Below are 93,457 nucleotides of genomic sequence, written 5' to 3'. Positions count from 1 at the left end.
GTATTTCATTAGCTTTACTTATGAATTACCAGGGGTGAGCGTAGAAGACAGGTGAGCGAGCGCATAATTTCAGACCTCATATTACCCCAGCGACGACTTTTGCAAGAGGTCTATTATAGATAGGTGGCTCCATCTCAAATCAGGGCAATGGGACTGTTGGGACATTTGTCTAGGAGATACTCGAGAAAAGCAATCATGCCCTCAGAATTGCCTGCCTCAGCTGCTTGAATCAGTTACAAGGATATTGCACGCGAGAGTAAGCACCGCTATATAAAGCGACTCCTATAGCAGTCGTATTTGAGTTGTGATGATGCTAACGGTTCAGATCGCCGACTTCTTAGCGGGGATCTCGCCTTCAGGAACAATTTAGGATTGCCATAACAGATAATTTATTAAATAAATATTAATTGTGAAAATCGTTACTCTAGACGCATTTTCGCCCTAGCCTCTCTTAAAAACGGAACCTGAAATCTGGCCGTCTCTACCAAAAATGTAGGTTAACGAGATTCAGATTTTCTTTATAAATGTCCTCTCACCCATCAATAACCGTTTGTTTGGGAAGGGAAGGATTTTATCCAGTGCCTATAATGCTTGACAGCAGATTGTTTTGGGCAATGTTGCAATTGCTTAATCTATGGATAGTTGACGCTCGTATTTATGTTAAGCAGCTTCATAACTTTTTATGATGAAATGCAATGTTTTAAGTGGATATCGTACAAGTTATAGCTCATTGTAAAAATCAGATCGCATACTTTATAAAGACAGAGAAATTTTGCTTTTGAAATGGTTCCTCAAAGGAAATACTTTATGCAACCCTTAAATTCACCAGTTTCAGCCTGTCGCTATTGTCAATTTTATAATCCGATGGGACGACGTGGCGGCTGTTGTCAAACTCTTGGCGTAACCGTTCAAAGTGGATGGCAAGGTTGTCAACTGGGAATTCCTCGGTTTAAAATTCCCTACGAATGTTCCCAAGAAGATTCGCAGAAACGAGTTGAAGCAATTGTAATTTAAAATACAACAGAAAAGAGGAATCTGAAACAGTCTGAAAGTTAGAAAGCCAATTTTTTTTATTTCTCCTTTAATAGCATGCTTCTGTTTGACGGGTTGCCGGAAACTGAAAAAGCAATTTTCTCAATAAGAATCTATGCATTGCAACCCGTCTATAATGGCAAGCCCATGAAAGGAGTTCTTCAATCGTTTAGTTTTTCCCTTTTAAATAGTGCGATCGCTGATTAACCCGTTAATACGGGTTTTTTTGGGTATTATTCCGTACATCGGATAAATGAGCGATCGCTTTCCGATACAAGTCCAAAACCCGCCTTGCCTCTTTGTCTGAAAATCGTTACACTTTCCCCTCTGCCAAGTTTTGTAATTCCTGCTGTAGAAAATTTCCCCATTCCGCTGCAAGGGGAATTTCAGTAAAGGGGATTTTCACTGAAGCGGCTGGTGCAAAGACAAATTCCAGCGAAGCGACACGACCTTTACTGGGCAGTGCTTCTAAATCAACGGGCTTGTCATCTACTAGCAGCCGAATCGCTTTAACATCCTTTAAGGAAAACGTTTGCACCTCCACTGGACCTTTGCGCGTCGGTTTTCCCCAGGTTAAAGTGCTGTCATTTTGAGCCAACACTGCATAGATATCGTACTTAGATCGCTCAAACTGCTGTGCCCAGACGCGATAAGCTTCAACTTTTTGATACTCATTCCAGCCTTGCCAAGCCAGCCAGATAAACGCTGCCAGTAGGGGCAGCCACAACAGACCTCTTTCCATTGTCGGATTTTCGCTCTTTAACTATTCTGATATCTTGCAGCCTAACAGACGATTGCATCTATCCTTGGTTAGCTCCCCTTCGGCTATCTGCTAAGTATAAATACTGGATCTAGATTTGCCTAAAACCGTCGAAAGGTTTCTCCAGAAGCTTCCCGATGAGAATAAATTGCCCAAAGGCTTGAATAAGGCTTTACCAATACTTACCAATACCAACAAAGTCCGCCCAGCTCTTTGAGAGGCGCTTCGCGCTTCGGAAACTCAATTTAGCCTGCCTCGCTGGCTTTGTTTCGATAAAAGCTCTCACAACTTCCGCCCCTTTGTCCTGAACGAGGCATTACGCATAAGTCCCAGCTTGTTGTCTTCCTGATGCTTCTCCCGTACAGATGCGCCTTGGGTTCTCAGTTTGAGGGTGAAGTATTCGTGCCTTGTACAAGTCCCTTCAACCCAAATCTTTCTGCGCCAATGCTTTACCCATACATGATTTCAACAGAGGCGGGTAATACATCGTTCAGCTGAAGAGGGGTAAAAGGGTTGGTGTAGCCGAAACTACCAGTATCGTTAGGTATTTTGGCGCTCATTACGCTGCACCCAGTTTCTAGCTGCGATCGAGATCACAAAGCTGGAAACAGCCAGTCACATTTGGTGAGCCAATCCCATCACTCAAACTTGGGGATTTCAAGCAAATATTTGCAGCAATAATGTCACATTTCACTATAGGTTTTTATCACTAGAGAATCTTAATAAAACCTTCATAATTAAAAACATCGAATTCAACAAACTAAGATGCAATCTCACATCTATCTACCTCAAGTCATTATCGAACAAGTGATTTTTCAAATATTTACTATTAGTCGAATTTTTCGTATGGCTCAACCAAAGTTGATGTTAACGTTATCCTCTAAATATTTAATTAATATAAGATTTTAATTGAAAATTATTTGATGTTATTCACTTTACAGCACTGAATAATAGATCTGATTAAAAAAATAATTTTATCATAATTATTTCAAAACGACAAAAATTTTATGAGTCATCTACTACTAAAAGCTACAGGAATATTCATCTTTATATTTGGGTTACAACTGCTCAATATTCAATTGAACTTTAGCATCAGAACTCCCGATAATACTACACAAAATCAAACCTACGAACCCCCAAATCTAGGATTCTCGGACGATAATAGTCAAGGCGCAGGAACCCGCTAACGACAAGAGAATGCCTCCCTCACCTCAAACTGAGTATTAAATAGACGCTCATCGGCTGAAAACCCACAAGTCCTTCAGTAAGATTAAAAATAGGGTTCTTTCGCTTCAAGAGAACTTTTGCCACAAGCAGCCTGATTCGTATCGCTTATTACTGCAAACGAGCGGTATTACTCCAACAAACAAAAATTAATAACTAAAAACTAAATACACCACGGGGCAGATGCATGAGTTATCGTGGGGAGAAACTGGCGCTCACAAGACGGGTGAATATGAGAAAGCTTTTGATAGCGTGCTTGTTTTTATTGGGGGTAGGTTTTGCCCTGTTTAACTTCAAAGGACTGGCAGCACAAGGTGAGTTTGACTCGATTGTGCTAGATTTCCGCGAAGACGTACCAGCAGAAGTGGTGCAAGAACAGGTGCGATCGCTTGGCGCTCAGTATAACAGCGAATTTTCCGAGTCAGATCAGTTGTATATCATTAAAGGCGATCGCAACCTGCTGAAAACTCTAAAAAAATCGCCTTTAGCCAAAAAAACCGAATATATTGAACCGAATTATGTCTACAAAGCTCTGGAAGTCCCCAACGACCCAGAGTACAGCAAACAGTGGAACCTACGGAGTATCAACGTAGAATCTGCTTGGGACGAAACCAAAGGCGCAGGGATGACAGTTGCCGTCATTGACACCGGCATCAGTCGCGTTCCTGACCTGAAAGATACCAAGTTTGTCCAAGGCTACGACTTTGTTAACAACCGAGACCAAGCAGACGACGACAACGGGCACGGCACCCACGTTGGCGGTACTGTTGCCCAAGCCACCAATAATGGCTATGGCGTCGCGGGTATTGCTTACGAAGCCAGCCTTATGCCTTTGAAAGTGTTGAGTGCAGAAGGCGGCGGCACCGTTGCCGATATTGCTGAAGCCATCAAATTTGCTGCCGATAACGGTGCTGATGTCATTAACATGAGCTTGGGCGGTGGTGGCGAAAGTCAGGTAATGCAAGAAGCGATTGATTATGCCTACAACAAAGGCGTCGTCATCGTAGCCGCAGCAGGAAACTCTAATGAGAATTCTGCCTCCTACCCAGCTCGATATCCCCACGTTATCGGTGTTTCAGCAATTGATTCTGCCGGTGAAAAAGCCTTTTACTCCAGCTATGGTGCTGGTGTGGATATCTCAGCCCCTGGTGGTGCAATCACCGAAGAAAATCCATCGGGTGGGATTCTGCAAGAGACCATTAGTTATGACGAAAACGGGAAGCTCATCCCCACTTTTGCTGCCTTCCAAGGCACCAGTATGGCGTCTCCCCACGTTGCCGGTGTCGCCGCTTTAGTGAAAGCCTCTGGCGTAACCGAACCGGAGGAAGTATTGGGTGTCCTCAAAAAGTCGGCACGGGTAATTTCAGATGACGCTCTCAACTACTTTGGGGCTGGTCATCTCGATGCTTCTGCGGCTGTAAAACTGGCGGTACGCGGGCAAATTACCTTCCGCGACTTCTTCCGCTGGTTGCGCGATAATGGCTATCTCAATCCTCGCTTCTGGATTGATGGCGGTGCGGTGGCACTGTTACCTAAGATTGCGATGGTATTAGGTTCTTATGTCCTTGCCTGGTTCTTGCGGAATTATTTCCCCTTTGGCTGGAGTTGGTCGCTAACCAGCGGTTTAGTTGCCGGGAGTTCTGGATTATTCTTCCTGCGCGGCTTCTATATTTTCGATCTTCCTCAGTGGCCTTTCCGGATGATGGGCAGTTCGATTCCCGAACTGGGCAATACGATTCTAGGCAGTGGTTTATTGAATCCCATCTTCGCCAGCGTGTTGATTCCTTTTGCATTAATCGCCTTGCTACTGGGACACCGCAGTTGGAAGTGGTTTGCGATCGGCTCGACCTTGGGCGTGGCATCCTGTTTATTAGTGAGTGCCGTAGCAGATCCGGCGATGTTGTGGTTAGGTCATGGCGCGATCGCTAGGCTATTCCTAATTACTAATGCCCTCCTGTGTATCGGACTCGCCTATTTATCCAGCAAAGGAGAAGGGCAAACAGCATGAGCATCAGCGTAGAAGGCACTATCGAACGCAAGGGGCTTGGTCCAGGCACCTGGGCGCTAGTCACACAAGAGGGTGAAACCTACGAACTCCACAAAGCTCCAGAAGATTTACGCAAATCGGGACTCAAAGTGAAAGTCAAAGGTGAGGTGCGAAAGGACGTGATGACCTTCGCGATGATTGGCCCAGTTCTAGAAGTTAAATCTTTTGAGGAAGTCAGTTCGGATTAGCCATGAGCGATTAGCGGTTAGTCATTCGTTAACAGCGAATGAGCGATCGCTAATCTGCCTTCTGCTTCTCGTTATTTCTAGCACAGTGGCTCTCCCATCGCGGGGTTGAGGGATGGAAATGCCAAGCAACTTGTGTCAGTTCCCCCCTAACCCGCCTTTGAAGCCGGGAGAAATCCAGAAAGTCTTACACCGCCTAACGAACCGAAAAAAAAATCCCCGGCTCAAACCGGTGAGCCAGGGGATGTCAATCAGGGTGCATCTACCAATCTACTCTTCTAAAGGATTCCTCAACTATCCGGATTAAGTTGGGGTAAATTTAACGATTAAATTAGAATAAATAGAAATTTTCTCTCCCTTTCCCGGAATCCATCAACGGCATCAGCGTTCAAGAAAACGAAACTGCCCTTTATGGAAACTTTAAGTAACTTGAATCTATCTAGGAAGAAAGGGAAACAGTTCCTCCTCCAGGTAAGAAAAGCAGCTAGAAGGTTCTAACTGAAGCAGGAGTGCATAGTAGCAGTGGCTCAGGAATTTCATATCTCTGTAAATCCCTTAGGGGAAAGTAAATATTGGGTGCGGACAGAATGGGTTGCCGCACCGGGTGCCGTCCCATTTGCCGAAGAGCAGGTAACGTGGCAAGTGGAGGATTGGTTAGCTCAGGCGAGGCACCTGATGAATGACCCTTTGCTGATGGCTTTGTCTCCTAGCGATATTTCTCGATCGGGTTCCCCGAACCGAGAAGCCACCCAATCTTCCCTTAACTTGGTGGCGCTGGGGCAGCAGATGTACGATGCTTTGTTCCAAGGAACGCTGCGAGATAGTTGGATGATCGCTCAAGCGATCGCTCAAGATCGGCAAGAAGTATTGCGGCTGCGCTTGGGATTAAAAGATAGTCGCTTACTGAGCTTACCTTGGGAAGTATTGCACGATGGCGATCGCCCGTTGGCAACTGGAACCGATGTTGCCTTCTCCCGCTACCAGATGAGTACAAGGTTGAGAAGTCCCACCGTTTCGTTAGGTTCTGGGTCTAATCAACCGGCGGTGCGAATCTTGATGGCGATCGCTGCCCCCAACGACCAGGAAAGTTTGGCGCTCAAACAAGAAGTCAGCCACCTGCAAGCAGAACTGAGTCACCGTTCCCGGAATGGCTTACCCGAAATTCAACTCACTGTTCTGGAGCAACCCGGTACGGAGCAGCTGACGCACGAGCTGGAACAAGGTCAATATCAAGTTTTCCACTACGCAGGTCATAGCGACCAAGGAGCCTACGGCGGCAATCTCTACCTCGTAAGCCGCCAAACCGGGCTGACGGAGATGTTAAGTGGAGATGACTTAGCGGGGTTGCTCGTCAATAACGGCATCCAGCTCGCAGTGTTTAACTCCTGTCGGGGCGCTCATACCGCCGCTTCAGCTCCCAGCGACGGTGCCGCAGAGGGAAATTTGGCAGAAGCGCTGGTCAAACGCGGCATCAAGAGCGTGCTGGCGATGGCAGAACGCATTCCGGATCAAGTCGCTTTGACCTTGGCACGGCGGTTTTACGGCAATCTGAATCAAGGTTATCCGATTGACCTCAGCCTGAGCCGAGCGCGGCAAAGTTTAATTTCTACTTACGGTTCTCGCCAGCTTTACTGGGCTTTACCGATCCTCTATCTTCACCCGGAATTTGACGGTTACTTGACACCAGGTCATCATGCCATCAATGCCAAAGCAGAGCGACTTCAGTTGCCTGACGCTTCTGGGGCAGACATTGCTTGGGGAGGAATGCTTAATCCTCTCTCTAGGGAGGAAGAAGCGGTATTCACGGCACCGCCGACTGGATCTCGATCCGGTTTCTTAACCACCGACGAGGCTTTAGACTCCTTAGAGGATGACTTCTACGGGGATGACGATCCCGACTGGACCGATCCGGTTGATGATTTGGAGTATGACGATATTGGCTACGAAGACGACTCGGCTTTGGTTGCGGATCTGTTTCGCCAGCTAAAGCCTGAAGTAGCAGCAGAGACACAGAGGGAAACAGAGGTAGACCAGACAAGGGACAGACATGTAGAAAGAGAAAATCAGACAACGATCGCCGCTCACCCGCTCAGCGAGTCGAAAACACCCCCCCAACCTGTCGCCGCAGCGATCGCTGCTGAGTCAGCACCGAAAAACGCGGGTTCGGGAGAATCGCTACTGGGATATGCCGCCGGGAACCCCCGGCTGCGATTTTGGCAGCATGGTGAAGGGAAGAAGGGACAGCGACGAGCCAAGCGTGCCCCACTGATTTTGCTGGCGTTAGGCTCGACGATGGCGATCGCGCTTTTGGGTTTCTGGTTGTTGCAACGTCGTCCGCAACCTTCAGACTTGTTGTTCTCTCAGGAGAATACCTCAACCTCACTTCCGGCGCTCCCTAGCCCCAATCTCAAAAATGTCAATCTCCAGAAAGCCAATACCCCGACTGTCACGGCGATCGCCATTGAACAATTCAGTCAAAATAACTTATCCGCCGCCGGGGTGGCTGTAGAAGAATTGCTGAACCGAGGAGCGTTACAGCAAGCCCAAGGGGCGCTTGACAACGTTAACAAACAGAAAATCGATGACCCAGCCATCAGCTTCCTGAGAGGGCGTCTGGCGTGGCAGTCTGTTCAAACTGGCAGCAAGGATTACAGTTTGGATGATGCCCGTCGATTTTGGGAGCAAGCGGTCAAAAAGCAACCCAAATCTGCTAAATACCTGAATGCCCTAGGGTTTGCCTACTACTTAGAAGGGAATCTCGATCGTGCTAACCAAATTTGGTTTGATGCTTTTTACTTGATAGAAGAAAAGCAAGCGACTGTTGCCGGATCGGTTGCCCAACAAGAAGCTTTGACTACTTATGCAGGATTAGCAATTGGGCTGACAAAATTAGCTGCATCTCAACCTGCTGATAAGCAAGCAAAACTTTTGGATGAAGCCCGGAAGCTCCGACAAAAGGCGATCTCAGAAGACCCGGTTAACTTCCAACCGGAGGCCCTAAGTAAAAACTGGCTCTGGACAGAAAAAGCAATTAAAGATTGGCGATCGCTACTTTCGACAAGTCAAAAGTAATTCCCGAAAAAACATCTACTTGCACGTTGAATTTTAGTAATTAGTAAAAAAATTTGAGTTTTGAATTAAGAATTTTTTTCTAACTCAAAACTCAAAAGTTTTATAGTAATTACTTTTTGAGCAACGCAGAGAGAGACTGTCGCTTTCGCAGATCCATGATTTCTGCCAGACTATCCTCGCCCCAATCCAGAGGATGATTTTCTTCTGGAGGCACCACCGTTACCTCAGTCATCCCATAATTTGTCATCATTAGGGGCACTTCTTGAGGTTTAGAGAAGCCTTCTGCCGGTTGTGGCGGCATGGGACGACGCTTTTGCTTTTGAGTCGGGCGGCGTTGTTTTTTGCGGACGCTTGCAGTCGGCTTTGACCGTTTGAGAGATTTACGCTGCGGTGAACGACTCAGGTTTAGCGCTATCAAAAGCGTTCCAGTGACAAAGCCCAAGGCGATCGCACCATACAACCACCGTGGCACTTCCTGTTGCTTTGGAGCTTCCGGAACTTCCGGAACCGCTGTAAAACCTGGCAACGGGGTTCCCGATGGCTGACTGGTTGTGAAGCTTGGCAGTAGTGATGCCTCTGGTTCTGGAACCGTCGTTCCGGCAGGCATCGGTTCAACAGATTTAGATTCCTCCTGCTCGATGGGGCCTGTACTAAATAGACCTAGCGCTGCTACTGCTGCGATGGTAATCATGGACGCCCACAAACCGCCCCAAAAGGCGAGTGGGTACTTCTGAACCATCTGGTACAGGAAAACAAGGCTAAAGCGCTGTATAGGAGGCTTATCGGGCTGATTGAGCATTGAACGCCCTCAACTAGCACGGCTGATTGATATTGGGTAATTTATATCAAAGTTTTATCAAATTTTGAAAAACTCGGTATAACTCACTAGAGGCAGATTTTAGCAAAAATTGCCTGCGATCTTCCAAAAAAGAAAATATAGTAACCCGGACAAAGAGATGATTGTGGCAGCCAAGAACCAGAGATTTTGGAGATTTCAGAGTTCTCAAAGCAGAGAATTACTTATCCCCAATCCCCAAATACAAATTTTGGTAACAATGGGATTAAGCAGACATCCAACCGCAGGTACTGATTCAAGACAAGACACCTGCCTATGATAAATGAATGCGATAGACTAGCTACTCGACAGGGCACAGGGAGGATAGATAAAAAAATGGGCGAGCAGTTTACGCCTGCAATTGAAGAAGAGCCATCAGAAGAAGAAATTGTGGCACAAAGTTCATCGAATCGCCGTGGCACCTCCGGTGCCCTTGCCCGGAGAAATGCAGGACGGGAAAAACATGATATGGCTTTAACTCGGCTAAGCCGTGAAAGCTTGCCCCAATCCTGGTCAATAGAAAACAGTGAGAACCTGTATCGGATTGAAGGTTGGGGTCAACCGTACTTTTCGATTAATGCAGCCGGTCACGTTACAGTTTCTCCCAAGGGAGAGCGCGGTGGGTCTTTAGATTTATTTGAACTGGTCAACGCCCTGAAGCAGCGCAATCTGGGGCTACCACTGCTGATTCGCTTTTCAGATATTTTAGAAGACCGGATTGAGCGATTAAATGCTTGTTTTGCGAAAGCGATCGCGCGTTACAACTATTCCGGTACTTACAAAGGTGTCTTTCCGGTCAAGTGCAACCAGCAGCGACACTTGGTTGAGGATTTGGTGCGGTTTGGTAAACCCCATCAGTTTGGCTTGGAAGCTGGCTCGAAGCCAGAGATGATGATTGCTTTGGCAATGTTGGATACGCCTGGGGCATTACTCATCTGCAATGGCTATAAAGACCGAGAATACATCGAAACGGCGATGTTAGCGTCTCGACTGGGGCAAACGCCGCTGATCGTTTTAGAGCAGGTTGAAGAAGTACAGCTGTGTATTGAAGCCAGCCGTCAGTTGGGCATTAAGCCAATTTTGGGCATCCGGGCAAAGCTGAGTACCCAAGGCGTGGGACGCTGGGGAGGATCTACGGGCGATCGCGCTAAATTTGGTTTGACCATTCCCGAAATCATTCACGCGGTCAACGAATTACGAGACGCTGACTTGCTGGATTCGCTGCAATTGTTGCACTTCCACATTGGCTCTCAGATTTCTGCGATCAACGTCATCAAAGATGCCATCCAAGAAGCTAGCCGGATTTACGTCGAGTTAGCCAAGCTGGGGGCTGACATGAAATATCTCGATGTCGGCGGCGGTTTGGGCGTGGATTACGACGGCTCTCAAACCAATTTCTACGCTTCCAAAAATTACAATATGCAGAACTATGCCAACGATATCGTGGCAGAGTTGAAAGAAGCTTGTGCCGAACACCAGTTACCCGTTCCCACGCTGATTAGCGAGAGTGGGAGAGCGATCGCTTCCCATCAGTCGGTGCTGATTTTTGATGTTCTCGGCACCAGCGATGTCCCATCCGGGGCACCCGAACCCCCAAAAGAGGGTGAATCTCCGATTATTAATTACCTCTGGGAAACCTACCAATCTATAAACGAAGAGAATTTCCAAGAGCTATACCACGACGCCGCTCAATTCAAAGAAGAAGCCATCAGCCGATTTAATTTGGGGATTTTGCGCCTCACCGAACGAGCCAGAGCCGAGCGTCTTTACTGGGCTTGTTGTGAAAAAATTCTAGCGATTACCAGGAAGCAGGAATACGTTCCCGACGAATTGGAAGACCTAGAAAAAATTATGGCTTCCATCTACTATATCAACCTGTCTGTCTTCCAATCAGCGCCGGATTGTTGGGCAATTGACCAGCTGTTTCCCATCATGCCGATTCATCGGCTGGATGAGGAACCAACACGGCGGGGAATTTTGGCAGACCTCACCTGCGACAGCGATGGCAAAATCGATCGGTTTATCGACCTCAGAGATGTCAAGTCGGTTTTAGAACTGCATACGCTGAAGCCTGACGAACCCTACTACCTGGGGATGTTCTTGAATGGAGCTTACCAGGAAATTATGGGCAATCTGCACAACTTGTTTGGCGATACCAACACGATTCACATTCATTTGACGCCCAAGGCTTACAGGATTGAACATGTCGTCAAAGGTGACACCATGAAGGAAGTCTTGGGTTACGTACAGTACGATTCTGAGGATCTGATTGAGCAGATTCGTCGGCTATGCGAACAAGCGCTTATGGATAAGCGCATTACCATTCAGGAATCCCAGCGATTGCTGCAAAACTACGAGCAGAGTCTCAGTCGGTACACTTATCTGTCGTCCTGATGAGTAATGAGAAATGGGTAGAGAATCCACTTGTGACCCACTACCCATTTCCCAATGATCGCTGACCGATGATTTAAATCGCTTCCATCCCCAGCAGATCGGCGATCGCTTGCCGTTCTGCTGGCGGATTAGAGGGCAGAACTTGACGAGCATCGTTAATCAGCCAATCGAGGGCTGCTGCTTGGACATCAATCGTGGCACCTGTCTTATCCACGCAGTAACGTCCGAACACCAGCTTATCGACTAAGCGCACTCCTGGGCCTAGGCGGGAGTATTCAAAAATCACGCTATTTTCCACCTTGGCACCGCTGCACACCCAGCAATTGGGTCCGATGTAGGTGGGACCGACAATCTTGGCTCCATCTTCAATGCGTGTCATGGCACCAATGTAGACTGGGCCTGTGATGTCAACCTTGTCCCAGTTCACCGCTACATTTAATCCGGTATAAATACCGGGAGCCACTTTCTGTCCGGGAATTGCCACATTTTTGACTTCTCCCAGTAACACGCTGCGAATTGCCTGCCAGTAGTCTGGCACTTTGCCAATATCCACCCACTGGAAGTCCATCGGGATTCCGTAGAAAGGCGCACCCATTTCTACCAGTTTGGGGAATAACTGACCCCCGATATCGTACTCCTCGCCAGAAGGGATGTAATTTAAGATTTCTGGCTCGAAAATATAAATCCCGGTATTGATATTGGTACTGAGCGCTTCCTCCACTGATGGTTTTTCTTGGAAGGCTTTAATTCGTCCCTCTTCATCGGTGACGACGACTCCATAACTGGAAACCTCATTCTGTGGCACTGATTTCATCACAATCGTCGCGATCGAGCCTTTTTCTTTGTGCCACTTCACCGCTGCGGTCAGATCCAAATCGATCAACGCATCTCCGCACAGCACCACAAAGGTGTCATCAAAAAACGGAGAAAAATCTTGGATGCGACGCATCCCGCCAGCAGAACCGACCGCTTCGCCGATCAAGTCGCCATTTTCTTCAATCCGTCCTTCAAAGGAATAGCCAATTTGCACCCCAAAACGCTGACCATCCCGGAAATAGCTTTCAATTTCGTTAGCCAGGTGGCTGACATTGACCATGATCTGGTCAAACCCATGCTGCCTGAGTAGTTCCACCAAGAACTCCATCACTGGTTTTTGCAGAATGGGAATTAAAGGTTTGGGAATGGTGTAGGTAATCGGACGAACGCGGGTACCTTTACCAGCCGCCAGAATCATGGCTTTCATGAATATTTTTTCCTCAACCTAGGCCACTTTGTTTTCGTGCAATTTAGCTGTATCCCATCCCTTCACTGGAGGCAAGGGATGGCTGGTCAAATATTTTAGTCGATTGACCTTGTCGATATTCTAGATGTTTCTCACCCTAGCGTTTAATCAACATACCGGCAGGAACTGAATGCGCCCCTGTTACAGTACAGAATCATCGCTACAGCGTTCGGATTTTTAGGTCTTGGTAGAACTCCTCTTGGGCTAACTCTACCTTAGACTGAGCAGACAGGAGTAACAGCGCCCAAAAAACTCCCACTCGGTCATTGTGTTTCGGCGCAGTCTCCACCTCTTCAGGCAATTGATGCGCGTTTAACGGTGCTGACCGTTGTTTTACCCCTGCCCATAACTCTAACAGCTGGTCTAATTCCAGCCAATCCTGACCGGGGGACATTTGGGGCCAATGACTGCTCAAAAACCGATCTAGGTGAGCTGCGGTTTCGGTCAGATTTTCTTGGTGAGCGAGGGCAGCGATCGCGCGGGCGGTTTGGGAACGAGACTGGGAACGGTAACTTGGGTCTTTAATCGCGTTTGGGCCAGCAGGTTTTTCTTCCAGTACCGTGGCTATTTGCTGTAGCTGTTCGATTAATTCGTGTAGGGTTACGCGACGAGTTTGGGGAGGCATTGCTGTCCCTCGGCGTCGCAAATGGCGCTCCAACCGCGTTGGCAATTGTCTGGGATCGGCGGCGGTGTCGTCCAGCTCGTCCTCAGTGGGTTCGAGATTGTCTGGGAGCGATTGCGAAAACAGGGTATCCGCCTTGAGCAATACCAGCATGGACGCATACAGAAACGCCTGCCCGGATTGGGACAGCTCTACTTCAAATGTGCCAGAGAGCTTCTCCCCAGCTTTCTCCAATTCCAATAAACATCGATCGATCGCCTCAATCACTTGGACATCCCAAGGGTCGATTTCTCCCCGCTGAGCCAAATCGATTAAAAGGGCGATCGCTTCCTGGGCTGGGCCAATGGTCATCGGCATAAACTCAAGCTCAAATGAAGCTAAATTGATTAGGCAAGGGATTCCTGTTCTTTTGCTGCCGCGAGACTTGCTAGCTTCCCTCCAACTACCTCTGTGTTTTCAGTCTGGAGGGTCGCGTTTAAGGGCAGACTTTGTCTCTCTTCAATTTCTGCCTTGTAGTGTTCAATATTTTCCTCTAATTCTTGGATGCGCTCGTCTTTGGCACGCATCTGACGCAATTGTTTTCCAGATTCTAGACTTCGCACCAACCGCGCCCAGATACTAAAAATCCACGCTAAGACAGCTCCAAGACCCATCGCCAGAATCAGTTCAATACACAAGGGCGCTTGCACTTCGACACCTTGAACAATTTGAATGGCGGCAGGTTCGGTATTTTCTAAGCTGAATAAAACTAGCGCTAGTAACACCGCGAAGATCAGCAAAAAATTAATCTGTCGCATCAATGAACTCCTAAACAATGCAGATCCCTTGCCAATTTTACAAGGAAGAACGAGATGAATTCCCTATTTAAGGATGAGAAGGATTTGAGTCTCACCTATCCTACTCTACGTCTACGCCAAGTGCATACACTCGCCAGTTTTGAGAAAATCTTGAACCCAAAAGGGGTACCTGTTAATGTTGTCTGAGTGCAAGAGCGATCGCGCTTATTTCGTATGACAAGTAGAAGCCGATTTCTCCTCATCGAACAACAATAAAAGTTTTGGAATGGCACACACCAACCAATATTGGGGATCGTGCAGAATCTTTTTTGAGTTGCCAAGCGCATCTTTGCTTGGTTTGTAGTGCTGATAGCTTTTAGGGCGGTATTTATTCTGATAATCCTTCAGATGTCATTAGGGTTTCGGGAAACCGTCTCTGTCGTCACAACTGAAGGCTGACGCAAAAGGCGGAGGGTATCGATAGTGTCCTTAATCGTACCCGCGAGGGGCACGGACACGAGAACTCCCAACAGTCCCGCTATCTGACCTCCGATCAATAAAGCGATAAAGATCCAGATTGGATTAAGTCCGGTGAAATCGCCCATTAACTTAGGAGCAAGGACGTTATCTTTGATCTGCTGCATGAAAATCGATGCGATCGCGACCCAAACGGCTAACCAAAAATCTTGCAGCATCACCAAAAGCGTCACCATCCCAATCCCCAAGGTGGCACCGATAAAGGGAATGAGTTCGGCAACCCCAATTAACAAACCAAACAAGAGCGCAAACGGCAGGTTCAGAGTCAAAAAGATTGGCGTTAGCGTTGCCATCATAAACAGTCCTAGGAGGACTTGCGTAATGAAAAAATTCTGAAAGTTTAGCCGCAGGGATTCGCTCAACGGCAGACCGATCTGAGACGGAAGGAGATTAAACAAACCCTTCCACAAGCGATCACCATACAGCAACATATAAAACGCCAGCACCACCACGAACACGACATCAATTAATCCGGTCAACGTCCCTAGCGCCACTCCAAACGCCTGACTTGCTAGAGCCTGCGCTTGACTTTCGATCCGGTAGCTGATGCGAAGGCCAAACGCTTTAAGATCCAAAGGCAAACGACGAGTTTTTGTCCAGGCATCCAACTGATCTAAATTTTGATTGCTTGCCTCTAACCAATCTGGGATGTTTTTTAACAGTTGAGTCGTTTGATCTACCAATATCGGCACCAGAGTCACGCCCAACACGACAAGCACCGCTAAAGTCACTACCAAAACGATAATCACCGCCTGTGTCCGACTGAAGCGAACCCGCTCTAACATCCGTACCGGGTAATTCAGTAAAAAAGCCAGGATTGCCGCAATGGTAAGGATAGTAATGAGATGTTCAAAATAGCGAAATATCTGGGACAAGACCCAGATATTGAGAGCCACAATCGGGCCGGTCAAACCGAGAATCAGCAGGCGTTGAAGATTTGCTGAACGGCGCATTGCACTCACAACCTGTAGCAGTGGCTCCCTAGGTACTCGTAGAACGACTGGCTAGACTTTACACTCTAACCCATAGCCAGTCTAAAGTCTAAAGTCTATGAATATAGCCGCAAGCGATAAATTTTTTTGTAGGATGTATGAAAACTGGGGTCAAGCAAGACTTTAAAATACTTAAATTAGGGATTGAAAAAATATAAAGATGGATACAAGCGTAGCCGATCTGCGTAAAAATTACACCCGATTTGGACTGAGCAAAGCGGATAGCGACCCCAATCCCTTTCAACAATTTAAAACTTGGTTTGACCAAGCACGGGCAGCGGAACTTCTCGAACCCAATGCCATGACTGTTGCGACCGTTGGGGCTGATGGCAAGCCTAGCGCCAGAATGGTGTTGCTCAAGGACTTCGACGAACAAGGCTTTGTGTTCTACACGAACTACGAGAGTCAAAAATCACAACAACTTCTCGTCAATCCGTGGGCGTCCTTAGTCTTCTGGTGGGCGGAACTGGAACGCCAAGTGCGGATTGAGGGGCAAGTGGAGAAGGTTTCAGATGCTGAATCAGAAGCTTATTTTCACAGCCGTCCGCTCTTAAGCCAATTGGGGGCTTGGGCTTCGCGGCAAAGCCAAGTCATTGAAAACCGCGAGATCCTTGAGCAACGCTTGCAGGAACTCAAAGAGCAATATGAAAATCGGGAAATTCCTCGACCGCCCCATTGGGGAGGCTTTCGAGTCATTCCTACAACAATTGAGTTTTGGCAGGGGCGTCCGAGTCGCCTGCACGATCGCTTGCACTATCGACGAGGTGACGATGGCAACTGGGTAATTGAGCGATTATCACCTTAAGAAAGAATACTTTCAGAAAGCCCATAAAAACAGGCAAACCCTATCTTTATAAGCAATGCTTATAAGCAATACGTGGGGTTGATTTTTGTGTATTTCTCCTTTCTTCCGAAGCTGACCGAGTTGGTAAATGGCTGTCGTGTCTATTCCTCTTGGATGAAGCCTTTACTCAAAATTCTATCTAGAGCTGTAGGGAATTATTCTTAACTTGCCTCATGATTGGGTGGAAACAAAAACACTAACTTGTGCTGTTGTCGGTCAGCGGTAAATACTCAATTTCTAAACTTGTTGTTGGAAATTTATTGAAGAAAAAAGTGTTTTTGGAACAGTGCAAGTTTTCCTCATGAGTGCGTCATAACAAGACATCCTGTAACGGAGGGAGAACAGGAAATTGATGAATACAATAGCCCCACAGCGTCAAAGATTTTTACGCCCAATGGCGCTGCTGCTTTCAGCGTTGCTAATGGTTCCGTTTTTAAATGCTTGCGGTGAGTCGCAGACTAACACTCCACCGCCACCTGTTGACGATACGCGGGGTGGAACAGTGACAAATCCTCCCCCCACCAACCAACCCCAAGCCAAGAAAGGATTATCAACGGGTCAGAAAGTGGCAATCACTTTGGCGGGAGCGGCGGCACTTTACTATCTTTACAACAAGAATAAGAACAAGCAACAGCAGGGGGCGCAGGGGAAATACTACCTTTCTAAGAACGGTCGCGTTTACTACCGGGATGCCCAGAATCGCCCTCACTGGGTAACGCCGCCACCGGGAGGAATTCAAGTTTCGGAGGAAGAAGCGCGACAGTACCGTGAATTCCAGGGCTATAACAACAGACCCACAGGGCGCGACCTGACGGGACTGGCTGAAGCTGATGCCCCGGTTCCGGTTCCAGCACAGTAAGCGCTGCTATGTCTGGGTTGCAGATATGCGATCGCCCGACCAGCCATAAAAACGCCAAGATCCACAACGGCAATGAGGAATCAATCTGTACCCTCTACATAGCCGTTTCACATAGCAATTGAAAAAGGAGACAAATCATGGTAGACGGGTTTATCAGAAAGATGCAGGATGCCTTGCTTGGTAACGACCAAGACGCGACCAACTACGACGATCGGGAAGTCCGCCCCGCGAGTGAAGACCCCTTTGGCGATCCAGGAAATTATGGGCAGTATGGCGATGTCCGCCCCGCGAGTGAAGATCCCTTTGGCGATCCTGGCTACCAAGGGCAGTTTGGTGATGTCCGTCCCGCTAGCGAAGATCCCTACGGCGATCCAGGAAATTATGGGCAGTTTGGCGATGTTCGTCCCGCCAGCGAAGATCCCTACGGCGATCCGGCAGACTACCAAGGGCAGTTCGGACAAGGGCAGTTTGGAGATGTCCGTCCTGCAAGCGAAGATCCCTACGGCGATCCAGCAGATTACCAAGGGCAGTTCGGAGATGTTCGTCCCGCAAGCGAAGATCCTTACGGCGATCCGGCAGACCAGGAAAGTAGCGGCTGGTAAGCTAAAGCTGTTAGCAACTAGAAGTTGCACACAATCGTAAAAAAGCAAGTAAAAAGGCAGTAACGGAATTCGTTACTGCCTTTTCACTAAATGTAGGGAGTTGAAAAAAACAGACCTTACCGTGTTTAGATCAAGGGAGAATTGTCATAATTGGCTAATAGATCGGCGGGGTGATCGTAGATAGCGATCGCACCCTTGAGTTGATTATCGTCAAAGCCACCAGAACGCACCGCAATTACACCCACACCAGCTTTATTTGCAGATTCAATATCGTAGGGAGTATCGGCAATCATCACTACTTGATTGGGTTCCATTTGCATCTTCTTCAATGCTGCTTCCACGATGTCTGGTGCTGGTTTAGAGGCATCGGCATCGCTAGAAGTTGTCGCTTCATCCAGTAGATCGTCAACTTGTGCGGCTTTCAGCAACGGGGAGAGTTCTTGACTTGATGCAGAGGTAGCGATAATCAGCTTTAATCCAGCCTCCTGCATTTTCAAGATCAGGTCTCTTGCGCCGTCTGTAGGAGACAGTGTTGGTGCAAAGCGGTTGACCATTAGTTCTCGACGCTTCTGAGAAACGGCTTTCCCATCTCCGTCTTCGTCATTTAATTCTGGCACCATTGCTGGGATGACGTGATCGCCACCCATTCCAATCAGCGGTCGAACTTTCTCGAAGGGTACGTCATAACCATACGTTGCAAATCCCTCAACCCAAGCTTGAGCATGGGCATCATTGCTCAGAACCAGCGTACCATCGATATCTAAAATTACGCCTTGCACTGTCATGGTTGTATTACCTTTGGATTTTGGTTGTATTTGTCCCCCTTTTTAAAGCGGGATTTTCTCTGCTTTGATTCTCGTTTCGCTCCTTTCAGCCCCTGAATCGGGACGAAGAAAAAACGCGATCGCTAATTTGAGGCTACCGCTGGCAGCACTTCCGGGTCATCATCCAACGAGAGGAGGAATTGAATGATATCGGTCTGATCTTGGGAAGTGAAACCTGCCTCGGTGTCTACCCAATAAGCGTGTCCGCTGCCGTCTACATTCGACTGTTGTAAGTCAGAATTTGCCCGGTTAACGGCTACCGTTGTTTCACGCAGGTTGCGATCCAGCAGCACTCGCAAACTTGCGCTGGGATCGGGCTGGATATTGTTAAGCAACGTACCTGCCATGCCTAGTTGATTGGGATCGGCGACTTTAAAGCCGTCTTTATCTCGCTTCAGTGCTTCGGAACTAGCTGCCACACCGCCATCATGGAGATAAGGTGCGGTTACGGCAAGTCCAATTAAGCTAGGTACCTTGTAACCACCGGCTGGGTTGCTGATGGCAAAGGCTAATTCTAGCGATCGCTGTGGCGTGATATCGGTCGGTACTGATAGCACCGGCGGATCGGGCGGCAAGGGGACTGGGACGTTACTAGGATAAGTTTGGGGTTCTATCAAGATGCGGGCAAAGGGTGCTTGTGCCGGACCCCGTGAGGGCTGAGTTCCAATCTCATTTGCTGCAATTACTTCATGGTTGGTGAAGTAGCGTCCGCTATGACACTCAACGCAACCAGCTTTTGAGAAGATGGCTGCACCCCGCTTCAGGGTGTCTGTACTAGCAGTTTGAACGGGTGGCGGTGCCAAGCTATTCTGAAATGCTGATATTCCGTTAAGTTGTTCGCCGACTGGGAATCCCGGCGAGTTTGCCATCAACCCATCCAAAATAAAAGGCGAACCTTTCGGGTATCCAGGCATCTTAATTACCTGGTTCATTCCCGGTTCCCCTGGTGTGGGATCGATTTTTTCAAAGAATTCTGATGGTTTTGCACCTTCTGGCAACCGGAAAGCTTGATTGGCTGAATTTTGAAAAAGAATTCCCAAATAGGTCTCTTTGTCAATATTTAGTAACGCTTGGCTGGAATCAGCCCCGGTTGTCGCGTCGGAATTGGTGCCGTGAACGTTGCTGTTGAGGGTAGTCAGTCCGTGAAACCAGCCAATGGCAGCGTTTCCACTCCAGCCGTAGGGCCAAGCTTTGTGGGTATAGGAGGAAGGATTCTGGGAGGGATTGTTGACCATGTTGCCGGTAGAATCAAAGTTCCCTGGAGGCCAACTGAGCAAATCGGCATCGACGGCATCTTCTACGGCTTGAACATCTGGGAGACGGGCGATTTCCCCATCAGCGTTGATGTAAGTGCGATCGCCTAAGGGAAGTTTAGTGGGATTCACACCCGTCTGGCGAAACATGGCGGCGGAGTTCGTAGCCATTGCCAAGACTAAGCCGGGATCGACATCGTTGTTCGGCGCACCTTCGATAACGCGCCCACTTCTGCTATCGATTGCTGCATGACACAAGGCGCAGGTGATGCCGACTCGAACCTTACCCTTCTCAATGCTGGTACGCATTCCCAAGGGCAGAATTGAACCAGCAGGCACGTCCATTCCGGTGTTCAGCAAGGTTCCGGCGGTAAAAGTTCTCCTGCCGATGGTGACATCTTTATCGATGGGAATCTGGAGGTTGGTGGTATGTTTTCCTCCCAGTCGCGCGATCGCTTTCGTCATCGTTACCAGGTTGATTGGCCCATTCAGCGCCCCGACAACATCGGTCTGAAATACCTGATCTTTAAAAGTTTCTGAGTAAAAAGCTTTGCGTCCCAGGTTAACTAAGTCCTCAGTAACCGCAACTGCCCCATTCTCCAGTGAAAGTTGCTTGCGCCCTTCCTCCGTTTGCAGCAAACTTTGGGCTTCGTCTTTGGCGATCGCATATCCCAACACATCATAGGAACCGATCTCCTGCGGTGCAAGCTTCGTGAGGGGTGTCAAGGTGTTGTAGCGGCTAGGTGTTGCGGGAATCGCTAGCTCAATTTGAAAAGCCAAAAAGCTGATGACAACAACCACTAAAGCTAGCAGGAAAAATGGGCGCGGTACCTTCGGCAACACCTTCATCGAACGCACGATGCCTCGCAAAGCTATCAATTACCTCCGCTACTTTAAAGCGACAAACGCTGTCTCTCGTCTGTCTGGAGGCTGAACCGCCTGAGTGTATATTTTTACACTCAAAAAAGCGGAGGTTTCTTAGCAAAATTAGCACAATCGCGATCGCGTGTTGTTGATACAGTACATTCCCAGGATGATTTTGTCAGCAGTGGAAAGCTCCGCATTCCAGCAGATCGGGGGCTTTCCACGCTTGTTGTCATCACAAGTTTTGACAGCACAGGAGGTTCACAAAAAGACCTGATTTCTAGAATGGTACTGCTTTAATAATCTACGATTCAGATGAATTTCTGAAAGGTTTAAACAACCCCATCATCACCACTTTATCGGCTTATTCGATAGCTAAAACTGTAGCCCTAGCATTGCTTCTGTCATCAGGTAGATACACTTTTTCAAGCGAATTGCCTAGATTGAGCAGTGATAGGGCAATAGGAGAAGTAGCGTGACTCAAGATAAAGCTGGATTGGGAGAACAAACGCTTAACAAGCTAGCAGAAATGGCGCTGGCAAGCCAACTGGGAATAGTAGAAGAATTAAAAGTTCAGATCAAGACGGATCTAAGCAAACTTGCCCGTGGTGAAGTTGATTTTATCGCTATTAATATCAATGGTCTAGTTATACAAAATTTTTTGCCCTCGGAAGAATTACAAATAGAAATTAATCGGATTAGTGTCAAACCTCGTCTTGCCCTAATCGGCAAAATCAAATTAACCAAGCCTTCTGAAGGAACACTTCGCGTTGTTATCAGTGAAGAGAATCTTACCCATGCTTTCAAATCCGAATTTTTCCAGGAACATTTGCACCAGAATCAAATTTTTATTGAGAATAAAAACCTAGCGATCCATATCCAAAAAGTAAACTTTTCTCTACTATCAGACGGCAATATAGCTTTGAAGTCCGAGCTAATTCTGGATAAAACTGGACAAGTTCAGCAACTTTCCTTCACAGCCACACCTCTTATTGGAGCTGAGGGGCAAGAAATTGTCCTCCAAGATGTGAATTATTTAGAGGGGAAGGAACTCCCACCACAACTAACAGATGTTTTGGTCGCACAAGTAAGCGAAGTTTTAAGCCTGCGTGACTTTGACAAAAAAGGGATGTCACGGCAATTTCAGCAGATTGATGTAGTGGCAGGTAAGTTAACTTTGCAAGCCGCCATTCATATTGAGCAGATTCCTTCCTCTTAAGCCGACATTACACAAGTTTGAGTAAATTTTTGTTTACAAATAATTTTGGTGTTTAAAGTTACAATTTAACTTAACAGGACTACCATTCTTTAGCTAGAAGTAGAAGTGAATTAGTAGCAGGTACTTTAGTTCCTAACAGGCTAACAACGGATTATTTCTCTGAATTTTTTAATACCCGAAACCAATAGGTCTATTTTATCCGGTTCTGCGCTCCTGTTATTGATTTTGGTTTAGAAGCTCCCAGTCTTATGATTTTAATCTCCTAAGTAGCATCATCAGTTAACCGACTGGTTGCTCTTGAGGCTTACTTATGTTGATTACTTTTTGTATTTTTCCCTGACTGGATAACGCTGACCTAAAACCAAAACCCTCAGTAGAGATATCAGGAACTTGTCTTTGCTTACAAGGCTTAAAAGAAGTGCGTTCATACCGTGGGTTTCCTAAAAAGAAGCAGGATTGCTTGCTAATAAGTAAGATTACCTCCGCTTTATGAGGATAGGGTCTGAGCCTTAGGCGTGGCGTGCTTGCAGGAGCTTTAAATAGACCGCTTCATTGTTAAAACTCTATCTAAGCCGACCCATGACTCACTTTGGTGTAATTTGCCCGCCTTTTTCAGGTCATTTGAACCCCTTGGCAGCGTTGGGACGAGAATTGCAACAACGCGGTCATCGCGTCACTTTCCTGCAAATACCGGATCTAGAGGCATCTGTACGCTCAGAAGGGCTAAACTTTTATCCGATTGGGCAGGGGATTTATCGACCCGGATTTCTTGCGGAGTCCTTCGCGCAACTCGCTCAATTGAGCCGTCTAGAGTCACTCCGTTATTCAGTCACCTTGTGCCAACAGGTGAGTGAAATGTTCTGCCAAGATGCCCCCGATGCCATTCAAGCGGCGGGGATTGAAGCACTGCTGGTGGATCAGCTTGAACCAGCGGGTGAAGTTGTAGCTGAATCCCTCAATATCCCTTTTATTACTGTGTGCTGCGCCCAAGCTATCCGCCGACAGGCAGATGTTCCCCCCTTTTTTATGGGCTGGAGCTACCAGAATACCTGGTGGGCGCGTCTTCGCAATCTAGCTGCTTATTACCTATTAGATCGCAATAGCAAGCCGATTCAGAAAGCTCTAAATGAGTATCGCGCAGCGTGGAAGTTGCCCCTGAAACAAGGCTTCAGTCTCTCCTGTTCTCGACTTGCCCACATCAGTCAACAGCCTGCTGCTTTTGATTTTCCCTGCGCCAACCTGCCAGAAAACTTCTATTACACTGGGCCATTCCGTAATGCGTCACCGCGAACAATTCCCTTTCCCTATGAACGGTTGACCGGACAGCCCCTAATTTACGCTTCGCTGGGGACTGTGCAGAGTACCAAACAGGAAATTTTCTCCTGCATTGCAGAAGCTTGCGTTGGACTGGATGTTCAACTGGTTCTCTCTTATGGAGGTGGGATGAATGTAGAAGCGGTTGAAAGGATGCCCGGTTCGCCGCTGGTTGTAGAGTATGCCCCTCAGATGGAATTGATTTCTAAAACAAGGTTAACCATCACGCACGGGGGACTGAACACAGTACTCGATTCGCTCAGCCACGGGGTTCCTCTGGTTGCCATCCCCATCACCTATGAACAGCCAGGAACTGGAGCGCGAATCCAATGGACAGGTACGGGTGAGGTGGTTCCTTCAGACGGTCTGAGCATTTCTAAGTTGCGAGGCGCGATTCAACGAGTGCTTACGGAGGATTCTTACTCAAACAATGCATTTCGGCTCCAACAGGCTATCCGTCAATCAGGCGGCGTGAAGCGAGCTGCTGATGTTGTTGAGCAGGCTGTCGGGTTCAAGCATCCAGTGCCGCAATTAACGTCCAGTGTATCTAGGAGCGTTGCGTGAACTCTATCAAGTGAATTGTCCGCCGCGACTCTGCTTCGGTGATGGTTGGCTAATCCTCTAATGAAAAAACAGGATAGAACGCTGGCGTTCTATCCTGTTAGCAAAATAAAACTCTATACATCAACTGAAGTGATGATGAGAGTTTTTTGAGGTGATTTTATTTAGGTCGTAACTTCGGCAGCTTTTGCTGCCACGTCGAAAACGATGTTGTAGCTTTCGGTTGAACCCAAGCGTTGGAGGACTCGCTGATGGGCTTCTGCGTCACAGCGGCGGCGAAAACGAGCAACAACCGAGGATTGCAACTTGGGTACGCGACGCATTAGGCACCAAGGGTGAAGCTGGTTAAAGTAGGTCATAAAATTTTCCCGATGATACCTAGGGTTTTTTGATGAATGTGCTTTGAAGGATGGCGATAAGGGTGTGGCGATCGCTATCGTTCTTTTGCGAGTGCAGTCCCCATCTATTGATAGGGTTGCGCTAAAATGCCAGCTAGTATTGGTGTTTTATCTGTAACCCAGACAGTCCAGATGGGCTGTTTATGGAGGAAAGCAGATGTGATCGCTGCGTTGGTTCAGTGCTGCTTTGATAGCAGCAATTCCCGGCGCTACCCGCAGTGCTTCTGTCGCTTTGGATTTGTTCATAGATATTTGATTGGGTAGATGGGTACAGGCGTGCGAACCTTATCGTTCGCACAAACAGCACTCATCCAGCTTAATTTCCGGCAGCTATGAGCAGGAAATACTACTTTGTTGGGGGATTACTGGAAGGTTAAAAATTTAACCCTCTTTATAGATTGTAACATAAAATGATTCAAGTTACTAACTTGAAACGAATAGTCGCAAAGTAGGGCATGATAGCTTAGTTTTAGGCAGTAAAGGCGATTACTAGCGGTTTTACCTGTAATAAGGAAGAGAGAGTCGTTGAGACGAAGGTTTACGGATGAAGGGCTGCGGCAGATGGGCAACTTCTTACGAGCCTGTCGGGAAGCGAAAGGCTTGAGTGTCCACAAGTTGAGCGAACAGACGAAGGAGTATGAGGCTCGCTTCTATGAAGGGTTGGGAGAGCCATTGCCTAAAGTTCTTGGGGTGAGCATTGCAGCCATTTCAAGAATTGAGAATGGAAACTTAAATAAACCAGCACCTGATATTTTGTGGATACTCTTAGATGTTCTCAAACCCGAACACCCGACTGAGAATCGTATTCTGACGCTGGAAGATTTGCTGCTGATTGGTACGGAAGCTTGGAACCCAAACATCGGAGACTGAACGTGTCAGTTACTTCTTCGCTCTGGGCTAGTTTTAATCAGAAAGCGAAAGTTGACAAAAGTTTGGGCGATTTGCCTAACTTGTTGATAAGGTAGCGATCTCACTCAGAAGAAAATTAGGCGATCGCCTTTTAGTGGTGAAGGGGAGAATGCGATCGCACTTTGTTAGTATCGTAGACATCTTGGCAACAATTAATTAGAGCAAAAGGTAAGCTTGAGGAAGAGGCGATAAAAAACTGCTTAGGTAACTTGGTTAAGCCAGTAAATTATGATGTTTTAGCTTAGTAAAAAATGTTAAATCTTTAACTAAAAATTGCCCCAATACTTGAAAATAATTTCTCGCAAGTATCCATTATTAGAGTATGTTTGAAAAAATATCTATCCTAGTCCCCCTTAAAAAGCGGGAAAACATTTAAATTACCCCCTAAAAAGGGGATTTAGAGGATATTTAACCTGATAACGCTAAAAAAGCACTTTTCAAACATCCTCTTACCTTAATACACTACCTTAAAATGTATCTATTTTGACTTAACCATTCTCTTGCTGCTTGAGCGCTCGGAAATTCTTTTATTACTTGCTTATTATTATCTAAAACTTCAAATATTTTATTGTTAGAAGGAGAGTTTTGAAGAACTACAGACTTTAGAGCTTCCCATGAATCTTTAGGATACCCGTCAATCTCAATGCTTACATTGGTTTTTTCACGTTCTTGCCTCAAATAAGTTTCGCTTAGGGGTTGATTTTTATTACTACCTTGCATTAAATATTCTCCAAAAAACAATATAGCTGTAACAGTTTAATTATAGCAGTCCTATTTGATTCGTTCAAAAACGAACCACTCCAGACGTCCCAAGGCGAGCCAGAAAGGAAAAAGAGAATTTTACAACTTCGACACGAATTGCTATATTACACATTTATTGAGACTTTCACTTTCGTTCATTACTTCGGGAAATGGCAATGAATAGAACTTGAAAACTACAATCTAAATAATCTGGTATAGGTTAACTGGTTTCAAGCAATCGCATTCTCTTCAAATAGGCTAATCCCAGATGCAATCGCTATTTTGAGAGATTCCCTTGGCGCTTGCTTATAAGTCAACATTAATAAGTATGATTACTAAAATATTGCTCGATCTCTCAACTCCTTAGACTCTTAAGCCCTCCTTATTAAGGGGGTTGGGGGGATCAACCCCTCTATCTGCCCACAGACACCTTCCAAATTACTCAGCACTTCACTATTATTAAATTTCATCACTTTTAGCCCATAGCCTTCTAATACTTGTGTTCTTTCCATGTCATAATTTTGTCCTTCCTCTGTAAAATGACTATTTCCATCAACTTCTATAACTAACTTCAACTCAGCACAGTAAAAATCAACAATAAAGTTACCAATTGGTCTCTGCCTCAAAACCCGAAACTTAAAAGTTTTCAAGTAGCCGTACCAAAGTTTTTTCTCGGCTTGCGTCATGTTTTGGCGGAGTTCTTTTGCTCGTGGTACAAGTTGTGGATTGTAGGGTAGATGAAAATCTGTTTTATTGAAGTTTTGCTCGCTAGCCATATAGATTTGATCCCCCCTGCCCCCCTTAAAAAGGGGGGTTAATAATAATTAACTTTAGGTATAGCGTTTTTTACAGGAGTGAGGTACGCAAAAATTCACTATTATCAAGCTTTCCAGTTTTGAGAATGTACCTCACATAACCGAGAACCGCTATAAATCTGTTAACTGATTATTGTAGGCGATCGCATCCTCTGCAAAAATCCAAATCTGCGAAAATTAGCAGGATGCGATCGCATCCTTTTAGATGCAATAAAAAAGGGCGCGATCGCACCCACAAAGACAATTATTAGAAAACTTTAGAATCTTGAGCCGCAGATAGATTCCACAACCGCTACAGGCTCATTTCGATGTTGCTCTCGGCAAATTAAATTCTTAGCCAAACGTTGCTCAGCATAGGCACGATGAGTAAACCAGCCGATCGGCGTACCAGCGATCGCGCCGATCAGCAGACCCGTTAGCAGACTATAAACCAGATGCTTTCGAGTAATCCTATTCTCTTTCATTTAAAAGTTTCTCCTAATTGCTGAACCATTTTAAAGAAAGCAAAATTTAGGATAAATTTACGTCCCTCTCCTTGCTTATATCCGAAGTCGCACTCGTGATGATATACCGTCTTTGCGTCTATCTCATACCACTGGAGAGGAAACTAAAAGCTAAGAGGATTCGCTACACTTACGCTCGTTTTTGGTATTTTGGGTATTTAAAACTTTTGCTGCTAGCGATGAAATTAGACATTTCCAGTCCGTCCGACAAGGGACGCGACGACCGCAATTAACTCAGTGGGATCAATGGGTTTAGCGACATGAGATTGAAAACCTGCCGAAAGGGCTGCTTTTTGGTCGTCTACTCTGACATAAGCCGTCAACGCCACAGATGGAATTTGTCCTTTTTCCGCCTCTAGCGCCCTCACCCGGCGAATTAGACTGTAGCCGTCCTCGTTTGGCATCCCAATGTCACTGATGAGTAAATCTGGCTTTGACTGTTGGATAGTTCCGATCGCTTCCTCGGCTGAGGCGGCAGCGATCGCTTCTGCTCCATACTGTTCTAGGATGCTCTTGAGCAACTCACGGGCATCAGCTTCATCATCAACAACAAGGATCTGCAAGCCATCAAGAGGACTTTCCCAAAGGGTGGGAGGACTTTCTTGAGGATTGAGTGCTGAAGATTGAGAACTGCATAAAGATTCCTCTTCCTCAGTCCTCTTTTTCACCCCAGCACTGTTGAGAAGCGGCAACTTCACGATAAATGTTGACCCTTGCCCCTCTCCGGGACTCTCAGCACGCACGGTTCCTCCGTGTAGTTCCACCAAGTGGCGGACAATTGCCAATCCCAGCCCTAATCCTGTATAAGACCTGGTGATAGAGTTATCAGCTTGGCGAAAGCGGTCAAACACGTAAGGCAGAAAGTCAGGACTGATGCCCTCACCCGTATCCCTAACTGAAATCTCGGCGTGGGAGCGATCGCCTCGAAGGTAAACTTGAACTCGTCCGCCTTCGGGCGTGAACTTAATCGCGTTGGTGAGCAGATTCCAGATTATTTGCTGCAAGCGGTCTGGATCTCCTGAAATTGAACCCACAAAAGTATCCAGCAGCAGATGAACTTGAATATTCTTGGCATCTGCTGCTGGACGTACCGTATTAATGGCTGACTCAATGACTGGAATCAGTTCCAGTGGGCGAACTGTGAGACGGAGTTGACCTCGAATAATCCGCGAAACATCCAGCAGATCCTCAATCAAACGTGCTTGCGCCTTGGCATTTCGCTCAATCGTTTCGATAGCACGAGCGGTCGTCGCCGCGTCAAATTTTCGGGTGCGGAGAAGACTCGTCCACCCCAGCATCGCATTGAGGGGCGATCGCAGTTCGTGAGAAAGAGTCGCCAGGAACTCGTCTTTCATCCGGTTGGCTGATTCAGCCTGAGTGCGTGCCTCCTGTGCGCGGGCAAGTAACCGAGTCCGTTCCTCTTCAGCTTGCTTGCGCTCCGTGAAGTCGCGCATGATTTTAGCCAACCCTTGCACCTGTCCGCTCTCATCGCGTAAAGACGTGACAATGCCACTGCCCCAGAAACGGCTGCCATCCTTCCGGACGTGCCAGCGTTCGTTCTCAGCCCGACCTTCCGTTAATGCCTTTACCCGTTCTTTCCTGTCTTCGCCGCGATCGCGATCTTCAGGTGTAAAAATTATGGAGCCAGATTTGCCCAAAATCTCTGCTTCCTGATAGCCTAAAATGCTTTCTGCCCCTGCTCCCCACTTGATAACACGCCCGTCGGGATCGAGGAAAAAAATTGCATAGTCTTTCATGTTTTCCAGCAACATCAGGAAGCGCTCTTCGTTTAACCGCAAAGCCTTCTCTGAGTGCTGATATTGATTTTCTCGTTTCTCTAACTCCGCAACTCGTTGGCGGAGTGCTACTAATTCAGCGATGAGTTCACTTTTAGTTTTATCTTCCTCTTTCATGGGGGGAGCATTACCATCGAGTCTCACTCTAGAGAAGGAGCTGGGATCGAGTTGTGGTCGATTTTTCAGAACTCTTTTCACAATTGCAGCTCATAAGGTTTTTCTTCACCTATCTTTAGGCTGAAATTTAAATTATTTAAGTAGTTGAATTAATTTTTAGGGATAGAGAGTCCCCTTCGAGGCAAAAAACGCTGATATTTGGTAATTTTAAATTTTACAGAAAATGCCAAAACATCTAATCTAGAGATTCAGCTACATTTTTTTAATTAAACTAACGCGATGTGCAACTTTTCCGAATAAAAATCCCACGGAATTCTTTTAGGAAGTCCAGCTTTCATCCCACGCTTGTACTTGTATCAAGTGCTTATGAGACAGCCTAGCAGCCGTAGGTCGGCTCTGTGTGAGAGAAAAAACAAAGCGAGCGTTTGCTGCATTTGGGTTACACGCACCTCAACCCAACCCATAGGGAATTTGTTAGTCAGCCGTTTCGTTTCACCTCTCTCCTCCAAAAGAGGGATTCTTTTTTGGGCTTGCATACCTGCAAGTCTAGACATAGCAGCTTGTCCTTAGTAACTTACAGGCTGCTCCTAATTATGAAGATTGTGTCAAGAATACTCCTGACTATTTTAAAGATTGTATAAACTTAATATTAAAAAATCTTCGTCAGTGAAAATTCCTTGTATATTTACTTAGAAAACAAGTAGGGTGCATTGAAGAGGTTCAGTAACAATACGTTTATCGCAACAGCGATACCGTAAAATTTTAACCTCTAATAAAAGAAAAGTTACATGGGATACCAGGGAAAATGCTGAAACTTGTTACTTTTGCGAATAATTTATCTGTGTAACTTAATCATGGCGGCTAAAACACCAAAGGTTTGGTCATTCACCGAGAGGGCAACATTAGAATTTTGGGTAGAAGATCCACGACGGGGTGAACGACTCGAAGACATTCATCTGGATTCTGAGCAATGGTTCCAATGGCTAAATTTACCAAGTTCTAAGTCATTTAAATTTGAGCCAGTCGATCAACGTACATCTGATTTCATCGCTAGCAAAGAAACTAAAACCGATGGAGATTTTTGGTACGCCTACAAGAAAGTAAATGGCGAACTATATCACTGTTACATCGGGCTTAGCAAAGATTTAACGTTGGTGCGACTCAGAGAAATTGGGTTGCAATTGCTACAAACTGCGAAAAATGATAGTCCTTCCAGCCAGCAAAGTTATATACAAGAAGTCCATTTAAATTTGCCTGGTGAATCTCAGGAAGTACACCATCTGAAACAGGAAATTCAGCGGTTACAGGACGAACTAACAAACTCTCGCCTAGAGCTTGAGAAGAATCAACGTATTTGCACTCAACAAAGTGCTGCCAAAGAGGTTCATTTAACAGAATTGGAGCAGCTGAGACAGGAAAATCAGCGGTTACAAGATGAACTGGCAAATTCTCGGCTAGAGCTTGAGAAGAATCAAAGGATTTGCACTCAACAAAGCGCTCCCAAAGAAGTTCATTTGAAAATCTTGGTTGAATCCAAGGAATTAGAGCAGCTAAAACAGGAAAATCAGCGGCTACAGGATGAACTGGCAAACTCTCGCCAAACATACCTGATAGCTTGTCAAGAACATAAGGAAGCAATTCAACAGTTACGCCATCAAAATCAGCGGCTACAAACCGAGTGCGACCAGATGAATGAAGAGATCGAACAGCTCTATGCTAAATATGGCGACCTGAAACTGGAAAAGATAATCCGGCACCAGAACAGCGAAAGAGTGAAAACCCGGACGACTTTGCCAGAGCAGAAGGTGAGCCTGTCAAACACTGCGTACAGCTTTTAAATATGGTGGGGTAGAGAGCGAAGCGATCGCTTGAGCGAAAAAAAGTAGGAAGCGATCGCTCTCCATCAAGTAGGGTGGCGTAGAGAGCGATCGCGTTACACACCTGCAAAAATACAGGTGTGTTGATACCTTGCTGCAATAGCATCGATTAGGTTTTGGTTGAGAATTAGCCAACACGCAGGCGAACTAATTCTCAGCAGTTATTTATTAGGTGTGTCGTGCCTTTTCAAAACCTGGGGTACCGTGCAACTTTGGTTCAGCCGGCGGAGGTGTCGGTTCTGGCCCTAACGGTTGTGGATTCTCTACATACTCAAACTCGCCTTTGCCGTCCATTGATTTGCCCTTTGCCCAACGTCCTTCAGCACTTTCAGTACCGTCAGAGTGATTCCAGAACTGATAGGCATACTCCCGCTTCTCCAATTCCAGCGGGAAGGAACTCGGAACCGGAGTGTCGTCCAGTCCGGAGTCTACGATATCCTCAATCGCTGCCAACCACTGGTTTTGGTGCATGGTGTCGCGGGCGATCATGAAACTCAAGGTATCTTTCACGCCTGGGTCGTCTGACATTTCATACATTCGCACCGCCTGCAAGCGACCTTGCGACTCGGCGTGGAGATTAGAGCGGAAATCTGCTAACAAATTACCGCTGGCGACGATAAAGCGACCGTTCCAAGGGTAGCCAACGCTGTCAGAGGGCGTCGCACCCAAGCCGGAGACAATGGCGTGCTGCGGGTTCATCGCTGCTGCCATAATCTCATTCCGCACGTTAGAACCGCCCATAACCGCGCCGACTAGCCGATCTGCGGCACCTTCCTCTTGGACTTTTAGAGGCGCTTTGTCCAGCAGATGGGCGATCATCGTGGCAAGCATCTCAACGTGACCGATTTCTTCGGTACCAATGTCCAGTAGCATATCGCGGTACTTAGCAGGCCCTCGACAGTTCCATCCCTGAAATAGGTACTGCATCATCACGGTCATCTCGCCAAAAGTGCCGCCGATGAGTTCCTGAATCTTCATGGCGTAGACCGGATCGGGGTTTTGTGGCGGAGTGAAATACTGAAGTTGCTTTTTATGGTAAAACATTCAAAAACTCCGAATTCTTTTTACTATCAGAACAACAGAAAAATGGTGCAAATTGATATTTAGCAATTTGCTAAATATCGAAATTTCAATTGCAAAACTTATGCTCTCTACTCCTATAGGAAACTATTTAAATCAAGGTCTTGCCTCTTCCTGTAGAAGGACAGTTTTAAGTTTATTTTGGTAAATTTATTCTTGATTTATGTGCCTATTTAATGACGAATTACCAATTATTTTGTATCAAGTTCATTCTTAAAAGTTTGTGTTAATAAAAAAACCGTCTTCATCAAAAAGACGGTTTTTTTATTAGCAGTATTTAAGTATTTTTGCTTAATTCATGTCGGATTAAGCTTCGTCGCGCCCGTGAACTTGGGCGGGTGGAGAAGTTGCCTCAACTGCCGTGAAAGGCTCCAGAATTTTATAGGTGTGGGATGCACCTTTTGGTACAGTCCAAGAATTACCGGGTTCTAACAAAATACTTTGACCTTCCAGGTGCAATTCAGCGCGACCGTTGATGACATAACCAACCGTCTCATATTCTCGCGCAGTTGGTTCCTTTGGTTCGTTGGGTTGCTCGTTTTCCCAAAGGCGCATCGAGATGGTTTTGCCTGATGCGAGATACTTTTGACCCATTTCCCCTTTGGGGGAATTGGTAGAATCTACTTTCATCACAGTTGTATCTGTCATATTTGCTGCTTCCTTGTTGAGATATGTTGTTTAAATGCTCTTAGCGGAGCAAGATCGGATTCCCATCAATGCGGACTCGGAATAGACTGTAGGGCTTTTCTCTTAAATCTCTGCCGCCATGAAAATTTGGTTGGCGATGCAGTTGATTGGCAGTGAAATAGAGATAGCCGTCTGATGCTACAGAAAGCGTATCGGGCCACAAAACGCGAGGATCGTGAACGAGCGTTTCATACATTCCATCCGGTAGGCGGCGAAGAATGGAATTGTGTTCGTAGTTCGTCAGGTAAACGCGGTTTTCAGCATCTGATTCCAGTCCATCTGAAGCACCACTTTTATCGCCGAGATCCACCACGGTTGCTGCTACTTGCGACTCTGTTAATTGCTCGTTTGCTAAAGCATCAACGCTGACACTGTATAAACGGCGACCTGCCAGAGGGCAGTAAAATAAGCGATCGCCATTAGCACTAATCGCAATCCCGTCTGCACCTACTTTGATATAGCTGGGTGGTTGATTAGGCGATCGCATCATCAACGGTTGTCCTTCGACGCTAGGCAAAAAATTTGGTTCGGCTTTGGTGGAGGGGTGATTGTTCAGCCGTCGCCAGCTTTTGCCAGAAGCCAGGTCTACAACAATAATTGCATTTGGCCCAGAACTAGAAGAATCGGTGATGAATGCCATTCCAGCTTTGCCGCGCCGCAAGTCAAATCTGACATCGTTTAAGTAAGTCGTTGGCAGCGCTACATCCTGGGGAAATAGAATTGTTTTGATAATCCGATTTTGCTTTAGGTCAATCCCAATTAATTTTGGCCCCCCGTAGGAAGTGGGGGAAAATTGGGGACTCCCGGTATCTAAAATCCACAGGCGGTTTTGCGGATCGACGACGACACTTTGAACCGAAATCAACGATTCAGCTTGGTTGCTAGGATTTGGGCGGTTAATTTCGGCATTGGGATAAGCCACCGCCGTCCCGTTTTTTAACTCAGCAACGGTAAATTCTACATTGTCTCCCCAGCGAGGGAAATTCACGAAAATTCGACCGTCCTGAGACACGGTGACGCCAGTAAGCATCGGCCCATTAAAGGAGGCAACTGATTCAATGTTGCCAATCGTTTTCTCAGCAGGTTTCTCAGCAAGTTTCTGTGTGGGTTCTTGTGCGGATAGCGCCCGACCGGATGATGCAAAGGGAATTGTCACCACAAGGCTTAAAAGAATTGGAAGCGATCGCCAACCCAGTTTTCCCACGTCTCTCTCCAGATACTTCACGGTGTCAGCACTACTGACTGAATGCTTCGTCAACACTCCTGCAACGCCAACGTCCAGCCGTGACGTCCTAGCAGACTGCTGATACCCCCTCTTATATTAGATGGCATTCATGGTTTCAATTCACTGACGAGACGCAACCCATTGACATCTCGACCACAGAACTAACAAAACACCTATTTCTGTCCAAAAGATTGACTTTCAGCAGTAAGAATCTCGCCAGCTTCTAACTCTTGTTGGAAACGCTGGCGATTTTCTTCTGCCTCTTGTTCAAGTTTTTCAACCAAGTGATAAACTTCTGCAAGCAAATTATTAATCTTGACGGTGTTTTCACCCCGATCAGAGCGGTCAAGTTCCATAGTTTGACCTTATGGTTTTAGTACAACTTTGATGCAGTTGTCTTTTTTATTTTTGAAAATTTCGTAACCGTGTTTCGCCTCTTCTAAAGGCAAGCGGTGTGTGATGACGAAAGAGGGATCGATATCGCCATTTTGGATATGTTCCAACAACGGTTTCAAGTATCTATGGACGTGTGTTTGTCCCATCTTGAACGTCAAGCCTTTGTTGAAAGCAGCGCCCATTGGAATCTTGTCGAGGAATCCACCGTAAACACCCGCTAGCGATACATGACCACCCTTGCTACAAGCGACAATGACTTGCCTCAGGGCGGTGGGGCGATCGGTTTCCATTCGCACGGCTTGCTTGACTTTATCGTAAAAAGCATCCGGCCCGGTACCGTGTGCTTCCATGCCGACGGCATCCAGACAAGAATCTGGCCCGCGTCCGCCAGTCATCTCTTTGAGTGCTTCGCCGACATCGAGTTCTTCATAGTTGAGAATTTCTGCCCCGCATTGTTCTTTAGCCATTTGTAAGCGTTCGGGAATGCGGTCGATAGCGATAACGCGATGGGCACCTAGCATGAAGGCACTTTTGATTGCGAACTGTCCGACTGGCCCACAGCCCCAGACAGCTACAATATCGCCCGGTTTAATGTTGCAATTTTCCGCTGCCATGTAGCCGGTCGGGAAAATATCCGTTAGGAACAGTACCTGATCGTCTGTCAATCCATCGGGAATTTTGAACAAACCGACATCGGCAAAAGGCACCCGCGCATACTCCGCTTGACCTCCAGCATAGCCGCCGAACAAGTGGGAGTAGCCGAAAAGTCCTGATGGCGAATGACCGTACATCTGTTCAGCCATCCAGCCGTTCGGGTTGGAGTTATCGCACAGCGACCACAAATCGCGGTTGCAGAATAGGCAGTTACCGCAGGCGATAGTGAAAGGGACAACGACGCGATCGCCTATTTTCACATTCTTGACGGCGCTGCCAAGTTCAACCACTTCCCCCATAAATTCATGACCGAGGATATCGCCCGCTTGCATTGTCGGGATGAAACCATCGTAAATATGCAAATCGGAGCCGCAAATTGCTGTTGACGTAATTTTGACGATGGCATCGCGCGGGTTAAGAATTTTTGGATCGGGTACATTATCTACCCGCACATCGTTGTTTCCATGCCAACAAACAGCTTTCATTAAATTTTTCTCCTTAAGTCATTCGTCATTATTTATGGGTTATTTCCGATTCATTATTAGTCATTATCAATTACTAAGAACAATTTATTGATGACTAATAACTACACATACACTCTAGGGAAATCTTTGTCTTTGCGAGTTCTCCTGGTTAAGGAGGTTAGGAGGAGCGAAATGTCAAGCAAATAATTATCCGTTGTTCCACTATCCCCCCTCGTTAAGGGGGGACAATTTGCACGCTGGATTACAGATTATTTTGAGTAAGATGGGCTGCTCAGGTTATTCGCCGCGTCGTTGAAACCTTCCTGCGTCCCTTGAACTGTCTTACCAACTACATCATCAGCTTTATCTTGAATCTGATTGAAAAACTTTTTGGTACTTGGAGGCGTCGGCTCGTCAAGATTCAGCTTTTCCTTGACATTTTCAGCAGCATCTCCAATTTTATCCAACAAACTACTGCCTGTATCTTCAGTCTGGTCTTTTAGCGTTTCAGTCCTAGCATTGATCGAACCATTAGACCCTGGCACTTGGTAAGCGTTGGTTTCTGGTGTCAATGTCGTGTTATTCGCAAGGGCTTGTAGAGGAGTCCCGGAACCAAAAGCTTGCATCACCAAAAATGCAGCACTTACCAGAAACGCAGTAGCAATCTGGCGCAGACGAATACTTTGTAGAAAAGAAATTACTTGATTCATGAAAACACTCCAGTTTATTATTTGATGATTCGTAATCGGTTAATCTTTCTTCCCAATTACTAACTTCAAGGTTTCAGCACAACCTTGATACACTTATCTTCTTTGTGCTTAAACATTTCGTAGCCATTCTTGGCTTCTGCTAGGGGTAACTGATGGGTGACAACGAAGGATGGATCGAGTTCGCCCTTCAAAACTTTGTCCAGCAACATCTGCATATACTTTTGCCCGTGCATTTGCCCCATCCTGAAGGTCAAGCCTTTGTTGAAAGCAGCACCAAAGGGCAGTTTATCCACAAAGCCACCGTAAACACCCATGATTGAGAGCGTGCCGCCTTTACGACAAGCGACCATCATTTGCCGCAGGACGTGGGGACGGTCTGTTTCCAGCCGGACTGCTTGCTTCGCTTTGTCGTAAACTCCTTCAACCCCCATGCCGTGCGCTTCTAATCCCACCGCGTCAATGCAGCAGTCGGGACCCCGTCCGCCAGTCATTTCTTTCAGCGCTTCGCCAGCATCAACTTCTTCGTAGTTAATCGTTTCCGCTTTTGCGTGTTCCCTCGCCATTTGGAGACGTTCGGGAAAACGGTCGATACCGATCACTCTCTCGGCACCCAGCATATAGGCGCTAATCATGGCGAACTGTCCGACAGCGCCGCAACCCCAGACGGCAACAGTATCTCCTGGCTGAATATCGCATAACTCCGCGCCCATAAATCCGGTGGGAATGGCATCGGAGATAAACAATAATTTCTCGTCGGGAATTTCTGCGGGAACCTTGACGACACCCACATCCGCGAAGGGAACGCGGATATATTCGGCTTGCGCGCCTGCATAGCCGCCGAATAAGTGAGAGTAACCGTAAATTGCCGAAGTGACGTTACCGAAGAGCTTTTCTTCCATCCAAGCGTTCGGGTTGGAGTTGTCGCACAGCGACCACATATCATGGTTGCAATAGTGACAGTGACCGCATCCGATAGTGGAAGGAACGACAACGCGATCGCCTGGTTTTAAATTGGTTACTTTGCTACCAACTTCGACGATTTCTCCCATGAATTCGTGACCGATAATGTCACCCGGTTGCATCGTCGGAATGTAGCCGTCATAAATGTGCAAATCGGAGCCACAAATTGCCGTCGAAGTAATTTTGAGAATGGCGTCGCGCGGATTGAGAATTTTGGGATCGGGTACGGTTTCAACCCGCACATCGGTGGCACCGTACCAACATACTGCTTTCATTGATGTTGTTTATCCTTTTATTAATTACCCCGCCCTTGTGTATCCGCAGGACGGGGTTTCTCACATCCCTGTCTCAGGTAATGCAGTCAGTCGCTTAACTTCTCAACCCGAATTGAGCGAAAAGCCGAATTATCTAGGTGCCCGATTCTTAGTCTTGGCGACTCCCTGCTCATTTTTGTCTTGAACAATACTTGGGTCGCCCACGTCACCAGGTTGATCGTTATCAAATCTTTGGCGGACAATCACATCGGCAGTTTCGGGAATATTTTCTCCCAGCTTTTTGAGGTTCTTCAAGCCAGTATTGCCGATTCCATCTCTGTCCCCAACATGGTCTTCAGCCATGTCAATCGCTTTTTTGATCTGAGCGTTGCTGGTTTTATTAAAATCTAAGTTGTCAGCAACCAGGGTTTGAGCTTGTGCTTGGAACGATGTGCTGTAGGTAAAAGTCGGAATTACTAAAAATGCGATCGCTGCTAGAACGACACTAGCCAAACGCAAACAAATTTTTTGCAAACGATTAATTCCTTGATTCATTTCAACCTCCGTTGTTCATTTTTGGTTTGAGGAAAACCTATTCTTCAGTTTTCTCTCTTCTTAACTAAGAATCCCACGAAATAAAATTCTTAACTTCTTCCAGAAGGTTGACCTTCTGTTGTCGCAATTTCACCCGCTTCCATAATCATTTTGAAACGGCGTAAATCATCGCCAACTTGTTGTTCTGGTTCTTCGCCAAAAAGTTTAGCGATCGCAGCACCGACAGCACCACCCGGCGGGTTATATTCAATGACGACTTTTACTTCCGTACCCCGATTCGCAGGCGCAGGTGAAAAGCGCACAAACCCTGCATTCTCAACGTCTGCTCCTTCCGTCGAAGCCCAAGCGATTAACTCGTTTTCTTTCTCGTTGATAATATCTGCATCCCATTCCACACTTGCACCCATTGGCGCATTGGCAACCCAGTGCGATCGCCGCTCGTTGACGACCGTTACCGATTTCAGATGCTTCATGAAATTAGGCAAGTTTTCAAAATTATGCCAAAAGCGATAAAGTTCATCTGCTGGTTTATTGATCGTGACGGTCTTTTCAACTTTGATGCTTTGGTTCATCCCTGCTTTTTCCTGTATGGTGTCTTGGATACCTTTTTCTGCGGTCGCACTGTGATAAATTAGACCACCACCCGCGATCGCCATTAACGCTCCCCGAAGAGATCGTTGCTTTAAACCCATCAGTACAAGTGCGCCGCCGCCGAGTAACGATCCCCAACGCTCCTTATCGCCGACATTGCTGGGTTCATTCTGACCGCTGGGGACGATATCTTTGGATGTCATGTTCTATTTTCCTCAAACGGTAATTGATGATTTGCTGAGTAATATTAATTTCTTAGGCGCTTAACTAATCGTTTGGACTTGTTTGTGTTCTAGCCCTTCTGTGGCATGATCTAGACGCAGTTCTCCTTGCGGTTCAGCACGCAACGATTCTGGCGTCTGCTCGCCGATGGCTCCTTTCGCCACTGTGATGCCACCATCTGCCAGCCACAATGCCCCCGTGACGTAACTCGCTTCATCCGAAGCAATAAAGGCATAGACGTTTGCCATTTCCTCTGGCGTGCCGCGTCGAGCCATTGGAGTTGCATTAATCAGCATTTTCTCCATCTGAGCATCCATCGGCCCGGTTTCTTTGTGCGTCCAAGCGGTATCAATGGCACCGGGACAGACACAGTTAGCGCGAACACCGTATTGAGCTTGCTCAACCGCCACCCCTTTCATAAAGGAATGCATCCAGCCTTTAGTACCCCCGTAGGGGGTGTTTCGCGCCAGTCCGTTAAAACCAGCCTCAGACCCGGCAGAGACAATGTTTCCGCGTGTTTTTTGGAGGTGCGGTAGAGCGTACTTGGTCATCAGGAAGGCGGAACGGATGTTCATCCGGATCGTCTGGTCAAAAACATCAATGGGGTAGTCTTGAGTCTCCGCCGTTACTAAAAAGACACCCGCATTATTCACCAAAATGTCCAGACGCCCGTAATAGTCAATAGCGGCTTGAACACAAGCTTTCGCGTGGGATTCTTCCGAGATATCCCCCGCGTAAGCGATCGCTTCTGCACCATAGTGCTGAATTGCTTGTGCAACTTCATCCAGCGGATCGCTAGGGAGTCCATTGACAACGACTTTGGCACCTTCTTTGGCGAATTTGTGCGCGATCGCTTCGCCGATTCCAGTCCCTGCACCCGTGATAATGGCAACTTTGCCTTCCAGTTTTCTACTCATGCTCATTCCGGACATCTCCTGAAGAAACGTTTTGAGTGTTGAAGCGATTAGCAATTAAATAAGGTGAGCAATGCCCACCTTACTTGGCACTCAAAACTTACATCTTGACGGAAACACCAGTCGTCGGCTTCGCAGGCTTCACTTCCTGACCTGCCATCCGAGATTTATAGAGTGCCGCCAAACACTGTTCGTACTTCGACAAATCCACTTCAATCTCGGTGAGAATGGCGGTAGTAATCGGATCGGTAAATTTCATCCGCAAGTTGTTAATATCGACAACGCCGGTTTGCAAGTCGCCCATGCTGCGACGCAAAAGATCGGTGTCGTCACTGCCTTGCAGAGAAGCTTTGAACTTGGCATATTTGTCAGCAGCTTGTGCCGGAATCGAGGGGCTTTCTCCCAGAGCATTCAGCCGTTCTTCCAGCATTTGAATGTGATGCTGCTTATTTTTGATCATGTCTTGCAGCATCGAGGTCAATTCTGCATCTGTGCTTTTCTCGGCATACTGCCCAAACGCTTCTTGCGAATAACGTTCGCCAGCCAGCGCCGTATTCAAACCTTTGGCAATATCGCCCTTGGTGGAACCGCCCCAAGAATCAGCCAGTTTCCACCATTCAGCGGTGATATCGCTTTCATGGGGTAATGCAGCTTCTTTGCCACCGTAACCGAGACGGCTGAGAATTGCAGTGGTAAAAATTGCCAAATCACCCGGTTGACGCGAGGTGATCAGGTTGCCGTCAACCACGACCGGCTCATCCACATAATGGGCACCGGCATTGATAATGTCTGTGCGGATAGAGAAGAAGCCCGTCGCTTGCTTACCTCTAAGCAAATCAGCTTCAATCAGAACTTGTGGTCCGTGGCAAACGGCAGCCACCAATTTCCCATGCTCGAATGCGTCTTTTACAAAGTTGACGGTGTTGGGGTTCGTCCGCATCATATCCGGAGCGATGCCGCCGGGGATAATGACTGCATCGAAATCGAGAGCCACGGCTTCTGTCGTGGTGCCATCCGGTTTCTGGGACAATTTGCCTTGTTTACCGACATAATTCTCGTTCATCCGAGAACCGAGGACAACGACCTCCATTCCCGCCATTTGCAAGGCTTTATAAGGGACTTGAAATTCAGAATCTTCAACCCCATTTTCGATTAAGATGGCAACTCGCTTCTTGCTGCCGTTATTATTTTGCTGTGTCATGGAATCTCCTTTTTTATGAAAATTTTGCAAGGAAAAAAATTTTGAGCGATCGCGAGAAAAAGTAAAACTCCTTTGGAGTTTTACCTTTAAAATTCTTACGAACTGGGAACTTCACTCAATGAGGTTCCGGTAAGAAATAGCTCTGCGTCATCTTCTGAAAAATTAGCGCGGACATCTGCAAACTCACCAGGCGTTACGGCTTTTTGCAGCACTGCGAACACCGCTCGAACATGAGTTGCAGCATCGCTAGGATCGGTTCCCTCTTTTTCGCTGACGCGCTGGTAAAACTCTTGCAGCGAGAAAAATTGACCGTTTTCGCCCTCTCGCCCACGCAGACACTCTTGTAGTTCTGCTGGCAGTTGTGAAGCTAGGTCTTTTGCCTCGTCTCCAACGATGCGTTCTTTCAGTGTTTCCAGCGTGGCACGAGTGGCACGTTCTGCTTCCTGACGGTGGCTCAGTTGGGCAACGCTTTGAACCTGTTTAATGAACTGCTCGTATTTCACTATTGACCTCTTAAATCTTTCCAACTTTCACGCTTCGCTCTCTTAATGACTTGCCAAAGCGTTGAATCTTTCTAAAAAAAGTACGCTCCTTACTCCATGAAGTTCGCGCCGTAATTGCATGCTATTTTAATTTGCACGCTTTTTACTCATGCAAACTAGGGAATTCGTGGCTGCTTCAACCACGAATTCTCTCAAGAATTTAAAGGGGGAAATAAACCTGAGCTAGTTTTTGCGATCGCTATCTAGCAACTGCCCCCTGCGGAGCAATCCGCTTGGCAAGCAATTCTTTCGCCCGTTCGGCGCGTTGAGATTCTTCTTCTTCTAGTTGCTGGAAGAACTCTACGAGTTCATCATCTCCAGCTTCCTCAGCATCCTGAATATAAATTTCGTAGGTACTGGCACCCTCTAGGGCATGGTATAGCACGCTGATCAGGTTGTAGTGTTCGTCTGCGGTTCCCGTGATGATCTCATCGTCATGATTGCCGTGATGCGTCATTTTCCCCTCCTTTTGCTTTCCCTAACAACTCAGCGCTAGAGTCTAAGTCTTGACTTTAAGCCTATGTATTCCCTCTAACGGTCTGCTTCGCTCCTAGGTGATATATCTATTTGTTTTGAATTCGCTCCAAAGTCATAGGTTTACTTACCAGTAAATCGCTATGCTGAAATTTAATCACCGTAATTTTTGCGGGGTGCGGACAATTTTAAATTGCGAATAGCGAGTCGTTATTTGCTTAAATGAGCGCACCCCTTTATTCTTATTTGAGATTCTTATTTGAGTTTGAGAATTTAGATAAATTTATCAGTTGGGTCTTTCGCCGAGAAGGCAGTATGAATCAGGCACAGTCCTATGACCGAGCAACCCGATACACAAGCTCAAGAGACTGCGAACAAAGATTTACCGTAGGAAATTACCGTATTTTCAGGCATTAGTGTCCACCTAGAACCTGCATTCAATGTCGGCGACAATTGCCGAATGCGGAATGAGATCGGGCATAATAAATCACCCAACTAACCCAGTACTGACTTAACCCGGTACTGACTGGGGGCAATGTGGATGCCGCTTAAAGTGTAGATTCAGTCAGTGATAAAGCCGTGGCTGGAATCGCTGTCATCTGGAGCGGGACTTAACAGAAGATTGTAAAACAGAAGATTTTAGAACAGCGCCACGGTCGTCGTTAGAAATTAGACCAATGTTTTTTAAAGATTATCTGGCGCGTAGAGATTAATCTGTTCCGACCACCTCAGGTAGAAACTCAGACTAAATAGCACTGAAGTTTGTATATTGCATCACACCGGAGAAATACGTCATTAGGTATATTAGAGAGAAGTTAAGATTCGTGTACGGTAAGAAACCGAGGCTTAATATTCGCTACTAATTACTTCTGAGAGCTGCAACTGCAATGGCAAGCCAGCAAGGCAAGGTAGGCAAGAAGTTTCACACTATCGAGCGGCACGGGGAAGCGGGAGGGTTATGCGATCGCATCCTCGCAACCATGCCTGTGGGTCTTGTGATTGTGGATGCTCGTACCCCCAATCCTTCTATAGCCTATTGCAATCCGGCTTTTGAGAAGATAACGGGCTATGCTTCAGCAGAAGTCATCGGACGCAACTGCTTTTTTTTGCAAGGAATCGATACTGACCAGGATGCGATTGAGCAAATTCACCAAGCCTTGCAGTTAGGGCAAGAGTGCCAGGTAGTGTTAAAGAATTATCGCAAAGATGGCACGCCTTTTTGGAATGAGCTAATTGTTGCTCCTGTCTGGGACGCCACTGGTGAACTGACTCAGTTTCTGGTTTTTCATACAGATATTACCGAGCGCCAGCTCGCTGAACAACAGTCACAAGCGGCGTTACAACAAAGCGAAACCAGGCTGGGGCTTGCTCTGAATGCTGCCAGTATGGGAGTTTGGGAGTGGGAGAGGCAGACGGGTCAGCTAACCTGGTCGGCAAATGCGGAATCTTTATTAGGTTTCCCACCTGGTTCCTTTGGTAGCACTTATGAAGCTTATTTAAAGTGTATTCATCTGGAGGACTGCGATCGCGTGACGGAAGCGATCGCGCAGATTGTACAGGCATCCAGAACAGAAAACTTGGCAGGTCGTCTCTTTAGCCTCGAACATCGTCTCCTTTGCCCGGATGGTGCAGTTCGGTGGGTTGCCGTTACGGGTACCCTGTTTTGCGACCCAACCAATACACCGGCACGGGTTACTGGGACGGTGATGGATATTACAGGTCGCAAACAGGTAGAAACAGCCTTGTGGAAGCAAGCGACTGGAGAACGGCTGCTCAGAAACATGAATCAGCGCATCCGCCAGTCTCTGAACCTGGAAGAAGTCCTGAAAACGGCTGTATCGCAAGTCCGGCAATTTCTCAACACCGACCGGGTAACGATCTACCGCTTCGATTCAGATGGGCGTGGAGTTGGGGTTGTAGAATCGGTCGGCACGGGTTGGACTAAGAGTTTAGGAACTCAGATCCACAGCAGATGTTTTGGGGAAAATCACCTGCCTCTTTACCAACAAGGCGAGGTTCAAGCGATTGAGAATATCGACACGGGGAATCTCAGCCAGTGCCAGATTGATTGGCTAGTGAAGTTTCAGGTAAAAGCCAATCTGGTCGTCCCGATTGTCCAAAACAAGACGGAGGTGAAAGGACTCTTCCTCAACCCTCATACCTCAACCAGCCCTCCTCCCCCATCCACTCCTCAGTCCTCAGTCCTCAGTCCTCAGTCCTCTTCCAACCCTCAATTATGGGGGCTGCTTGTTGCCCAAAACTGCACCGAAACCCGGCAATGGCAGGCATCGGAAGTAGAATTGCTCAAACAGCTTAGCGTGCAACTAGCGATCGCCATTCAGCAATCGACGCTATTCGAGCAACTGGAAGCCGAACTAGTCGAACGCAAGCAAGCTGAGGAAGCATTACAAAAATCAGAAGCACAATTGAGGAAAAAAACGACCAAACTTAAACAAGCGCTGCATCGGCTGCGGAAAACCCAAACCCAGTTGATCCAAAGCGAAAAAATGTCCAGTTTGGGGCAGTTAGTAGCGGGTGTCGCCCATGAAATTAATAACCCCGTCTCTTTCATTTATGGGAATTTGACCCCGGCTTTGCAGTATGCCCAAGATTTGCTGCATTTGTTAAACCTCTACCAGCAGCACTATCCTCAGCCAGCAGCGGAAATTCAAACAGAAGCTGAGGCAATGGATTGGGAGTTTCTAGTCGAAGATTTCCCAAGGCTATTGGATTCTATGCAAATGGGGGCGGAACGCATCCGCCAGATTGTCCTGAGCTTGCGGAATTTCTCCCGCCATGATGAGAGCCAGAAAAAGCCGGTGGATTTGCATGAAGGCATCGACAGCACCCTGTTGATCTTGCAGCATCGATTGAAGCCACAGGGAGGAAAACCAGGTATTCTGATTATCAAAGAATACGGCAACCTACCCCAGGTGGAATGCTACGCAGGGCAGATAAATCAGGTTTTTATGAATCTGCTGAGCAACGCCATTGATGCTCTGGAACGGGAAAACGTTCAGGCTTCATGGATGATGAATCATGGAGAAGAAAGTAGCGATCGCCAATTCCCGATCGCCAATTCCCCTTTACCGACAATTCGGATTTGCACAACAGCGAACAACCAAAATCAAGTAATTATCCGGATTGCAGATAATGGTTGCGGCATTCCAGAAGCAGTCCAAAAACGAATCTTTGACCCCTTTTTTACGACTAAACCTGTAGGAGAAGGGACTGGGCTGGGGCTGTCCATTAGCTACCAAGTGGTGGTGGAGCGTCACGGAGGTCAGCTAAAGTGTCTGTCAACGCCCGGACAAGGGACAGAGTTTGTTCTAGAAATTCCGCTTCAGCAGTCTACCGCCTCTGCAACCCCACTCCCGATGGCTCCCTCCCAGGTTGCGTAATCAGTAGTTAGGTATACGCTGATGAGTGGCAGACGATCCCAAGAGGGAAATCTTAAGAAATAATAAAGAATTATCAGGAAATCCTAGCCGGAAAAATATGGAGCCGATGGAGCTGAAACCAATCTCCCAGTCCCACAGGATAAGGACGATGCGATGCGAAAGGATCGACACTGCTAGGAACGGTGACGGTTCTAGTATGGGTATATCGCCACAGCATTGCCTCAGTTCCTTGGGATTAGGTAATGAACAGCTGCTACGCGCCAGTGTTGGAAATGCACCAATTATTTTGTATGCCCTAGATAGCAATGGCATTTTTACGCTTTCTGAGGGCAAGGGACTGGAGGCTCTCGGACTGAAAGCCGGTGAGGTAATCGGGCAGTCGATCTTTGACCTTTACAAAGACCGGCCTGAAATCTTAGCGAATATTCGCAACGTTTTAGCTGGAAAAGAAGTAACCTGGATTGTCCAGATAGGCAATGTGGTGTACGAAAACCGCACCACCCCGCTGCAAAATCAAACAGGTCAAGTGGTTGGTCTAGTGGGTGTGGCGATTGACATTACGGAACGCCAGCGCACAGAGGAAAGGTTACGGCAACTGGCGGCGGCGGTTGAATTTGCGGAAGATGCGATCGCGATTACTTCGACTCACTTAACTTTTCCCGGTCCAGAAATCATCTTTGTCAATCGCGCGTTTACGAGAATGACCGGCTACACCCCAGAGGAAGTCATCGGTGAATCACCGAGGATCTTGCAAGGACCCAAAACCGATCGGACTCTCCTCGACCGACTGCGACAAACTCTGTCCGAAGGGAAAGTATTTTATGGCGAAGCGATTAACTATCGCAAAGATGGCACGGAGTTTTACAACGAGTGGCACATCGAACCGATCAAAAATGAACAAGATGAGACGACTCATTACCTAGCAATTCAACGCGATATCACTCAACGCAAGCAAGTAGAGTCGCAATTATTCCATGCAGCCTATCACGATGCTTTGACAGGCTTGCCCAACCGAGCGCTTTTTATGGATCGGTTGCGGCAAACCCTGGAACGGGCGAATCAATGCCAGGACTATTTATTTGCTGTGCTGTTTTTGGATGTCGATCGATTTAAGGTGATTAACGATAGCCTGGGACACCTAGCGGGAGATCAATTGCTGGTAGCGATCGCTAAAATTCTACAGGCATCGGTGCGCCCAGAAGATACGGTGGCACGGTTGAGTGGAGACGAGTTTGCCATCGTCCTAGCAGATTTACCAGACCTGAGCCAAGTCACCCGCATTGCCAATCGATTGCAAAGGCAACTGCGAAAACCATTGCAGATTGAGGGGCAAGAAGTATTCAGCACCGTCAGTATTGGCATTGCTTTGAGTATGCTGGGCTATGACCAGGCAGAAGACATCCTGCGCGATGCCGACATTGCTATGTATCGAGCAAAGGCACTAGGGAGGGCGCGGTATGCGGTGTTTAACAAGACCATGCACCACCAAGCAGTTGCCCGATTGCAGATGGAAACGGATCTGCGACACGTTCTGGAACGCCAGGAGTTACGGCTGCACTATCAGCCGATAGTATCGCTGGCAACCGGTCAAATTTCTGGCTTCGAGGCGCTGGTGCGCTGGCAGCATCCCACACGCGGTTTAGTTTCCCCAGCGGAGTTTATCCCCGTGGCGGAAGAAACGGGACTGATTTTGCCGATGGGTGAGTGGGTGCTGCGCGAGGCTTGCAGTCAGTTGCAACGCTGGCATTCGGCATTTCCAAACCACCGGGGACTGACAATGAGCGTCAATTTGTCGGGCAGACAGTTTTTGCAACCCGATTTAATTGAAAAGATCGACCAGATTTTGCACAAAACCGAGTGCGATCCCTACAGTTTAAAGCTAGAGATTACCGAAAGCGCGATCGCAGACAATGAAGATGCGATCGCGATGCTGGAATATTTGAGAGTTTTGGGTGTTGAGCTATCGATTGATGACTTCGGCACCGGCTATTCTTCTTTAAGCCGGTTGTATCATTTTCCGATTAATACCTTGAAGATTGACCGTTCTTTTGTTAGCCGCATGGGCATCGGTGGCGAAAGTTTACCCATTGTCCGAGCGATTGTGACGCTGGCTAATAATTTGGGAATGGATGTCACCGCCGAAGGCATCGAAACGATTCAACAGATGAAACAACTCCAGACGATGGGATGCGAATCCGGACAAGGATATTTGTTTTCTAAACCAGTCGATAGCATGGCAGCTGAAACATTAATCGCCGCATCGTCGTGCTACAACCTCAGCCCAATCTGAGCGAATTCTCTTCAAATTTTGCAGGTAGAACGGATTAGTTTATGGTGAATACCTAATGTAAATCAGGATTGAATTCCATCGCAAAGATGGCGATCGCTTTCCTCCACATCTGCATTCGTCTGCAAATAATCCCGCACCCAATCGCATCCATACTGGAGGAAATCGAGCTGGAAAATTCGCTCTAAATTCCACAAAATTGCGGTTCTATCCTGACTTGCTGAGGCGATGAACTTCCCATCAGGGCTAAAGGTAACTCCAAATACCCCATCGCTATGTCCCTTTAAGGTTTCAAGCTCTTGACCATCGTACCTCCAAAGTTTGACTGTGCCGTCGAAACTTGCTGAGGCGATTAACTTCCCATCAGGGCTAAATGCTACCCCGAACACCCCATTTTTGTGTCCCTTCAAGGCTCTGATTTCTGTACCGTCGCGCCGCCAAAGTCTCACCATGCTATCCATACCTGCTGAAGCTAGGGTCTTGCCATCAGGGCTAAATGCCACTCCAGCCACCTGACGGCGATGGCTTTTTAACGTGTGTAGAAGCCTGTAGCTGGGTGTTCCAGATGTGGCATTATCCCACTGCCAAAGTCTGACGGTGCCGTCCACGCTTGCTGAAGCAATGAGTTCTCTGTCAGGGCTAAATGCCACTCCGTTAATGTGATCGGTATGTCCTTGAAGAGTTGCCAATTCAGTGCCGTCAATCCTCCAGACTTTGACGGTTCTGTCCTCACCCGCCGAGGCGAGTGACTGTCCATCTGGATGGAAATCAACGGCGAAGACTCTGCCTTGATGTCCAGTAAAAGTGTGGAGTAAGGTTCCATCCAGTCGCCACAACCGAACAGTGCTGTCATAACCGCCTGTAGCAAGGGTGGCGACCTTTGGGCTGAAATCGACTCCAAAAACTTTATCGGCTTGTTTGGGGAAAGTGCGAATTAAGCTACCATCAAGCCGCCAAAGTTTAACGGTCTGATCGCGACTGGCGGTGGCAATTGTCTTACCATCAGGGCTAAATTTTATGGTGTAAATTGATGCTTGATGCCCGTTAAGAGTCTGGATAAAACTGTCATCAAGCTTCCAGAGAGCGATTGGGCCATCCCAACTGGCTGAGGCGAGGAATTGCCCGTCAGGACTCCAAGCCACTCCAGAGACGACATCCTTGGCGGCTGGCAGGGTTTTTACGAGAGTCCCGTCAAGGTTCCAAAGTTTGACTGTTCTATCAAGACTTGCCGAGGCGATTAAACGACCTTGAGGGTTAAAAGCGATTTTGCCTACTGCATCGCTGTGTCCAGTTAGGGTTTGGACTAAAGTTCCATCAAGGTGCCAAAGTTTGACTGTTTTATCCCAACTCGCCGAGGCAATCAGATTTCCTTGAGGGCTAAAGGTAACGTCCCTAACTCTATCCGTATGTCCGGTGAGGGTTCTCAGTAGTTGACCGTCTGTACTCCAGAGTTTGATGGTTTTATCGTGAGAAGCAGATGCAACGATCTGACTGTCAGGGCTAAAGGCAACGCTGGCAACTTCATCCGTATGCCCGGTGAGAGTTCTCAGCAGTTTGCCGTCTGTACTCCAGAGTTTAATTGTTTTATCTTTAGAAGCAGATGCAATGGTCTGACCGTTAGGAGCGATCGCGACTTCTGCAACGTCTTTGGTATGTCCTTTTAAGGTCTGCCACAAGGTATAAATCGGCTTTCCGTCTGGTGAATTTGTCCTGTTTTTGCGCCAAAGTTTAATGGTGTTATCCCCAGAACCAGTAGCAATTAGATCCCCTCTGGGGCTAAATACGACACCCCAAACCGTATTGTTGTGACCTTGAAGCGTTCCCAGTTTTGTACCGTCTTTTTTCCAAAGATCGATGCTTTTGTCCGCAGAAGCTGAGGCAATGAGTTCGCCATCAGGGCTGAACGTTACATCATTAACCACATTGTCATGCCCGGATAAGTGGTTATATTCAACCGCTCCATAAACAGCCTGATGGAGAGCCTCCTTCACTGAGTGCTGAATATCTGCATCTGCAACATTCAACTTGTCTAATCGTCGCTGTGCTGCGATCGCTTGTACGAGTGCATCTAACTTTTGATTTGAGGCAAATAGTGCTTCGGAAGATTTAGCGATCGCTTTGATCTCGCTTACAGCCGTTTGCCGATACTGAACATAAACCGCTAGCCCCAATGCACAAGCTAAAATTAATACAATACTTACGACAAAAAGCAAAAACCTTTGTCGCCTAGAACTTTTTTTCTCTAGTGCTAATCTTTTTTGTTCCTCCGCCAGTCGCGCTTCTACTTCTTTCAGCCGTTCTGCTTCTAGAGTTTGCTGCATTTCCAACCTATCCAATTCGCCAGAAGCGGCTAAAAATTGATAGTCCAAATCGCTCAAGCTTTTACCTTGTGCCCATATTTGAGCGTCTTTCAGCGCTTGTCCGCGCAACAGCCGCGATGCATCCTTTTGCTTTGAAACAATCCAAGCATCAAAAAGTTGAGAGTAAGGGCGCAGTTCCTTTAATTGCTTGTCTACCCATTCGAGATTAAATACTTCTTCATAGATTCGATTTTTTATCTTTAAATAACCCTGAGCTTTTACCACTAAGCCTGATAACAACAGTTCTATTTGCTCTCGGCTGTCATCGGTTGGTACTTCCACACCTTGTAGGATTTGCTGGTAAATTCCCAAAAATCTGCCAGTGCGTTCCTCGTTGCGAAGGATGCGATCGCGTATTGTCTTTAAATGCTCTGGTTCATCTTGGCTTTCCCATTTGTGAATGATGCGTGTCTTCACCAGGTTTTCTACCCAAAACGCCTCATTTCCTGGAGGAATGGTCAGAACGCTGTTCATCGTCTCAGACTCGCTCAATCGCGTGTCAACAAGATTCCCTACTAAGTTACACAGCTTTTGGGTGAGAAAGGGTTGCCCTCCACTCCAGGCTAGTATTTCTTTTAAAACGGTTTGTGAGTTTCCTTCTTTTACCTCTAATCCTTTCACTAATGGCTGAGCTTCGTGCAGTCGAATGCCAGTTAGTTCTATCGCTTTCCCAATATTAAAGGGGGTTCGGTTTCTATCAACAATGAGATCGCTTGGGGTTGCTACACCAAAAATTGCAAAAGTAATCCGTCTGTATTCTGGATTGATGGCTCGTTGGTTGTAGCAGAACCGAATCCAGGCAAAGAAGTCATCGACCGGAAAATCCAAACTTAAAATGCTATCAACTTCATCTATAAAGATAAATAGTCTTTCATTCGGAAATTGAACCAATAACAAATCGGCAAGAAATCGGCTCAACCTTTGGAGTAGGGAGATATCTTCTTGCTCTCGCCACCAAGCTTTCAAATTAAGTTTTTCTAACAAGTTAAAACCCGACCACAGATCGGCAACAATTCCCTTGTACCACTGAGTCGGCGTAATATTTTCACTGCCGATATTAGTCATATCCACAGCAGTGCATTTAAACCCTTCTTGTTGCAAGCGATGGCGAGTTCTCACCAGCAGAGAGGATTTGCCCATTTGTCGGGAGTTGAGAACGTAGCAAAACTCACCCTGTTTTAATGCTTCATAAAGTTGGGAGTCTGCAATTCGTTGTACATAGCTGGGAGCTTCGCTGGTTAGACTGCCACCGACTTGGTATTTCATCGCTCAGTATTCTTGGAGTGGCATTGGCATTCTTTTTTCTCTCCTAGCTGCGAGCGAAAATAGAGACGATATAGCTGGCAGCTGGGACTTGCCCGATTTCCATCCATTTGGATCAATCCCATGCTTTCTAACTTATAGGCTGCGATCGCTTCTAATTGTACGCTCTCATCAGCAGTAACAACCTGTTGCAAAGCAGATGCTAACTGTGGTTCATCTTGGAGCATTACCAAATGACTCCGTAGATGGTCGCTATAAATCCCAGCGGGTGTAGGAGCCACTTGCAATAACTCGTCTAATGTCATCGCTCCTCGACGCAGGTGATAAAGCGCTACGCTTACCAAATAGGGATGTCCGCCCACCATTGCCATTAGTAGAGATGTGTAATCATTGCCGCAGGCAGTGCCATTTTGTGTCTCTATTTTATCGCTCCAATCAAGTCCATAGCGCTGTGCCAAATCCTGCACCTGTTTGCTGGAAAACTGGGGCAAACCAATGGATATCCCGACATTGAAGGGGGATTGATTCAGCTTTAGCGGAATATAAATTTCTGTACTATGAACAACCAAAAGTCTGAGCTTTTGCCAAACTTCCACTGCTCGTGCTTGTTCGTGCCAAAATCGCAGCATTGGGAGAAAATCTAAGGCGATTTTGGGATGCTCAAAAACCCGATTAACTTCATTCAAAGCCAACACCAGAGGACTGTTAACTTGCTTGAACAGATAACCCTCAAAATAGATTTTGCAGCTAACTTTACTGCCCATATCCTCATCCCAAAACTCATCCATTAGGGGATTGAGATTCAACTGTCTGCTGACATTGGCACAGAACCAGCGTAGGAATTTATCGAGGGAGGCAAAAACTGTTTCGTCGGCTTCCTGAAAATCTAAAGAGACTGTTTTGTAACCAACATCTGTAGCGCGAGCCAGAATCCGGATAAGTAGCGAACTTTTCCCCATCTGCTTGGGTGCTTTGATGCGGAGCAGACATCCAGGTTGGGTAATCTCAGTGTAGGCGAGTTCTTCAATCGGGGGACGATTGATGTAGAGAGGAGAATCTAGCGGTACAGGACCCCCAGGAAATTTTTGCTCAGTCTCTGTTTCTGAAGCTGGAAAATTATCTTCTACTTTTGTGTATGTTTGCACCTCTTGCGCTCTATTTTGCTGTTTATCTGTCCGGTTTTGCTGGTGCAGGTTAACGAGTAAATGCAAATTTTTTTTCGTCACTCTCTGGTTGAGTGCTGCGGAGAGAGCCTGCCACAAGTAGGAACCAACTTCTTTGAGGTAGGGGATACTGTAAGCAGAATCCCGTGCCATTTCACGATAATCGTCTCCTAACCAAGAGCGACGCAAGATTAATCGCTCAACGGGACTGAGTTGCCGAGAAAGCAGAACTTTTTCTACGGCTTCCAAAACTTCATCTACATTCATACGATGACATCATTTGACGTAGAATCACATCTAGCAAGTTGTCTACAGAATTTTCGGTTCCTAAAACCAAAAAATTCTATTTTAATATTCTTACTTTTTATCGATAAAAATAGATAATTTTTGTCTGAATTATTTGTCAAATAAAAGGAAAATATGCTAATTCCTGTAACTTCCTTCGCTGTATCTTCCTGTAGTCAAGATGTTGGGTGCAGGAATTAGGGGGTCTCTACTTAAGAATCAGGTGGCAACCCAAACAACTACGGCAAAAGCATCTAGCCTCTTGTAAAGGTAATGATACCGCTCCCGCACAAGACCACCCTACAAATTGGCAGGGTTTCAAGAGATTTGTCAATCAAGCAGCTTAAGTCGCTTTGTCTACCTGATGTTCTAGTTCTGAAACGACCCGTTCTAATTCATCAATGAGTGGTGATGAACCGGCTTTGCGAAATGCGCCAACCAAAGAGCGATAATACCAAAGGGTTCCTTGTTTGCCTGCTTGGAAACGTTCCCAAATTGCCTCGCCTACAATGTGATAATCAGTCAAAATCGAGCGGGCATTGTGGAGTTTATCGGCTGCTGAGACAAGACGCACCGAGGTTGAAGCAGTCGGGATATGGGCAATATAAGCTTCTTTGCGTTCCTGCCAAGGGGGTTTGGGTGTTGTGTCAGCATCGGTACAACCGTTGACAATTTCCGTAACGGTATCTCCAAACCGACGGCGAATTTCTTCTCGTGTCGCGGCACCGCCTTGGTCTTCGATGGCATCATGGAGTAGGGCAGCGATCGCTTCATCTTCATTCGCCCCATGCTCTAAGGCAATACTGGTGACGCCGAGTAAATGGGAAATATAGGGAACACCTGAACCTTTGCGAATTTGGTTCGCGTGCAAGGCGGTGGCAAAGGTCAGGGCATCTGTAAAGCGTTGTGAGAGAATCATTTTAATTTTGGGTAATGGGTAACGATCGATCGTTTTTAGTCGTTGGTATGTGGCTGCTGACGAATGACAAATGACCCATTACTAATTCCCAACTACTTACCGATCTTTAGTGTAAGCCTGCCTCCCAAATGCCAATATAAACGCGATCGCCCTTATCCCGCTCAATCACTCCCCGCAGGGACTCTAGAGAAAAAAAGAATTTGGGAGACTGACGCTGCTGCACCTGTTGTAAACCCTGCTTGATGGCGTCGTTGAGCTTGCAACCCAACATACTATTCAACGTCACTAGGACGATCTCGCTATTCACCCATTGGGCAAAAGATGCTTCAGTTTGGCGTATGAGTCCAGAATTTTTATCAAATAAAAAACCCAGGCTCACCTGATCTGGGATTAATTGATAGGATATGGCACGAGTATTCGGCCAGTAACCTCTAGTGGTTACGCCGGGACTGCCGAGTATTCGTTGGACAACGCTATTATGTACTCCTGGTTGAAATCCTGGAACGCCAACGCCCATCGGAATATCCTGACAAATATTGGCATTAAAATCGTCCAGGGTTGGCTCTGGACTCAATTCCGGTGGTATTTTTTCTAAAACCCGTGAAGGTGTATAAGGCTGAGCGCTCAGAAAAATGCTTGCTGATACTACCAGCGGTTTTGGCAAGTGCTGAGGAAAAACTAATCCCTGTGCTGGTTTAGTAAACAGTAAACCAGCAAAAATATAGGCACCCATCAACATCATTCGGTGAGGCGGTTTCACCATGTCCTTAGAATTTTTTTTGCATTAGGTATTTACTCATAAAAAGCTGCCCTTTCATCCCAGAACATGGTAAAAGGACAAAAACTAGCAGTCTTCGCTTCTCAGTCTTACCTGGATCTGACGGCAAAGCGATCGCTCTAAGTTCCCCACGGTCTTAAGGATGCAGCGCATCCAGATTCTCGTTTTTCCGGGCGTCAGCGCCCAAAAACGAGGGAAACTAGGTTTTATTTGAGTGCAATGAGTTTCAGGATGCGACCGCATCCCGAACTGACAACTTCAAGATTCGGCTATCGGAGCCATCTTTTCTCTGTCACTTTTGACAAGCTTTTCGCAAGCGATCGCGCCAATTATGATTATCTTTTAATCTGTCTTCTTGCGCTTTTCGGAATCGCTCCCGCCACTCATTACTACCATTTAATTTATTTTCTTGTGCTGCACGCAATCGCTCCTGCAATTGGACAAGAGGACTGGGGTTAGCATTTGGGGGAGGTAAGATTCCCAACAATGCTAGCCATTCCTGCACTGACTGAGGGCGATCTTCTGGTTTTAAGGCCATACCTTTGACGATAGCGTAATTTACGCGATCGCCGAGGAGAGAATTAATGCGTTTGGGTGGTGTGAGTTCCATCCCATACGCTCTCATTGGTGAAGGTGTAGGGACTTGAGCCGTTAATAAGGTATAAAGCGTTGCAGCTAAAGAATAAACATCAGTATAAGCACCCCGTTTGAAGCGCCAGTCATACTGCTCAATCGGGGCAAAGCCGCTGGAGCAAAATTCTGTCTGGGTTTGGGTGATATCTGGGGTAAACTCGCGGGCAATGCCAAAGTCAACGAGAACCGCTTCCAAGACGCCCTCCATCTCAGAAGGGACAACATCGGCATTTTTACAACGCAGCATGATGTTGAGTGGCTTGACATCCCGATGTAGTAAACCATTGTTGTGAACTAGCGTCAGGGCGTCACCTATCTGCTGAATGTAGCGCAATGCTTCCGCCTCGCACATTGCCCCTTTCTGCCAAACTCGATGGGCTAGACTTTCTCCCGCAATATATTCCATCACAATGCACCACAGCCCATCCTCTTGAATGACTTCATCAATTTTGACGATATGAGGATGATTAAATTTGGCTAACCGCACCGCTTCATTCAGAAAATCCTGCTGAAATTTGCCGAAGTCGTGTTGGCGTTGCAGAAAGTGGTTGAGGGTTTTGATGACAAGCAATTTACCTTTTTTGTTTTTAACCAAATAGGCGATCCCAAAACCACCTTGTCCTAGCACTTTTTCAATCGTGTACTTGCCGTTTTGCAACTTCTGCCCAGGATTCCAAGCCATTATTTCTGACTCCCTTGCGCTTGTATCGATTTTGGCGCGGTCTGAAGAGGTATTCAATTTAACTTAGTACAAGCGTACTATATTTAAAGTACAAATACAAGCGATCGCGCTTTAGCCTAAGCAAAAAGCAATCTTCATGGCTGTGATACTCTACCGTGAAGCTCGGTAGTTGAGAACTGCTATAAATGACAGTTTAATTGGCAAAATACGCAGTCGCATCGTCTAACTCCTCGGTAGACATCTGACTGTTCAATGGCAACAGCACAGTAAAAGTAGTGCCTACCCCAACTTCACTACTGACGGAAATCTGACCGCCGTGCAACTCCACGAATTTTTTAACAATTGATAATCCCAGCCCTGTACCGGGAATCTTGCCAACATTTTTGGCTCGGTGAAACACTTCAAATAGTCGTTCTTGGTCGGTTGGAGGAATGCCAATTCCTTCATCTTTAATTTGAATTGTTGCCTGTCCATCATGACAAGAAAGTTCAAGCTGGACAGTGCCGCCTTGCGGTGAATACTTAATTGCATTCGAGACCAAATTTGTCAGAATATGCCATAGAAGTTTTTGATCCATATATACCTGGGCACATTTACATTTACTGGCAAAGATGAGCGTGTGTTCTTTCCCAGTTGTAAACTGAATTTCCTCCATCAAATCGTGGCAAAATTGTTTTAAATCAAAAGGCTCTACATTAATCTCTAATTCTCCAATTTCTGCTCGACTAATTGTCAAAACATCTTCTAATAACTGTGTCATATGTTTGGCAGCCGAGCGAATGCGATTGAAATATAAAGCTTTTTGCTCTTCAGTAGCTTTATAGTTGTAATGTTCAAGGAGTTCGGCAGACATGAGGATCGTGTTGAGGGGATTGCGAAACTCATGGGCCATCATTGAAACAAAGTAAAATTTCCCTTCATTCAGTTCTTTTTCTTTTTCCAAAGCAATCCGAACTTCTTCTGTCCGCTTCCGTTCCGTAATGTCCCGGCAGTTGACAACAACTCTAGGAATTCCTGACTGGGGAATAAAATTTTTGCAAATTGCTTCTAATATTTGCCAAGAGCTATTTTGATGTAGAAATTTAAATTCTGTAAATAGAGTAATATCGGTTTTTTTAACTGCTTGATTGAGAGTATCAATCACCTCAGTTACGTCTTCAGGATGAATAAAATTATAGAGTTTTTTGCTAACTAGCTCTTCCGGTTTGTAACCTAAAACTTTCTCAACGGATGGACTTGTGTAATAAATAGTGCCATCAGTATCTAGAACAGCGATAATGTCTAAGGCATTTTCGATCAGTAAGCGGAAGCGTTCATCATTTTCCCGTAAAGCTTGTTCTGCTTCGCGCCGTTTGCGCCGCTCAACGGCTTCGCGCAACTCGCGTTCAACTGCGGGAATTAATCGCGCCAGGTTGCCTTTCATCAAGTAGTCAGAGGCTCCAGCTTTCATCGCAGCGACTGCGACATCCTCTCCAATGTTGCCGGAAACAATAATGAATGGTGAATCTAGCCCTTTGTCTTTCAACAAAGTTAAAGCAGCAGGAGCGCTAAAAGTGGGCATTGAGTAGTCTGATATGACAATATCCCAATGTTGTTTATCTAGTGCTGTATTCATGGCAGCAGCTGTATCTACCCGCTCGTAAATCGGCTCGTAACCACCGCGCTCTAGTTCGTTGAGCAGTAATTCAGCATCATCTTCTAAATCTTCAACGATGAGAACTCGCAGCGGTTGATTCATCATATTCCTAGTAACGGCGGGGCTTCATTGAAAAGCAGCCAATACATTCCCAACTGCTTTACTGCTGTCATAAATTGTACATAATCTACAGGTTTGCGAATGTAACTGTTACAACCGAAGCTATAGCCGTTGAGTCGGTCTTGCTCCTCTGTTGATGTCGTGAGAATGACGACTGGCAAGAGTTTTGTCAGGTCGTTGGCACGCAGTCGTTGCAACACTTCTAAACCATCAATTCTGGGCATTTTTATATCTAGTAGAACGACTGCGGGTAGTCTGTTAATGTCCCTGTCAGTGTACCTACCCGTACCAAACAGATAATCGAGTGCCTCTACTCCATCGCGGGCTACTACAACATTGTATGGAATACCGCTTTGATCCAAAGCAAGTAAGGTAAGCTCTTCATCGTCAGGATTATCTTCCACCAATAGGATGTGTCGGTTATTCAATTTATTTTCCGTTTAGAAGCTAAGTTTAAATTCTGCCCGCCTTAGAGCGTGAAATAAAAAGTTGCACCTTGTTCTACTGCGCTTTCGGCCCATACTCGACCACCGTGGCGGTGAACGATTCGCTGGACAGTTGCCAGTCCAATGCCAGTTCCGGGGAACTCAGTCATTGAGTGTAGGCGCTGAAAGGCTCCAAACAATTTGTTGGCATAAGCCATGTCAAAGCCAGCGCCATTGTCACGTACAAAATAAGCAGGTTGAGAATCTATCTTTAGTGTGATGCCAAATTCAATACAAGCATATGAGCGATTTGACGTAAATTTCCAGGCGTTATGAAGTAGATTTTCCAGAATTATTCGTAGAAGCCGCGCATCCCCTTGTGCAACAATGCCTGGAGCGATCGCAACTTCAACGGGTCGTTCCGGTTGCGACTGTCTTAGTTCAATGACAATCTCAGAAGCGATCGCGCTTAAATCAACTTCCGTGGTACGCATCTCGGTGCGTGTCACCCGCGAAAGCTCCAGCAGGTCATCAATGAGTTCTCCCATGCGCTGGCTGCCTGCACGAATCCGATGCAGGTAGTGTTTGCCTTTCTCATCCAGCGTGTCAGCGTAACGCTCCAAAAGCGCCTGACTAAACCCATCAACACTCCGTAGTGGCGCACGTAAATCGTGGGACACCGAATAAGAAAAAGCTTCCAGTTCCCGATTGGCGGCTTCGAGTTGTGCAGTCCGTTCGACCACCCGGCGTTCCAAGTCTTGATTGAGTTGTGTAATTTCCTGCTGGAATCGTTTGCGATCGCTAATGTCTTCCACAATGGCAATAAAGTACCTGAGTTCACCTGCACAATTACGCACAACCGATCCAGTCAGATTAATCCAGACTGGGGAGGTGTCTTTGCGGATGTAGCGCTTTTCCATTGAGTATGTTGAAATCTCACCAGCTAACATTCGACCAACATTTTCGAGGTCAGTATTGAGGTCATCAGGGTGAGTAATATCTTGGAAAGTTCGTTCTAAAAGTTCCTCACGAGTGTAACCAGTAATATCGCAAAGCTTTTGGTTCACCAGTCGCCATTGTCCATTCCTTTCTACCTCTGCAATACCGACAGCAGCTTGATTGAAAGTGGCACGGAATCGTTGCTCGCTGTTCCGCAACGCTTCTTCCACCTCCTTCAGTCCAGTAATGTCCCGGGAGATACCCAGTACAGAATTGATTAAACCGTCTTCGGTAAATTCTGCAACCAGGCGAGATTGATAATATTTCAGACCATTCGGTGTCGGAAACTGAAATTCAACAACATTCTCTTGACCCGTTTCAAAAACTTGGCGGAAAATGCTTTCCCATTGGGAGACGAGATCCTCAGACATTCCTAATTCGCGATTCGTTTTACCGATAAATACCTCAGACGGTGCTCCTGTTGCCAGTTCTATTGCTGAGTTGACATAGATATGACGTAAATCTCGATCGAACCGGGCAATGATATCTGGAGTATTTTCGATTAGTGCTTTGAGTTCTTGTTCTCGTTGGTGTAGTGCTGCTTGCGCCTGTTTACGCTCAGCAATTTCAGCTTCTAACGATGCGTTTATGGTTATTAATTCTGCCGTTCGTTCCCGAACCCGAATTTCTAGTTGCTCGTAAGCTCGCTGTAATGCTTCTTCTGCCCGTTTGCGCTCGGTAATTTCCCGACCTTCGGGAATCAATAGCACCACTTGTCCTGTCTCGTCTTTCACAGGTTTGAGCGAGGCATCAACAAACATTGTGCCTTGAGGAGTGGGCAGATTCCCTTCAAAACGAACAAAGTTACCGTTTGCTGCTTCGGTAATCGCTGCTTTCCACTGATTCAGGAATTCGGTCGGTAGGTTCCAAACTTCATCCCAAAATGGACGACCGACTATATCCGCCGCCTTAATTCCAACGAACTCTAGCGCTGTTTGATTAATCTCTAAGACAGTGCCATCCGGTTTTAGTAATCCAATGAATTGAAATGTTTGGTTAAAAATGGCGCGGAACCGTCTTTCACTTTCGCGTAGCGCTTCCTCCACTTGCTGACGCTCTAGTATTTCGTTTCTCAGTGCCAGGTTTACCGCTTCTAATTCTGCTGGACTAGGGAGAACCAGCGCTTTAGGGATCAATTCTGACAGCAGCACCGCCGTACCGAGGGAGACAATTGCAGTAAACGCTTTGATCCATCCGGCTAGCCAGTAAGTAGGATGCCACAGCGTCCAGATTTCCATTAGATGAGTGGTGCCGCAGGCGATGATAAAGCTGCCAAACAGCAGAAAAATCCAGTTAAAAGGCACATCTCGTCTTTTGTAGACGAAATAGACCAGCATGAATGAAATCGAATAATATGCCAGCGCAATCAAAGCATCTGACGAAACATGAAGCCAAACTAAATCTGGCTTCCATAGATAGCAGTGTCCGTGGGGAATAAACCCTGCTGAAGCCAAAAGGGTTCTCAGGAAATCTGGCATGAAGTCTCCCTCATGTTGTGCTTGGTGATAAGATTTTCCTCGCCAATTCTTGTCTTCATTTAGGCTAAGGGCGATCGCATTTCTTGGCAGTGATTCGTTTCACACGGCTACCGCAATCATTGCGTCAAATAGTGTCTGTGATGCCTGTGCCTCACGCGCACTGGCACCGGAAAGGCAAAACAAAAATGAAGGATCGGGGATGCATAAAACTAGCGCCATGTTTCGGGCGATTAAGCTAGAATTGTTAAGGCTTCTTTACAGGATTTATGTTAAATCCCAAATTCTGTTAATAAGCCAAGAGACATCTATTTCAATCTCAACACCCTCTCTGGCACGCTTCTATGACGCTCCCTATTCGTAACGTCGCAATCATTGCCCACGTCGATCACGGCAAAACAACCCTCGTTGATGCCCTCCTCCGGCAATCTGGCATCTTCCGCGAAGGCGAAGACGTTCCTGATTGCGTCATGGATTCCAATGCCCTAGAGCGGGAGCGAGGCATCACAATTCTGGCGAAAAATACCGCCGTCAGATATAAAGAAACCCTGATCAATATTATTGATACCCCCGGACACGCCGATTTTGGTGGTGAAGTCGAGCGGGTGTTAGGCATGGTGGATGGCTGCATCTTGATTGTAGATGCCAATGAAGGCCCCATGCCCCAAACGCGATTTGTGCTGAAAAAAGCTTTAGAAAAGGGACTGCGCCCGATCGTTGTCGTCAACAAAATCGATCGTCCCCAAGCCGATCCCCACGGCTCAATTGATAAAGTCTTGGATCTGTTTTTGGAATTGGGTGCAGATGACGATCAGTGCGATTTTCCTTATCTGTTTGCCTCCGGTATCAATGGTTATGCCAAAAATGACCTGGAATCCGACAACATGGATATGCAGCCCATGTTTGAGGCAATTCTGCACCATGTCGCGCCACCTGTAGGCGATCCGAATAAGCCTCTACAACTGCAAGTGACAACCCTGGATTATTCTGAATATCTGGGTCGGATTGTGATTGGAAAAATCCATAACGGCACAATCCGGATGGGGCAACAAGTGGCTTTGGTGACGGAAACCAGCGCCATTGTGAAAGGTAAAATCTCCAAGTTGATGGGTTTTGAAGGCTTAAAGCGAATTGATTTGGAAGAAGCCTCCGCGGGAAATATTGTGGCGGTGGCTGGTTTTGCCGATGCAAATATTGGCGAGACAATTACTTGTCCAAACGAACCGCAAGCTTTGCCGTTGATTAAGGTGGATGAGCCTACCTTGCAAATGACCTTTTCGGTGAACGATTCGCCCTTTGCCGGACAGGAAGGGACGATGGTGACATCACGGCAAGTACGCGATCGCCTGTTCCGCGAACTTGAAACGAACGTCGCCCTGCGGATTGAAGATACCGACTCTCCCGATAAATTACTCGTTTCCGGTCGAGGCGAACTTCACCTCGGCATCTTGATTGAAACCATGCGTCGGGAAGGCTATGAATTTCAAGTTTCCCAGCCGCAAGTGATTTTCCGCGAAGTCAGCGGTCAACCCTGCGAACCTTACGAATGTTTGGTGCTGGATGTCCCGCAAGAAGCGAGTGGTGGCTGTATCGAACGTTTGGGGCAGCGCAAGGGCGAAATGCAAGATATGCAGATGAGTGCCACGGGTCGCACTCAACTAGAATTTGTGATTCCCGCCCGTGGTTTAATCGGCTTCCGGGGTGAATTCATGCGCCTCACCCGTGGCGAAGGGATTATGAACCACAGCTTCCTAGACTATCGCCCCATCACCAGCGATATGGAAACTCGCCGCAACGGTGTCTTAATTTCATTTGAAGAAGGCGTTGCTACCTTCTACGCGATGAAGAATGCTGAGGATCGGGGTGCATTCTTTATCACTCCGGGCACCAAAGTTTACAAAGGCATGATTGTCGGGGAACACAACCGCTCTCAAGATTTGGAACTTAATGTCTGCAAGGCGAAGCAGCTGACGAACCACCGTGCTTCTGGCGGTGATGAATTAGTGCAGTTGCAAGCGCCAATCGATATGAGCTTGGAGCGTGCCTTGGAATACATCGGTTCAGATGAATTGGTGGAAGTTACTCCCAAATCAATTCGTCTGCGGAAGGTGACGAAGAAGTTGGCGAAGCGGTAAATGATTCGACAACAATAGCCCCAGGTTGAAGCCTGGGAGCTACACGAAAAAAGCCCGCCATCGCGGGCTTTTTTTTAGAGCGATCGCGCATTCCTTATCGCCTTTATCGTTCCGATGCCATACACTGCCATACATCAGTAGGAAAGTAGGAATGGGGCAATGCCATGCCCCTAACCAACGTTAGAAATGCAATAGATTCCACTTAACTGCAAACTGCTATAGATGACATCCGAAATGCGATCGCTCTAACTTTCCTGTAAAACCCAGCTTACATCCAGGTACGAGTCGAACTAGAAGCGTCAATTCCACCTGTGCGGATACGGCGATCCAGATCGTTGGGATCTGGGGAAGCACTCAATGCCGCCTCTAGAGTAATCCGACCCTCTAGCATTTGGTCGTAAAGCGCCTGATTCATCACCTGCATTCCATCGAACGTGTCATCTAGCATCAATCGATAAGCTTCCTCATCGTCACCCTTGAGCAAGTAATCTTGCATCGCCGGGGTATTGATCAAGATGTCATGGACTGCCGTGCGACGACTATCCGTGGTTGGCAGCAGCAGTTGTGCAATCACTGCCACCAAGGAATCGGTGATTTGAATTCGCATGGCTGGCTGTTCATCGGCGTTGTACAAGTTCAACAAGCGGTTAACCGCGTTGATGGCGTTGCGGGTGTGCAGAGTGCCTAAAACTAAGTGACCTGTTTGGGCAGCTTGCAGCGCGGTATTAACGGTAATGCGATCGCGCATTTCCCCAATCAGAATCACATCTGGATCTTCCCGCAGAACTGACCGCAGTGCCGCGTGAAACTCATTGGTATGCAAACCCACTTCCCGTTGGCTAACCAAGCACTTTTGGGAAGGGTGGACGAATTCAATCGGGTCTTCAATCGTGACAATGTGCTTATTCGTCGTCTCATTCAGATGACGAATCATCGCCGCTAAGGTCGTTGATTTTCCCGATCCCGTGGGACCTGTCACCAGAATCAATCCTTGCGGTTTGCTTACAATATCCTTGAGGACTTGCGGTAAGCCTAAACTATCAAGCGAAGGGATCTCTAGGCTGATCAAACGCAGAACCATTGCTCCGCCCATCAGGGATTCAAAACAATTCACCCGACAGCGCACGAAACCTGGGTAGAAAATTGCCGTATCCAGTTCCTTGTTTTCTGCAAACTGCTTTCGCTGAGCAGGAGTCAGGATCTCAGCAAGGTTTTGCTCAAAAATTTCAGGTGTTACCTTGAGCTGACCCTCAGCCTCTACCATCTGACCTCGAATCCGATATCTGGGAACTTGCCCCACTCGAATATGGATGTCCGAGGCTTTTTGAGCATACGCATCTTTCACCATCTGTTTGATGGAAGTCGCGCTGTTAACTTCTGGGGGTCGCCCTGGCTGCATCTGCGGAGGAACGGGTGGTGGCGGTAGTGGTGGTGGCATGCGTGAAGGAGCTTGTGCGCGAGTCGCTTCAGCATCATTGGCTTTGGTCATTTTTTCCCCCTGGGTACTTACTGGGTCCGGCAGCATCGGTAAAACCACAGTTTAATGGATCTTGCCTTTAAAAATTTTCTTTAAGTCAACCGTGAATGTCCTTAATTCTAAAAAATTACCAGACAGGTGTAAAATCTCTTATTTATTTGTAATCAGAATTTTGTTAAGGTGCTGGGATAGCTAGACTCTAGACTGGGCAGCGCTGTTTATGAATATCGGTAATCGGATAGCAGACTGGCTGGAAACTCGGTGGGTAACGCCAGCCTACGCTGGGTGGATATTGGGAATCATCGCCGTCTGTTTTTTTGGAGCTGCCACGAACACAATGGCGGGGTGGCTGTATGTTATTAGTGGCCTCAGCTTTGCGCTACTCGGAATTGCAAGCTTCCTATCCGTGCGATCGCTTCGTCATCTTCAAGTCACCCGACGCCCTATCCAGCCCGTCAGCGTCGGCGACGATTTAACCATTGAATTAGAAATTGAAAATCCGGTTAACCATCCCAAAACCTTACTTTTAGTCCGGGACGTTCTTCCCTTTGTATTGGGACAACCCGTACAAACGGCAATTGAAACGATTTCTCCTCATAGCGTTCACCACTGGGTTTACTACCTACCCACGCAAAAACGCGGGGTTTATCGGTGGAACACCGTACAACTGAGAACTGCCGCCCCTGTGGGATTATTCTGGTGTCGCCGCCAGCGTGAAGTTGCCGCTACGGCATTTGTTTATCCCACCGTTTTACCCCTCACCAACTGCCCGATGGTGGATGAAATTGGGCAAGAAAAAAGCCCCCTGTTTCTGAGTTTAGATCGCCGTTCTCAAGCTGCAACAGAAGGAGTCACGCGATCGCTTCGTCCGTATCGAGTCGGAGATCCCACTCGTTTAATCCACTGGCGAACCAGTGCCCGTTACGGTGAATTCCAGGTACGCGAACTAGAAGTCTTTACAGGTGGACAAGAAGTAATTATCTGCCTCGATAGCGCCACCAGTTGGAATCCAGAGCATTTTGAGCAAGCAGTCATTGCGGCAGCATCCCTGTACTTCTATGCCAGTGGGCGTCAGTTAAGTGTAAAACTTTGGACAGCCTTCACAGGTTTAGTGCAAGGTCATCGCGTGGTTTTAGAAACTCTAGCCGCAACCTACGCCGGAGAAGATGCCCATGCTGGAGATCCACCGACGCTTCCCTTAATCTGGCTGACTCCCAATCATGTTACTCTAAGCTCTTTACCCCCCGGTAGCCGCTGGATGATCTGGATGCCGGAGTCTTTAACTGAGCCTGCAATGCCTGTGAATCGTAATTCCCCTGGAATTGTCATCAATACCAAGCAGCCGCTACAACTTCAGCTACAATCCCCTCTGAAGTAGGCTTGCCCGATTGCATCGATCCCAGCCAATCCCCTTGAGGAAAAGGCTTAAGATACAATGCATAAACACCTGTCGATCTCGCGTCATCTCATATTATGAACCCATCAGAAACTGAAACAAAATCTAGCGAAAAAAGTCTAGAGGCGATGCGCCATTTCTCCGAAACTTACGCCAAGCGTACCGGCACCTACTTCTGCGTCGATCCTTCCGTAACAGCCGTAGTGATTGAAGGACTCGCCAAGCATAAAGATGATCTTGGTGCCCCTTTGTGTCCCTGTCGCCACTACGAAGATAAAGAAGCAGAGGTACATGCAACTTTCTGGAATTGTCCTTGCGTACCGATGCGAGAGCGGAAAGAGTGCCACTGCATGTTATTTCTGACAGAAGATAACGAGTTTCGCGGTGAGATGCAGGAAATCTCTCTTGAAGAAATTAAAGCTGTACGCGATAGTATGTAACGATTTGCTCTAGCTAATCGCTAATTGAAAAATTGCTAATTATAAATGCTTTTTAGCCTAACTTCCAATTATAGATTAGCGATTAGCTGAAGCATCAAATTTATCATGTTTGTAACAGCCACACGTCCCAGAAAGTCTTCAAAATAAAGCCTCCCGCGTGCTAAAAGAATTTTTTAAATTCCGCTTGGTTGGATAAATCAGGAAAGAAATATCGCCTAAAATCCACTTTTTATTGGTTTGCCTGGGCTGATAAACCTTATAACAATTAAGTAAGATTGGAATTTTAAAAACAAGTAGCGAGCGCAAGCTAAGCAATTAAAAAAGCCACTCAAAATGTGATATTGGTCAATAGGATTAAAAAAAAATGAATTTCTATTAAACTTTATTTAAACTTAAATAAAGACATTTCACAGCAGTTTTTTCTATCCGTTAAAAACTTAAAGCGATCGCTTGTTTTGGAGGCTTTCCATCACCCACGCGCGAAGCAGCTAAACATAGGCATCTTCGTCTGGAGCGATAAGTGTGGTGATGCCTGAACACAACCATAACCACGAGGGAAGGTGCTTGACGGTAGGGAACTGAAAACGGCAGAGTAATGAAATTATTAATATAGTTCCCGACTAATGACTGAAGAAATCCCATCTGAATTTTGGCAAGGGATCGAAGAGTTTAATCAGCATGAATTTTACGCCTGCCACGACACCTTAGAGGCTCTGTGGATGGAAGCCAGCGAGCCGGAAAAAAGGTTTTATCAGGGAGTGCTGCAAATTGCCGTTGGATGTTATCACCTAGGCAACCTTAACTGGCGGGGTGCAGTTATTTTACTGGGAGAGGGAATGCGCCGCTTGGAGGCATACGAACCTGCTTACAGTGGAATTGATGTCACCGAACTGCGGGAACAGAGTGCCGAACTGTTGACGGCACTGCAACAAGCTGGAGCAGAAAACGTGGTTGATTTTGTAGAGCAGATGCAACAAGACGAGAATGCTTCAAAGTTGCCAAAAATAGTGCGAATAGAGGCTTAGAAACTTCTCAAGACTCAGAAACGTCGGGATTGTTGTGCCTGGTTATCGCTGGATTTGTTCTAGATCGATCCTTTAGAGAGAGTAAACTAGGCACAAGAGCCGATCACCGTCTTTGATGTCTCCGCAAGACCCATGATGACCTCATCTCAATTTAATCAAAGTCTAATGCGTCGCCTGGGATTAGTGCTGATGCTGCCAGCTGTTTTAGCGGGAGCGATCGCTATCCCCACCGAAATCCAAACCGCCCAAGCTCAAACCGCCGATGACGGACGCGCCCTCACCGTCCGTTCTGATGTGCAAGAAGCCAACTCGAAAACAGGTGTAGTAACAGCTCGTGGCAACGTGCAAATGTATTACCCCTCGCGGCAGATCCAGGCAACTGCTGCCCAAGCTCAGTATTTCAGCAAAGAACGCCGCATCGTTCTGAGTGGGAACGTCTACGTCCTGCAACAAGGCAATAGTCTCCGAGGCGAGACAATCACCTATCTGATCGATGAAGGACGCTTTGTTGCTCTGCCTCAGTCCAATCGGCAGGTAGAATCAGTTTATCTGGTCGCCGATCCAAATTCTCCAACTACACCCGTAGCGCCACCAGCTCCCGCCGTCAATCCTAAACCAGCCTTCAAAACGCCGAATAGTCGCTAGCCATTTGTCACATGGCTAATCGCGAATGGCTAATCGCTAATGGCTTTTAATAATTAGCAGTTAGCCATTAGCAATGAACAATTAGCTAGTTCTCAATGAAAATCGTACTGGAGAATATTCACAAGTCTTACGGCAAACGTGCGATCGTCAATCGCGTCAACCTTTCGGTGGCGCAAGGGGAAGTCGTGGGACTACTCGGCCCTAACGGTGCTGGGAAAACGACGACCTTTTACATTGCAACTGGCTTGGAAAAACCCGATCAAGGTACGGTTTGGCTGAATGACCAGGACATCACCACCTTACCCATCCACAAACGAGCGCATTTAGGCATTGGCTATCTTGCTCAGGAAGCCAGTATTTTCCGCAACCTCACCGTCCAAGACAATATTCTCTTGGTGCTGGAACAAACAGGCGTGCCTCGTCGCGAGTGGCAAAACCGTCTAAATGGTTTGCTGCAAGAGTTTCGGCTAGAAAAAGTAGCAAATACGCTGGGAATTCGGGTATCTGGGGGAGAACGTCGGCGCACCGAGTTGGCGAGATCCTTAGCGTCGGGGCGAGAAGGGCCAAAATTTTTGCTATTGGATGAGCCGTTTGCCGGTGTCGATCCGATTGCCGTATCGGAGATTCAAAAAATTATTGCCGGACTGCGCGATCGCTACATGGGCATCTTAATCACCGATCACAACGTCCGCGAAACCCTCGCCATCACCGATCGAGCCTACATTATGCGCGACGGACAAATCCTCGCCTCTGGCAATTCAGAAGAACTCTACAATAACCCCTTAGTGCGACAGTACTACTTAGGAGATGACTTCCAAAGATAGCCTTGGGTAATCGGTAATCGGGAATTGGTAATTACAAGAGTCATCAGTAAGAAGCATTGAATTTTGAAACCACAAGAGAGTTTTGAATTCAAAATTTCAGACGCGATAACCGTAAGTCTACTCCTTAAAACTTTCCTCCAATTACCCATTACCCATTACCCATTACCCGTTACCTACCCATCGATCCTTGACCAATGACCAAATTTTTCAATCCGCTCTCCCCCCTGATTTCGACAGTCTCGGTGATGGATCGCTATATTGGCACCGAGCTGGTCGCTCCTTTCCTATTTGGCATGGGATTCTTTTCTTCCATCGGGGTAACGATTGGCAGTTTATTTGACCTGATGAGAAGGACTGTGGATGTAGGTCTACCAGCATCGCTCGTTTTGAAAGTCCTGCTGTTAAGTCTGCCACAGTTTATGGCGTATGCCTTTCCTGCCTCAGTGCTACTGGCTGCCTTATTAACCTATAGTCGTCTCTCCGCTGACAGTGAGTTGGTTGCCCTGCGTAGCTGCGGGGTGAGTATTTATCGATTGGTGCTACCAGCGATCGTCCTGAGTTTTGTTGTGACCGGCATCGCCTTTACGTTTAATGAGTATGTAGTACCCGCTGCGAACTATCAAGCCAAAGTTAGTCTAGATAAAGCTCTAAATAAAGAAAAGCCATCTTTCCAAGAACGCAATATTTTTTATCCAGAATATACGAAAGTTAAGCTACCCAATGGCGACAGAGAACAAGTGTTAAAACGCCTGTTCTATGCAGAAAAATTTGACGGTCAGAAGATGGAGGGATTGACAATTTTAGATTGGTCTCAGGAGGGTCTCAATCAAATTGTTACTTCGCAATCTGCTGCTTGGAATCCAGGACAAAACACCTGGGATTTTTTCAAAGGCACGATTTATTTAATCTCTCCCGATGCTTCCTACCGCAATATTTTGAAGTTTGAACACCAACAGTTGCAGCTGCCTCGTACCGCCTTGGATTTGGCAAATTCTGGGCGCGACTACGGCGAAATGAATCTTGCACAAGCCAGAGAACGTCTGAAATTAGAACGCCTCAGTGGTAATCAACAAAAAATTCGCAAGCTTCTGATCCGCATTCACCAAAAAATAGCTTTACCCTTTGCTTGTGTCGTTTTTGGTATTGTGGGTGCCGCTTTAGCCAATAGACCGACTCGCACCAGTAAAGCGACGGGTTTTGGGATTAGCGTGATCGTCATTTTTGCTTACTATTTGTTAATGTCCGTTGGTGATGCTCTGGGACTAAGTAACTTCCTCTCTCCCGTAATTGCTGCTTGGTTACCGAATCTGTTTGGATTGGGAGCGGGAGCGTGGTTCCTGCTTCGAGCTGCCCGCTAAACTTTAAGGTAGTGTCATCGTCAGTCGTGTAGGGATGGTTCTCGCTCAAGATATTGAGCGATAGCGAAGCATAACGCACTGTGCAAATTACTGTTTTTCTCTCCCTAATTCATTGGGGAGAGAAAAAGTTGCACATGGCCTAAGCATATCTATAAACCTACCCGTTCTTGGTAGAGGCATATCTGTTCCCTGCCCCTCAGTGAGTGTTTTTCGGTTTCTAGTAACTAATGCTCGTCGAGCGATCGCAACCTTTCTAACTTCCTAAATTTAAACTTTAGTAAACTAAAAGCTTGGCTAAAATTTTACAAAAATGAAAGAAATCTTTTAACAAACTGTATATTAAGACAGTTCCTGTTCAAGGCAATAGCGTATAAAATCGAATTACAATCCCTTGTGCAAGTCGAGCTGCACTACAGCTTATGTCATCCTCCAAACAAGTCCCTGCCTCCATCCGCTATCTCAAAGCACGGTTACGGACATTCGCGCGCCCTGCGTTTTGGGGATCGGCGATCGCACTGGTGATGATGGTGATAGGGGTATGGGAGTACTGGGTACACCCAGAATGGCTTAACAGCCTTTTAGATGGAGAAACGGAGAGTGGGCAAGTCGATTCCGCAGACAATCCCTCGGATGACCCAAACCTTTCTCAAGAAAGCAGTGTGATTGGCGCTGATATCGATAACTTGCCCGCGCTCATGCAGGAATTTAATCGCGGCACTAATCAAGGCGCTGGCAAGAAGGGAAAGGAAAAAGCTCAAGATCCCACCCAGCAAGAAGGTTTATTTGAGCAACTGACTCGCAACCCGGCGACTGCTTCTAATACAGAATCGACCGCGCAGCCTCAAGCGATCGCAGGAATCCCCAAAGCTCCGCAAAACTCGAACAATCCTTTTCTGACATCAGCACAAGATTTATTAAATACTGGATTAAATGTTGGCCCCCAGCCCAATACAGGGGCATTTTTGGGATTGACACCCACGAACCAACAGGCGGTAAATCCTACTACAACAGCAACCTCCACTCCGAATCTGGGCTTTGGCGTGCCCAATTTAACTAACCAGAACCAAAACGTCCTGCCAGTCAACTCCCTGCAACAAGCGTTGAATCAAAATTCGGCAAACCAAGCAGTAAACGCATCGCTATCGGGAAATACGTCTCAACAAACGCTTCCCAATTCCACATCCACTGGGCAAATGGCACCACCGCCAGCAAGTGCCCTAGCGAACACTACAGGCTATAGCACTCCCGTACCCACGACTAGCAACGCTACTCAGGGTTCCTCCACCCCGAATTCTTACACCTATTTAACCCAACCCCAGGCGGTTCCTCCCGTTGTAGCACCTGCTGTCCCCGTAACACCACAGATAGCACCGCCAGTGGCACCGATAACGACCAGTAATTATGGGCAGTACCCATCTGGAGCGAACACTCAAAGAAGCGGCTTCAACAGCAACTCTGGTTTTGGCTCCAATCTTGGTAATTCCGGAGCGCAACCGGGTCAGTTGAACCAGCCTAACTTTACAGCTCCTCGTCGCGTTCCAGGACGCTACATTGGTGGGGGTCAGATTAATACTTTCTCAAATCCATAGCTGTTAGCAATTAGCTGTGGGTTGCTCGCTAATTGCTAATCGCTATTGACTAATTACTTTGGAAGTATTGGATGATGGCGGAGGCAAATTCTGAGCATTTCAGAGGCTCCACCGGCGGTTCCATGAGTCGAGCCAAATCATAGGTCACTTCGCCGTTAGAGATCGCCTGACCGAGGCCATGCTTAATCAAGTCAGCTGCCTCCTGCCAGCCCATAAATTCCAACATCATCACGCCTGACAAAATGACCGACCCGGGGTTTACCCGATCGAGTCCAGCGTGCTTCGGTGCGGTGCCGTGAGTCGCTTCAAAGATGGCGCATCGATCGCCAATATTGGCTCCTGGCCCCATCCCCAGCCCACCGACAATCGCTGCCGCTGCATCTGACAAATAATCACCATTCAGGTTCATCGTAGCGAGGATGGAATATTCATCCGGTCGAGTCTGAATCTGTTGGAAAATGCTGTCAGCAATTCGATCGTTCACCATCACCTTGTCTTTCCACTGACCGTTGCCGTGGGTTTCCCAGATGGCATTGAGAACATCTTCCACTTCACGGGTGATTTGGGCTTTTTTCTCTGCCGTCAAGGCGTCGTACCCAGGCTCAATCTGACGGGCGTTTTCTTCCAAGGTAATCTCTGGATTACGGGCTTTGTTGTCCAGAATCCATGATTCTCGTTCTGTAACGCACTCAGCGCGAAACTCAGCGATCGCTACTTCGTAACCCCAATCGCGGAAAGCGCCTTCGGTGTACTTCATGATGTTGCCCTTATGCACCAGCGTCACCATCTGTTTATGCTTGGGTAGGCGCAGGGCATTCTTGATCGCACGGCGCACTAGGCGCTGGGAACCCGTCTTACTAATTGGCTTGATGCCGATTCCAGAGTCTAGGGGAATTTGCTTTTTGCCGTGTTCTGGCGTAGCTGGAATTAGCTCATTATTGAGGATGTCAATCAATTTGTTGCCAATTTCGCTGCCTTGACGCCACTCAATTCCCAGGTAGATGTCTTCTGTATTTTCTCGATAGATGATGACATCGAGTTTCTCCGGGCTTTTGTGGGGAGAGGGGGTGCCTGGGTAATACTTGCAGGGGCGGACACAGGAGTAAAGGTCAAAAATCTGACGCAGTGCCACATTCAGCGACCGGATGCCGCCCCCAATCGGGGTTGTTAGCGGCCCTTTGATGGCAATACCGTATTCTTTAATTGCGTCTAGGGTATCTTGGGGCAAATATTGGTAGGTGCCGTACTTCTCACAGGCTTCATCCCCGGCGTAGATTTTGAACCAGCTGATTTGTCGCTTGCCACCATAAGCAGCTTGGACAGCGGCATCAAAGACCTTCTGGGCGGCGGGCCAGAGGTCGATGCCCGTGCCGTCTCCGCGAATGAAAGGAACGATCGGGTTGTCTGGAACAACGGGTTCGCCATCTTTGAAGATGATACGTTCGCCCATGTCAGGAGGAGTGATTTTTTCGTACATATTGCACTTTTGTTGGATCTAGTCTAGCCAGACAATATTTTGACAGGAAGACTACCAAATCGGCTGATTCGCAAAAGTTTCGGTTAAGCTTTTTTGCAGTTTAGGCGGTTTGATTGCCATGATGTTCGCAAATCATCCAAGCTGAGGCAGGGCTGCTAGGAGGCTGTTATCTCATTTTGGATTTTGCATGGTAGAGCTGCGATTAATCGCAGCTCTACGAAGGGATCGTTGCAGAAGTTTAAACCAGACACCGAGGAGCGCAAAAAAGGATTACAGACCTAATGGTAGTCTCTAGAAGTGCTACTGGGATGAAGGAATTCGCGCTTCAAATCAAAACTTTGGCATCTATTTAGCCAAGAGGCCCTACGAGAATGGGTCGAACGGCTAATTTTTTTGAATAATCTTAAGCGCATTCTGTCATCAGCCTTTATGCTGATCCTTTAGGCTGATAATAAAGTAGACTGAGGGCGATCGCTGGTTTTGAGTCCTTCAATCTCACCAATACTGGCTGAGAAACTCTTGACGCTGCCAGATAACGTCAAGCTGATATAAAAAAGAGATATGCTGCACAAGCCGCCTCTGCGCTTTTCACAAAAACCTCAACTTACATCAAAGCGGGATGAATTCAGTTTGCAGACCTAGGCTGATATGGCCCCTGAAAGGCGCTCTTCTAGAGTAACGATGAAAAAAATTTTGCTCGTTGATGATGATAGAACCCTGCGAACTGTCTTGACACGCTACCTGCAAAACCAGGGGTATCTGGTTCAGGATGTAAGTTCTGGTATGGAGGCACTAAGCGCTTTTGAACAAGCTCCACCGGATTTGGTGGTCAGCGATGTAATGATGCCGGAGATGGACGGTTTGGAATTCTGCCGACGCCTGCGAACAATTCCTATCGGGCAATTGGTACCGTTTATCTTTTTGTCAGGCAAAGGAGAGCTAGAAGACCGAATTCAAGGTCATACGATTGGGGCAGATGATTATCTGACTAAACCCTTCGATCCCAGGGAATTAGTCGCAAAAATTGAAGCTCAGCTAGAGCGATCGCGCCGCATCCATGCGGAAATGGTGCGGTTGATGCAGCAGATGGCAACCAGTTCCACCGCAGCGACAGCAATCGGAGCGCTGGGTTCTGCCACCTGCGAGCCACTTCCGTTAACACCCGCAGAGCAAAGAGTTTTTTGGGAGGTGATTCAGGGATTTACCAATAAACAAATTAGCGATCGCTTGTTTATCAGTCCGCGCACCGTTCAGACCCATCTTAGTAACATCCTCAGTAAGCTGGAACTAGAGAATCGCTCTCAACTAGTTCGATTTGCTTTTGAACACGGATACCGACCTCCCACCCATGAAGAGCCGTGAGAGATGAGGCAGTCATTGGTAGCAGTCATTGGTAATTGGTATCAATTTTTAAGTTGTAGAGACAAGGGTTGATCGCCTCTGAATTTTAAATTAAAAAATTTTCTGATAACTCAAAACTCAAAACTTATCGCTCAAAACTCTCATTACCTATGATTTCAGGCGTTTATACACTAAATGAATTAAGTCAAGCGATCGCGGCAGCTCCTAGCCGATGGCGACCGCTAGTATTTACTAACGGGTGCTTTGATTTACTCCATACAGGTCATGTTCGATATTTACAAGTAGCAAAGTCCTTGGGGCGATCGCTCGTCGTGGGGTTAAATAGTGATCAGTCCGTCCGTGCAATCAAGCCCCATCAGCAGGGATTGCCTCCCCGACCTATCGTGCCTGAGCAGCAGCGGGCTGAAGTTCTCGCCGCCCTTAAGCCCGTGGATGGAGTGGTAATCTTCGACTCATTGACAGCCACTGGCTTAATTGAAACACTCAAGCCCGATATCTATGTCAAAGGAGGCGACTACAGCTTGGAAACCCTGCCTGAAACACCTGCCGTTCAGGCATACGGAGGTCAGATTGAATTGGTCAAAGTGGAAATTTCCACCTCGACCACAGCGATGATTGACCGCATCCTGCACTCAAATGATTAGCGCATTTGTCAAAAGTCATTAGTCATTGGTCATTAGTCATTGGCTACGGACTAAAGACTAGAGACTAATGACTAATGACTAATAACTAACAGCAACCTGAAATGACTTGCTTCATGACAGACCAAACGACTGCCGACCTACCATACACCAGCCAAGACCTTACCGACCTACGCTGCAAGTTTGAGTCGGGTTCTGAAAAAACGCAACTACAACTCCTCCCAGAACTTCTAAAAGCGGGTAATGCCGGTTTGGAGGTACTGATGGAATTTTTACGTAACAATCAGTCAACTCCTACCAATTTAGTTACAGCTAAAGCCTACCAGACCCTCTACAACGCCAATTTGCCAGCTGCAACTGAATTTCTTCAAACCCATTTCCCTTCCGGCATTATCCCCTTACATTCAGAACGCGGCATCGACTACAGTTCCCTGCAACACCTGCTCTTGCAACAAGACTTTCTTGCCGCTGACCGCCTAACCTTGCAAAAGCTGTGTGAATTGGCAGGTGCTCAGGCTGTACAGAGAAAATGGTTGTACTTTACAGAGGTAGAAAACTTCCCCATTCCTGATTTACAAACCATCAATAGCCTGTGGTTCCTACACTCGGAGGGCAAATTCGGTTTTTCCGTGCAACGGGAAATCTGGCTGAGTCTCGGCAAAGACTTCTTAAAGTTCTGGCCCAAAATTGGCTGGAAGAGCGGCAACAACTGGACTCGATATCCCAACGAGTTTACCTGGGATCTCAGTGCCCCTAGGGGTCATCTGCCTCTGTCAAATCAGCTGCGGGGTGTACGGGTGATTGCCGCCTTGTTATCTCATCCCGCCTGGTCAAGTTGAAAACTTCAAGGCTCAGGACTCAGGACTCAGCAAACAAGAGTGATGAGTGAATGAAGCAAGAAAGCCTCTTGCCAGCAGAAATGACTCTACTTTTCACTCTTGTTTTTCATCCTGGCTCCTCAATCGAATCACCGTCACTGAAGACTTGTCGGCTGGGTTGAGCCGAGTGCTAAACTCAACGCCTCCCTTGATTTTTGTTGCTTTCTCCTCCCTTGAAGGCTAAAGCCTTACGGCATGAACGCGCCTGCGCGACCTCAAACACCACGTCGCCAGGGCGGGAGAACCCCCGCTATTCTTGTCGTTCAACCTACGATAGAAGTCAATTTTGTTTAAACTCAGTGTCATTTACCCTTAGTCCTTTTTAACCGAAAAGCAAAACTCTCTGCTCAACGTGTTTGTTAGAGGCCTTCTTCGGGAACGCTAAGTGTAGCGGGATATTAAATTAAGTCATACAAGCAAAGCGTATGGGAGTAGGGATGGTAATGGCAGCCCCAGAAAGCAGACTTTTTTGTCGTTTGGATGGTTTGACACCGGCAGTACGAGAACAACAAAGGTTCGCTGCTTTGGGAGAATTGGGTCTACTTGAAGCAGAGATGGTTCCAGTGTTCGAGGAAGCTACTCAAACAGCAGCCCGATTTTTGGAAGCGCCGATTTGCATTTTAAGTTTAATGGCTCAAGACAAGCAGCGGATCAAAGCAGCTGTGGGTTTATCACGATTAGGGTTGATGAACGATCTCGCCACGTCCCGGCAGCTCCCACGCCATCAATCTTTGTGTACTTATGTGGTCGATAGTCATCAAGTTTTGATTGCTGGCGATACGCTAACAAATCGAGCGTTTGCTGAAACTGCTCTTGTGCAGCACTACGGCATCCGTGCCTATCTAGGGACACCGCTGCTATCATCTAGTGGAATCTGCCTGGGCACCCTGGCAGTGATGGACTTAGTGCCTCGTAACTTTACTAGCAAAGATATTGACTTTTTGGAACTTATGGCTCGCTGGAGTCTGAGTGAATTTGAGAGAAACCGTCTGTTTTTAGAAACGCGACAATTGGGGTCTTTAGAGCGTACCAACTCCAGCTATTGGTTTGCTAAGCCGTCGTCTAACGGGCAACCAGAAACGGGTAAAGACCTGGGATACAATGCCGCCTCGAACAACAGCAGTATGGGCAGCAATGCGGGTGAAGTGTTGTCCCTGACCCGTTCAACCCCTAGCCCCTCTGCAACTAGCTCCGTTAAAGTCAAACTGCTATCCCAGCTGTCACAGGAACTGCGGACTCCGTTGACTTCAATTATGGGGATGGCAAGTGTTTTGGGACGCGAAGTTTATGGGCCATTAACGACCAAGCAGAAGGAATACCTGGAGATTATCCACAACAGCGGTCAGCACTTAGTGTCGCTAGTTGATGAAATTTTGTCTCTGGGAGGGTTGGATGAGGTTAGCCAAAAACTCGATTTCACCTCTGTGGACATCGAAATGCTGTGTCAACAGGCGATTAATAACCTGCAACAGATTGCGTCTGGGCGGCAGCAACAGATTCGTCTATCTGTAGAGCCTGGAAAGCGCATCTGGTTGCTTGACAAGGATAAAGTGCGGCAAATTCTTTACTACCTGATTTTTAATCTAATTAACTCAGGGAGTGCAGGGGGCGTGGTTCGCATTCATGTCTCTCGCAAAATCGAAAAGCTGAACATTGCGGTGTGGGTTTCTCATCCCTGGCTAGGAGATGGTCTACCGCAGATTGAGTTTTATGCCCAGTCCGATATGTCGCCAAATCATCACTTAGAACCAGCTCTCTCAGAAGCCAGTGTTGCTTACATTCAAGAGCCATACTCCGTGCCGTCCCTCACATCAATGAATCAATTGTTGCTGAATGACTCTCGTGCCGCTGATTCTGCCGTCTCAGAAGGGCTGTCCCATTTATCAGTCGGCAATGGTTCTCGTGAAAGTTTGGGGTTGTTGCTGAGCTGTTTATTGGCAGAAATTCATGGTGGGCACATTTCTGTTCAAGGCTCTCCAGAAGCGGGATATCGCTATGTAGTCAGCTTGCCACAGGTGGATGCGGTGGAAACAATTGGTGATGATTGACGGACTAGAGACTATAAACTATGTACTTGGGTAATCGGTAATCGGTCATGGGAAATGGCTAATCGTTCATTGACCAATGACTAATGTGACCAATACCAATCACCCATAATCACTTCCCCCCTGACCTATCACATGAGTGTTTGGCAACAATTTACCTTGTCCAGTTTGCCGCTGTATCAATGGCAAAGTGCAAGCTATTTACATCGGTTGGTTGGTAGCTTGCGAAGCTGGCGGCAGAGTAGCGTCTGCGTGCAGTGGGCGGAGCCGTTGGGAGCCTTGTTTGTGGCTTTAGTGTTCGCTTTGGCTCCTTTTGTGTCAACGGCTCTGGTTGGCGTGTTGTTAGCTGCCGGTGCTGGCTTTTGGATACTGCTGACTCTGTCAGATGAGGCGGATTATGTACCGGGCGAAGCGCCTAAAGTTACTCCAATTCACTGGCTGGTGTTGCTGTACTGGGGCATTGCCACTGTAGCAACGGCTCTGTCGCCAGTGAAGATAGCTGCTTTGAAGGGCTGGGGCAAGCTAACGCTGTATTTGCTATTTTTTGCGCTCATGGCGCGAGTGCTGCGATCGCCCCGACTGCGTTCTATCCTGATCGCGGTCTATCTCCACATTGCGCTGATTGTTAGTGTCTACGGGCTACGACAATGGTTTTTTGGGGCGGCGGCATTGGCAACTTGGACAGATCCAACGTCTCCCCTATCTAAAACGACGCGAGTTTATAGCTATTTAGGTAATCCCAATTTACTCGCTGCTTATCTTTTGCCTGCGATCGCTTTGTCTCTGGCTGCTATTTTTGCTTGGCGCGGGTGGAGTCGTAAAGCGCTAGCGCTGACGATGTTTTCCGTTAATACTGCGTGTTTGATTCTCACGTTCAGTCGCGGCGGCTGGATTGGCTTTATATTTTTGCTTTTAGTATTTTCGCTGATGCTGCTTTACTGGATCGGCGAACATCTGCCACCTTTCTGGCGGACTTGGTCGCTGCCGATTCTGTTAGGAAGTTTGGCGCTAGTGCTAGCGGTGGCGATCCTATTTGTGGAACCAGTGCGCGATCGCGTTTTTAGTATTTTTGCAAGTCGCAAGGATAGCAGTAACAATTTCCGGGTCAACGTTTGGGAAGCGGTGATTGAGATGATCCGCGATCGCCCGATTTTAGGGATAGGCCCTGGCAACGAGGCTTTTAACAAAGTTTATCCCCTTTATCAGCGCCCCCGCTATACTGCCTTAAGTGCTTATTCCGTTTTCCTGGAATTGGCTGTAGAAACTGGCTTAATTGGTTTTTGCTGCTTTATGTGGTTGCTGATTGTCGCCTTTAACCAAGGATGGCTACAGCTAAATCGTTTGCGGCAACTGGGCAGGCGTGAGGGCTTTTGGCTGATAGCGGCGATCGCCACGATATTTGGTCTATTAGGACATGGTTTGGTAGATACAGTTTGGTATAGACCGGAAGTAAATACGCTTTGGTGGATGATGGTGGCGTTGATTGCTAGTTATTACACTTTCTCACCGAGTAGCGATCGCACTCCCCACACGCTAACGGAACACAGTTAATTCGATTTCCCTGTTTGATTATTCATTAGTTTTTAGACTTTTTTCGGCACCCACTCCGTCCAAAGGCGAGCGAAAAAACAAAAACTCGCAAACTCTTGTCCAAACAGCACTCCTAGAGTGGATGGAGTTGTACCCATGACTAAAGACTAAAGACTCTGACTTTTGATTTATCTGGAATCCAAACAAGTTTAGAAAATTTCAAAAGCAAAAAGGCAAAGAAAAGATTTCCTCTTCTTTCTTTTGCCTTTTGCCTTTTTTAGTGCCGTTAATTTCCCTATAAGCCACCCGTTTTTTTACTCTCTGTAGCCGGTACGACTTACTGGATCTGGATCGCGGTAACGGGTTGGTTCTTCATGCTTGCGACCCGCTAAGCCTGCTAAACCAAGCAGTCCCAGCAAGCCCAACCAGCCCCAATCAAAATTGCGATCGCTTTCAACGGTTCTAACGTCTTGGCGAGGATCGGTGTTTGTAGTTGTATTTGTATCAGTATTCGTTTGAGCAGAAGCAGGCACAGTCAAAGGCAGAACCGCCATGCTTAAGGAGAGAACGCCAGCTCCAATAAATTTTGATAAATCAGATCGTTTCATAAATAAGGCTCCTTGTCCGTTCTTCATCACAAACTTATAGATTTCCCTCCAAATCAGAATCAATCTACGGCTATAAATTAAAAACTTCTAGACTCTAACTATAGAGATAGAAAATGTCTCTTCTTTCCACCATTCTCTCCCTCTTTATAATTAGGTAATTTTCAGGGTATAAACCAAATTTAACTTTTTAAGACTGGGGATCAATAATAAGCTTGCGAATTCATGTGAGTTTGGCTTAAGCAGCAGGTAGTAAATGGTAGTCAATGGTGATAGAGGGCTGCTTGGTTTGGTGGCTCTTGCAATCAATCCGCACACCAGGTTGACCAGAAAGTTGCCCGACTGCGGTGAGGGAGCAGCCCATTTCTGCAAAAAGGCGCATGGAATTCTCTTCTAAACAGACTAAACCTGCAAGACAAGGGTTCTAAAGTCCCCGTACCGTCTGAACTCTGTTTGATAAAAGCTCTCACAACTTCTGCCCTCTTCATCTCAAGGAGATAGAAGTTGCCAGGATTTACTTTTCTCCAGAGATAATGGCACCCATCAGGGTGTCTCCCTGAGGTGATGAGAATGCTCGCTCCGAGAAATGTTCTTCAACTGGTCAACTTCAACTGGTCAATCAGTGTCTCAATCATCGACCGCTTCCGCAACACCGTAAACGTTCTCGTTTACGGTGTTGCAGCCTATCAGCGAAGCAATTGTGGCTGCGGACAGGGTTTTCAAACCTTTAGAACCAGTTATCGACACCGTAGAACTTTTCTTTTTATCTGAGCATGGGACAAGCAGATGGATGGAGAATTCAGCAGTTTCGGCCTATCTGTTATGGCTGTTCTTTATCCCGAACTCACGGTTACGTAATCTGCGTAGGCTGTCAGCATTGTGCGTATTACCAGTTCCCGCTCGTGTTTTAACCTGACTCTGGAAATTTCCCCATTCTTGAGAATACTGAATTTTTATGGATAGCGCTGTCAAATAAAAAGCGCTATCCGCAAAATCCCTGAAAAGCTTTCAGAATATTTACCGATGTGCTTCAAAAAAAAGTTTTGAGCCTGAGGAAAATACTGCTTTAAATTCAAAGCTAATTAGTAGCTTTGTAAGTGTATTTAAGAGTTTACGTAAATATTCAGTACTATGAAGAAGCCAAAAAGAATTAGAAAAGCTGTAGACAAAGAATTATGATTTCAGTTATTAATAAACAAGGAAAAGAAAACACACGTCTGCACCGGGCTTCTAAAGTAAAAATAAACTCAATTATTTTGGATGTATTTGCCGGTTGGATGGGGTGAAGTCGTTCATCGCCTTGGTAGAGGTACTCAAATGAAAATCAAACTAATTACTAGTCTGCTCGCCGCTGCTGCTGCCCTGACCGGCGTCATCTCTGCAACTGCACCGGCATCGGCTGAGATTAACTGGGGTTCTGTAAATACTGCACCCACAAAGAATGCATTGAGCCAATCTGATGATTTTTCAAACATCAGCACGCTTATCGATAGCTTAAACACGCAGATCAATAAGTCTCAAGAAAAATACGCATTTCCAGACTTGAGCCTTTTAGGCGGTAAATCATTTGATTTAAGCAAATTAACGTTGCAAAACGATACTGATGTTCGTGCTTACTTCGTCAATGAAGGGGCGGATTATAACAATCAGCTAGGTTATCAAGCACTTGACAGTAACGGCGACATTGTCAAAGATGGAATGGCTTTCTGGGAACTCAACAGCACAGAAAGTATTAGGGAAAACCAAACTAGCTTTACTAATCTGAAGCAAGGAGATTGGGTCAACTTAGGCAACTTCAGTAAAGGTACAACCCTGAATTTCCAGTTGAACGCCAATAGTTTATACGGCACCAGCAACTCCTACGGCATTTACAATTCTGCTTTTAATGCTCCTAACCCTGATGGGCTACAGCACGCCAGAGGATATCTCTTTAACTCCCGTTACCTGGTGATCGGTTTTGAAGATTTGTACGGAGATGGAAGCGAGACTGGCGTGACTCCAGCCTCTGACCGGGATTTCAACGACACAGTTTTCATCGTCGATATCGGCAACCAAAGTCTGCAAAGCGTACCTGAACCATCTGCAACGTTGGCACTGGTAGCTGCAAGTACGTTAGGGATGTTTGGCCTGCGTCGCCGCCGCAACAGCCAAATCAATGGCTAATCCCCTGGCCTATCGCTGATAATCTTTGCAAGTTCAATTAGTCAATAACCCCTGTTTCTAGCCTGCACCCTGCGGGCTTTTTTATTGGAAGCTTATGTAGCAGCTGCTTCGCTGTAAGCTTAGCCAGTGAAGCAGCGCATAGATTAGGATATTTCCCCTAGGGGTAGTTAAAATCATTCAGGCTGAGCCGTGGAATGAGATATCTAACAGCTTGTTCGCCTTAAGCGAGCAATCTGAGGCATTGTAAAGAATATCTGCTCTCTGGCGCTAGCTAAAATAAGGCTATGTCTCAATCTACCTCTGCCTCCAACCCCTCTCACTCCGCTGCTAGCTCATCTGATATGCGGCCTGTCTTCATCCTGGTGGATGGTCACTCGTTAGCCTTCCGCGCCTACTTTGCCTTTGCTAAAGGGCGGGATGGAGGCTTAAAAACAAAGACTGGGATTCCTACCAGTGTTTGTTTTGGCTTCCTCAAGTCGTTACTGGAAGTAATAGCATCCCAGCAACCTCAGGCGATGGCGATCGCATTCGACCTCGGCCTACCCACTTTCCGCCACGAAGCCGACGATACCTATAAAGCTGACCGCGCTGAGACGCCAGAAGACTTTATCATCGACCTGAAAAATCTTCACGACCTTTTAGATGCCTTCAATCTGCCAATTGTGACGGCACCGGGGTATGAGGCAGATGATGTCTTGGGAACGCTGTCACAAAAGGCGAGTGCGGCTGGGTATCGGGTAAAGATTGTTACGGGCGATAGAGATTTATTTCAACTGGTTGACACTGCAAAGGAAATTAGCGTTCTTTATCTCGGTCAAACCTTCTGGCAACGTGGCAGCAATACAGGGCCAGTAGAATTTGGGCCAGAGGAAGTTAAAGAGAAACTAAAGGGCATTACACCAGAGCAGGTTGTCGATTACAAAGCTTTGTGTGGCGATGCCTCCGACAATATCCCCGGTGTCAAGGGAATTGGCGACAAAACAGCCGTGAAGTTGCTTACAGAATACGGTTCCCTGGATGGGATTTATGCCTCATTGGATGAGATTAAAGGAGCGGTCAAACAGAAGCTGGAAGCCGGGAAAGAAGAGGCATACCGTTCCCAGCACTTGGCAAGGATCGTTCTTGATGTCCCTCTAGACGTTAGTTTAGAAGACTGCCCGTTGAAGGGATTTGATAACGCCGAGCTAGAACCGCTGCTAGAAAAGTTAGAGTTTAGGACTTATCTAAGCCGAATTAAGCAGTTGCAGCAGGCATTTGGCGGTGTGGCAGAGGAAGCTAAACCCGTTGAATCTAAAGAAGAACTTGAAGAAATCAGTTTTGATGATGGCGACCTCTGGTTTTTCAGTGCCGCTGATACCGAAGCGGCTAGCAAGGCAGACACAAATGCTGCGAATCAGATTAGCGCCCAAATTATTGATACTCCAGAAAAACTGACAGAACTGATAAAGCAGCTGCAAAGTTGCACCGACCCTGACAAACCAGTAGCGTGGGATACGGAAACGGATGCCCTAGAGCCACGAGATGCCCAACTGGTGGGGATTGGCTGCTGCTGGGGAATCGATCCATCTGAAGTTGCTTATATTCCCACGGGTCACAAAAGTGGTGAAAATCTGGATAAAACGGCTGTCTTAGAAGCGTTGCGTCCAATTCTGGAAAGTGCTGACTATCCCAAATCGTTGCAGAACGCCAAGTTTGACCGGCTGGTGTTGCGCTGTCAGGGAATTAGCTTGGCTGGGGTGGTGTTTGACACGATGCTTGCCAGTTACGTCCTGAATCCAGATAACAAAATCAAGCGCAACCTCAGCGACTTAGCCCTGCGGCATCTGGAGCTAAGTATCAGCAATTATACGGATGTGGAGCCGAAAGGCAAAACGATTGCCGATCTGGATATTCAGAGTGCAGCCTACTACTGCGGAATGCAGGTCTATGCCACATTCCAGTTGGTGTCAAAGCTACGAGAAAAATTAGAGGAAGTCCCCGCTCTTCACCAGCTGTTACGGGAAGTAGAACAACCTTTAGAGCCAGTTTTAGCACAGATGGAATATGTGGGCATCCGCATCGATGTGGGGTATCTCAAAGAACTCTCGCAACAGATGGAACCTGAGTTAGAGGCGATTAAGCAGAAAGCTTATAACTCCATACCTCGTAATGTCTTCAATGCATATCTCGAAAAACTCTTGACGCAGTTGGAACCAGATTTAGAGGCGGTTAAGCAGAAAAAATACGACTCCGTAGCCAGTGCTATTTTTAAGGCTTATCTCAAAAAAACCGCACAAAGCAAGGAAACGGATTTAGCGGCGATTAGGCAAAAGGTTTACGATATCGAACCCAGTGCTATTTTAAATTTGAACTCACCTGCTCAGTTGAGTGAATTACTGTTTGAGATACTCGCTCTGGACAAAAAAAAGTCTCGCAAAACTCCGACAGGGCTTTACTCCACCGATGTCTCCGTTTTGGAAAAGTTGCAAGGAGATCATCCAATTATTGATGCTCTTTTAGAGTACCGCACCCTACACAAGCTTTACTCTACCTATGTGGAACCATTACCAAAGTTGGTGCGTGCCGATACTCAACGGGTGCATACTGATTTCAATCAGACGTTTACTGATACTGGGCGTCTGTCTTCTTCTAACCCAAATTTACAGAATATTCCCATCGGCACGGAGTTTAGTCGGCGGATTCGCAGAGCATTTTTGCCGGAACCGGGTTGGTTACTGGTTGCTGCGGACTATTCGCAAATTGAGTTGCGGATTTTGGCTCACTTGAGCCAAGAGCCGGTGCTAATTGAGGCATACCAGCAAAATGAGGATATTCACAGCGTCACCGCTCGGCTGTTGTTAGAGAAGGATACAGTGACATCTGAGGAGCGCCGATTGGGGAAAATTATCAACTTCGGCGTGATCTACGGGATGGGAGCGCAGCGATTTGCGCGGGAAGCTGGGGTGAAGGCAACCGAAGGCAGATTGTTTATCGATCGGTTTAATGAGCGCTACCGTAAGGTTTTTGAATATTTGGAGCGGGTGAAGCGGGAAGCGATCGCTCACGGTTATGTCGAGACTATTCTAGGACGCCGCCGTTACTTTAACTTTGAGGGCGGCAGTCTCCGCAAGCTCCAAGGTAGCAATCCCGATGAAATTAACCTTGACAAACTCCGTAATTTGGGACAAGCTGACGCCGGTTCGCTACGCGCCGCCGCTAATGCTCCCATCCAAGGTTCTAGCGCCGATATCATCAAGATTGCAATGGATAAACTGCACAAAGTTTTGCAGAATTATCAGGCGCGTTTGCTATTGCAAGTTCACGATGAATTAGTGCTTGAAGTTCCTCCCTCGGAATGGGAAGAATTACAGCCTCAGATTCGCTCAACGATGGAAAACGCCGTTTCCTTGAGCGTTCCTCTTAAGGTTGATGTGCGTGCAGGGCAGAATTGGATGGAGACGAAGTAAAAAACTGTAGTTTCGACAGCCTTTCCTGTATGACTGTTCGATTGGTGGTTAAGCTCAGCGTGGGATAGAAGCGCGATCGCATCTTTCTTCACCACTCCAACTGCTAAAAGCCAGTAACAGGTGTCCGAAACTATTGGACAATGGAAACGTTTGTCCAGATAGACTTTTTTGTAGTAAATATTTATAATGACCAGCACTCGCAAACTCATCCAAAATTCTCTCATCTGGACTGGTGCAGTTGTTCTCATCCTCGGCTTGGTGGGATGTGAAGCTATTTTTGGTTCTCCTACTTATCCGGTTAAGCGAGTCAGCGATGGGGATACTCTCGCCGTGACGGATCGCAGTGGGAAAAACATCAACGTGCGCTTTGCTTGTGTGGATGCTCCAGAGGTTCCCCATTCCAGTAAGGAAAAGGCAAGCAAAAAAGCAGCAGATCAAAACCAATTCAAGTGGGGAATAAAAACCCAGCAGCGATTGCAAGAATTGGTACAGCAAGGAGGCGATCGCGTTCGCTTAACTGTGACTGATACTGACAGGTATGGGCGTAAAGTTAGCGAGGTGCGCCTGCCTGATGGCACTTTTGTTCAGGAAGTGTTGGCAAAAGAGGGACTGGTACTGGTGTATCGTCAATATCTAAAAGATTGCCCTAGCGCTGCGATCGTTGAGCAAGCAGAAGCTGAGGCGAAAAAGAGTCGGCGCGGCATTTGGCGTGACTCCAAATTTCTGCCGCCGTGGGAGTATCGCAGTGAGAGTAAGTAGCAAAGACTCATAGTTAATTGCAATAAACAATAACTATCAAAAGTCTTCGTCAGCATACTCACTGGCATCTTCTGATTGAGACTGGTTACTGGAAGGCGCTCCCCAAAAAACAGGCATGAGGGCGCTGCCAACCGCTCCCGCGCCAGCACTCAACGCCAGTACGACGCCTACTGGCATCCGGATCGACTGGAAAGTTAGAAATTTCACCGATACCGGCGTGATGTTTTGAATGGACAACAGAGCGATCGCTGCGATGGAACTGGCTAAAATCAGCGAGGTAAGCAGGTTGGTAAGGGCTTTCATGGTGATAATGGCAACTGAGTAAGTTCCTGCTACCAAGTAGGAGCAAGAGCGATGTCCTTGCTCCTACCGATCGTTTAGACTATGACGGGTTCCAGTTGGTTAATGGTTTGTTCCATTTGCTGGGCAATTTGGGTCATTTTTTCTGGAGTATTCGTTTCTAGATAAACCCGCATTAGCGGTTCTGTTCCGGAAGGACGCAGGAGTATCCAACTGCCTTCTTCTAAGTAGAGTTTAATCCCGTCTTTGCGCCCTACTTCTTTCACTTTAATTCCTGCCACTTCTGCTGGGGGATTTTTAGTGAAATCATCGATGACAGCGGCTTTGTGGGCGTCATTTAAGTGTAAATCGAGACGTTTGTTGTACAGAGGGCCATCGGCTTCTGCGATTACTTCTTCTACTAGCTGACTTAAAGGCTTGCCTTCGTAAGCGATCGCTTCTGCCACCAGCATATCGGCTAAAATACCGTCTTTTTCGGGAATATGTCCGATAATGCTCAATCCGCCCGATTCTTCGCCGCCGATCAATACCTGCGTCTCGCGCATTTTCTCGCCGATGTATTTAAAGCCTACTGCTGTTTCGTAGATTTCCAAGCCGTACTTAGCAGCGAGGTTATCCAGCAGGTGGGTGGTGGCAACGGTGCGGACAATTGCACCAGTTTTGCCTTTGTTTTTGACTAAGTGACGCGCCAGCAGCAGCAGCACCGTGTTCGGTGTCAGCACGTTTCCTTGTTCGTCAACAATGCCGAAGCGATCGCTATCTCCATCCGTCGCCAAACCTAAATCTGCCCCGTCTTTTTTCACCGCTTCGACGAGTCCAATCAATTCCTCTCCTTTCGGTTCTGGCATTCCACCGCCAAAGAGAACATCGCGATAGGTGTGGAATGCCTCTGTATCGCAACCACAGCGCTCCAAGACGGTATCCAGGTAGCCACGAGAAGTGGAGTAGAGGGCGTCGTACTTCACCTTTAGCCCTGCGCTCTTAATTCGCTCTACATCCAGCAGGGTGTAAATAAACTGGAGATAATCTGGCTTGGGATCAAAGGTAGAAATCTTATTGGCATTGTTGCCACTCGGCGGCTCATCCGTAGCGTCTTCAATATTCGCTACAATTGTATCCGTAATTTCCGGTGTAGCCGGACCAGCGTAATCGGGGATGTATTTGATGCCGCAATAGGGAGCTGGGTTATGACTAGCGGTGAACATCAGTGCCCCAGCAGAGTTGAGAAGCTTAGCGTTGTAAGCAATAACTGGCGTCGGGCAATCTCGATCGACAATTTTCACCGTCCACCCAGCGTCTGCCAAAACTTCGGCGGCAGTCCGGGCGAATTGGTCGGCTAAAAAACGGGTATCGTAAGCTACTAAGACGGGACGGTCTTTGGAATAGGCGTTTTCGAGATAACTCGCGATCGCCCGCGTTACTTTACACACATTGGCGAAGGTAAAGTCATCGGCGATAATCCCCCGCCATCCATCGGTACCAAATTTGATCTTGTTTGAACTGCTGGCTGCGCTCATCTTAACCACTTCCTCTTGATTCCACCTAAATACTACAAGACGCCTATCGCTTCAATCTCGCTACCGGATGACAAATGGTTTGTATAAACTGAACAATTTGTTCGCACCGGCAGAAAATCTAGCTGAATCTGAGGATACGATAGACCCAACCCTTAATTGCAAACAAGGGTAGCAATCAGGTGTTAATTGCCGTTGCAAATGGTAAATTAGCTGCAAAAGCAATATGAGCCATCCGCTATCGCCTCGCGCCTGCCATTAGGAAAATCATCTCAAAGGAGCCGTAAGCCATTGTGAGCCAGACAGACACGCCAAACCTACAAACGCTTCAATCTGACGCAACTCGCCTGCGCGAAGAGTTGCAGATGCGAGATCAACTGGTTCAGCAGTTGTCTCAAGAACTATTCCGGTTGGTTAAGGGCAATGCTAATTTTATGCCCAGACCGGAAGTTTCTGAGCGGCACATGGCTCAGATGAGAGCGCTGCGAGAACAACTGCAAGAGGTCGAACAGCAGGTAACGTTCTACCAGGAACAAATTACAACCCGCGACACCGAGATTTATCAATTGCGGCAGTCCGTACAGGAATTGACCGACCGCAGCCGGATGCTCGAACAAGTGGTACAGGAGTTGCCACAGATTTATCGCCAGAAATTTGCCGAACGCATGGCACCCGTGCGGGAGAAAGTGGCGATGCTGCAACGGGAAAACCGTCAACTCCATGCCGAGTTGCAAAGTGTCAGCTACCGTCTAGCTGTCAGAACCCGTCGCACGACGACCGGACTCGATCTGCCCAGTTTCCCGCGTACGGGTGTTCGTAATAGCCCGATTCCAACCTTTGGTCATGCGTAAAGTTCTGATTGTGGTTGATGCTGCTGATGAACTTCCGGTATCGCCCACAATAGCCGAAATTGTTTCTGCCCTCAAGCAAAGCGCGCTCAATTCCCCAGTACCGACAACGATACAAATTGTAGAGACGCAATTTATTGCCTCAGTCTGGACGGACTTGCAAAACCAAGCGGAAACTCTTTGGTGTCCTTTAACGCTGAATTTGCCAGAAAGCTTGGAATTTCCAGCCCAATCCCTTTATCAGGCTTGCCGCGATGTGACTGGTTTACGCCAGTTGGTGGAGCAATTAGGAGCGACGACGGGTGTCGGTGATTTCTGGTTGCCAATCGTTCTTACGGCAAAGGGGCCGCTCTACGGCGAGGTAATTGGTAGGGTTGAGGATGATGAAAGTAGGCGCTTAGAACCGACTTTGAAAGGTTATCGTCAGCCGGTGCATCTATCGGATATCTGGCGTCAGCCACTGTACCAACTGGGGCATCGATTGCTGCAATTTTTATCAGCGCCACCAGCTGTTTATTTATTACAGTTCGGCTTTCAAGAGCAAGGGATTTTTTTTGACCGACTTTTGCCGTTTCCAGGGGAACCAGCGATCGCTAGCATTAACGTTCAAAAGCCAGATTTATTTACCTGTCACTGGCACTGCTTGACGGGTCAAGCAATTTACGATCTCCAAATCAACGCCTTTCACGACTAAGAAGTCGCGGCTAGGCACTTGTAGGGACTCCGATTTATTGGGTTTCCCTATCTGGGCTATCGATCCCTTGAACTGGGCATGAATTCCGTGAAGCTCGATCCAACAAAATACGGCTTAGCACTACATACCAGCAGTCCTGAACTAGGTCTAGCACTCAATAACTTTTCTGGAGATTCGCGCTGCCAAACTTGGGATTTAGGGCGCGATTTATCCACTCATTTACATCATCATCTGGCTGAGTTTATTCAGCCGCAGATCTGGGCTGATTTGAAATTTATCTGTGTGGCAATAGGCCCAGGCAGCTTTACAGGGACTCGCATCGGTGTTGTTACAGCGCGGACACTGGCGCAACAGTTAGATATTCCCCTATTTTCCGTCTCTACACTGGCATCTGTGGCTTGGTCAGAAGCCGGTAAAAGTAAACAGCAAGGCAACGGAAACGGTGAAGAATCTTCACTCAGTAATGCGATCGCTGTCCAATTGCCAGCTCAACGGGGTCAATTATTTACCGCCATTTATCAGGTATTGCCATCCAGTTCCGGACTCGCTCAGATGTTACCAGATAGCGTGATGACACCGGCAGTATGGCAACAAACGCTGGACAGTTGGCATCCCTATCAGCTAATTGATATCGCTGCTGGGGCTGGGCTAGGGGCAACCGTTTCGAGTCTACTAGAACTAGCCTATCTAGATTGGCAACAGGGGAAGCGTCCCCACTGGTCAGAAGCGCTACCCTTTTATGGTCAACACCCCGTTGAGGAGAAAACATCTGGGTAGAATAAGCGGATGCGATCGCTTAAAGATATCAAACAGCCGACCTCTACAATAATTTCGACACTATCTCAAAAATTGAGATGTATCACCCCTTGGCGCTACTGTCGCATAGAAGATACATCAAAAATTCTGCTTGACATGGGAATCCGTTGATTAGTGGCTTTACTGTCCGCTACAGGGGAGCTAGAATCAGTAGCTTTATTTCCAGCTTTAGAAACAACAACTTGCTCAGTATTGGTAGAATTGACGACAGTATTACCAACGTCAGATTTAACACTTGTATTCCACTCTGCGGTCTGTTCAGAGGAGCTTGAGTCGATAGTATCAACAATGTTAGTTTCTAAAGGAATAACCGTTTGGGCTTGAGAATTAGCCGCACTTAAAATAGAGCTTTGAGTTAAAATAAAAACTAGAAAAGAAAAAATAAATTTAGCCACTTTGACTCAACCTCCTTCAAATAAATAATTAACTTTTGCAAAAGCAAAAATAATCTGTATCTATCTGCAATTACAGATAAAAATTTTGAAATCAACCCATAAATTTTTCTGCCGTAAATGTTTTCCAGGGTAGACAAATACAGCAAAACTTACAATTTTTATTAAGGTTGATTAAAAAGCGATAAATGACAAGCAGAAATTTTTGTAATTGTCCCTATAATTGCTTGACTGAACCTTATGCCAATTTATAGCTTTTACTCTTTTATTTACAAGCGAGATAACACTGAAAATAAAAAAATATTAAAATTTAAAAAAGTATGATTAGTAAAAATACGGTGAAATTGGATAAAGTTTTTGTAGTTAAATAAAGGTTTGATGAAGTGTAAACTGGCATTTTGCATCAGAATATCATCCTGAGCAACATCCAAAAACTCCTGCGATGTTGCACTTCGGTGGATGTGACAGGTGTAGATAGAAAAATTTTCTTAGAAAGAGAAGCTAGTTCGTAATATACCTACAGCGATTGAGTCGCTAGCGGGTGTATGTCCCGGTTCAAAAATAAAGACTACCCCTGGCGTGATGCTAATGTTGTCCGTTGCCTGCCAACGATAGAACGCTTCTACATGAGTGGTCGTTCCAGGTTGTCCTCCTTCTCTGCCCAAACCCGTATTGAAAAAGTCAGGGATATTATTTCCTACGGGCAAATCGCTGCTAACAATTTTTGGTGGTTGTCCAATATAAATTCCTCCCAAATTTCCTTGTCCAAATAAATCGGGAAAATTGAGATACACCATATAGTTAGTTGTTTCTACATTTCCCGATCTTCCGGGAATGTGGGAATTGGTATAACCAGCCCATCCACCTAACGAAATGCGCGGCGTAATTCGCCAGTTAATCGTGGCACCAACGGCATTAGTTTGCAGGGATGCTGAATTACCAGTCAGTGGATTAATAGCACTCAACTGGTCGTCTCCAATCCCAGTCAGGAAAGAACCATTGGGAGAGTAGTCATTAACATAATACAAAGTGATATCAAGCGGATCGGTTGGGGTAAGCGCTAGTTGGACACCTGCGGTATTGTGCCCGTCAGGTCGTCCATCGCTATGAAAAAATCCTGGAATAGTCGTTGAGTAAACCGCCTGCAAACTGGCACGTTTAGCAAATTGCCAATCAAAACCGATACCGCCACGACCAAAGCCAATATTCAGAATTGGGTTTCTTTGGGCAAAAGCAGAAATTGGACCTGTAGCAGCGCTTTCCACACGATTTGGGCCTCGGAAAGCGTAAGCCATATTTACTCCTTCTGTCCCCACGAGAACAGCAAATTTGTCGGTGAGGAGGAAACGGTAGTTTAGATCGCTCAAAATCACATCGTTATCATTAAACAATTCATAGCTCAGTAGGACATCGTTAGTTAGTCGAGGTGCAGTGGTTCCTTGACTCGCTTGGAGACCTGCTAACAGGTAACTACGTTCGTCAAATTGGGTAGTTAGATACAGCTGATTAAAATTAATTACGTTAATATTTGTACCCCGATCATCAGTCTCTTTTTTCCCATCTCTAGGAAATAAATCGGCACGGTTGTTGCTACGCCCTTGAACGCCAACAATTGTCAGTCCGCTCAATTTAGTGGTTGTAGAAAATTGGGTTGCTTCTATTTCCGCAATCCGAGCTTCCAAGCTACCCACTGAACCCCGAAGACTGGCCAATTCGATTGCAAATTCTGATTGCAATCGCTGTAAGGTAGCCAAATCCTCTTGTCTGATTCCATCAGCAGTTGCTATCGGAACCAGGTTAGTAATTTGCTCCAAACAAGCATTTAACCCGGCAGCAAATTCATACCGCGTTAGGGCACGATTACCACGATAAGTACTGTCCGGATAGCCCGCGATACAGCCATAGCGTTCGATAAGCGATCGCAGTGCTTCATATGCCCAATCTGTGGGTTCCACGTCTGTCAGCTGAGAAACATTGGTCACTTGCTCCATCGAAGCTTCAGCAGCGTCTGACTCTTCTGCATTTTCCTCCTCTAGTTCCTCCACCTGTTGCAAAGTCGTGTTGTTATCAGGCTGACTATCCAAATTTGGTAAATCTGAATCTGTCTTTAGAAACGTACTAATTTCTTTGCTACCTTGAGGAGTTTTATCTACATCCGCAGAATAAGCAGTTTGAGAGACAAAGCCACTGACTAAAATCCAGCTAAATAACCCGTAGTTCAAACTTGAACAAATAATTTTTTTGAATATAATTTTCAATATCATTTGCTTCCAACTCCTATCAGATCACACGTTTCCGAGCTATATGAATAGCTTGGAAACAAACTCAACAAAAAATTTAGCAGAGTCGTTCACAAATATGACCGACTCTGCTAACTAACGTCAGTTCGGGTTAAGCCGAAGGCAGCAAGTTGTGGTCAATGGCAATCGCTGGCTTCTTCGGTTGATGGCAGTAGGCAATCAATCCGCAGAGAATGTTGACAAAGCAGT

Annotated in this window: 77 protein-coding genes; 35 read left to right on the top strand and 42 right to left on the bottom strand. The window is 46.9% G+C overall.

Translation table 11 applies throughout. The features are described from left to right. The first annotated feature begins 807 nt into the window (after positions 1-807). Positions 808-1,014 carry a hypothetical protein gene (locus NC996_RS16875; protein ID WP_190413102.1) on the top strand — a complete coding sequence of 69 codons (207 nt, stop codon included), beginning with the start codon at positions 808-810 and terminating at the stop codon, positions 1,012-1,014. 331 nt (positions 1,015-1,345) lie between these two features. On the opposite strand, the gene NC996_RS16870 is transcribed toward NC996_RS16875, so the two are convergent. After that, positions 1,346-1,774, bottom strand: coding sequence for a hypothetical protein (locus tag NC996_RS16870; protein ID WP_190413100.1), 429 nt, complete (start codon positions 1,772-1,774; stop codon positions 1,346-1,348). Between the two features lie 1,025 nt (positions 1,775-2,799). Between NC996_RS16870 and NC996_RS16865 the strand changes: the two genes are divergently transcribed. From NC996_RS16865 to NC996_RS16850, 4 genes are all read left to right on the top strand, one after another. Continuing rightward, a complete protein-coding gene (locus NC996_RS16865) occupies positions 2,800-2,979 on the top strand; it encodes a hypothetical protein (RefSeq protein ID WP_190683844.1) in 180 nt (59 codons plus the stop codon). Positions 2,980-3,248: 269 nt separating this feature from the next. Further along, positions 3,249-5,024: a S8 family peptidase gene (locus NC996_RS16860; RefSeq protein ID WP_190683855.1), complete on the top strand. Its 1,776-nt coding sequence runs from the start codon at positions 3,249-3,251 to the stop codon at positions 5,022-5,024. Further along, positions 5,021-5,251, top strand: a complete 231-nt coding sequence (locus NC996_RS16855; protein WP_190413096.1) for a hypothetical protein — start codon at positions 5,021-5,023, stop codon at positions 5,249-5,251. Before NC996_RS16860 ends, NC996_RS16855 begins: the two co-directional genes overlap by 4 nt. A gap of 519 nt (positions 5,252-5,770) precedes the next feature. Continuing rightward, complete coding sequence (locus NC996_RS16850) at positions 5,771-8,320, top strand: CHAT domain-containing protein (protein ID WP_190683841.1); 2,550 nt, start codon at positions 5,771-5,773, stop codon at positions 8,318-8,320. A 109-nt stretch (positions 8,321-8,429) separates the two neighbouring features. Here NC996_RS16850 and NC996_RS16845 read toward each other — a convergent pair whose 3' ends face one another. Next, on the bottom strand, positions 8,430-9,119 hold the full coding sequence (locus NC996_RS16845) for a hypothetical protein (RefSeq protein WP_190683839.1): 690 nt from the start codon (positions 9,117-9,119) through the stop codon (positions 8,430-8,432). 372 nt (positions 9,120-9,491) lie between these two features. Here NC996_RS16845 and speA point away from each other — a divergent pair, with 372 nt between their 5' ends. Next, on the top strand, positions 9,492-11,549 hold the full coding sequence (speA, locus tag NC996_RS16840) for a biosynthetic arginine decarboxylase (RefSeq protein WP_339380229.1): 2,058 nt from the start codon (positions 9,492-9,494) through the stop codon (positions 11,547-11,549). A 73-nt stretch (positions 11,550-11,622) separates the two neighbouring features. Here the strand turns inward: speA and NC996_RS16835 are convergent, their stop codons facing one another. The 3 genes from NC996_RS16835 to NC996_RS16825 all read right to left on the bottom strand — a co-directional run bounded on the left by NC996_RS16835 (position 11,623) and on the right by NC996_RS16825 (position 14,250). Further along, a complete protein-coding gene (locus NC996_RS16835; RefSeq protein ID WP_190413091.1) occupies positions 11,623-12,792 on the bottom strand; it encodes an NDP-sugar synthase in 1,170 nt (389 codons plus the stop codon). Positions 12,793-12,991: 199 nt separating this feature from the next. After that, positions 12,992-13,804 (bottom strand): ScpA family protein, encoded by an 813-nt coding sequence (locus NC996_RS16830; protein ID WP_190413723.1) that lies wholly within the window; start codon positions 13,802-13,804, stop codon positions 12,992-12,994. A 35-nt stretch (positions 13,805-13,839) separates the two neighbouring features. Further along, on the bottom strand, positions 13,840-14,250 hold the full coding sequence (locus tag NC996_RS16825; RefSeq protein ID WP_190683836.1) for a LapA family protein: 411 nt from the start codon (positions 14,248-14,250) through the stop codon (positions 13,840-13,842). A gap of 54 nt (positions 14,251-14,304) precedes the next feature. Here NC996_RS16825 and NC996_RS16820 point away from each other — a divergent pair, with 54 nt between their 5' ends. Then, complete coding sequence (locus NC996_RS16820; protein WP_277878341.1) at positions 14,305-14,436, top strand: hypothetical protein; 132 nt, start codon at positions 14,305-14,307, stop codon at positions 14,434-14,436. A 197-nt stretch (positions 14,437-14,633) separates the two neighbouring features. Here the strand turns inward: NC996_RS16820 and NC996_RS16815 are convergent, their stop codons facing one another. Then, the gene (locus NC996_RS16815; protein WP_190683833.1) at positions 14,634-15,719 is read right to left on the bottom strand and encodes an AI-2E family transporter; all 1,086 of its coding nucleotides are present in this window, start codon (positions 15,717-15,719) and stop codon (positions 14,634-14,636) included. A gap of 199 nt (positions 15,720-15,918) precedes the next feature. Here NC996_RS16815 and pdxH point away from each other — a divergent pair, with 199 nt between their 5' ends. The 3 genes from pdxH to NC996_RS16800 all read left to right on the top strand — a co-directional run bounded on the left by pdxH (position 15,919) and on the right by NC996_RS16800 (position 18,063). Next, entirely contained in the window at positions 15,919-16,563 is a 645-nt protein-coding gene (gene pdxH, locus NC996_RS16810; protein ID WP_190683830.1) for a pyridoxamine 5'-phosphate oxidase, read from the top strand. Positions 16,564-16,954: 391 nt separating this feature from the next. After that, complete coding sequence (locus NC996_RS16805) at positions 16,955-17,461, top strand: hypothetical protein (protein ID WP_190533353.1); 507 nt, start codon at positions 16,955-16,957, stop codon at positions 17,459-17,461. 137 nt (positions 17,462-17,598) lie between these two features. Beyond that, complete coding sequence (locus NC996_RS16800; RefSeq protein WP_190683827.1) at positions 17,599-18,063, top strand: translation initiation factor; 465 nt, start codon at positions 17,599-17,601, stop codon at positions 18,061-18,063. A gap of 125 nt (positions 18,064-18,188) precedes the next feature. On the opposite strand, the gene NC996_RS16795 is transcribed toward NC996_RS16800, so the two are convergent. Further along, on the bottom strand, positions 18,189-18,848 hold the full coding sequence (locus NC996_RS16795) for an HAD family hydrolase (protein ID WP_190438643.1): 660 nt from the start codon (positions 18,846-18,848) through the stop codon (positions 18,189-18,191). Between the two features lie 122 nt (positions 18,849-18,970). Then, positions 18,971-20,989: a hypothetical protein gene (locus NC996_RS16790; protein WP_190683852.1), complete on the bottom strand. Its 2,019-nt coding sequence runs from the start codon at positions 20,987-20,989 to the stop codon at positions 18,971-18,973. A gap of 490 nt (positions 20,990-21,479) precedes the next feature. Here NC996_RS16790 and NC996_RS16785 point away from each other — a divergent pair, with 490 nt between their 5' ends. Both NC996_RS16785 and NC996_RS16780 read left to right on the top strand, forming a co-directional pair. Continuing rightward, positions 21,480-22,223: a DUF2993 domain-containing protein gene (locus NC996_RS16785; RefSeq protein ID WP_190683825.1), complete on the top strand. Its 744-nt coding sequence runs from the start codon at positions 21,480-21,482 to the stop codon at positions 22,221-22,223. 579 nt (positions 22,224-22,802) lie between these two features. Beyond that, on the top strand, positions 22,803-24,101 hold the full coding sequence (locus NC996_RS16780) for a nucleotide disphospho-sugar-binding domain-containing protein (RefSeq protein WP_190683822.1): 1,299 nt from the start codon (positions 22,803-22,805) through the stop codon (positions 24,099-24,101). A 161-nt stretch (positions 24,102-24,262) separates the two neighbouring features. Here the strand turns inward: NC996_RS16780 and NC996_RS16775 are convergent, their stop codons facing one another. After that, positions 24,263-24,457, bottom strand: coding sequence for a hypothetical protein (locus NC996_RS16775; RefSeq protein WP_190438634.1), 195 nt, complete (start codon positions 24,455-24,457; stop codon positions 24,263-24,265). A gap of 564 nt (positions 24,458-25,021) precedes the next feature. On the opposite strand from NC996_RS16775, the gene NC996_RS16770 reads away from it, so the two are divergent. Then, positions 25,022-25,366: a helix-turn-helix transcriptional regulator gene (locus NC996_RS16770; RefSeq protein ID WP_190533371.1), complete on the top strand. Its 345-nt coding sequence runs from the start codon at positions 25,022-25,024 to the stop codon at positions 25,364-25,366. Between the two features lie 501 nt (positions 25,367-25,867). Here the strand turns inward: NC996_RS16770 and NC996_RS16765 are convergent. The 4 genes from NC996_RS16765 to NC996_RS16750 all read right to left on the bottom strand — a co-directional run bounded on the left by NC996_RS16765 (position 25,868) and on the right by NC996_RS16750 (position 29,458). Beyond that, positions 25,868-26,125, bottom strand: a complete 258-nt coding sequence (locus tag NC996_RS16765) for a hypothetical protein (RefSeq protein WP_190683817.1) — start codon at positions 26,123-26,125, stop codon at positions 25,868-25,870. Positions 26,126-26,517: 392 nt separating this feature from the next. Beyond that, on the bottom strand, positions 26,518-26,922 hold the full coding sequence (locus NC996_RS16760) for an endonuclease domain-containing protein (protein WP_190683814.1): 405 nt from the start codon (positions 26,920-26,922) through the stop codon (positions 26,518-26,520). A 296-nt stretch (positions 26,923-27,218) separates the two neighbouring features. Beyond that, positions 27,219-27,425 (bottom strand): hypothetical protein, encoded by a 207-nt coding sequence (locus NC996_RS16755; RefSeq protein ID WP_190413078.1) that lies wholly within the window; start codon positions 27,423-27,425, stop codon positions 27,219-27,221. Between the two features lie 224 nt (positions 27,426-27,649). Then, positions 27,650-29,458 carry an ATP-binding protein gene (locus NC996_RS16750; protein ID WP_339380227.1) on the bottom strand — a complete coding sequence of 603 codons (1,809 nt, stop codon included), beginning with the start codon at positions 29,456-29,458 and terminating at the stop codon, positions 27,650-27,652. A 773-nt stretch (positions 29,459-30,231) separates the two neighbouring features. On the opposite strand from NC996_RS16750, the gene NC996_RS16745 reads away from it, so the two are divergent. Then, positions 30,232-31,215: a hypothetical protein gene (locus NC996_RS16745; RefSeq protein WP_190683811.1), complete on the top strand. Its 984-nt coding sequence runs from the start codon at positions 30,232-30,234 to the stop codon at positions 31,213-31,215. A gap of 207 nt (positions 31,216-31,422) precedes the next feature. On the opposite strand, the gene NC996_RS16740 is transcribed toward NC996_RS16745, so the two are convergent. From NC996_RS16740 to NC996_RS16680, 13 genes are all read right to left on the bottom strand, one after another. Beyond that, positions 31,423-32,298: a manganese catalase family protein gene (locus NC996_RS16740; protein ID WP_190413075.1), complete on the bottom strand. Its 876-nt coding sequence runs from the start codon at positions 32,296-32,298 to the stop codon at positions 31,423-31,425. A 342-nt stretch (positions 32,299-32,640) separates the two neighbouring features. Beyond that, the gene (locus NC996_RS16735; protein WP_190413074.1) at positions 32,641-32,982 is read right to left on the bottom strand and encodes a cupin domain-containing protein; all 342 of its coding nucleotides are present in this window, start codon (positions 32,980-32,982) and stop codon (positions 32,641-32,643) included. Between the two features lie 40 nt (positions 32,983-33,022). Beyond that, a complete protein-coding gene (locus tag NC996_RS16730) occupies positions 33,023-34,180 on the bottom strand; it encodes an L-dopachrome tautomerase-related protein (RefSeq protein WP_347276239.1) in 1,158 nt (385 codons plus the stop codon). Positions 34,181-34,419: 239 nt separating this feature from the next. Continuing rightward, entirely contained in the window at positions 34,420-34,602 is a 183-nt protein-coding gene (locus NC996_RS16725; protein ID WP_190413073.1) for a hypothetical protein, read from the bottom strand. Between the two features lie 9 nt (positions 34,603-34,611). Then, positions 34,612-35,781, bottom strand: coding sequence for a zinc-dependent alcohol dehydrogenase (locus tag NC996_RS16720; protein WP_190413072.1), 1,170 nt, complete (start codon positions 35,779-35,781; stop codon positions 34,612-34,614). A 248-nt stretch (positions 35,782-36,029) separates the two neighbouring features. Then, positions 36,030-36,470, bottom strand: coding sequence for a hypothetical protein (locus tag NC996_RS16715; RefSeq protein ID WP_190683808.1), 441 nt, complete (start codon positions 36,468-36,470; stop codon positions 36,030-36,032). 65 nt (positions 36,471-36,535) lie between these two features. Then, positions 36,536-37,705, bottom strand: a complete 1,170-nt coding sequence (locus NC996_RS16710) for a zinc-dependent alcohol dehydrogenase (protein WP_190525871.1) — start codon at positions 37,703-37,705, stop codon at positions 36,536-36,538. 129 nt (positions 37,706-37,834) lie between these two features. Beyond that, positions 37,835-38,239, bottom strand: coding sequence for a hypothetical protein (locus tag NC996_RS16705; protein WP_190683805.1), 405 nt, complete (start codon positions 38,237-38,239; stop codon positions 37,835-37,837). A gap of 89 nt (positions 38,240-38,328) precedes the next feature. After that, complete coding sequence (locus NC996_RS16700) at positions 38,329-39,033, bottom strand: SRPBCC family protein (protein WP_190413068.1); 705 nt, start codon at positions 39,031-39,033, stop codon at positions 38,329-38,331. Positions 39,034-39,093: 60 nt separating this feature from the next. Next, complete coding sequence (locus NC996_RS16695) at positions 39,094-39,969, bottom strand: SDR family oxidoreductase (RefSeq protein ID WP_190683846.1); 876 nt, start codon at positions 39,967-39,969, stop codon at positions 39,094-39,096. Between the two features lie 97 nt (positions 39,970-40,066). Next, positions 40,067-41,167 (bottom strand): DJ-1/PfpI/YhbO family deglycase/protease, encoded by a 1,101-nt coding sequence (locus NC996_RS16690; RefSeq protein ID WP_190413066.1) that lies wholly within the window; start codon positions 41,165-41,167, stop codon positions 40,067-40,069. 95 nt (positions 41,168-41,262) lie between these two features. After that, positions 41,263-41,670, bottom strand: coding sequence for a DUF2267 domain-containing protein (locus NC996_RS16685; RefSeq protein ID WP_190413065.1), 408 nt, complete (start codon positions 41,668-41,670; stop codon positions 41,263-41,265). A 238-nt stretch (positions 41,671-41,908) separates the two neighbouring features. Next, positions 41,909-42,166 (bottom strand): hypothetical protein, encoded by a 258-nt coding sequence (locus NC996_RS16680; protein WP_190425293.1) that lies wholly within the window; start codon positions 42,164-42,166, stop codon positions 41,909-41,911. A gap of 904 nt (positions 42,167-43,070) precedes the next feature. Here NC996_RS16680 and NC996_RS16675 point away from each other — a divergent pair. Further along, complete coding sequence (locus NC996_RS16675) at positions 43,071-45,584, top strand: PAS domain S-box protein (protein ID WP_190683800.1); 2,514 nt, start codon at positions 43,071-43,073, stop codon at positions 45,582-45,584. A 148-nt stretch (positions 45,585-45,732) separates the two neighbouring features. Next, positions 45,733-47,874, top strand: coding sequence for an EAL domain-containing protein (locus tag NC996_RS16670; RefSeq protein WP_190683799.1), 2,142 nt, complete (start codon positions 45,733-45,735; stop codon positions 47,872-47,874). Between the two features lie 62 nt (positions 47,875-47,936). Here NC996_RS16670 and NC996_RS16665 read toward each other — a convergent pair whose 3' ends face one another. The 8 genes from NC996_RS16665 to NC996_RS16630 form a co-directional block, all read right to left on the bottom strand. Further along, positions 47,937-51,497 carry an AAA-like domain-containing protein gene (locus tag NC996_RS16665; RefSeq protein WP_190683795.1) on the bottom strand — a complete coding sequence of 1,187 codons (3,561 nt, stop codon included), beginning with the start codon at positions 51,495-51,497 and terminating at the stop codon, positions 47,937-47,939. Beyond that, the gene (locus NC996_RS16660; protein WP_190683793.1) at positions 51,494-52,924 is read right to left on the bottom strand and encodes an AAA-like domain-containing protein; all 1,431 of its coding nucleotides are present in this window, start codon (positions 52,922-52,924) and stop codon (positions 51,494-51,496) included. Before NC996_RS16660 ends, NC996_RS16665 begins: the two co-directional genes overlap by 4 nt. Before the next feature lie 361 nt (positions 52,925-53,285). Beyond that, positions 53,286-53,858, bottom strand: coding sequence for an HD domain-containing protein (locus NC996_RS16655; protein WP_190438723.1), 573 nt, complete (start codon positions 53,856-53,858; stop codon positions 53,286-53,288). Between the two features lie 109 nt (positions 53,859-53,967). Continuing rightward, entirely contained in the window at positions 53,968-54,624 is a 657-nt protein-coding gene (locus NC996_RS16650; protein WP_242031304.1) for a hypothetical protein, read from the bottom strand. 307 nt (positions 54,625-54,931) lie between these two features. Then, positions 54,932-55,954 (bottom strand): serine/threonine-protein kinase, encoded by a 1,023-nt coding sequence (locus tag NC996_RS16645; protein WP_190683790.1) that lies wholly within the window; start codon positions 55,952-55,954, stop codon positions 54,932-54,934. 193 nt (positions 55,955-56,147) lie between these two features. Then, complete coding sequence (locus NC996_RS16640; RefSeq protein ID WP_190413058.1) at positions 56,148-57,695, bottom strand: ATP-binding protein; 1,548 nt, start codon at positions 57,693-57,695, stop codon at positions 56,148-56,150. Beyond that, complete coding sequence (locus NC996_RS16635; RefSeq protein ID WP_190413057.1) at positions 57,692-58,138, bottom strand: response regulator; 447 nt, start codon at positions 58,136-58,138, stop codon at positions 57,692-57,694. Before NC996_RS16635 ends, NC996_RS16640 begins: the two co-directional genes overlap by 4 nt. A gap of 41 nt (positions 58,139-58,179) precedes the next feature. Beyond that, positions 58,180-60,612, bottom strand: a complete 2,433-nt coding sequence (locus NC996_RS16630) for a PAS domain S-box protein (RefSeq protein ID WP_190683787.1) — start codon at positions 60,610-60,612, stop codon at positions 58,180-58,182. Positions 60,613-60,953: 341 nt separating this feature from the next. On the opposite strand from NC996_RS16630, the gene typA reads away from it, so the two are divergent. Next, on the top strand, positions 60,954-62,744 hold the full coding sequence (typA, locus tag NC996_RS16625) for a translational GTPase TypA (RefSeq protein WP_190413055.1): 1,791 nt from the start codon (positions 60,954-60,956) through the stop codon (positions 62,742-62,744). A gap of 268 nt (positions 62,745-63,012) precedes the next feature. On the opposite strand, the gene NC996_RS16620 is transcribed toward typA, so the two are convergent. Next, a complete protein-coding gene (locus NC996_RS16620; RefSeq protein WP_190413054.1) occupies positions 63,013-64,233 on the bottom strand; it encodes a type IV pilus twitching motility protein PilT in 1,221 nt (406 codons plus the stop codon). A 208-nt stretch (positions 64,234-64,441) separates the two neighbouring features. Between NC996_RS16620 and NC996_RS16615 the strand changes: the two genes are divergently transcribed. From NC996_RS16615 to NC996_RS16585, 7 genes are all read left to right on the top strand, one after another. Next, the gene (locus NC996_RS16615) at positions 64,442-65,599 is read left to right on the top strand and encodes a DUF58 domain-containing protein (RefSeq protein WP_190683777.1); all 1,158 of its coding nucleotides are present in this window, start codon (positions 64,442-64,444) and stop codon (positions 65,597-65,599) included. Positions 65,600-65,694: 95 nt separating this feature from the next. Then, on the top strand, positions 65,695-66,057 hold the full coding sequence (locus tag NC996_RS16610; RefSeq protein WP_190413052.1) for a ferredoxin thioredoxin reductase catalytic beta subunit: 363 nt from the start codon (positions 65,695-65,697) through the stop codon (positions 66,055-66,057). A 623-nt stretch (positions 66,058-66,680) separates the two neighbouring features. After that, positions 66,681-67,082 carry a DUF309 domain-containing protein gene (locus NC996_RS16605; protein ID WP_190683774.1) on the top strand — a complete coding sequence of 134 codons (402 nt, stop codon included), beginning with the start codon at positions 66,681-66,683 and terminating at the stop codon, positions 67,080-67,082. Positions 67,083-67,214: 132 nt separating this feature from the next. Next, the gene (locus tag NC996_RS16600; protein ID WP_190672660.1) at positions 67,215-67,727 is read left to right on the top strand and encodes an LptA/OstA family protein; all 513 of its coding nucleotides are present in this window, start codon (positions 67,215-67,217) and stop codon (positions 67,725-67,727) included. A 95-nt stretch (positions 67,728-67,822) separates the two neighbouring features. Continuing rightward, on the top strand, positions 67,823-68,551 hold the full coding sequence (gene lptB / locus NC996_RS16595; protein WP_190413049.1) for an LPS export ABC transporter ATP-binding protein: 729 nt from the start codon (positions 67,823-67,825) through the stop codon (positions 68,549-68,551). A 194-nt stretch (positions 68,552-68,745) separates the two neighbouring features. After that, entirely contained in the window at positions 68,746-69,909 is a 1,164-nt protein-coding gene (locus tag NC996_RS16590; protein WP_242037484.1) for an LptF/LptG family permease, read from the top strand. A gap of 419 nt (positions 69,910-70,328) precedes the next feature. Further along, the gene (locus NC996_RS16585; protein ID WP_190683772.1) at positions 70,329-71,498 is read left to right on the top strand and encodes a hypothetical protein; all 1,170 of its coding nucleotides are present in this window, start codon (positions 70,329-70,331) and stop codon (positions 71,496-71,498) included. A 49-nt stretch (positions 71,499-71,547) separates the two neighbouring features. On the opposite strand, the gene NC996_RS16580 is transcribed toward NC996_RS16585, so the two are convergent. After that, entirely contained in the window at positions 71,548-72,975 is a 1,428-nt protein-coding gene (locus NC996_RS16580; protein WP_190683770.1) for an NADP-dependent isocitrate dehydrogenase, read from the bottom strand. Between the two features lie 681 nt (positions 72,976-73,656). Here NC996_RS16580 and NC996_RS16575 point away from each other — a divergent pair. The 5 genes from NC996_RS16575 to NC996_RS16555 all read left to right on the top strand — a co-directional run bounded on the left by NC996_RS16575 (position 73,657) and on the right by NC996_RS16555 (position 79,452). Next, complete coding sequence (locus NC996_RS16575) at positions 73,657-74,337, top strand: response regulator transcription factor (protein WP_190683769.1); 681 nt, start codon at positions 73,657-73,659, stop codon at positions 74,335-74,337. Between the two features lie 149 nt (positions 74,338-74,486). Continuing rightward, positions 74,487-74,981, top strand: coding sequence for an adenylyltransferase/cytidyltransferase family protein (locus NC996_RS16570; protein ID WP_190683765.1), 495 nt, complete (start codon positions 74,487-74,489; stop codon positions 74,979-74,981). Positions 74,982-75,094: 113 nt separating this feature from the next. Beyond that, positions 75,095-75,817 carry a GUN4 domain-containing protein gene (locus NC996_RS16565; RefSeq protein ID WP_190413044.1) on the top strand — a complete coding sequence of 241 codons (723 nt, stop codon included), beginning with the start codon at positions 75,095-75,097 and terminating at the stop codon, positions 75,815-75,817. 482 nt (positions 75,818-76,299) lie between these two features. Further along, positions 76,300-77,904, top strand: coding sequence for a GAF domain-containing sensor histidine kinase (locus NC996_RS16560; RefSeq protein ID WP_190413043.1), 1,605 nt, complete (start codon positions 76,300-76,302; stop codon positions 77,902-77,904). Between the two features lie 132 nt (positions 77,905-78,036). Beyond that, positions 78,037-79,452 (top strand): IctB family putative bicarbonate transporter, encoded by a 1,416-nt coding sequence (locus tag NC996_RS16555; protein ID WP_190683762.1) that lies wholly within the window; start codon positions 78,037-78,039, stop codon positions 79,450-79,452. A gap of 293 nt (positions 79,453-79,745) precedes the next feature. Here the strand turns inward: NC996_RS16555 and NC996_RS16550 are convergent, their stop codons facing one another. Both NC996_RS16550 and NC996_RS16545 read right to left on the bottom strand, forming a co-directional pair. Beyond that, entirely contained in the window at positions 79,746-80,039 is a 294-nt protein-coding gene (locus tag NC996_RS16550) for a WGxxGxxG family protein (protein WP_190413041.1), read from the bottom strand. 235 nt (positions 80,040-80,274) lie between these two features. After that, on the bottom strand, positions 80,275-80,418 hold the full coding sequence (locus tag NC996_RS16545) for a hypothetical protein (protein WP_190413040.1): 144 nt from the start codon (positions 80,416-80,418) through the stop codon (positions 80,275-80,277). Between the two features lie 935 nt (positions 80,419-81,353). Here NC996_RS16545 and NC996_RS16540 point away from each other — a divergent pair. From NC996_RS16540 to NC996_RS16530, 3 genes are all read left to right on the top strand, one after another. Next, positions 81,354-82,199, top strand: coding sequence for a DUF4114 domain-containing protein (locus NC996_RS16540; protein WP_190413039.1), 846 nt, complete (start codon positions 81,354-81,356; stop codon positions 82,197-82,199). Between the two features lie 284 nt (positions 82,200-82,483). Then, complete coding sequence (locus NC996_RS16535) at positions 82,484-85,645, top strand: DNA polymerase I (protein ID WP_190683760.1); 3,162 nt, start codon at positions 82,484-82,486, stop codon at positions 85,643-85,645. Between the two features lie 186 nt (positions 85,646-85,831). Then, positions 85,832-86,404, top strand: a complete 573-nt coding sequence (locus NC996_RS16530; RefSeq protein ID WP_190683758.1) for a thermonuclease family protein — start codon at positions 85,832-85,834, stop codon at positions 86,402-86,404. Between the two features lie 36 nt (positions 86,405-86,440). Here the strand turns inward: NC996_RS16530 and NC996_RS16525 are convergent, their stop codons facing one another. Together NC996_RS16525 and NC996_RS16520 are read right to left on the bottom strand one after the other, a co-directional pair. Then, the gene (locus NC996_RS16525; protein WP_190438568.1) at positions 86,441-86,707 is read right to left on the bottom strand and encodes a LapA family protein; all 267 of its coding nucleotides are present in this window, start codon (positions 86,705-86,707) and stop codon (positions 86,441-86,443) included. A gap of 74 nt (positions 86,708-86,781) precedes the next feature. Then, positions 86,782-88,221, bottom strand: coding sequence for a phosphoglucomutase/phosphomannomutase family protein (locus NC996_RS16520; protein ID WP_190683755.1), 1,440 nt, complete (start codon positions 88,219-88,221; stop codon positions 86,782-86,784). Between the two features lie 290 nt (positions 88,222-88,511). On the opposite strand from NC996_RS16520, the gene NC996_RS16515 reads away from it, so the two are divergent. From NC996_RS16515 to tsaB, 3 genes are all read left to right on the top strand, one after another. Further along, entirely contained in the window at positions 88,512-89,069 is a 558-nt protein-coding gene (locus tag NC996_RS16515) for an Npun_F5560 family protein (RefSeq protein ID WP_190413034.1), read from the top strand. Further along, entirely contained in the window at positions 89,062-89,760 is a 699-nt protein-coding gene (locus tag NC996_RS16510; RefSeq protein WP_190429186.1) for a hypothetical protein, read from the top strand. Before NC996_RS16515 ends, NC996_RS16510 begins: the two co-directional genes overlap by 8 nt. A gap of 78 nt (positions 89,761-89,838) precedes the next feature. Then, on the top strand, positions 89,839-90,537 hold the full coding sequence (tsaB, locus tag NC996_RS16505) for a tRNA (adenosine(37)-N6)-threonylcarbamoyltransferase complex dimerization subunit type 1 TsaB (RefSeq protein WP_190683752.1): 699 nt from the start codon (positions 89,839-89,841) through the stop codon (positions 90,535-90,537). 95 nt (positions 90,538-90,632) lie between these two features. Here tsaB and NC996_RS16500 read toward each other — a convergent pair whose 3' ends face one another. Both NC996_RS16500 and NC996_RS16495 read right to left on the bottom strand, forming a co-directional pair. Continuing rightward, positions 90,633-90,971 carry a hypothetical protein gene (locus NC996_RS16500; RefSeq protein ID WP_190683749.1) on the bottom strand — a complete coding sequence of 113 codons (339 nt, stop codon included), beginning with the start codon at positions 90,969-90,971 and terminating at the stop codon, positions 90,633-90,635. Between the two features lie 485 nt (positions 90,972-91,456). Beyond that, positions 91,457-93,232, bottom strand: a complete 1,776-nt coding sequence (locus NC996_RS16495; RefSeq protein WP_190683747.1) for an iron uptake porin — start codon at positions 93,230-93,232, stop codon at positions 91,457-91,459. Between the last annotated feature and the right edge of the window lie 225 nt (positions 93,233-93,457).

Source organism: Trichocoleus sp. ST-U2 (genome assembly GCF_039961875.1).
In the GTDB taxonomy this organism is placed as follows: domain Bacteria; phylum Cyanobacteriota; class Cyanobacteriia; order Cyanobacteriales; family FACHB-T130; genus FACHB-T130.
Note: the sequence above shows the minus strand (reverse complement) of the source record. Positions and strands in the feature narration are given on the sequence as shown.

What these genes read in the sequence shown, in the direction of transcription:
- NC996_RS16690 (WP_190413066.1), bottom strand. Translation starts at nt 41,167, where the DNA reads ATGACACAGCAAAATAATAACGGCAGCAAGAAGCGAGTTGCCATCTTA.
- NC996_RS16720 (WP_190413072.1), bottom strand. Translation starts at nt 35,781, where the DNA reads ATGAAAGCTGTTTGTTGGCATGGAAACAACGATGTGCGGGTAGATAAT.
- NC996_RS16735 (WP_190413074.1), bottom strand. Translation starts at nt 32,982, where the DNA reads ATGACAGATACAACTGTGATGAAAGTAGATTCTACCAATTCCCCCAAA.
- NC996_RS16520 (WP_190683755.1), bottom strand. Translation starts at nt 88,221, where the DNA reads ATGAGCGCAGCCAGCAGTTCAAACAAGATCAAATTTGGTACCGATGGA.
- NC996_RS16845 (WP_190683839.1), bottom strand. Translation starts at nt 9,119, where the DNA reads ATGCTCAATCAGCCCGATAAGCCTCCTATACAGCGCTTTAGCCTTGTT.
- tsaB (WP_190683752.1), top strand. Translation starts at nt 89,839, where the DNA reads ATGAATTCCGTGAAGCTCGATCCAACAAAATACGGCTTAGCACTACAT.
- NC996_RS16725 (WP_190413073.1), bottom strand. Translation starts at nt 34,602, where the DNA reads ATGGAACTTGACCGCTCTGATCGGGGTGAAAACACCGTCAAGATTAAT.
- NC996_RS16700 (WP_190413068.1), bottom strand. Translation starts at nt 39,033, where the DNA reads ATGACATCCAAAGATATCGTCCCCAGCGGTCAGAATGAACCCAGCAAT.
- NC996_RS16640 (WP_190413058.1), bottom strand. Translation starts at nt 57,695, where the DNA reads ATGATGAATCAACCGCTGCGAGTTCTCATCGTTGAAGATTTAGAAGAT.
- NC996_RS16510 (WP_190429186.1), top strand. Translation starts at nt 89,062, where the DNA reads ATGCGTAAAGTTCTGATTGTGGTTGATGCTGCTGATGAACTTCCGGTA.
- NC996_RS16760 (WP_190683814.1), bottom strand. Translation starts at nt 26,922, where the DNA reads ATGGCTAGCGAGCAAAACTTCAATAAAACAGATTTTCATCTACCCTAC.
- NC996_RS16780 (WP_190683822.1), top strand. Translation starts at nt 22,803, where the DNA reads ATGACTCACTTTGGTGTAATTTGCCCGCCTTTTTCAGGTCATTTGAAC.
- NC996_RS16790 (WP_190683852.1), bottom strand. Translation starts at nt 20,989, where the DNA reads ATGAAGGTGTTGCCGAAGGTACCGCGCCCATTTTTCCTGCTAGCTTTA.
- NC996_RS16550 (WP_190413041.1), bottom strand. Translation starts at nt 80,039, where the DNA reads ATGAAACGATCTGATTTATCAAAATTTATTGGAGCTGGCGTTCTCTCC.
- NC996_RS16795 (WP_190438643.1), bottom strand. Translation starts at nt 18,848, where the DNA reads ATGACAGTGCAAGGCGTAATTTTAGATATCGATGGTACGCTGGTTCTG.
- NC996_RS16535 (WP_190683760.1), top strand. Translation starts at nt 82,484, where the DNA reads ATGTCTCAATCTACCTCTGCCTCCAACCCCTCTCACTCCGCTGCTAGC.
- NC996_RS16525 (WP_190438568.1), bottom strand. Translation starts at nt 86,707, where the DNA reads ATGAAAGCCCTTACCAACCTGCTTACCTCGCTGATTTTAGCCAGTTCC.
- NC996_RS16575 (WP_190683769.1), top strand. Translation starts at nt 73,657, where the DNA reads ATGAAAAAAATTTTGCTCGTTGATGATGATAGAACCCTGCGAACTGTC.
- NC996_RS16800 (WP_190683827.1), top strand. Translation starts at nt 17,599, where the DNA reads ATGGTAGACGGGTTTATCAGAAAGATGCAGGATGCCTTGCTTGGTAAC.
- NC996_RS16695 (WP_190683846.1), bottom strand. Translation starts at nt 39,969, where the DNA reads ATGAGTAGAAAACTGGAAGGCAAAGTTGCCATTATCACGGGTGCAGGG.
- NC996_RS16855 (WP_190413096.1), top strand. Translation starts at nt 5,021, where the DNA reads ATGAGCATCAGCGTAGAAGGCACTATCGAACGCAAGGGGCTTGGTCCA.
- NC996_RS16870 (WP_190413100.1), bottom strand. Translation starts at nt 1,774, where the DNA reads ATGGAAAGAGGTCTGTTGTGGCTGCCCCTACTGGCAGCGTTTATCTGG.
- NC996_RS16600 (WP_190672660.1), top strand. Translation starts at nt 67,215, where the DNA reads ATGATGACCTCATCTCAATTTAATCAAAGTCTAATGCGTCGCCTGGGA.
- NC996_RS16605 (WP_190683774.1), top strand. Translation starts at nt 66,681, where the DNA reads ATGACTGAAGAAATCCCATCTGAATTTTGGCAAGGGATCGAAGAGTTT.
- NC996_RS16645 (WP_190683790.1), bottom strand. Translation starts at nt 55,954, where the DNA reads ATGGCTTGGAATCCTGGGCAGAAGTTGCAAAACGGCAAGTACACGATT.
- pdxH (WP_190683830.1), top strand. Translation starts at nt 15,919, where the DNA reads ATGGATACAAGCGTAGCCGATCTGCGTAAAAATTACACCCGATTTGGA.
- NC996_RS16805 (WP_190533353.1), top strand. Translation starts at nt 16,955, where the DNA reads ATGAATACAATAGCCCCACAGCGTCAAAGATTTTTACGCCCAATGGCG.
- NC996_RS16565 (WP_190413044.1), top strand. Translation starts at nt 75,095, where the DNA reads ATGACAGACCAAACGACTGCCGACCTACCATACACCAGCCAAGACCTT.
- NC996_RS16755 (WP_190413078.1), bottom strand. Translation starts at nt 27,425, where the DNA reads ATGAAAGAGAATAGGATTACTCGAAAGCATCTGGTTTATAGTCTGCTA.
- NC996_RS16665 (WP_190683795.1), bottom strand. Translation starts at nt 51,497, where the DNA reads ATGAAATACCAAGTCGGTGGCAGTCTAACCAGCGAAGCTCCCAGCTAT.
- NC996_RS16820 (WP_277878341.1), top strand. Translation starts at nt 14,305, where the DNA reads ATGAATTCCCTATTTAAGGATGAGAAGGATTTGAGTCTCACCTATCCT.
- NC996_RS16705 (WP_190683805.1), bottom strand. Translation starts at nt 38,239, where the DNA reads ATGAATCAAGGAATTAATCGTTTGCAAAAAATTTGTTTGCGTTTGGCT.
- NC996_RS16630 (WP_190683787.1), bottom strand. Translation starts at nt 60,612, where the DNA reads ATGCCAGATTTCCTGAGAACCCTTTTGGCTTCAGCAGGGTTTATTCCC.
- NC996_RS16830 (WP_190413723.1), bottom strand. Translation starts at nt 13,804, where the DNA reads ATGACCATTGGCCCAGCCCAGGAAGCGATCGCCCTTTTAATCGATTTG.
- NC996_RS16610 (WP_190413052.1), top strand. Translation starts at nt 65,695, where the DNA reads ATGAACCCATCAGAAACTGAAACAAAATCTAGCGAAAAAAGTCTAGAG.
- NC996_RS16620 (WP_190413054.1), bottom strand. Translation starts at nt 64,233, where the DNA reads ATGACCAAAGCCAATGATGCTGAAGCGACTCGCGCACAAGCTCCTTCA.
- NC996_RS16660 (WP_190683793.1), bottom strand. Translation starts at nt 52,924, where the DNA reads ATGAATGTAGATGAAGTTTTGGAAGCCGTAGAAAAAGTTCTGCTTTCT.
- NC996_RS16675 (WP_190683800.1), top strand. Translation starts at nt 43,071, where the DNA reads ATGGCAAGCCAGCAAGGCAAGGTAGGCAAGAAGTTTCACACTATCGAG.
- NC996_RS16765 (WP_190683817.1), bottom strand. Translation starts at nt 26,125, where the DNA reads ATGCAAGGTAGTAATAAAAATCAACCCCTAAGCGAAACTTATTTGAGG.
- NC996_RS16555 (WP_190683762.1), top strand. Translation starts at nt 78,037, where the DNA reads ATGAGTGTTTGGCAACAATTTACCTTGTCCAGTTTGCCGCTGTATCAA.
- NC996_RS16585 (WP_190683772.1), top strand. Translation starts at nt 70,329, where the DNA reads ATGTCATCCTCCAAACAAGTCCCTGCCTCCATCCGCTATCTCAAAGCA.
- NC996_RS16825 (WP_190683836.1), bottom strand. Translation starts at nt 14,250, where the DNA reads ATGCGACAGATTAATTTTTTGCTGATCTTCGCGGTGTTACTAGCGCTA.
- NC996_RS16835 (WP_190413091.1), bottom strand. Translation starts at nt 12,792, where the DNA reads ATGAAAGCCATGATTCTGGCGGCTGGTAAAGGTACCCGCGTTCGTCCG.
- NC996_RS16560 (WP_190413043.1), top strand. Translation starts at nt 76,300, where the DNA reads ATGGCAGCCCCAGAAAGCAGACTTTTTTGTCGTTTGGATGGTTTGACA.
- NC996_RS16615 (WP_190683777.1), top strand. Translation starts at nt 64,442, where the DNA reads ATGAATATCGGTAATCGGATAGCAGACTGGCTGGAAACTCGGTGGGTA.
- NC996_RS16740 (WP_190413075.1), bottom strand. Translation starts at nt 32,298, where the DNA reads ATGTTTTACCATAAAAAGCAACTTCAGTATTTCACTCCGCCACAAAAC.
- NC996_RS16590 (WP_242037484.1), top strand. Translation starts at nt 68,746, where the DNA reads ATGACCAAATTTTTCAATCCGCTCTCCCCCCTGATTTCGACAGTCTCG.
- NC996_RS16815 (WP_190683833.1), bottom strand. Translation starts at nt 15,719, where the DNA reads ATGCGCCGTTCAGCAAATCTTCAACGCCTGCTGATTCTCGGTTTGACC.
- NC996_RS16495 (WP_190683747.1), bottom strand. Translation starts at nt 93,232, where the DNA reads ATGATATTGAAAATTATATTCAAAAAAATTATTTGTTCAAGTTTGAAC.
- NC996_RS16710 (WP_190525871.1), bottom strand. Translation starts at nt 37,705, where the DNA reads ATGAAAGCAGTATGTTGGTACGGTGCCACCGATGTGCGGGTTGAAACC.
- lptB (WP_190413049.1), top strand. Translation starts at nt 67,823, where the DNA reads ATGAAAATCGTACTGGAGAATATTCACAAGTCTTACGGCAAACGTGCG.
- NC996_RS16865 (WP_190683844.1), top strand. Translation starts at nt 2,800, where the DNA reads ATGAGTCATCTACTACTAAAAGCTACAGGAATATTCATCTTTATATTT.
- typA (WP_190413055.1), top strand. Translation starts at nt 60,954, where the DNA reads ATGACGCTCCCTATTCGTAACGTCGCAATCATTGCCCACGTCGATCAC.
- NC996_RS16875 (WP_190413102.1), top strand. Translation starts at nt 808, where the DNA reads ATGCAACCCTTAAATTCACCAGTTTCAGCCTGTCGCTATTGTCAATTT.
- speA (WP_339380229.1), top strand. Translation starts at nt 9,492, where the DNA reads ATGGGCGAGCAGTTTACGCCTGCAATTGAAGAAGAGCCATCAGAAGAA.
- NC996_RS16530 (WP_190683758.1), top strand. Translation starts at nt 85,832, where the DNA reads ATGACCAGCACTCGCAAACTCATCCAAAATTCTCTCATCTGGACTGGT.
- NC996_RS16670 (WP_190683799.1), top strand. Translation starts at nt 45,733, where the DNA reads ATGCGATGCGAAAGGATCGACACTGCTAGGAACGGTGACGGTTCTAGT.
- NC996_RS16650 (WP_242031304.1), bottom strand. Translation starts at nt 54,624, where the DNA reads ATGGTGAAACCGCCTCACCGAATGATGTTGATGGGTGCCTATATTTTT.
- NC996_RS16745 (WP_190683811.1), top strand. Translation starts at nt 30,232, where the DNA reads ATGGCGGCTAAAACACCAAAGGTTTGGTCATTCACCGAGAGGGCAACA.
- NC996_RS16570 (WP_190683765.1), top strand. Translation starts at nt 74,487, where the DNA reads ATGATTTCAGGCGTTTATACACTAAATGAATTAAGTCAAGCGATCGCG.
- NC996_RS16860 (WP_190683855.1), top strand. Translation starts at nt 3,249, where the DNA reads ATGAGAAAGCTTTTGATAGCGTGCTTGTTTTTATTGGGGGTAGGTTTT.
- NC996_RS16775 (WP_190438634.1), bottom strand. Translation starts at nt 24,457, where the DNA reads ATGACCTACTTTAACCAGCTTCACCCTTGGTGCCTAATGCGTCGCGTA.
- NC996_RS16715 (WP_190683808.1), bottom strand. Translation starts at nt 36,470, where the DNA reads ATGAATCAAGTAATTTCTTTTCTACAAAGTATTCGTCTGCGCCAGATT.
- NC996_RS16680 (WP_190425293.1), bottom strand. Translation starts at nt 42,166, where the DNA reads ATGACGCATCACGGCAATCATGACGATGAGATCATCACGGGAACCGCA.
- NC996_RS16540 (WP_190413039.1), top strand. Translation starts at nt 81,354, where the DNA reads ATGAAAATCAAACTAATTACTAGTCTGCTCGCCGCTGCTGCTGCCCTG.
- NC996_RS16545 (WP_190413040.1), bottom strand. Translation starts at nt 80,418, where the DNA reads ATGCGCCTTTTTGCAGAAATGGGCTGCTCCCTCACCGCAGTCGGGCAA.
- NC996_RS16580 (WP_190683770.1), bottom strand. Translation starts at nt 72,975, where the DNA reads ATGTACGAAAAAATCACTCCTCCTGACATGGGCGAACGTATCATCTTC.